The sequence below is a fragment of the Micromonospora sp. LH3U1 genome (assembly GCF_028475105.1).
In the GTDB taxonomy this organism is placed as follows: domain Bacteria; phylum Actinomycetota; class Actinomycetes; order Mycobacteriales; family Micromonosporaceae; genus Micromonospora.
The window spans coordinates 112,908-226,276 of record NZ_CP116936.1; the positions used below are offsets into that span (position 1 = coordinate 112,908).

Consider the following 113,369-nt stretch of genomic DNA (forward strand, 5'->3'; position numbering starts at 1 on the left):
CAGCGTGGTGGCGGTGGACGGCACCGTCATCCCCTGTTCGGTCGACTCGATCTGCGTGCACGGTGACACCCCGGGCGCGGTCTCCGCCGCCGAACTCGTCCGCGCCACCCTGATCGACGCCGACATCCAGCTGGCCCCGTTCGCGTGACCGGAGGGGCCCCACCGGGCCGCTCCGGACAAGTCAGGCGTCCAGGCCGCGCAGCACCAGCGGGAGCCGGGTCACGGCGCCGTCGACCACCCGGACCGGTACGCCCCAGTCCTGCCGGGTCAGGTGGCACGCCGCGTGCTCGACGTCCGCGTCACAGGTCGCCGCCTGGGCGGTCACCTGCAGCACCCCAGCGGTGATCTCGCTGTTGAGCACCAGCCGGCGGGACAGTTCGGTGCCCGTGCCGGCACCATCCACCAGCAGCTCCGGCGGAGACGCGGAGACCACCAAGCGGGTCGACGGCCCGTACGTCTCGTCCAGCTTCTGCCCCGGCGCCGGGGTGAAGACGATGTCCAGGGTGACCTCACCGGCCGCGACGTCCGTCGGCTTGCGCTCGGTGCGATGCCGGGGGCCGTCCACCGTGCTGGCACCTGCCGCCGACAGGGCACCCGGCGCGAGCCGGGTCAACCGGTGCGCGGCGGATTCCACCACCAGCACCTCACCGGCCGGGGTGAGCACCAGGTCGCTCGGCTCCGCCAACCCGTCGGCGACGGTGGAGACCTGGTTGCTGGCCGGGTCGAAGCGGCGTACAGCGCCGTTGTATGTGTCCGCGATCAGCACCGAGCCGTCCGGCAGCGCACACACGCCCAACGGGTGCTGGAGCAACGCCGACTCTGCCGGACCGTCCACGTGCCCGAAGTCGAACAGGCCCTGCCCGACGGCGGTGCCCAGCTCACCGTTCTCGACGTACCGAACGGAGCTGGTCTCGCTGTCGGCGACCCAGAGCCGGGTGCCGTCGGCGGAGACGGAGAGCCCCGACGGCTGCGCCATCCACGCCTCGGCCAGCGGGCCGTCGCGCAGCGCCTCCACGGTGGTGCCGGCGTACATGCCGGCGGTCCGCTTGATCGGGTCGAACCACCAGAGCTGGTGGATGCCGGCCATCGCAATGATCAGCTTGTCGTCGTACCAGGCCAGGTCCCACGGGGAGGAGAGGTCGACGGCGAGCGCGTCGTGGGCGTGGTCGTCGACCGTGGCACGCCACTGCCGCCCACTGCCGGCCACGGTGACGACCTCGCCGGACTCGAGCCGTACGCCCCGCAGCAGGTGGTTGACCGTGTCGGCGACCACCAGGTCGTAGCCGGCGACCTCGGCGACATGCGTGGGCAGCAGGCACACCCCCTGCGGCTCGGAGAACGTCGCCGCGGCTTCCGGCCCGTCGGCCCGGCCCCGCTCGCCGGAACCGATCCGGCGCACCGGCGTCTCGCCGTCCGGGGCCACCTCGACCAGGGAGTGCCGGGCCGAGTCCGAGACCAGCAGGTTGCCGTTCGGCAGCAGCGCCGCCTTACCCGGGAAGCGCAGCGCGGTCTCCGGTGCCGGCGGCGGGACGTACGGGCCGTCACCCCGGTGCAGGGTGCCCTTGGCCTCGTGGGTGGCGATTAACTCGTCGATCAGTCGGGCCAGCCCTTCGGCGTGCCCCTCGCCGGCCATGGTGGCCACCACGTAACCCTCGGGGTCGATCACCGACAGGGTCGGCCAGGCCCGGGCCGCGTACTGCTGCCACATGTCCATGTCGGCATCGTCGAGTACGGGATGGTGCACCCCGTACCGCTCCACGGCGGCGGCGAGCGCGTCGGGGTCCTTCTCGTGCTCGAACTTCGGCGAGTGCACACCGATCACGACGAGCACGTCGCCGTACTTCTCCTCCAGCGGGCGCAGCTCATCGAGCACGTGCAGGCAGTTGATACAGCAGAACGTCCAAAAATCCGCCAAGACGATCTTGCCGCGCAGGTCCTGCAAGGTCAGATTCTGTCCGCCGGTGTTGAGCCACTGCCGGCCCCGTAGCTCGGGCGCACGTACACGCGCTGTCGTTCCCATGCCTGTCAGCCTGCCACGCCCCGCAGGCCCAGCCGCCGCGACCCGAACCAAGACGCCGGTCCGGAGGTCGTCTCGCCCCCGTCCCGCGCGATCTTGCACTTTCTGTCCCGACCTAAGGGGCATTTCGCGCAAAACGGCGACCGAAACTGCAAGATCGGCGGGGCGAGCGGGCGGGGGCGGCGGGGTCACGGTTGTCCGTGACCCCGCCTTTGGTGGAGCTACTTCGTGGCTTGCTTGAGGCAGAGCACTCGGTTGGTGCCGTCACCCGGCAGCACCACGTGGGGCTGCGTCACGTCGGTGCACTTCTCCTTCGCGTCCACCTTCGAGACGATGGTGAAAGCGCCTGCCTCGCCGCAGTCGGCTGCCGAGGCGCCATCCTGGCCGGACTGCTTGACGCAGGTGCCGACCGCCGGGTCGAAGGCCGGTGCTTCGTTCCCACCGACCTTGCCGAGCAGCAGCAGCAGGCCGAGCGGCACCGCCAGGATGAGCACCGCGGCGATCAGCACCGCGGCCAGCACCCGGCCGTTGCGTACCTTCGGCGTCGGCGGCTCCGCCTTCGGCTCGTCGGCGTCCGGCTTGAACGCGTCGAAGCGGCCCTCGTCCGACTGGCTGGCCCCCTGGCCCCAGGACGGCGCAGGCTGCTGCGGTGGCGGGAAGGCCGGCGGGAAGCTGGCGCCCGGCGCCGACTCGGCACCGAAGCCCTGGCCTCCGAAGCCCTGGCCGCCCGAACCGCCGCCGCCGAAGCCCTGGCCGCCGGAACCGGGGGCGCCGAAGGCCGACGTTCCGTTCACGGAGGCGGCACCGGTGGCAGGCGACGCGGGGCCGCCGAACTGGTCGACCGGCGGCGCGGCACCTGCGTGCGGCCGAGTGCCGTTCACGGGCCTGTCGTTGCCCGGCGTGTCGACGAAGGACGGCACACCGGGCGGGAATGCCGGCGGGGCGTCATAGAACGTGTTCGGTGCGGGCTGTCGGTCGTCGAAGCGCTGCTCGGCTGCGGGCTCGCCGCCCCAACCCGAGCCAATCTGGCGCTGCGGGTCGTTCTGCCAGTCGGGTGCGCCTTGACGCTGCTGGTCGCTCTGCCACTCCGGTGCGCCCTGACGCTCCGCACCCGGGTCGACCTGGAACGCCTCCGGCTCCGGCTCGTTCTCCGGTTCGGGTCGAGCTGGGCGGCCGTACACCCGGGGTTGTGGTGTGGCCGTGCCAGTCGGACGGATGGCCTGGTCGGTCGGGGGCATCACCCGGCTGGCCAACGGCACCGAAGCGCTCGCCGTGGCCCGTGCCGCCGCGCCGGCTGCCGACTCGGCCTCCGACACCGGCACGATCGCCCGGCCCGCTCCGGACTCCGGAGAGGTACGCGGGGCAGGCACCACCGCGCCACTCGCGGGAGCGTCCTCGGCGCGGCCCCAGGCTGGCTCGGCCTCGTACTGCGCGGCGGCTTCCGGGGTCTCCCGTTCGGCGTAAGCGGGCTGCTCCGGGATCGGTGCGAACTGGGCCTGGGGGGAGAAGTCGGAAGGCGGGGCGGCAGCCAGGCTGGCGCCCGGCACGCGCTGCTCCTGCGGAGGCAGCGGCACCGCGTTTGCCGGCGAGATGCCCGGCGCCGGACCGGGCTGGTAGGCCGGTGCCTCGTCGCCCCGGTCCGCCTCCCAGCCACTGCGGGACTGGGCGGAGGCTTCCGCTTCGGCGCGACCCCACACCTCACCGGGTGCCCACGGCTCAACCGCCGGGACGCCGGAGTTGCCCTGCGCCGCGTTGTCCGGGCTGGCGGCCCAGCCGGGGGCACCGTCGTTGCCGGGCACGCTGGCGCTGGCACGGGCGGGAAGGCCGCTCTGCCCCGCGGGGTCCACCCCGCCGGCTCCGCCGGTGCGGACGGCTGGTCCTGCGGCGAGAGCACCCAGTCGGGCTGCTGCGGACGGCTCTCGGCAGCGCCCCAGGCGGCCGGCTGCGCGGCCTGGTCCTGCCGCACGTCGCCGCCGTCGCTCCACCCGCCGGGCTGCGCCTGCTGCTGCTGTGCGGCCCACCCGCCGGAGCGGGACGGGTCGTCCTGCCCGGACCAGTTGGTCGCCGGTGCCGGCACCTGGGCCGCGCCGCGGCCGCGTTCGGCTGGGCGGCCTGCCCCACCCGGGGGCGGGCTGCTCGGTCGGTTCGGCGGGCTGGCCCCAGGTCGGCGGCGACTGCTCTGCCGGCGTCCACACCGGCTGGTCGTCGCGTGCGGCGGTGCCGGCGGGCCAGGCGCCGCTGCCGGGCGCGTCGTCCTGCTGAGCGCCGCCGGACCAGCCGGCGGCCTGCTGCGGCTCGGACTGCTGTGACTCCGCCCCGCGCCAGTCGGCGGCGGGCGGGTTGGCCTGCGCCGCTCCGCCCCAGCCGCCAGCGTGGGCCGGGTCTTCCTGGGCGGGCCAGGCGGCGGTGGCCGGGGGCACCTGTGCGGCGCCCCGCGCGGCCGGCTGGGCCTGCCCCCAGTCGGGCTGGTCGGTGGCGCTCTGGGTCCAGGCGGGTGCGGGTGCACTCTGCTCGGCCGGCGTCCAGCCCTGCTGCTGTGCGGCCCAGGGGTCGGGCTGCGCCGGGGCTGGCGCGCCGTCGTTGGCGGGCCAGGTGCCGGGCTGTTGCTGCGGCGGCTCGCTCACGCCGCCGCCGGTGGCCCAGGCGGGCTGCGCCGGGTCACTGGGCTGCGGCGCAGCGGCGGCACCCCAGGCAGGGGCGGGCGGCTGCTCGGACTGGGTCGCCCATGCCGGCGTCGACGGGTCAGGCCGCGTCGGGGGCGGGGGCGCCCAGCCCAGGTCGGGGCCGGCGGCGTTGTGGCCGTTGTCCGGCTGCGCCGGGCGGTCGCCGTACGGCGCCGGTCCGCCGGCGCCCGGTGACACCTCGTCCGGCTCTTGGCCGGGGCGGTGCGGGCCCTCGGACGTCATGGGTGCGCCTCCTCCATCACATGTCGGCTCGCCGGTGCCGATCGGTCTCCTCGGCGTGGCTGCCGGCGTCACCGGCGTACCGCTGTGCCGGCTCCCCGCACGGTATCGGGTGGTGGCACGACACGTCCAAGGAGCACCGGCCGTCACTCCCCGTGGCCGGTCGGTGTCGAGCAGCTTCGGGCGGCTCGGCCTCTGCCGGGTCGGCGGGCGGCGACCGAAGCCCACCGTACCGGGCGCTGCGGCAGGGCGGAATCCCGGTGGCGGGTGGCCGGGAAACGCCGATGGCCCACCCGGTGGGCCGGGTGGGCCATCGATCTGGAGGAGGTGCGAATGTCGTGGAGCGTCAGCTCATGTGACGCTGGGCGATGACGAGGAGTTCCTCGCGAACTGCCGGCGAGTTCGCCGAGCGCAGCGCGTGCTCGATGGCACGGGCGCGGCGGGTGGCATCGCGGTGGTTGCGGATTCGCTCGATCATGCTCATTGGTGGTTCCCCCTAGCTATTCGGTTGTCAGCCCCTGATGCATCTATTCAACCGCAGAACCCGGCCAACTTCCATCGATTAGTAGGTGAGTTGGGCCACTTGCCTAACAATCAAAGGTCAACAAGCCATCTGGCCGACGGTTCCGTCGTCCAACAGACACGGCCGGTGTGCCGGGCGTTAACCCGTGACACACCGGCCGTGGCTGGCGTTTCGAACGATCAGGTCCAAGCGAGCAGCGCCGCCTCCGGGTCCGCGAGGAAGTCGCCGATGTCGCGCAGGAACTTCGAGCCAAGCTCACCGTCGATGATCCGGTGGTCGAAGCTCAGCCCCAGCGTGGTGACCTGACGTACCTTGACCTTGCCCTTGTACACCCAGGGCATCTCCCGTACCGCACCGAAGGCCAGGATCGCCGACTCGCCCGGCGGCAGGATCGGCGTGCCGGTGTCCACCCCGAACACGCCGACGTTGGTGATGGTCAGGGTGCCGCCGGACATGTCCGCCGGCGAGGTACGGCCGGACTTCGCCGTCTGCACCAGGCCGTTCATGGCGTCGGCCAGCTCGCGCAACGTGAGCCGCCCGGCGTCCTTGATGTTCGGCACGATCAGGCCGCGCTCGGTGGCCGCCGCGATGCCGAGGTTCACGTACTCCTTGACCACGATCTCGTCGCCCGCCCAGGTCGAGTTGACCATCGGGTGACGCTGCACCGCGAGCAGCACCGCCTTCGCCACCAGCAGCAGGGGCGAGACCCGTACGTCGCGCCACTCCCGCCGACCGCGCAGTCGGTCCAGTGCCTTCATCGCCCGCGTCACGTCGACGGTCAGGAACTCCGTCACGTGCGGGGCGGTGAACGCCGAGCGGGACATGTTCTCGGCGGTGAGCTTGCGGACCCCCTTGACCGGGATGCGCTGCTCCCGGTCCGTACCGAAGCTGGGGGCGGTCGCCGCCACCGACGTCGCCGCGATCGGCTCCGCCGCGACGGCACCGCTCGCCGCCTGCTGCACGTCCTCCCGGGTGATCGAACCCAGTGGCCCCGACCCGGTCAGCGTGCCGAGGTCGACCCCGAGGTCCTTGGCGAGCTTGCGCACCGGCGGCTTGGCGAGCACCAGCCCGCCGCCGCTCGACCCGTTGCGTCGATCATGGACCTGTGGTGCCGGAGTCGTCGGGGTAGCAGCCGGTTTGTCTGCCACCACAACTCCATGATCGGCCCGAGCGGGGGCGGGGACCGAGGGCGAAGCCGCCTTTCGGGGGCGGCGCTTTGCCGCGGTGGTGCGGGGGCCGTAGCCGACCAGCACCGCGGTCCGCCCACCCGGGGCGACGCCGCCGATCAGACCTGGCTCCACCATGCCCTCGGCCGGCGCCACCTCTACCGCCGCCAGCGAAGCCGCCGACGGGGTGGGCAGGTCGCTGCCGGGCGTGGCCGTGGTCGACGGCGCCTCCAGCGGGCCGGCGCCCGGGTCGGTGTCGATCGCGATGATCGGCGTACCGACCTCGACCGTGGTGCCCTGCGGGTGGTGGATCGCCTGCACCTGGCCGGCCCACTTCGCCGGGATCTCCACCGCCGCCTTGGCCGTCTCGACCTCGACGATCGGCTGGTTCAGCTCGATGGTGTCGCCGACCTTGACGAGCCAGGCCAGGATCTCGCCCTCGGTCAGCCCCTCACCCAGGTCGGGCAGGTTGAACGTCTTGATCCGGGACATGTCGCTCACCAGCCGAAGGTGCGGTCGACGGCGTCGAGCACCCGGTCCAGGTCGGGCAGGTACTCCTCCTCCACCCGGGAGGCCGGGTAGGGAGTGTCGAAGCCGGTCACCCGCAACACGGGCGACTCCAGGGAGTAGAAGCACTCCTCGGTGATCCGGGCGGCCAGCTCGGCGCCAAGGCCGATGTTGGACGGCGCCTCGTGCACCACCACCGCACGGCCCGTGCGCTTCACCGACTCGTATGCCGCGGTCAGGTCCAGCGGGGAGAGCGAACGCAGGTCGATGACCTCCAGCTCCCGGCCGTCCTCGGCGGCAGCGGTCGCCGCCTCCAGGCAGGTCCGGACCATCGGCCCGTACGCCAGCACGGTGACGGCGTTGCCGGGCCGCACCACCCGGGCCGAGTGCAGGGGGTACGCGTCGGACAGCGGCGCGTCCAGGTCGACCTGGCCCTTCTCCCAGTAGCGACGCTTGGGCTCCAGGAAGACGATCGGGTCGTCCGAGGCGATGGCCTGCTGGATCATCACGTACGCGTCCTGCGGGTTGGAGCAGGTCACCACCTTCAGGCCGGCGGTGTGCGCGAAGTACGCCTCCGGCGACTCGGAGTGGTGCTCGACCGCGCCGATGCCGCCGCCGAACGGAATCCGGATGACCATGGGGATGCTGAGCCTGCCGCCCGACCGGTAGTGCATCTTCGCCACCTGCGACACGATCTGGTCGTACGCGGGGTAGACGAAGCCATCGAACTGGATCTCGCAGATCGGCCGGTAACCGCGGATGGCCAGACCGACCGCGGTGCCGATGATGCCGGACTCGGCCAGCGGGGTGTCGATCACCCGCTGGTCGCCGAAGTCCTTCTGGAGCCCGTCGGTGATCCGGAAGACGCCGCCGAGTTTGCCGACGTCCTCGCCCATGATGATGACCTTGGGGTCGTTCTCCAGGGCGCGGCGCAGGCCGGTGTTGAGGGCCTTGCCGAGGGTGAGCGTCTCCGTGGCCATCAGTGGGCGCTCCCTTCGAAGGACTCCATGTAGCGGCTGAACTTCGCGCGCTGCTCGTCGAGCAGCGGAGACCCGTTCGGGTAGACGTGGTCGAACATCGTCACCGGCTCCGGGTCGGGCATGTCGAGCACCCGCTCGCGCAGGTGCACCGACTCGCGGCGGGCCTGCTCGTCGACCTCGGCGAAGAAGCCCGCGTCGGCGATCTGCTGCTTCTCCAGGAAGGCCTTCATCCGGGCGATCGGGTCCTTGGCCTGCCACGCCTCGACTTCGCTGGCGATCCGGTAGCGCGTCGGGTCGTCGGAGGTGGTGTGCGCGCCCATCCGATAGGTGTACGCCTCGATGAGGCTCGGGCCCTGCCCGAGGCGGGCGTTGTCCAGCGCCGTGCGGGTGACCGCGTACGAGGCCAGCACGTCGTTGCCGTCCACCCGGATGCCGGGGAAGCCGAACCCGGCGGCCCGCTGGTAGAGCGGGACACGGGTCTGCCGCTCCAGCGGCTCGGAGATCGCGTACTGGTTGTTCTGGCAGAAGAAGACCAGCGGCGCGTTGAACACGCTTGCCCAGACGAACGCCTCGTTCACGTCGCCCTGGCTGGTGGCCCCGTCGCCGAAGTAGGCGATCGCCGCCTCGCCGTCGTCGGTGCCGGTCTTGCCGTCCATGGTGATGCCCATGGCGTAGCCGGTTGCGTGCAGGGTCTGCGCACCGATGACGATCGTGTACATGTTGAACTTGAACTCGTTCGGGTCCCAGCCGCCCTGGTCGACACCACGGAACAGGCCTAGCGGCATGATCGGGTCGATTCCCCGGCAGTAGAGGACACCGTGCTCCCGGTAGGTCGGGAAGGCCATGTCCTGGGTACGCAGCGCCCGCCCGGAGCCGACCTGCGCGGCCTCTTGGCCGAGCAGGCTGGCCCAGAGGCCCAGCTCGCCCTGGCGCTGGAGAGCGGTCGCCTCGGCGTCCAGCTTTCGGACGAGCACCAGGTCGCGGTAGAGCCCGCGGTATTCCTCGTCGGTGAAGTCGACGCGGTACTCGTTGCCGTCCGGCCCGATGACGCTGTCGATCCGTTCGCCTTCGGGGGTGAGTAGCTGCACCAGCTGAGGGTCGCCGGTCGCGCCCTTCCTGGAGCGGGGTGCCGCCCGCTTGCTGCGGGTGGTGCCCCCGGGGTCGCCCTTTGCCATCGGTCTCTCCCTGTCATGTCTGCGTCGGCACCCGGGGGGTCACCCGGCCGCGCAACTCGTGCGCCTGTCCGGCTGCTGCCGGACCGGTTCCTGGCGGCCGCGCCTAGCCCCGGTGGGGGTTGCCGCACGGCGTGAGCCGGGTTCTGGCCGAACCCGGATCGGGGAGCGCCGGCGTTCAACCGCGCCTGCCGCGAGGGTGCGCGGAGGTCACGGCTGCGTTGCCGTCGTGCTCCATATTCGCAGAGCAGGTGAGCGCGCCCACAGTACGCCTGCCCCGCATTCTGACCGCCCACGCTTTGACATCGTTTGTCGCCATCATGCCGGCCTGCGTTTCCAGGGCGTTCCGGCGATGATTTGTCACCGTTCGGTCAGCACCGCGTGTCGACACGCGGTGGAGGTTGGCTGACGCTGGGTGACTGCGTAAGGCTAATTCCCGCAGGATCGCGCCTATCGGGTTATTTGCCGGCTTCCTGGCTGGCGGCGTCCATCCCTGTCCGCCGACGGTCAACGACAAGGGGTGTGCGGTGCACGAGCCAGGTGACGGTCCCGGCACGCCAGCGCTCGGCCGGCACCGGTCGGTCGGCGGCTACCAACGGGTGGTCGGCGTCCACCGGGCCCCTGGTGCAGGCGGCCCCTCCCGGGGTTATCTGCTCACCGTCGCACTGCTGGCGGGCACCGCGTCGATGCCCATCCTCGCCGCGATCAGCGTGGGCTCGGCCACCCCGGGCAGCACCGCACTGCCGGACAGCAGCACCCCGTTCATCCCCACTCCGTCGGTCGGGCCGGTGGTTATTCCGCTGCCGGTGACCAGCCAGCTGGCGCTCCCGCCGCCGGGCACACCCAGCGTCGGCCCGACCAGCGGCTGGCTGCCCGCCGCTCCCCGGCGTACGCCGGAAGGGCCCGCCGCGGTCGACCCGAGGCCCGCCCAGCGGGTGACCTATCCGCCGCTGGCGCCGAAGCCCACCCGGAGCACCTCGCCGGCCGTCCCCCGCCCGTTCCCCCGCCGTCGCCGACCGACCCTGACCCCGACCCGACCGACCCGACCGACCCGACCGACCCGCCGGACCCGCCGGACCCGACCGACCCGCCGGACCCGACCGACCCGCCGGACCCGACCGACCCGCCGGACCCGGATCCGACGGACCCCGACCCGACCCCGACCCCGACCCTGACGCTGGACCCGACGCCCACGCTGGACCCGACGCTGGACCCGACGCCCACGCCGACGGACGCCTCGACCGCGACCGCGACCGCCGTGCCGACCAGCACCCTCTCCGCGCCGGCCACCACGCCCGCGCCGCCCGCCACCCCCGCTGCGCCGACCAGCGGGCCCAGCCCAGCAGTCCCGTCGTCTCCGCCCGTAGTTCCGACGCCCACGGTCAGCCTGGCGTCGCTGGCCGGACCGACGCACCCCACGGTGTCCCCGGCGGTACGGTGACGATCAGGCGCGGTCCATCCGGTGCCGGCGGTGTTCGGCGGTAGACGCGTACCGGAGGGGGTGGCGTGGGCGGCGGTGCGGAACTCCGCCCGGTCACCACCCGACCCGGCCCAGGGTTGCGGGTCGCCCGGCTGGTCACCGAGGTGACCGCACCGGCCGTGCTCGTGTCGCTGCTGATCATCACCGTGAGCTGGCACAGCGCACGCCGCCCAGGTCAGGGCCTTGTCTGGGGTCTGCTCGCCACGCTCTTCGTCACCGGCATCCCGTTCGCCTACATCGTCGGCGGGGTACGCCGTGGTCGGCTCACCGACCACCATGTCGGCCGTCGGGACCAGCGCCGGGCGCCGCTGCTGGTCGGCCTCGGTTCGGTCGCGGCGGGGCTCGCCCTGCTCGCCGTGCTCGGCGCGCCCCGCCCGGTGCTGGCGCTGGCGGTGGCCGGGCTGGTCGGCCTCGTGGTCGCCGTGTCGGTGAGCCACTGGTGGAAAATCTCGATCCACTCGGCGGTGGCCGCCGGCGCTCTGGTCATCCTGATGCTGACCTTCGGGACCCGGCTGGTCGTCGCCGCACCGTTGCTGGCGTTGGTCGGCTGGTCCAGGGTGCGGCTGAGGGACCACACGGTGCCGCAGGTGCTGGCCGGTGGTGTGCTCGGCGCGCTGATCGCCGCGGTGGTCTTCGGCCCGCTGCGCTAGCCGGCCCGGGGCGGGCGGCGTGGTGCCGCCCGGCCCGGATGTCGTCAGGCCCCGTCGTCGGCGAGGCGGTGCCGGTTCGCCTCGATCCACGCGTCCAGCGCCGCCGGGTCGTCCGGGTCCACCCCGTCGGCCATCAGCTGCGCCACCGCGGCGGTGGCCGCGCTGCGCCGCTCACCAGTCGAGTAGAGGCGGGCGAACTCCGGCACCATCTCCTCGATCGCCTCGTCGGTGCGCGTCGCCGCTGCCTCGGGCAGCCCGCGCTGGCGCGACGCGTACCGCGCCCAGGCGCGCAGCACCCGGGGCAGCATCGCCGCGTCGTCCATGTCCAGCACCGCGCGGCGGTGCACCCAGTCGAGCAGGAAGAGCCCGGACACCGCGGGGCTCCAGCGCATCGAGTCGGCGTCCGGGAAGGTCGCCGAGTGGTCCAGCAGCAGGCTCAGGCAGAAGTGCAGCGACGCCAACTCCGGGCCGTCGACGGCGTCCAACCCGAAGCGGGCGGCCTCCGGCGAGGCCAGGAACCGTCGGACCAGGTCGGTGCGCTCGGCAGCGGAGAGCGGCTCGACCTCCGCCGGGCCGGTCGGGTCGGCCGCGGTGGGCAGCATCGCCAGTCGGGCGCCGACCAGCGCCCGATCGGTGGCGAGCGAGCCCTCGCCGGGCAACTCACTGAGGTCGTCAGTCACCGCGAGGTGGCGGGCCACCTCACCGCGGAGCCGGGCCGGGTTCTCGGAACGGAACCAGGTCAGCTCGTCGTCGGCGCACATCTGTCGGACCTGGTCCAGGATCCGTTCCGCCGGCCCGCCCACGAAGATGTCCTTGGTGATCCCGATGTTGTGGTCCACCAGGGCCACCAGCGCGTGCTCAGAGCCGCCGGACGCGTCGTCGTAGGCGAAGGTGGCGAGGTAGGAGGTCTGGTCGCCGTACACATCGCCGTACGCCCAGGTGCCGGTGAGGTGCACCCGACCGAGCTGACCGGACCAGGCGGGCGCCTGGCTGCCTGGACGCACCCGCTCGGTGCCTTCGGCGTCCGGGACGAGCGCGGCGAAGACCTGCCGGATCGTGGTCGCCGCCGCGATCCGGCGGCGGGCGGTGGCGGCGAGGAACCCGGTGACGAACTCCCGTACGGCGGTGTCGCGGTCGGTCTCCGCGATCGCGTAGACACTGCCCAGCAGCGCGCTGCCGAGCATCTCGGCGTCGAGGGCGGACTCCAGCTTGGTCACGTCGCGTGCGGCGTGCAGCACCGCGTCGTAGGGGGTCTGAGGCGTGGCCATGCTCCGACCCTACGCCGCAACGGGGGTACGGAGAGCGGTAGCGAGCCGGGCGGGCCGTCAGCGGCGGGCGGCGTCCCGCAGCGCGTCGCGTGCCTGCGCGTACGAGCCGAGCACGATCCGCACCGGCGTCAACACGTACTCCTCGCCCACCCGGGCGACCTTCGCCGTCAGCCGCTGCTCGGCGCGGTAACGGGCGCGGCGAGCGGCCCAGCGCACCACCGGCCGGGTCAGCGCCGCCACCAGCAGCCCGGCAAGCAGGCCGCCGAGCAGCAGCACGGTGGGCAGTGGCACCTGACCGACCATCGGGTTGTCCAGCGCGGGCAGGCCGAGTGCCCGCAGCGCATAGCCGAGCACCAGCCAACCCAACCCGACCACGGCGGCCAGGGTGACCAACCACTGCACACCGCCGACGACCCGCCACCACACCGGTCGACGGCCGAGGCCGAGGTCGGTGCCGGCGATCGTGCGGTCCAGAGCGTCCGGCAGGTCGCCGAGGCGGGACCGGGCGGCAGAGGTCACCGCGCCGGGCCAGGCGGCGGGCAGATCGGCGGCGGCCCGGTCGGCCACCGCGCGGATCGCGAGGCCGAGCGCCGAGCGCTGGGCAGCCGTCGGGTCCGGTACCGAGGTGGCCGCGACCAGGCTCTCCGCCGGGTCGGCCTGGTCGCCGGTCGGGCCGGGCAGGTGCAGGCGACGCAGCGGGTCGGGTCGCAACCGCCGCCAGCCCCGGACCACGGGCCAGCCGGTGGAAGCGCCGGCCCGGTGCCGGTACGCCTGCTCCACGGCCGCGGTGACCGTGGGCACTCCGGCCGCCCCGGCCAACGCCCGGTTCAGTCCGTTGACGGCTGAGTCGTCGGGCCCACCCGCCGGCCGGGCCGAGCCGACCAACTCGTCCAGTCCGGCGACAACCGTGTCGACGTCACCGGCGAGCCGGCGCAGCGCGGCCTGCCGCTCGGCGACCGTACGCTCCAGCGCGCTGCGCAGCCCGACCATCCCGGCCGGGTCGATGGCGGTGGTGGACAGCAGGGGCACACCGGTCAGCCCGTCCGTGTCGAGCAGTCGGCGCAAGTCGTCCAGGACCCGGGGCAACTCGGCCGGGGGCAGCCGGTCGGACTGGTTGAGCACGACAAGGGTGACGTCGCGGTGCCGGTGGAACTCGCGCAGGTAGCTGTCGTGGATGACCCGATCGGCGTACTTCTGCGGGTCGACCACCCAGACCACCTGGTCGACGAGGCCGAGAAGACGGTCCACCTCGAGTCGGTGGGACCGCTGCACCGAGTCGAAGTCGGGCAGGTCGAGCAGGATCAGCCCGTGCAGCGCCGTCTCGTCGTCCGCGTCGAGGGCGCTCTCCCGGACGAAGCGGTGTCGGGGCAGCACGCCGGTCCAGTCGAGCAGACGGTTGGCGCCCTCCAGCGCCCCCCACACGCAGGCGTGGGTGACGCCGGTGGTCGGCCGGCGGACTCCGACCGGCGAGAGCTCCAGCTGGGCCAACGCGTTGAAGAGGCTGGACTTGCCACTGCCGGTGGCCCCGGCCAGGGCGACCACGGTGTGGTCCCGGGACAGCGCGAGCCGGGTGCCGGCCCGCTCGACCAGAGTGTGCGCGGGCACCAGTTCGGCGTCCGGCAGCAGGCCGTCCACCGCGGTCAGGAACCGGCGTACCGCGTCCAGTCGGGCGATCAGCGCGTCGGCGTCGACCCGCTGGTCCCCGCGGAACGCCTCGCGTACCCGGCCGGTGATGTTGGTCACCGGTGGCCCTCCTCGTCTGCGGTCGGCCGGGTGTCGCCGCCGGCGGACAGGCCGCTGCGGTGCCGGGCCAGCTCGACCCGGCCGGCGGCCCGGCGCAGCCCGTCGCCGGCGTCCGCGGCGGGGCGGGCGTCGGCGGTGCGGCTCAAGAAGCGGTCGGCCTCCGCGCCGAGCAGCGTCCGCACCCGGTCCAGCAGGTCGGCGCGGGCCTTGTCGGCGAGGGTACGCACCGCCTGGTCGCCGAAGATCGCCTGAAGTACGGCCTGCGCGGCAACCGTGGTGCCGGCTCCGGTGGCCAACTCCAGCCCGGTCGGGATGAATGCGGTGGAGGCGAAGACGGCGATCATCACGGCCAGCCCAGTGGCGTTGACCGCGTACGCGGCGGTGCGGGCCACGAACCGCTTGTCGGCGCCCTCGACCCGGACCAGTTCCAGCACCCCGCGCTGCCAGTCCCGGACCATTCGTTCGGCGCGTTCAGGTAGGTCGTCGCTCGGGTGGGCGAGCGCCGGGTCGAGCAGCCCAGCGCCCGCCGGGTGTGCCTTCCACCCGGTGTACGCGGATTCGGCGGCCTCCGAGGCCACCCCGCGCAGCAGCGTCACCAGCTGCGACTCGATGGCGTTGCGCAGCTCGACGGCGGGGGCCGGTCGGCCGCTGACAGCGGCTACGAGCCGGTCCCGGAGGCGGCCGATCCGTGCCTCCAGGGTGCGGAAGAACTCCCCGGTGCCGACGAACTCCTGCCAGCGGGCGAGCACCTCACCCCGGAGCAGGCGGCCGTCCCGAAGCCCCTGCTCGACGGTGCGCTCGGCACCCCGGTACGCGGCCCGGACCCGTTCGTCCAGCCCGTCGGCGGCGACGACCTGCTCGTCGGCGGCGTCGGCCAGCTCCTCGACGGCGGGGTGAAGCGCGGCCAGCGCCCCGTCCAGCGTCTGCCGGACCACCGCGGCCCGCGCGTCCGAATCGGCGGCCAGCCGGGCGAACCAGTCGGCCAACGATGCGGTCACACCCTCGGGCAGCAGCCCCTGACCGTCGACCCAGGTCTCGGGCAGCACGAACAGCGGCGCCCGGCCGAGGTCCTGTTCGGCGAGCATCTCGGCCAGGTGCGCGGCGATCTCGTGGGTGGCCTCCGCGGGCACCCGGTCCAGCACCATGGCGATCACCGCGCCTCGCGCCCGGGCGCTGCGCAGCAGCTCCCAGGGCACCGCGTCGGCGTACCGGGCGGCGGTGGTGACGAACAGCCAGAGGTCGGCGGCGGCCAGTAGTTGGGTGGCGAGCGCCCGGTTGGCGTCGACCACCGAATCGATGTCGGGCGCGTCGAGGAAGGCCAGCCCGGCGGGCAGGGCCGGGGCGGTTACGAGGTGCAGGGCGCGCGGATCGTCGCTCGGCTCGGTGGTGCGGGTCAGCCCGGGCAGCAGGTCACCCTGCCGAAACCAGGCCGCGTCGGACGGGTTGCAGACCAGCACCGGGGAGCGGGTGGTCGGCCGGAGCACACCGGCCGCGCTGACCCGGGCCTTGACCAGGCTGTTGACCAGGGTCGACTTGCCCGCGCCGGTCGAGCCGCCGACCACCACGAGCAGTGGGGCGTCCAGCCGTGCGAGCCGGGGCAGCAGGTAGTCGTCGAGCTGATAGGTGAGGGCGGTGGCGGTGTGCCGGGCGGAGCCGGCGGTGGGCAGTGCGAGGGGATACCGGGTCGCGCCGATCGCCTCCCGGAGGCCCGACAGCGCGCCGGGGAGACTGCCGTCCCCGGTGGTGGCGGGCGGCTCCTCCGCGGCGTCCGGCGGGCCGGTGCGGGCTGCGACGGCGGGCGCGCCGGAACGGGTGGCGGAATCGCCGGACGTCGTCACCGCTAAAGCGTGCCCGACCGATGCAAGGGAAGACAACTGGACGGTAATAACGGGTGGGTTGCGTCGGGGTGACTCAACTCAACTTGACGATTCGCCAGCGCGTGGCACTATTGAGTCAAGTTCACTCAACTTGTGGTGGGGCCCGCTGCGGGCGGTGCTCGCCAAGCAGCCCGCGGGCAGTGCCCGTCACCTGCACAACCTTATGAAGCGAGGAAGCGAAGATGGCACGTGCGGTCGGTATCGACCTCGGCACGACGAACTCCTGCGTCAGCGTTCTCGAGGGCGGTGAACCCACCGTCATCGCCAACGCTGAGGGGTCGCGGACGACTCCGTCGATCGTCGCGTTCGCCCGCAACGGCGAGGTGCTCGTCGGTGAGGTCGCCAAGCGCCAAGCGGTGACGAACCCGGATCGGACGATCCGGTCGGTCAAGCGCGAGGTCGGCACGAACTGGTCCGTCGACATCGACGGCAAGAAGTACACCCCGCAGGAGATCTCGGCTCGGACGCTGATGAAGCTCAAGCGGGACGCCGAGGCGTACCTGGGCGAGCAGATCACCGACGCGGTGATCACCGTCCCGGCCTACTTCAACGACAGCCAGCGCCAGGCCACCAAGGAGGCCGGTGAGATCGCCGGCTTCAACGTGCTGCGGATCGTCAACGAGCCGACCGCGGCCGCCCTGGCGTACGGGCTGGACAAGGGCTCCAAGGAGCAGACCGTCCTGGTCTTCGACCTCGGCGGCGGCACCTTCGACGTGTCGCTGCTGGAGCTGGCCGAGGGTGTCGTGGAGGTCAAGTCGACCAGCGGTGACAACCAGCTCGGTGGCGACGACTGGGACCAGCGGATCATCGACCACCTGGTGAAGACGTTCCGTGGTGAGCACGGCATCGACCTCGGCCAGGACAAGATGGCCCTCCAGCGGCTCCGTGAGGCCGCCGAGAAGGCCAAGATCGAGCTGTCCGCAGCCACCACGACCAACATCAACCTGCCGTACATCACCGCCGGCGCGGCCGGCCCGCTGCACCTCGACGTGACGCTCAGCCGCGCCGAGTTCCAGCGGATGACGCAGGACCTGCTGGACCGTTGCAAGGGCCCGTTCGAGCAGGCCGTGAAGGACGCCGGGATCAAGATCTCCGACGTCGAGCACGTCATCCTGGTCGGCGGTTCGACCCGGATGCCCGCCGTGACCGACCTGGTCAAGCAGCTCACCGGTCGCGACCCCAACAAGGGCGTCAACCCGGACGAGGTCGTCGCCGTCGGCGCCGCTCTCCAGGCCGGTGTGCTCAAGGGTGAGGTCAAGGACGTCCTGCTGCTCGACGTGACCCCGCTGAGCCTGGGCATCGAGACCAAGGGCGGCATCTTCACCAAGCTGATCGAGCGCAACACCACCATCCCGACCAAGCGCTCCGAGGTCTTCACCACGGCGGACGACAACCAGCCGTCGGTGCTGATCCAGGTCTTCCAGGGTGAGCGGGAGATCGCGGCCTACAACAAGAAGCTCGGCACGTTCGAGCTGACCGGCCTCCCGCCGGCGCCGCGCGGTGTGCCGCAGATCGAGGTCGCCTTCGACATCGACGCCAACGGCATCGTCAACGTGCACGCCAAGGACCTGGGCACCGGCAAGGAACAGAAGATGACGATCACCGGCGGCTCCTCGCTGCCGAAGGACGACATCGAGCGGATGCGCCGGGACGCCGAGGAGCACGCGGAGGAGGACAAGCGCCGCCGCGACGACGCCGAGACCCGCAACGTGGCCGAGGCGCTCCAGTGGCAGACCGAGAAGTTCCTCGCCGAGAGCGGCGACAAGCTGCCCACTGAGAACCGGGAGCAGCTCAACGAGGCGCTCGGTGAGCTGCGCGGCGCCCTCGGCGGTCAGGACATCGAAAAGATCAAGTCCGCGCACGAGCGGCTGGCGCAGGTCTCCCAGCAGGCCGGTTCGCTGCTCTACTCGTCTCAGGCCGAGCAGGGTCAGCAGCCGGACGGCGAGCCCGGCCCGGGTGCGACCGGCGCGACCGGCACGCAGGCCGGTGGTGCGCAGGCTGGCGGCGCCGACGACGTGGTCGACGCGGAGATCGTGGACGAGGACGGCAAGAAGTGACCATCGGCCTCCGACACGTATCCACGGCGAAGGGATGAGGTAGCCGCATGACGCAGAAGCCACGAGCCGCCGACCCGGGCGACACCGGGTCGGCGCCGGGTGGCTCCGCGCCCACGGAGCCGACCACCGGCGACGGGGAGCGGGTCGTCATCCGCAACAACCGCAAGCTCGTCGACACCTCTGAGCCGGAGGGCGCCGCCGCCGACGCGGAGATCGGCGTGCCAGCCGAGGGCCTGGTCGAGGACGCCGAGGTCGTGGTCGACGAGATCGAGGTCGAGGTCAACTCCACCGACGGTCCGGAGCCGTCCGGTCCGCCGGTGGTGGACGCCCCGGCGCAGCCGGTGGACGGCGGCGGCACGGGCACCTCGCTCGGCGCCGAGTTGGAGGGGCTCCGGGCCGACCTGGACGAACGGACCAGGGATCTGCAGCGGGTGTCGGCGGAGTACGCCAACTACCGCAAGCGGGTCGACCGGGACCGCAACCTGGTGCAGGAGCAGGCGACCGGCTCGGTGCTGGCCGCGCTGCTGCCGATCCTGGACGACCTGGACCGGGCCCGGGAACATGGCGACCTGGTCGGGCCGTTCGGCACGGTGGCGGAACAGCTCACCACCGCGCTCGGCAAGTTCGGCCTGAACGCCTTCGGCGAGCAGGGCGACCCGTTCGACCCGACCCGGCACGAGGCGGTCGCGCACCAGACCTCGGCCGAGGTCAGCGAGCCGACCTGCGTAACGGTCATGCGGCGTGGCTACCAGCTCGGTGAGCGGCTGCTGCGCCCCGCGCTGGTCGCGGTCGCGGACCCGGAATAGTGCGAGACAGTGACCGGGCCGTCCCGCCCACCGCGCAGCGGTGGGCGGGACGGCCGGGCCATGACGGTCGGAAGGGGGTGGACCGGTGAGTTCGAAGGACTGGATCGAAAAGGACTTCTACGCCGTGCTCGGCGTGGAAAAGGCCGCCTCCGCGGATGACATCAAGAAGGCGTACCGCAAGCTGGCACGTGAGTCGCACCCGGACCACAACCCGGGCGACCCGAAGGCCGAGGAGCGGTTCAAGGCCGCGTCCGAGGCGTACAACGTGCTGTCGGACGCCGGACGCCGCCGCGAGTACGACGAGATGCGCTCGCTGTTCGGCTCGGGCGCCTTCCGGCGCAACGCCGGGGGCCAGCGGGGTGGCACGCCGTTCGACGTGTCCGACATGTTCGGCGGCGGCGGGGGCGGCGACCGTCGTTTCGGAGGCACCGGCTTCCAGGACCTGTTCAGCTCGATCTTCACCGGCGGTCAGGCCGGCGGGCAGGCCGCGCCGCGCGGTCCGGCCCGTGGCCGCGACGTCGAGACCGAAGTGGCGCTGGACTTCGGTGACGCGGTACGCGGGGTGACAGTGCCCCTGACGCTGCGCGCGCCGGGAGTCTGCGAGACCTGCCACGGCAACGGGGCCAAGCCGGGCACCCAGCCGCGTACCTGCCAGGTCTGCCACGGTGCCGGCGTGACCACCCGCAACCAGGGGTCGTTCAGCTTCTCCGAGCCGTGCCGCAACTGCCAGGGCGTCGGCACCGTGGTCGAGGAGAAGTGCCCGGAGTGCCAGGGCACCGGCGGCGTCACCAAGACCCGCACCATGAACGTGCGCTTCCCGGCCGGGGTGTCCGACGGTCAGCGCATCCGGCTGGCCGGGCGCGGTGAGCCAGGCGAGCGCGGCGGCCCGGCTGGTGACCTGTTCGTGCAGGTCAAGGTTCGGCCGGACGACCTGTTTGGGCGTACCGGTGACGACCTGACGCTGACCGTGCCGGTCACCTTCGCGGAGGCCGTGCTCGGCACGGACCTGCGGGTGCCCACGCTCGACGGCGCGATGACCCTGCGGGTTCCGCCGGGGACGCCGAGCGGGCGGGTGCTGCGGGCCCGGGGCAAGGGTGTGGTCCGCCGCGACGGGCAGGCCGGTGACCTGCTGGTCACGTTGGACGTGGTGGTCCCGGCCCGGTTGTCCGACGAGGCGCGCACGGCGCTGGAGGCGTTCGCCGAACAGAGCCCGCCGGCCGCCCGGGAACATCTCGACGCGCGGGTGCGTCGAGTCAGTTAGTCCGGTGGAATGGACGCGGAGGTGAGCGGGATGTCGGGCGAGTTCCTCGGTTCGGGCGACCCTGCCTACGAGGCCAAGGTGCTGATGATCTCGGTTGCGGCCCGGATGGCGGGAATGCACCCACAGACCCTTCGCCAGTACGACCGGCTGGGGCTGGTGCAGCCCGGCCGGGCCGCTGGCGGCGGGCGTCGGTACAGCGTCCGCGACGTGGTGCTGCTGCGCGAGGTGCAGCGGCTCAGCCAGGACGACGGGATCAACCTGGCCGGCGTCAAGCGGATCATTGGGCTGGAGCGGTTGCTGGAGCAGGCGCAGCAGCGGGTGGCGCGGCTGGAGGCCGAGCTGGACGCCGCGTACCGCCGGGTTGCCGAACTGGAGTCGCTGGCCCGCTTCCCGGGCCGTGATCTGGTGCCGACCAACCGCACGTCCACCGCGCTGGTGGTCTGGCGACCCCGCCGGACGCCCGATCGCTGACCTGCCGCTCACCCGGATCTGTTCCTCGGCCCGGACCGCACCGGAATCCCCGGCGCGGTCCGGGCCGCTTCGGTTAGCCTGTCGATACGGGTCCAATCGGCTTAATGCGGACCTACCGGCATGGCGAGGGGGAGCGATGGCGGAGCCGGCAAAGAAGGTGGCCCAGCAGACGGAGGACCGGTTGGAAAGCCTGGCCGAAACCGTCCGCGAGAAGTTCGACAAGGTGACCGAGGGAACCTACCGGGACCGGGTCGTCAAGGGCCGGTTCGCCGATCAGGGCGACCACGGCGGCGACAAAGGCGGCGACAAGGGCCAGGCCAAGACCGAACGGCAGCAGGACTGACCCGGTGACCGACGTGCGGGCCGGGACCCACGGGGGGTCCCGGCCCGTTCGCCGTTCGAAAGTGTGGGCCGGAAGCTGAGCCGTCTACGACTCAGCCTCAGCCGAGGCGGCGGTTTTCCCGGACCAGGCCGCCTTCGCACCAGTCCCGGTAGGCGAAGAGATCCGGTCGGGCCAGCAGCACCCTGCCGTTGTGCGCCCAGATCTTCATCAGCTCGTCGCCGTCACGCTCGGCCTGCTCGACGATCTTGCGGAAGCGGCGCTTCGGGTGGGCGCGGAAGTTCGTCCGAATGCCGTCGGCCGCGTAGATGTAGAGGCAGTGCAGCGCGAAACGCCGGGCCGGGCAGGTCGGATCCATCGCCAACTCAAAGAGTGTCAAGACCAGTCGGTCACCGGAGACCAGCAGGTCCCAGTCGGGTGGCATCGAGGCCAACGGCACCGAATCGGGCTGGTACGCCCAAGCTCGCAACTCCGCCGGAGTCGGATCGACGGGGTTGGCGAAGCCGTGGAACGTCGACTCCTGCACGCTCACCGGCCAACCTTCCGCTCTCGCCCGCGTTGACACTGGCTGCCTGCGGACCCTGGCTGCTGGGGCGAAACGGTAACCCGCCGCCGGTTGCTGCGGTAGTCCCCCTGGGGAGCAATTCAGCAACCGTTGGTCGGGCTTGGTCGTCAGTCGTGGATCGGCACCGGCGCCGGCCGCTGAGCCGCCGCACGGTTGCGCAACCACCGCTTGAACCACGGGAAGTCCGGCAGCCGGGCCAGTATCGGCCCGGTCACCACGGTGATCAGGACGTACGTCGCGGCCAGCGCTGCCAACCGCGGCTCGACGCTCCCGGCTGCCACCGCGAGCCCGGCGATGACGATGGAGAACTCACCTCGGGGTACGAGTGCCAGGCCGGTCCGCCATCGACCGGGTTCCGCGATGCCGACGCGGCGGGCCGCGAGGTAGCCGGTGAGCGTCTTCGTCGCCATGGTGATCACGGCCAGCGCGAGCGCCGGCAGCAGCACCGGCGGGATGTCCCGTGGGTCGGTGACCAGGCCGAAGAAGACGAAGAACACCGCGGCGAACAGGTCCCGCAGCGGGGAGAGCAACTCGGTCGCGTGGTGCGCCACCGGACCGGAGAGCGCGATGCCGACCAGGAACGCACCGACCGCCGCCGATACCTGCAGCTTCGCCGCTAGGCCGGCGATCAGCAAGGTCAGACCGAGTACGCCGAGCAGCAGCGCCTCCGGATCCTTCGCCGACAGGGCGGACGAGATGAAATGGCCGTACCGGATGGCGACCACCAGCACGAGCAGCACCGTGCCCACCGCGACGGCGAGCGCGATGCCACCGCCGAGCAGACCGGTGCCGGCCAACACGGCGGTGACCAGCGGCAGGTAGAGCGCCATCGCCAGGTCCTCGATCACCAGGACCGAGAGGATCACCGGGGTTTCCCGGTTACCGAGTCGTCCCAGGTCGGCGAGGACCTTGGCGATCACCCCGGAGGAGGAGACCCAGGTGATGCCGCCGAGCACCAGGGCGGCCACCCAGTCCCAGCCGAGGAGCAGGGCGAACCCCGCGCCGGGCAGCGCGTTGAGCACGCCGTCGATCAGCCCTGCCGGGGCCGCCGACCGCAGGTTGCCGACCAACTCGTTGGCCGAGTATTCCAAGCCGAGCATGACCAGCAGCAGGATGACGCCGATCTCGGCGCCGACCGCGAAGAACTCCTCGCTGGCGGCGAGCGGAAGCAACCCGCCGTGCCCGAACGCCAGCCCGGCGAACAGGTAGAGAGGGATCGGTGAGAGGCCTACCCGGCGGCTGAGCCGGCCGAGGACACCAAGCAGCAGCAGCAGCGCGCCGACTTCGACGAGCAGAGTGGTGGAATCGTGCATCCGCCTCAGCCGTCCGGGTCACTGTCGGCGAGGATGGCGGACACGCCGTCGAGACCCCTGCGGGTCCCGACAACGACCACCACGTCACCGGCCGCGAAGCGGAAGGAGGGGAGTGGCGAGACGATCACTTCGCCTTCGCGCAACACCGCCACGATGGAGGCGCTGGTGCGGGTACGCGCCTTGGTGTCGCCGAGCTTGCGGTTGACGTACGGCGACCCCGCCGTGATGGCGATCTGCTCGGTGAGCAGCCCGGCGGCCTGTTCGCGGAGCCCGGAGAGCTGCCCGAGCATCAGCGACGCGCCGAGGATGTCGGCCAGAGCCTCAGCCTCGTCGTCGGTCAGCGGAATGTCCGCCTGACAGGCGTCGGGATCGTCTGGGTCGTAGAGAACGAGATCACGGCGGCCATTGCGGTGGGAAACCACGCCCAGGCGGCGTCCGGACTCCGTCACCAGATCGTGACGAACCCCGATGCCCGGCAAGGCAGTCTGTTCAACGCGTACTCGCACCGGCCAAGGCTACCGCTTCGTGAACAGAGCGCAGATTCTGGTGGACCTGTGCCCCCGGAGGCGCGTCTCCCGCCAAGATCCACTCGGTATCAGCGACCTCGGGGTATCCAGGGCGGTGGGTTACCCCGACATCCGCAATGTCGTGTCGATCACGAGCCTCTATTCGGGTCCGTGACGTAGGTGCCCTTGCCCTGATGGCCTTCGATCAGCCCTTCGGCTTGCAGGATCAGCAGAGCCGAGCGGACCGGCTCGGCTGACACGCCATAGTGCCCGGTCATCTCGCGGAGCGAGGGCAGCTTGTCACCCGGCGCGTACTCGCCGGAGCTGATCTTGTCGCGGATGTCCTGCGCGATGCGTTGGCGGTCCGAAACTCGGGGCATGGGGCGACTCCTGGTAGGCCCCAAGATCTTCCCATGCGGATGGTCGTTCGGCCAACACTGTGCGTGCTAAGCATGGTCACTGGTTGTCCTGCAATGCTTTGCATTGTATGTTGTCGGTGCGGGCGCTTGGAGCGAAAAGCCTGGTAGGCAGCCGGCCTCTCGGCCTGGTCGTCCGCATCGCGCTGGCACGGCCGGGCGCTCCCTCGGGCGACCGGCCGTGCCAGCGATCCGCAGCGAGAGAGGATCACGAGCCATGCCTCACCTGGTGCAGTGGCGATGACCGGGCGGTTTGTCATTCACCTGCCGGTCTCGGCGCCCGACCTGGCTCGGGCCAAGATGTTGGGCCGCACCGCCGGTCGGTCGTTGGCCTTCCTCGCCCGGATCGACCTCGGCGGGATCACCGTCTCCACCGAGGACGACCAGGGGGTGCGGCACTGGGTCTTCTGCGATCAGCGGTTGGACGGCGGCCGTCGCTGCGTACTGCGTGCCGACCATGAGACCCCCTGCACTGCCCGCCTGCCCCGACGATTCGGCCGGTAGGGCCGCGACGGAAGGTTGATCAACTCGGTTTTGGTGATGTCGCGGTGTCCCGGCAGTCCGGATGCCCCGACTTCCGGGAAGCCGAGTGGATCAAGCGCCGGAGCCTGGGACGCGCCGGAGTGCGCCGTGGTCAGCGGAGGCTGGCGAAGAACTCGCGGATGTCGGTGACCAGCACCTCGGTGGCCTGGTGGGCGGCGTAGTGACCGCCGACGTCGCCGCGGCCCTCGACGTCCGTCTCGTACGCCGTCCAGCGGACGATGTTCGAGTGGTCCCGCTCGGCGAAGCGGCGTATGGACTGGAAGTCGCCGGGGAACATGGCCAGCGCGGTCGGCGCGGTGGTCGGCGCGGTCGGTGGCTGCTCGGCGTGCGCGTCCTCCCAGTAGAACCGGATCGCCGAGGCGGCCGTGCCGGTGAACCAGTAGAGCGCCACGTTGGCCAGGACGAAGTCGACGTCCAGGCTCTCGTCGAAGAGCTGGGCGTTCCAGGCGAGCAGCCCGACCGGGGAGTCGGCCAGCGCGAACGCCAGGGTCTGCGGCTGCTGGCTGTGCACCTGGTTGAAGGAGAACTTGTTCTCGTAGAACCACTGCAGGTGCGCCAGCGCCGCCTGGTCCGCCTCGGAGAGCCCGGCGAACTCGGTCGGGTCGCCCGAGGGGAACGAGAAGAGCTGGGTGACGTGTACGCCGAGCACGTGCTCCGGGTCGACCCGGCCCAGTTCCGGCGCGACCATCGAGCCGGCGTCGTTGCCGATCGCGCCGTAGCTGTCGTACCCCAGGCGGTTCATCAGCTCGGCCCAGGCGCGGGCGGTGCGGTGCCGGTTCCAGCCCGCGCTGCGGGTCGGGCCGGAGAACCCGAAACCGGGCAGCGACGGGATGACCACGTGGAAGGCCGGCGCGTCCGGGTTGGTCGGCTCGGTGAGCGGGGCGATCACGTCGAGGTATTCCAGCACCGAGCCGGGCCAGCCGTGGGTGAGCACCAGCGGGGTGGCGTCCGGCCGGGATGACCGGACGTGCAGGAAGTGGATCTGCTCGCCGTCGATCTCGGTGACGAATTGGGGGTGCGCGTTCAGTTGGGCTTCGACGGCCCGCCAGTCGAACCCGTCGCGCCACCGGTCGGCGAGGGCGCGCACCCGGTCGGTGCTCATTCCGTAGGCGTCGCCCGCGCCGGGCAGGTCGGCGGGCCAGATGGTGCGGCCCAGTCGGTCGGCCAGGTCGTCGAGGGCGGTCTGCGGGATCTCGACGCGGAACGGGCGGATGGTGGTGCCGGTCATCTCGGAACTCCTTTGGAACGGAATGTTTCGTTCTGCAATGAGAGTAGCAGACCGGAACGATCCGTTCCACTGTTAGTCTGAGGCCATGCCGACTCCCCCCGCGAAGACGATGGCTGGCCGCCGTGCCCAGGCCGCCCGCAACGACGAGGTCATCCTGGAAGCCGCCCGTGCGGTCTTCCTCGACGACCCGAAGGCCCCGATCGCCGCCGTCGCCGAACGCGCCGGCGTCGGCATCAGCGCCCTCTACCGGCGGTACGCGGGCAAGGAGGACCTGCTGCGCCAGCTCTGCCACGACGGGTTGCGCCGGTACGTCGCCGAGGCCGAGGTGGCCCTCGCCGAGCCGGACGACTGGGCTGCGTTCGCCGGGTTCCTGGCTCGGGTGGTCGAGGCCGACGTGCACTCGCTCACCGTCCACCTGGCCGGCACCTTCACCCCGACCGAGGAGATGGGCCGGGACGCGATGCGCGCCAACGAACTGGCCACGGCGCTGTTCCAGCGGGCCCACGCCAGCGGGCGGCTGCGACCGGACGTGGTCGTGCAGGACCTGGGGCTGGTGCTGGAGGCGTGCGCCGCGGTGCGCGTACCCGATCCGGACCGGACCGGGGAGCTGCGCCGACGCCAGCTCGCGGTGCTGCTGGCAGGTCTCTCGGCGGCCCCGGCCACGGACCCGCTGCCCGGCCCGCCCCCGGTGGCCGGTGAGTTCGACTGGCGGTGGCGCCGTCGAGGGTGATGGGTGTCACAGCGGTAGGGTTGAGCGGAATACGCTCAACTCTGGTTGTGTCCAACCCAGATGGACAACGCCGATCCGGGGGAGCCCATGAACACCGAAAGACTCACCACCAAGAGCCGCGAAACCATCACGGGCGCCGTCGCGCTGGCCAACCAGCGTGGTCACGCCACCGTGGAGTCCTGGCACCTGCTGCTGTCACTCCTGGACACCGATGGCTCGACCGCCACCGGTCTGCTGCGCGCCGTCGGGGCCGACCCCGCCGAGCTGCGCCGGGCCGCCCAGCGCGCGGTCGACGCCCTTCCGGCCGCGCGCGGCTCGAGCATCGCCGAGCCGACGTTGGCTCGGGAGTTCGTCAACGCCATCGGAGCCGCCGAGCAGATCGCCCGGCCGTTGGGCGACGAATACACCTCCACCGAGCACCTGCTCGCTGGCCTGGCCCGGGTGGGCGGCGCGGTGTCCGGTGCGCTGAAGACGGCCGGTGCCACCGAGGAGGCCCTGGTCGCCGCCTTCCCGACCGTTCGGGGTGGGGATCGACGGGTCACCACCGCCGACCCGGAGCAGACCTATCAGGCCCTGACCAAGTACGGCGTCGACCTCACCGCCAGCGCCCGGGACGGCAAGATCGACCCGGTCATCGGCCGCGACTCGGAGATCCGCCGGGTCATCCAGGTGCTCTCCCGGCGTACCAAGAACAATCCGGTGCTGATCGGTGAGCCCGGCGTGGGCAAGACCGCGATCGTCGAGGGTCTGGCCCAGCGGATCGTCACCGGCGACGTGCCCGAGTCGCTGCGCGACAAGAAGTTGATCTCGCTGGATCTCGGCGCGATGGTCGCCGGTGCGCAGTACCGCGGCCAGTTCGAGGAGCGGTTGAAATCCGTACTGGAGGAGATCAAGAACTCCAACGGGCAGGTCATCACGTTCCTCGACGAGCTGCACACCGTCGTCGGCGCAGGCAAGGGCGAAGGCTCGATGGACGCCGGCAACATGCTCAAGCCGATGCTGGCCCGTGGTGAGCTGCGGATGGTGGGGGCCACCACGCTGGACGAGTACCGGGAGCACATCGAGAAGGACCCGGCGTTGGAGCGTCGTTTCCAGCCGGTGCTGGTCGGCGAGCCGACGATCGAGGACACCATCGGCATCCTGCGTGGGCTCAAGGAGCGCTACGAGGTGCACCACGGCGTACGGATCACCGACGCCGCGCTGGTCGCCGCCGCGACGCTGTCGGACCGCTACATCACCGAGCGGTTCCTGCCGGACAAGGCGATCGACCTGGTCGACGAGTCCGCGTCCCGGCTCCGGATGGAGATCGACTCCCGGCCGGTCGAGGTTGACGAGATCGAGCGGGCGGTCCGCCGGCTGGAGATCGAGGAGATGGCGCTGGCCAAGGAGCTGGACGCCGCCTCGGCCGAGCGGTTGGAGCGACTTCGTAAGGAGTTGGCCGACAAGCGTGAGCAGCTCACCGTGCTCTCCGAGCGCTGGCAGACCGAGAAGAGCCACATCACCAAGCTCTCCACCGCCAAGGAGGAGCTGGAGCGCCTCGGCGGCGAGGCCGAGCGGGCCGAGCGGGACGGGGAGTTGGAGAGGGCCGCCGAGCTGCGCTACGGCCGGATCCCCGCGCTCAAGGTCGAGCTGAAGCAGGCCGAGGAGGAGCTGGCCCAGCTCCAGGCCGATGGCGCGATGCTCAAGGAGGAGGTCGGCGCCGACGACATCGCCGCAGTGGTCGCCTCCTGGACCGGCATCCCCGCCGGTCGCCTTCTGGAGGGCGAGACGGCCAAGCTGCTGCGGATGGAGGAGTCCCTGGGCGGCCGGGTGGTCGGCCAGGCCGAGGCGGTGGGCGCGGTCTCCGACGCGGTACGCCGTGCCCGAGCCGGTATCGCCGATCCGGACCGCCCGACGGGCAGCTTCCTCTTCCTCGGCCCCACCGGGGTCGGCAAGACGGAGCTGGCCAAGGCCCTCGCCGAGTTCCTCTTCGACGACGAGCGGGCGATGGTCCGCATCGACATGAGCGAGTACGGCGAGAAGCACTCGGTCGCTCGGCTGTTGGGTGCCCCGCCCGGTTACGTCGGTTACACCGAGGGTGGGCAGCTCACCGAGGCGGTGCGCCGTCGGCCGTACTCCGTGGTCCTGTTGGACGAGGTGGAGAAGGCCCACCCGGACGTCTTCGACGTGCTGCTCCAGGTGCTCGACGACGGCCGGCTCACCGACGGCCAGGGCCGCACGGTGGATTTCCGGAACGCGATCCTGATCCTCACGTCCAACCTGGGGTCGTCGGTGATCAGCGACCTGACGCTGGCCGATGAGCAGCGTCGGGAGGGTGTCCTGGCCGTGGTCCGGTCGCACTTCAAGCCGGAGTTCCTCAACCGGCTGGACGACATCGTGGTCTTCGCCTCGCTGCGCGGCGACGACCTGCGCTCCATCGTCGACATCCAGCTGGACCGGCTGCGGCGGCGGCTGGCTGACCGCAGGCTCGGCATGGAGATCACCGACGCCGCTCGGGGTTGGCTCGCGGAGCACGGCTACGACCCGATCTACGGTGCCCGCCCGCTACGCCGCCTGGTCCAGACGGCAATCGGCGACCAGTTGGCAAAAGCCCTCCTGTCCGGCCAGATCCGCGACGGCGAAACGGTGAAGGTAGACCGAGCCACCGAAGCCAACACCCTGACGGTCACCCCCGCCTGAACGCGGTGATCAAGAGGTTTGCGTCATGGCGGCGTTTTCTCATGACGCAAACCTCTTGATCAACAGGGTGGAGTGGGGGCTGGCGGGGAAAGGGTGGAGGCATGTTTGGGATGCGGAAGGCTTGGGAGCGGGAACTGGACGCGGCCGTCGACGAGTTGGTGGCGGCTGACACGCTCGCCTTTGGCGGAGTGGGGATCGCCGGCACGCTGCTGCCGGTGACCGAGGCGTACCACCGGGTCGAGGCCGCCCTCGGCGACCACCCCGAGGAGGCGCGTCGCCAGCTCGACCGGGTGCTGGCCGACGGCACACCCGCCGGCCGGGCGTACGCGGCCACGCTGCTGGAACGGATCGACCCGGCGGCGGCCCGAGCGGCCTGGACGTCGCTGCGGGACGACCCCAGCGAGTTCACCACCTTCGTCGGCTGCGTCATGGACCGCGAAACCCTTGGAAAGTACGCCAGCCAGCGGCTCGCCGCGGCTTGAACCATTCGCAGGCACCGGGAGAGCCAACGCCCGCCCGGCCGCCCCGGTGCAACCACGCACTCCGGGCGACCCCACGGGTGCCGTCGGTAGCTGAGCTGTCGGTCACGGTACGGGTCCCGCTGATGCCGAAGGTTGTTACCGTCTGCGCCGAAGTACCTGGGGGGATGGTCGGGTGGGCGGGTCAGTGACGTACCTGGTGGCGGCGCTTGCCGTACTTGTCGTGGTCATGGTCGTGGTCGTCGTGCGGGCCCGGCGGCGGTCGGCGGCCCGACCCGACGGTGCGCTGCCGCCCGGACGGCCGGCGCGCGACCGTCCGGCAGAGTCGCTGCGCGACAGCCCGCTCCGCCTGGCCCTGGGCGACCGCGTGCGGATCCGCGAGCAGGAGTACGCGGTGAGCGGCACCATCCGCCTTGTCGAGGGCGACTGGAGCTGGGTGCAGCACCTGCTCGACGACGACTCCGGCACCCGGCACCGGCTCTCCGTGGAGGACGGCCCCGAACTGGAGTTGGTGCTCTGGACGGCCGAGCCCGGCGCGACCGTCACCCCGGGCGCCCCGACCATCGACCTCGGCGGGCTGCGCTACACCTGGGCCGAGACCGGGCAGGCGCGTTACACCGCCACCGGCGAGACCGGGCTGACGTCGGCCGGGACCATGCGCTACCACGACTACCAGTCCGGTGGCGCCGCGCGGCTCTCCTTCGAGGCGTACGGGGAAGAGGGCTGGAGAGTGGCCCGCGGCGACCTGCTGGACCCCGCCGACCTGACGATCCGCCCCACGTCCGAGGGCCACTGAGCTGGATCCGGTGGGCGCGCCAGGCTCACCACGGCATGCCGAAGTGGCTCGTTGTCGATACGGTGTGGGCGCGATCTTAGGGAAGGAGAATCGTGGTCGATTCCCAGAGCACGCCGGCCCGTCAGCGGCCATCCATTGTGTCGATTTCCAGCTACCTGCTCTTCCTGTTCCTGGCGTGCCAGGTGATCAGTCTGATCATCACGCTCAGCACCATCGGTAAGACGCGTGACGCGCTCCGCGACGCGTACGCGGGCAGCACCGCCGCCAATGCCGACCAGGTCGCGGACGTCTTCCTCGCCATCGCCCTCGGCAGCAGCATCCTGCTGCTGTTGCTCGCGATCGTGCTGGGCGTCCTGGCACTGTTCAACAACCAGGGCCGTAACGGCTCCCGGATCACCACCTGGATCGTCGGCGGCATCATGGTCTGCTGCGTGGGTGGCGGCCTGCTCAGCAATGCGGCCGGCGGTTTCGCCGCCAGCGGGGAGACCGCCGGCGACGGGCCGAGCAGTGCGGAGATTCAGCGCCGGCTGGAGGAGGCCCTGCCCTCCTGGTCAGCCCCGGTCAGCCTCCTGCTCGGCGTGATCAGCCTGATCGCGCTGCTCACGGCGCTCATCCTGTTGGCGCTGCCGAAGGCCAACGAGTTCTTCCGCAAGCCCACCGCAGGGTGGGAGCCGCCGATCCCGGGCGCCAGCTACCCGGGTTACCCGCAGGCTCCGGGTCAGCCTGGCTACCCGCAGTCGGCCGGTCAGCCGGGTTATCCGTCGAGTGGGGAGCCGAGCTACCCCCCGCCGCCGGCCCCGAACCGGCCGGACGACACGCCGCCCGGGTCGTCAACCCCGCCGTCGACGAGTTGACCGCTCGATAACCACGACGCCGACGATCCCTCCGAGTAGGTTGCAACCCGACGCCTACCGGAGGGATTCGTCGTGTCGTACCCAGAATCGGCACCGGCCCGCCGGCCCGCCGTCGTCCTGTCGGCCGCGACCGTGCTGTTGGTGATGGCGGTCGCCGCGCTCGCGTACACCGTGGTCGACCTGGTGGTGCTGGGCGGGACGGTCGACGCGTTCCGCTCCGCGGCCCGGGACACCTCGGCGAGTCCGGAGCAGATCGACGATGTGGTGACGCTGCTCCGCGCCTCCGCAGCGCTGTCGGCGGTGGTGGCTGCGCTCTCCGCGCCGGTGCTCGCCGGCCTGGCCCTCGGGCTGCTGGCTCGTCGCGCCGGCGCTCGGGTGGCCACCTGGGTGATCAGCGGGCTCGGCCTGCTCGCGGGCTGCTGCAGCGTGGCGGTGCTCGTCGGCGAACGGGCCGCGCCACTGCAACTGGGCGCTGGCGAGCAGGCTCTCGCCGAGTTGCTGGGTCTGATCGGCGACGCGTACCCGTCGTGGTGGATTCCGCTCAACGCCGGGCTTTCCGTCGGGCAGGGGCTCGGTTACCTTGTAGTAGCTTTGCTGCTGGCCCTGCCGGCGGCGAACGCCTGGTTCCGTCGCCACCGCTCGACTGCGCCGACCATGCCATCCGCACCGCCCGCGTTCATGCCCGCCCCGCACCAGCCACCGTCGGCGCCTCCCGCGCCCCCGTACCCGCCCAGGTGAGGACCGCCCCCGTGACGCTCGACCCCACGACTGCCGAGCGCCGAGCCCTCGTCACCGGGGCCACCGCCGGCATCGGCGCGGCGTTCACCCGGCGGCTGGCCGCCGACGGCTGGCATCTGGTGCTGGTCGCCCGCGACGCGGCCCGGCTGACCGAGATGGCCACCGAGTTGGGTTCCACGCACGGCCGTGAGGTAGAGACGATTCCGGCGGATCTGTCCACCGACGACGGCTGCGCCATCGTGGAGCAGCGGCTCGCCGACGGCAGTCCAGTTCACCTCCTGGTCAACAACGCCGGGATCAGCCTGAACAAACCGTTCCTGCGCTCCACGGCGGAGGATGAGGCGCGCCTGTTGCGGCTCAATGTGCACGCGGTCATGCGACTGACCCTGGTGGCGCTGCGATCGATGACCGAACGGCGAAATGGGGCAGTGATTAATGTCTCTTCGGTTGCCGGGTTCGGTACGGCGATGCCCGGGTCGACCTACTCGGCCAGCAAGGCATGGGTCACCAACTTCAGCGAGTCCGTCGGTCAGTCGGCGCGGCCGTTCGGCGTCCGGGTGATGGCACTCTGCCCCGGCTACACCCGCACCGAGTTCCACCAGCGGGCCGGCATCAACATGTCCAAGACGCCGGAGTGGCTGTGGCTGCGGGCCGAGGATGTGGTTGACGAAGGCCTGCGTGACCTGCGTAAAGGCAAGATGGTCAGTGTCCCGGCATGGAAGTACAAGGTGGCCGTCGCCGGCATGCGGCACGCGCCGCGCTGGCTGCTCCATGCCGTTGCACGGGACGCCCGCGGCCGGATCGGTCGCGACGAGCGCTGAGCTTCGACAGGCCCGCCGGTCCCCGGGGGTCGTTGGCGCGGCGTTGGCGCGCCGCTATCGAGCCGGTCGCTGAGCGTAGTCGAACATTGCCAGCCATCGGTCCCTCGCGGGGCTGATCAGGGTGGACCCGACACGCGGCGTTCAGACTTGCGCAGTAACCTCTATCGCCATGGGGGACCACGACGACCTGCGTAAATTCATTACCGACCTGGCTGTGGTCCACGGACGGGTCGTGCTCTCCTCGGGGCGTGAGGCAGACTGGTACGTGGATCTGCGGCGCGTCACGCTCCATCACCAGGCCGCACCTCTGGTCGGCCGGGTGTTGCTCGACCTCACCGCCGACTGGGAGTACGACGCTGTCGGCGGCCTCACCCTGGGCGCGGATCCTGTCGCGCTCTCGATGCTGCATGCCGCCGTTCCGACCGGCCGTGCCCTGGACGCCTTTGTGGTGCGCAAGGCGGGCAAGGCGCACGGTCTACAGCGGCGGATCGAGGGACCGGAGGTGGCCGGCCGTCGGGTGTTGGCGGTGGAGGATACGTCCACGACGGGCGGAAGTGTTTTGACCGCTGTCGAGGCGCTTCGTGAGGCCGGGGCGGAAGTCGTGGGCGTGGCGGTTATTGTTGATCGAGGCGCCGGCGACGCGGTGCGAGCCGCCGGATTGCCGTACCGGGCGGCCTATACGTTGGCTGACCTCGGCCTTGTGGCGTAAAAGTTTGCCGATTCGGATCTGCTGATATGCAGGCGGATCGATGCTGCTGGTGGAAGGATGGAATACGTGGGAACTGCGTTGGCCGAAATGACTATGCCTCAGATCTCGCCGCTTAACGGCGAGCCGATCGAACGTGCCGATGCCGAGCGTCTCGCCGGGGTCCTCAAGGCCCTTGCTGATCCTGCTCGGTTGCGGCTGCTCAGCCTGATCCAGTCGGCCCCCGAGGGCGAGGCGTGCGTCTGTGACCTGACGGCGCCGCTCGGCCTCTCTCAGCCGACGGTCAGTCATCACCTGCGTATCCTCACCGAGGCTGGCTTGCTGCAGCGGGAGAAGCGCGGTGTCTGGGCGTACTACAGCCTGGTCCCGAGTGCGATCGCGACGATCGCCGACCTGCTGACCCCGCCGCGTAAGCGGGCCACCAAGAAGGCCCGCTGACGTAGGCAATACACGCCGTCCCGCGCCGGGGCGGCGTCCGGTGGCGAGCCAGGGGTGGCGCCACCGGTGGGTGACACCTGCTCGTCCCCGGCCGCACCGCCGGAGGCCGGGTGCGACATGCCGACGGCCGACCCCCTCACCAGGGGGCCGGCCGTCGTCGTACCTGGGGTCAGCGGTCCTGGCCGTGCTCCGGGCGCTGGCGGCCGTGCTGGTGCCCGTCGTGGTCGAACGCCTCACGGGCCGCTTCCACCGCGCCAGCGGCGCTGGCCGCCGCGATCACCGCGACCGCCTCGCCGCGCTTACGAGCCCGCCGATCGCGGAGGAACTCGAAGAAGATCGGCAGGACCGAGATCACGACGATCAGGGCCACCACCGGCAGGATGTAATGGTCGATCTTGTCGCCGATGGCCTGGTAGATCTGCTCGGCCAGCAGGTAGCCGATCAGCAGGATGCCGTCCACCCAGAGCACCGCACCGACGATGTTCCACAGTAGGAACTTCCGGGCCGGCATGCCGAGCGCGCCGGCGACCGGGTTGAGGAACGTTCGAACGATCGGGATGAAGCGCGCCAGCACCACGGCCTTCGCCGGGCCGAACTTGTCGAAGTAGTACTCGGCCTTCTCCACGTACTCCTTCTTGAAGAGCCGGGAGTTCGGCCGTTCGAACATCGGCCGGCCGTACCGCGCACCGAGCCAGTGCCCCAGCTGGGCGCCGGCGATCGCGCAGATCGGCCCGCCGATCAGCAGGCCTGCCAGGGAGAGGCGGGTGCCGTCGCCGAAGATCGCGTCCGCGACCGGCGACGCGGCCACCCCGGCGAGGAACAGCAGCGAGTCGCCAGGGAAGAAGAAGCCCACCAGCAGGCCGGTCTCGGCGAAGAGGATCACCCACACGCCGATCAGCCCGAAGGTCTGCAACAGATCCTTGGGATCGAGCGGGTTCAGGGCGACGCTCTCCGCGAGAGCGCGGATGTTCTCAGCTGTGTCCACGGCCACAAAGGGTACCGAAGCCCAAGGCCCCTGCCGCGCCGGACCGGCCCCTCACCACCCGCCCGCGTAGTGGGGGCCCAACGACGGTGCCCCGCCGACCGTGATGGTCGGCGGGGCACCGGTGGTGCGGGGTGGATCAGGCTACGAAGCGGGTCCGGCGGCGCTTGGCCACCAGGTAGCCGCCGACGCCCGCGGCGAGCAGCAGTGCGCCGAGGCCGGCGATCAGGCCGGTGGACTGGCCGGTGATCGGCAGCGAGCTACCGTCACCGTCACCGTTGTCGCCGCCGCCGCTGCCGCCGGTCGCGTTGATCAGAATCTTGGCGGTGTCGTTGGCCGGCTTCAGGTCCGCGTAGAAGCCGCCATCGCACTCGCAGGGCAGGTTGATCTTGACGGCGCCGGTGTCGTTCGGAACAACCTTGTCGATCCGAAGCGTGAAGTCGGCGGTTTCCTGGTCGCCGGCCTTGATGAACGGCGTCGGGTAGCAGCCGTAGACCCGGCCGCCCGGCTGACCCGGCTCGCCCCACTCCTCACCGGTGATCGGGGCGCAGAACTCCGGAGCCGCCACGACGGTGGTGTTCTTCGGGATCTCCACGTTCATGTGGGTGACCGCCGAGCCGCCGCGGCTGCGGTCCAGCGTTGCCGGTCCGTTGTTGCGGAAGCCGATGGTGACCTCGACCTCGTCGCCCTTCTTGCCCGAGGCGCTGTCGCCGATCGCCTCAAGGTCGGTGCCGTTCTTGCCGGTCACCTTGACGTTGAGGGAGGACCCGTTGTTGTCCGGCTCGGTGTCGGCCTGGGAGCCGCGGGTCCCGGCCATCGTGGAGAGCTTGGCGAGGGCGAGCTTCCCGTCGGTCCCCGGCTTGCCTACCGAGACACCCACGCTGTCGAGATACGCGTCGAAGTCCTCAAACTCTGCGGGCGTCATCCAGATGATCTCGCCGTACTCGGAACCCGGAGCGTACGAGTCTTCCCCGACTCGGTAGGCGAGGTTGGCACCGTAGGTGGCACCCGGTGCGAGGTCCTCGTCGAAGTGACAGCTGCGCAGCTCGTCGTCCACGTAGGTGCAGTTGCTGTAGTGCTTGTCCGCGCGGATGCCGTAGTCGTTGTAGAAGATGACGCTCGCCCCGTTGGCGGCAGTCTTACCGCTGTTGCTGACCTTGAGGGCGGCGGTGAACTTTCCGCCGGGTGCCGCCGACACCTCGATCTCGGGCCCGGCGGCGAGGTCGACACCCTCACCCACACGGATCTTGGCGTCATGGCTGACGGAGTCGAAACCTGCGGCGCTGAGCGTCACCTTGACGGTGCCCGCATCTCCGTCCTTCGCACCCTCGGCGGGCGCGATGACGACGGGGGCGATGCCGCCGAGGCCCCACTCCTCCACACCGATCTCAAAGGGGTCGGCGCAGAGCAGGACGCCCTTCTCGGGGGTCGTGCAGTAATCCGTTGCCGTCTCCGGCGCGAGGGTGACCTTGTCGGCCAGGTCGCGGTAGTCGTAGCGGACGGTGACGTCGCGGAGCACGACCGGGGCGCTGCTGTAGACGGTCGTGGATTCCACCTTGCCGGCGGACTTGGTCGCGATGGTCGTGTCGCCGAAGTAGACGCCCAATTCGACGGGCGCTTCCTCAGCGGCGACGGCCGGGCTGGCGGAGGCAGCGACGAACGCGCCTGCTACGCCCAATCCGGCGAGCCAGCGCCGGGTGGAGTGGGTGAGCATGAGGGGGTTCCTCCAGTTGAAGGTTCAGGTGGAGCGTGCGGATCTTAAGGAATCGCTAAGCCTGGCTGCAGCCCCGAGAGTTGCCCGTCCGGCAAGACGAACCGAAAGGTTGATCAGCGGCACCGCAATGTTCGGTCGGTCCGCTCACGCCATGACCGACTCCCACCACCCGCTGGGCGCATCCCGGGCGGTGGGGTCCAACGACGGTGCCCCGCCGACCGTGATGGTGGGCGGGGCACCGGTGGTGCGGGGTGGATCAGGCTACGAAGCGGGTCCGGCGGCGCTTGGCCACCAGGTAGCCGCCGACGCCCGCGGCGAGCAGCAGTGCGCCGAGGCCGGCGATCAGGCCGGTGGACTGACCGGTGACCGGCAGACCGCCGCCGTCACCGCCGCCCGTGCCGCCGTCACCGCCGTCACCGTCACCGCCGTCACCGCCGTCGCCGCCGTCGTCCGTCTTGGTCGGGTTGATCACGATCTTCGCGGTGTCGTTGCCCTTGTTCGGGTCACCGACCAGCGCGGTCGTGATGGCACCCGTGGCGTCCGGGACGACCTTGTCGATCCGGAGCGCGAACGAGTACGAGGTCTCGTAGTCCTTCCAGCTCTCAAGGACCTGGCAGGCGTACTCCTTCGCGCCCGGCTCACCCCAACCCGCGGTCCACGGGTCCCACTCCTTCTCCGGCGCGAATGGCACGCAGTCGAAGGGGGCTTCGACCACCGTCGTGTCGGCCGGGACAGACACCCGGACTGGCAGGTCCTCAAGCCGGATGCCCGGCGTGCCCTGGCCCAGGTACTCGAGCACCGCCGGCCCGAGGTTGGTGAAGCTCGGCTCGACGGTGACCACGTCACCCTTCTTGCCACTCGCGGTCACGCCCTTGGTGGCCAGGTCCGCGTGGTTGTCACCGGTCACCTGGACGGTCCCGATGGTCATGTTGTTCATCTTGTCCAGGTCGGTCTGAGGCACCCTCGCCCCCTGCACCGACTGCGCGACCAGACGAAGTTCCTTGCCCGTGCCGGGCTTGATGTCGTCGAGGAACCAGTCCTTGAACGCCAGATCCCAGTCGTCCGTGGTCCACCAGTCCAGTACGACCGGGAACTTGGCGCCCGTACGCGCCTCCGGGGCCACCTTGATGGGCAGGTCTGAGGAGAGCTTGTACGACTTGTTCGGCTCGATCTTCGTGTCGAACGTGCAGAAGGCGGTCATGCCCCACTCGTCGGACTTGCAGTTCGAGAAGTCCCCGCCGTAGGAGGCGAGGTATTCGGCCTGCACGACGAGAACAGCGCCTTCGACGGCGGTCTCACCGGCGTTGCGAACGACGGCCGGTAGACCAGCTTTGCCACCCGGAGCGCCGCTGGCCTCCACGGTCGGGTCGCTCACGAGGTCAACGCCCTCGGCGATGGTGATGTCGGCCGTCGCCTTGGCGGTCTTGCCACCGGAGGTGATGCTGATCGCCAGGGCGCCCTTCTGTCCTGGCTTCGCGTCGTCCTTACCCGTGACCATGTAGTTGAACCAGGGCGCCTGGCCCTCCTCGACGTCGGTCTCGCAGTGCAGCTTGGTTGCCGAAACGTCGCAGGCCCAGCCCCACGCCGACTCCACCGTGGCGAAGTCGGCGACTGCGGAGAAGTCGACGTCCACGGAGGTCTGACCGAACTTCAGCTCGGACTCGGTGTCAGTCTGCTGCGCGTAGAAGTAGCCGTAGTCAGTGTGGCCGGGCGCGACGAGCAGATCGTGCGTCCCGATCTCGAAAGGGGCTTCGGCGGCGACGGCCGGGCTGGCGGAGGCGGCGACGAACGCGCCTGCTACGCCCAGTCCGGCGAGCCAACGCCGGGTGGAGTGGGTGAGCATGAGGGGGGTTCCTCCAGTGAGGGAAGTCAGGTGGAGCGTGCGGATCTTAAGGAATCGCTAAGGCTGACTGCAGCCCCGAGCGCCGCCCATCGATCAGGTTCAACCGAAAGGTTGATCAGGGGCACCGCAACGTTCGGTCCATCCACTCCCGTCATCTGAGGCAGGAGCCCCGGGAGGTGCAGTGACGTACGAGGAGTTCGCGGACACGCGGCTGGCCCCGCTACTGCGGTACGCGGTGATGCTCACCGGCGATCCGCACCAGGCACAGGATCTGGTCCAGGAAACCATGGTCCGGGTCCAGCTCAACTGGCGTCGGGTCGTCCGGGCGGACTCACCCGAGCGCTACGTGCGCCGGATGCTCACCAACCAGTACGTCGACTGGCGGCGAGGGTCCTGGGTACGCCGGGTGCTGCTGCGCGGGGAGCCCGACGCGACGGTGCCGGTGCCGACCGACCACGCCCAGTCCGCGGTGGACCGGGACCAGATCTGGTCCTGGCTGTCCCGGCTGCCGCGCCGGCAGCGGGCCGCCCTGGTGCTGCGCTACTACGAAGACATGGCCGACGCCGAGATCGCCGACATCCTCGGCTGCGCCGTCGGGACCGTACGTTCGTCCATCTCCCGGGCCCTGGCCACGCTCCGGGCCGAGTACGTGGAGGCGTGAACATGATTGAGGACGACCTGCGTGCCGCGTTCGCCCGGCACGAGCCGTTGACCCCGTCGACCGGCCCACTGCGGGCCGCGATCGACCGGCTCGCCGCCACCCGCCGTCGCCGCAGGCAGCGGTTCCAGGCCGCCGGCGTCACGCTCGCCCTGCTCGCCGCGCTCGGAGTCGGCGTGCCGCAGCTGCGCCCCGATCGGCCGGCAGCGGACTCGTTGGTGTCTGGCCAACCAGCTGACTCGCCGACCGCGTCGCTGAACATCCTGCTGCTCGGCGTGGACGGCTTCGGCGAGGAACCGCAGTACCGGTTGGCGGACTCCATCCTGCTGGTGCACATCCCGGCCGACCGGAGCCGGCCGTACCTCATCTCGTTGCCGCGCGACCTGGAGGTGTCGGTCCCCGGCCGGGGGGTCGACAAGCTCAACACCGCGTTCTTCGACGGTGCCGGCGAGCCTCGGCCCGACCTGGACGCCGGCTACGACCTGACCCGCCGGGTGGTCGACGACCTGACCGGGGTACGCGTCGACGCTGGCGCGGTGCTGACCTTTGCGGGGCTGCGCCGGATCACCGAGGCCGTCGACGGTGTGGAGGTCTGCCTACCGAATGAGGTCCGGTCCTGGCACACCCGCCGGATCTTCCCGGCTGGCTGTCAGCGGCTCGACGGCGCTGCCTCCGTCGACCTGCTGCGGCAACGGCGGTACCTGCCCGTCGGTGCGCTCGACCGGGACCGTAACGCCCAGCGCTATGTCGACGGGCTGATCCGGCGGGTGGTTGCGCAGGACGTGCTGACCAGTCCGGTCAGGCTCAACGCGCTGCTGTCGGCCGCCGGTAAGGATCTGACGGTCGACGACGACGGCCTGCCACTGACCAGGCTGGTGGCGGTACTACCCGAACTCAAGAGCGTCGATCCGGTGGGGCTCAGCCTCCCGGTCGGCCCGCCGGTGGACAACTTTTCGCGGCTGCCGCTGGACCCGAAGCATGGCTCGGCGTTCCTCGCCGCGCTGCGCGAGGATCGGTTGGCGCAGTGGGTGGCGCAGCACCCGGAGGAGGTCAACCGCACCCGGTGATACGGACCGCGACAGCGCCCCGCCGGCCAGGTACGGGACGGCGGGGCGCAGGTCAGGCGGGGTGGGTCAGGCGACGAAGCGGGTGGTTCGGCGCCGAGCGAGCAGGTAGCCGCCCACGCCGGCGACGAGCAGCAGGCCGCCGATGCCGGCGATCAGGCCGGTGGGGGAGCCGGTGATGGGCAGCGAACCGCCGCCACCGCCGCCTTCGCCGCCGCCCTGGGCCGCGTTGACCACGATGGTGGCCCTGTCGTTGGCCGGTTTGATGTCGTCCGGGAAGCCGCCGCCGCCGGGGCACTCGCACGGCGCGTTGACCCGCACCGCGCCCCGGGCGTTGGGGATGACCTTGTCGATGCGCAGCCGGAACTTCATGGTGTACGTCTGACCGGCGACCAGGAGCATCTCCGAGGCGCACTGGTACGTGCGGGTGCCCTGCCGCAACTGACAGCTATCGGGGATCTCGACGGCGGTGGTGCCCGGCGGCAGCTCCACGTCGGTGTGGGTGGCGGCCTCGTAGTCTGCGTTCGTTCTGTCGAGTGTCGCCGGCCCGTTGTTCCGGAAGCCGACGGTGGCCGTGACGACGGCGCCGGCCCTGCCCTTGAGCGTGGCGCCGATCGCCGCGAGGTCGGTGCCGTTCGTGCCGGTGGCCTTGATGATCCACCCGGTGTAGTCGTTGCCCGGGCCGACGTCGGTCTGGTCGGCCTGCCGAATCCTGCCGGGTGCCTCGGCCAGAGTCAGCTTCGGGCCGTTGCCGCGGGTGGCCGCCCGGGCGCCGGCGGTTTCCCGCACCCGGGTCAGGTCCTCGAAGTCGGCCTTGGTCATGAACTGGGCATAGCCGGACTGGTTGGTCGGGGCGTAGGTGTCCTTGGCGAGTTCAAGGTTGAGCGTGGTTTCGAGCCCCGTGCCCACCGGAATCTCCTCGTCGAACTGGCAGGAGACGAGGTGGTCGCCGGAATAGAGGCAGTTGCTGAACCGGTCCCTGGTCCGGATCGAGTAGGCGAGGTCGAAGACCGCGACGAATCCCGTGACGGTCTCGTCGCCGACGTTGGCCACGGCCAGCGGCACCGTGAACTTTCCGCCCGGCTTGGAGGAGACGGTGGTGTACGGGCCGCCAGCAAGATCGACCCCCTCGCCGACACGGACACGCGAGGTGTAGCTGCCCTGCCGCCCGCCGGCCGCCTGGAAGCTGACGGCGACGTCGCCGGAGTCGCCGAGCTGCGCGCCTTCGGTGAGGGCGATGCGCACCTGCTTGGTCGCGTTGCGGTAGATCCCGCTGCCGGGCGGCACCATCTCGTGGAGGACGACCTCGCCGGGCTCCTTGCAGACGAGAACGCCCGGCTTGGGGGCGGCGCACTCCTGGTTTTCCCCGGCGGTCATGGTGATCTTGTCGGCCAGGGAGCTGTAGTCGTACCGCACGGAGACGTCGGTGAGGACCGTCGGCTCGTCGGCGTACAGGAACAGGGTGCGGGTGGTTGCCGCCGAGCCGACGGCCAGGGTGGCGTCCTGGAAGTAGGGCTCGATCGCGGCTGCGGCGACGGCGGGGCTGGCGGAGGCGGCGACCAACGCGCCCGCGGCGCCGAGCCCCGTCAGCCAGCGGATCGAATGCTTGAGCATGGGGGTCCTCCCGTGGGGGTACAGGTGGCGCTCGTCCAACCTAGGGAGACCCCGCCTCTTCGGTAACCCCTTGGGATCGATATTTGTCTAACGACCCGAACGGCTGAACACCTCTGTCGCAACGGGCAGTCGACCCCACGACGGGGTCAGCGGTAGTCGTCCTCGTCCCCGGTGACCACCCGGGCCTGCTCCATCGCGTCCCAGTCGTCGACCTCCAGGCCGCGGTGCGGCTCGCTGTCGACGTCGGCGGGACCGACGACGGCGGCCTGCTCGACCGCGTCGGCAGGATCGGCCTCGGGGTCGCGTTCGTCCGGGGCGAGGTGGTCGCCGGGGGTGAAGTCCTCATCGGGCTGACCCATCGTCCCTCCCGGGGGTCTCGGGGCACGGTTCCCACCCACCGTACGGGCTGGGCCGGCGCACCGCCCGGAAGCGGAGTAGGCGGAATCAGCCCTCGGGAACGCGACCCGGTGCCAGGATGGTGCCGTGGGCTTCCTCATCAGACTGGTGATCACCGCGGTCGCGTTGTGGATAACCACGCTGATCGTGCCCGGGGTCGACGTGCACGGCCGCTCGGGTGGCAACACCGTGCTCACCCTGATCGTGGTGGCGCTCATCTTCGGCGTGATCAACGCGGTGCTCAAACCGGTGATCAGGGTCGTCGGCTGCGTGTTCTACCTGCTGACCCTGGGCCTGTTCGCGCTGGTGGTCAACGCGCTGCTGTTCCTGCTCACCGACCGGATCGCCCGCGGGCTCGACCTGCCGTTCCAGGTGGACGGATTCTGGCCGGCGTTCTGGGGAGCCATCGTGATGACCGTGGTCACCTGGCTGATCAGCGTCATCGTGCCGGACAACCTGGACCGTCGGTGAACGGCTAGCGCCCGGGTCGGTTGTTCCGGCGCACCTCACCTACGGGATACTTCCGGAGGAGGACAGCGCGGTCCGGCGCACACATGAAGAACAGCGGCCAGTACGGCCGAGAGTGGTAAGTAAGGAGCGTTCGACATGCCCATCGCTTCCCCCGAGGCCTACGCGGAGATGCTGGACCGGGCCAAGGCTGGCCGGTACGCGTACCCCGCTATCAACGTGACCTCCTCCCAGACGCTGAACGCGGCGCTCAAGGGCTTCGCCGACGCGGAGAGCGACGGCATCGTCCAGGTCTCCACCGGTGGTGCCGAATACCTGTCCGGCCCCTCGATCAAGGACATGGTCACCGGCGCGGTGGCGTTCGCCGCGTACGCGCACGAGGTGGCCAAGAAGTACTCGGTCAACATCGCCCTGCACACCGACCACTGCCCGAAGGACAAGCTGGACGGGTTCGTCCGTCCGCTGATGGCCATCTCGCAGGAGCGGGTGAAGCGCGGCGAGGAGCCGCTGTACCAGTCGCACATGTGGGACGGCTCGGCCGTGCCGGTCGCGGAGAACCTGCAGATCGCCTCCCAACTCCTCGACGAGGCCGCCAAGGGCAAGATCGTCCTTGAAATCGAGGTCGGCGTCGTCGGTGGCGAGGAGGACGGCGTCGAGAACGCCATCAACGACAAGCTCTACACCACCACCGAGGACGGCCTGGCCATGGTCGAGGCGCTCGGCCTCGGCGAGAAGGGCCGCTACATGGCGGCGCTGACCTTCGGTAACGTGCACGGCGTCTACAAGCCGGGCAACGTCAAGCTGCGTCCGGAGATCCTCAAGCAGATCCAGGACGCGGTCGGCGCCAAGTACGGCAAGGACAAGCCGCTCAGCCTGGTCTTCCACGGCGGCTCGGGCTCCCTGCTGAGCGAGATCCGCGAGGCTCTGGACTACGGCGTGGTGAAGATGAACATCGACACCGACACCCAGTACGCCTTCACCCGGCCCGTCGCGGACCACATGCTCCGCAACTACGACGGCGTGCTGAAGATCGACGGCGAGGTCGGCAACAAGAAGCAGTACGACCCGCGCGCCTGGGGCAAGGCCGCCGAGGCTGGCCTGGCCGCCCGGGTCGTCGAGGCGTGCGAGCACCTGCGCTCGACCGGAACCACGATGTCCAAGTAACGACGTCCCACCGACGGCCGGCTCTCCCTCGGGAGGCCGGCCGTCGTCGTGTGGTCAGGCCGGCGCGGTGAGCAGGCGCACGGCATCGCGTACGTCGTCGGTGAGGTGGATCGTCGACGACAGGTCACCGAACGGGGACGCGGCCAGTAGCGGACGCAACAACGCCTCCACCGGCAGCTCCCGGGTCCAGTAGTCGCGGTCCAGGAAGATGTACGCGCCGCTGGCGCCGTCGGTGCCGTAGTAGGTCTTGGTGGCCGCCTGGAACACCTCCTGCACGGTGCCCGCCCGCCCCGGGGCGAAGACGATGCCGCCCCGGGCGAGCCGCAGGATGGTGTCCTCCCGGATCGCGTTCGAGAAGTACTTGGCGATCCGCCCGGCGAACAGGTTCGCCGGCTCGTGCCCGTACAGCCAGGTCGGGATGGCCAGGCCGCCGGCACGCGCCCAACCCGGGTCGTCGCCACGCTGCCGGGGCACGCCCGCGTACCGCTGCCGGACCGTCAGCGCCGTCTCCGTGTACCGGTGGTGGTCGGTGAAGTCGGGGGCGGTGGCCAGCAGGTCGATCGCCGCGGTCACCTCCGTTGCCGGCTGGTCCGCCAGGTAGGCGCCGAGGTTCGCCGCCTCCATCACCCCGGGACCGCCGCCGGTCACCACCAGCCGGTCGGCCCGCGCCAGCTCCCAACCCAGCACGGCCGCCATCCGGTACGCGGGACTGCCGCGCCGCACCGCGTGCCCGCCCATGATGCCCACCACCGACTGCGGCCCGTGCCCGGCCAGCCAGACCCGGGTGGCGTCGGCCAACGCGTTGTCCACGCCATGGTCGTGCAGGCGCTGACCGAGCGCCTCCTTGACGTCCGGCAGCGCGCCACCGTGCGCCCGGTAGTGGTCGTACACCCGGGTGTCGTACATCCCGGTGAACCCGCCCTCGGCGAACCCGGCGGCCAGTTCCTCCGGGGCGTAGAGGTGCGTCGGCTGGGTCGGGTACGGAAGCCCCGAGAACGGCGGCACCACGTTCGCCCCGCGCCGGACCAGGTCGGCGCCCACGTCGCGGGAGGCGAACCGGCAGCCCACGAAGAGGGTGCCGGCGACCTCGATGCCGGTCAGGTCGGGCACCGGCGCGAGGTCGAGGCGCAGGCCCTGCACGGTCAGCCCGGTCAGTCGCCCGGTGGCCAGCTGTCGGTCCAGCTCGTCCCGGGTCTGGATCTCGTTGGCGTGCAGGTGCGGCTCGATGACGTCCGCGGGAGGTGGGGTCGGCACCCGGCCATCCTGCCCGTCCGCCGGGGTCGGCCAAACCTCGGGCCCGGGGGGGTACGACAGGAGCCCGGTGGTCGTGGCCACCGGGCTCCTGCGTTACCGGTTCCTGGGGAGGCTCCGGACCATTAGTTGTAGTGGAAAACACCTGGCAGCGGCATAGGCCGCAGGCGTGACCAACTCCTCAGCCGTTCAGCGGAACGCGTCGGCCGACCCGCTCGCGTGTCGCCCTGTCCAGCGGGTTGAATGGGGCGATGCAGAACCTTTTGCCAGAGCCACCGGCCACCCGCCTGCCCGCGAACGACGAGGCCGACGCCGCCCTGGCTGCCGCCGAGGAGGCCGGCACCGATGAGGCGTTCGCCAGTGTGGCGGCCGGCTTCCCGACCTACAGTGCGGCCTGGGCGGCGCTCGCGGCCCGGGCGTTCGCGCAGGATCAGGTCGTCACGGCGTACGCCTACGCACGCACCGGCTACCACCGGGGCCTCGACCAGCTGCGCCGCAGTGGTTGGAAGGGGCACGGCCCGGTGCCGTGGTCACACGAGCCCAACCGGGGCTTCCTCCGCTGCCTGTACGTGCTGACCCGCGCCGCCGACGAGATCGGCGAGGCCGACGAGGCGGCCCGCTGCGCCCAGTTCCTGCGCGACTGCGACCCGGAAGCGGCGGACGCGCTGGCGAGCAACTGAGCCCGCTCCGACGGCCGGCCCGACACCGGGCCGGCCGTCGGCGGGTTACAGCCCCTCGGCGACCGCGGCGGCGATCTTCAGCCAGGCGTCCCGGGTGGCCGAGGAGAGCCCTCCGTACCGGATCGGCTCGCCACTGTCGATGAGCCGCTCGTACGGGGCCAGCAGCACCGCCCGGGTGCGGGCCGCGAAGTGCTCCTGGATGGCTGGCAGGTCGATCTCCTTGCGGGACGGCGGCATCGACACCACCGTCACGGCCTGCCGGACCAGCCGTTGCCGACCGCTCTGCTCCAGGTGGTCGAGCATCCGGGCGGCGGTCTCCGCCGAGTCGTTACGGGCCGACATGGTGACCACCAGTTGATCGGTGGCGTCCATCGATGCCTGCCAGTTCTGCGCCCGGACGTTGTTCCCGGTGTCCACGAAGATCAACTTATAGAACCGGCTGACCACCTCGCGGATCTCGGCGAACGCGGCTGCGGTCAGCATCTCGCCACCGGTCGCCGACTCGTCCGAGGCCAGTACGTCGAACATCCCCTCGCCCTGCGAGCGGACGTACTGCGACAGGTCGCCGACCCGCCCGTGCGCGCCCTGGAACTGCCCGAGGTCACGCAGCATGTCCCGCACCGTGCGGGAGTGGAAATCCTGCTGGGCGCGCATCCCGAGGGTGCCCTGGGTCTCGTTGTTGTCCCAGGCCAGCACGTAGCCGCCACGCTTCTGGCCGAACGTCATCGCGAGCAGCAGGATGGCCACCGTCTTACCGGCGCCGCCCTTCGGGTTGACCACGGTCACCTGCCGCAGACCGCCGAAGTTGCGGCGCACCATCTCGATGTCCCGCTTGAGCTCCTGCTCATGCCGCCCCGGCGAGAGCCGGAGCAGCCCCATCTTGTTGACCACCGCGCGTACACCCATGGTCGCGACCGGGTCGGCGGGCCGGACCTGCCGGCGCCGGGCGAAGTCCTCGGCGGTCGGCGCTGCGGTGTCCTCCGGCGTCCAGCTCGCGTCCGGGTATCCGGTCGCATCCGGGTAACCGGGGGTGGGCACCCGGGTCACCCCTTCGGCCTCCGGGTACGGCTGCCCGGGCGGCACACCGGCCGTGCCCTGCTGCCATGGCGGTGGATACCAACCCGGCGAGGGCGGGAACGGCCCGGGCGGTGGGGTCGCCGGCCCGGCCTGCTGGGGAGCTTGCTGCGGCGCGGGACGGCCGTGCGGCTGCTTGTTGAACTGCGTCAGGTCGGGCGGGGGCGGGATCTGCGCCGGGCCGGCCTGGCCAGGGATCGCCGGGGTGAACGACTGACCGGAGTACGCCTGCCCGGGGTGCGTCGGCGCCGAGTGCGCCTGCCCGGGGCCGGCGTGCGGTGGCTGCGGCACGGGTGGGGCGGGGATCGGGGGTGTTGCGGTGGCGGCCTCGTCCTGGGCTGGTGCGGACGACCCCGCCGGGCGTTGCGGCGGGTACGCCCACGGCGACTCGGTGGGCGGCCGCGCCGGCCCGCCGGTGGATCCGTCCTCCCCGGTCTCGCCGGCCTCCGGCGCCGACCCGGCCACGGCGGGGCTGGTTGCTACGGGGTTGGCCGTCGCGTGGCCTGTCGACGCGGGGGCTGCCGTCGCGGATTCCGCCGACGCGGGGGCTGCGGCGGCCGGGCGGTCGGTGGGCGTGGTGCCTGCGGTGGGGCGGTCGGTGGGCGTGGCAGCCGCGGACGGGCGGTCCAGGGTGAACGGCAGGTCCAGGTCGACACCTCCCGTGGTGATCGGCGAGGTGGGGCCGACGTTCGGACCCCGGTCACCGGCCTGAGCCTGCGCCGTTCCGCCTGCGGTGCTTACCGCCCCGGCTGCGGTGCTCGCCACGTCGGGTCGGCTGTCCGTCGGCGCGGAGGCGGAGTTCGGTGTCGCAGCGTTCGCAGCGTTCGCAGCGTTCGCAGCGTTTGCCGGGGTGGCGGGAATTCCGGTGCCGCCTGGCACGGCGCTGCTCGCGGGAGCGCCGGTCGCCGGCGGTGCCGGCAGGGTGCCGTGCGCTGGCGGTGCCGGCAGGGTGCCGTGCGCTGGCGGTGCCGGCAGGGTGCCGTGCGCTGGCGGTGCCGGCAGGGTGCCGTGCGCTGGCGGTGCTGGCAGGGTGCCTTGCGCTGGCGGGGCTGGCGTGGTGCCTTGCGCGGGCGGGGCTGGCGGTGGCGGCGCCGCGGCTGGCGGCCAGCTCGGCTGCGGCGGTGCCCAGCCCGACACGGCGCCGGACGGGCCGCTGACCCCCAGCCTCCGGGTGCCGGGACAGCGCCGGTCAGCGACGGGTAGTCAGACGGAGAGGGCGGCGACAGGGCCGCAGCGCCGGGCTGCCCCGGAACCGGCGGTCGGCCGATCGGCGGCGCGGCCACCGGCGGTGTCACCGGCGCCTGGGCGGCCGACGGCGGCGCGCCCCGTTGCTCGGCGACCGCCGCCCAGGGCGGTACCGCTCCACTCGCGCCCCGGTCGGTTGGATCCGGTGGCCAGAGTGGTTCGACGTCCCGCTCCGGCACCGGCTGCTGGCCGGGCACCTGCGCCCGGTCGGCGTTCTCGTCCATTACGGCCCTCCCCAGTCCTCCTGCGAGGATAGGCCCATCCGCCCACGAGGGCCGGTCGGCGCAACTCGGGTCGGTCGGTGGGCGCAGCCGAGGTCGCTGGGCGCAGCTGAGGTCAGATCGACCACACCGCCCATGCGCCCGGCTCGATCCACCAGGACCGCTTCCGCGTCAACTCGCCCTCGACACCATCGTCGAGGTACGGAACCTTCCCCTCCCGGGGCAGCACCGACACCGCCCGCCCGCGGGCCCGCCGAACTTCGAGGCGTACACGCTTGCGACCCAACGCCGAGCGGACGACCACCGGCACGGCCACCGCGACCTCGACCTGGCCGTCGGCCGGGTCCGGCGCGGTCAGCAGTGTCACGTCGTTGAGCGTCGCGTACCCGCCGGCGTTGCCGACCGCGCAGGCCAGCAGCGGTTCGTCACCGTTGCTGAGGATGGTGTCGTCCACCTCCACCCGGGCCCGCCAGTGCAGCGGCCGACCGGCGTCGTCGGCGGCACCGAGTAGCGCGCCGTCCAGGGTCACCGAGCCGCCGTCGTTGCGGAGCAGGTCCAGTCGGCGCGGCGTGCCGTCCAGCACCGCGGCGGCCACCGCCGCCGGGTCACGGGGCAGCCCGAGCTGCGCCGCCAGGTCCCGGTGGGTGCCGGCACGGGCAGGATCGAGCGGGAGTACGGCCACCGGCGGCAGATCGGGAAGCGTCCGGTTACCGGGCAGATCCGCTGGGCGGCGGCTCGGCGGTGGCGCGTACCGCCGGACCAGCCGGCGCAGCACGGCGCGCAACTGCCCGTCGCTGGCCGTGGCGATGACCAGCCGGGTCTTGCCGTCCGGGTCCGGCCAGGGGAGGCCGTCCGGGCGGGCCGGGCCGTCGAGCCGGGCCAAGACCGCGTCGATCTCCGCGTCGGAGCGGGCGGTGACCGTCTCCACCCGGGCGCCCCGGGCGTTCAGCGCATCGGCGCAGGCCAGTACCGGCACCCGCGGCCGCTCGGTTGCGCACCGCTCGGTGTCATCGCTGGCCTGCGCCGCCGAGCCGGTATCGGCCTGGCCGGTATCAGCGTGGCCAGCGTCGGTCCGGCCGGTGTCGGCCTGGCTGGTGTCGGCCTGGCTTGCCGGGCCGGTGTCGGCCTCGGTCGCGCCGCCGCAGCAGGCCCCTCCGCTGCCACAGCCCCCGGCAGCGTCCCGCTCCGAACCGAGGGTGAGCAGCACCACGTCGTACACGGAAGGAGCCTCCTGCCTCTCGACGCGACCCCTGCCGGCCACGCCGTCACTACTTGTTAACCTGACACCCCGGGCTCGCCAAGCGGTCGCCACCTGGCACCCGAGCCTTCTGGAGGCGGAAAAGATGCCAGCGATCGTGCTCATCGGCGCTCAGTGGGGCGACGAGGGCAAGGGCAAGGTTACCGACCTGCTTGGTGAGCGGGTCGACTACGTCGTGCGCTACTCCGGCGGCAACAACGCCGGCCACACGGTGATCACCCCGGATGGCCAGAAGTACGCGCTGCACCTGATGCCGTCCGGTGCGCTCTCGCCCAGTGCGATGATCATAATCGGCAACGGTGTGGTGGTCGATCCGAAGGTGCTGCTCGCCGAGATCGACGGCCTGGCCGAGCGCGGCGTCGACGTGTCCCGGCTGCGGATCTCCGGTGACGCGCACCTGATCATGCCGCACCACCGGGCGCTGGACCGGGTCATCGAGCGGTACCTCGGCTCGTCCCGGATCGGCACCACCGGCCGGGGCATCGGCCCGGCGTACGGCGACAAGGTCGCTCGGATCGGCATCCGCCTCCAGGACCTGCTCGACCCGGGCATCCTGCGCAAGAAGCTGGAACTCGCGCTGCGCGAGAAGAACCAGATCCTGTTCAAGGTCTACAACCGCAAGGCGATCGACCTCGAGGCGACCGTCGAGGAGTACCTGGAATACGCGGAGCGGCTCAAGCCGTACATCGCGGAGACCCGGGCCATGCTCTGGGACGCCCTGGACCGGGGCGAGACGGTGCTGCTGGAGGGTGCCCAGGCCACCATGCTCGACATGGACCACGGCACGTATCCCTTCGTGACGTCGTCCAACCCGACCGCCGGTGGTGCCTGCGTGGGCGCCGGCATCCCGCCCACTTCGATCAAGCAGGTGATCGCGGTGAGCAAGGCGTACACCACCCGGGTCGGCTCCGGGCCGTTCCCGACCGAACTGTTCGACGCCAACGGTGACCACCTGCGCAAGATCGGCGCGGAGTACGGCACCACCACCGGGCGGGAGCGCCGGTGCGGTTGGTTCGACGCGGTCGTCGCCCGGTACGCCTGCCGCCTCAACGGTGTCACCGACCTGGTCATCACCAAGCTGGACGTGCTCACCGGGATGCCCAAGGTGCCGATCTGCGTCGGCTACGAGATCAACGGCGTGCGGGTCGACGACATGCCGATGAGCCAGACGGACTTCCACCACGCCAAGCCCGTCTACGAGGAGCTCGACGGCTGGTGGGAGGACATCACCAAGGCCCGCACCGCCGACGACCTGCCGGAGAACGCCCGCCGCTACATCGCGAGGGTCGAAGAACTCTGCAACACCAGAGTGAGCGTCGTAGGCGTAGGCCCAGGCCGAGACGAAAACGTCCACCTCCACCCCCTCCTCCCCTAACCCCACCCCCAGCCCTGCGGCCCGCACCCCCCGGTGATCAAGAGATTCGCGTCAATTTCGTGCGGATTCCTGACGCAAAGCTCTTGATCACCAGAGGGTGGGCGGACGGGTTATCCACAGGGAGTCCGGGGTTGTCCACAGGGGCTTCGGTCAGGTGGGGCGGGTGGGCAGGGTGTGGGTGTGGGACCACACCAGCTTCTTCGCAACGTCGCGGCCGGGCAGGACGGAATGGTCACCCTGGAGCAGGCCTTGCGCGCCGGCCTGACCAGGGACCAGGTCCGACAGTTGCACCGGTCCGGCAGGTGGCAGCGGCTTCTGCGCGGCTGCTTCGTACCGGACGCGGAGCTGAGTGATTCGACACTGCGGCGGGCGCGGATCCGCGCTGCGGTCGTGAGCCTTGGCCCAGGGGCCTTCGCTGTACTGGACACCGCGCTGGAGTTGCACGGCATCGCGGGTCTTCGCCGGACTTCGCAGGTCCACGTCTCGGTGCCCGTTGATCGACCCCGGCCCCAGCGCGCCCTGGCACCGTGGCTGACCGTGCATCAGGTGACCGTCGGCTCCGGCGACATCGCCGTGGTCGCCGGCGTTTGCGCGACCGCTCCGCTTCGCACCGTTTCGGATGTCGTTCTCCGGGTGGCTCGTTACCCAGCAGTCTCAGTCCTTGACTCGGCGCTGAACCAGGGCCGCATTAATGCGGAGCAATTGGCGGCGATCCCGAGCCTGATTCGGGGGCGGCGGGGCGCGGTCGCGGCACGTGCCTGCCTGGCCGAGGCGGACGGGCGGGCGCAGTCGCCGCTGGAGACGCGTAGCCGATTGCGGTGCGTGGACGGCCGGGTGCCACCGGACACGCTGCAGTTGGAGGTCCGCGACGACGACGGATATCTGCTCGGCATCGGCGACCTGGGCTGGCGAGGCCCGAGGGTGATCGCCGAAGCGGACGGTCGTGACGCACACGGCACGCCGGAGGCCGCGTTCGCTGACCGCCGGCGGCAGAACCGCCTGGTCAACGCCGGCTGGACCATCCTCCGCTTCACCTGGCAGGACACCCTCCACCCCAACTACATCCCGCAAACGGTCCGCCAGGCGATCGCGGCGGCGCAACGAAGGTGATCAAGAGGTTTGCGTCAGAAACAGGCCGATCGCTGACGCAAACCTCTTGATCACCGCCGGTGGACGGGGGCTGGGGTGGGGGACAGTAGGATCTGGGATCGTGCGGGTTCTTTTGGTGGGTGGTGGTGGGCGGGAGCATGCGCTTGCGCTCGGGTTGGCTGGCGATCCGGCTGTTTCGGCGGTGGTTGCGGCGCCTGGTAACCCCGGGATCGCCTCGCTGGCTGAGTTGCGAGCCGTTAACGCTTCCGATCCGGCCGCGGTGGCGGCGTTGGCCGTGGAGACCGCCGCTGACCTGGTGGTGATCGGGCCGGAGGCGCCGCTGGTCGCCGGGGTCGCCGATGCCGTCCGCGCCAAGGGCATCGCCGTGTTCGGTCCCTCGGGTGAGGCCGCTCGGCTGGAGGGTTCCAAGGCGTTCGCCAAGGACGTGATGACCGCCGCCGGCGTGCCGACCGCCCGGGCGTACGTCTGCACGGACGACGAGAGCACCGCTCGGGCGTTGGACGAGTTCGGCGCGCCGTACGTGGTGAAGGACGACGGGCTCGCCGCCGGCAAGGGTGTGGTGGTGACCGACGACCGGTCCGCCGCGTTGGCGCACGCCCGAGAGTGCGGCCGGGTCGTGGTCGAGGAGTTCCTCGACGGCCCGGAGGTCAGCCTCTTCGTGGTCACCGATGGGGAGGCGGCGCTGCCGCTGCTGCCCGCACAGGACTTCAAGCGGCTCGGCGACGGCGACACCGGGCCGAACACCGGCGGCATGGGAGCGTACGCACCGCTGCCCTGGGCTCCGTCCGGTCTGGTCGACGAGGTCATGCGCGACGTCGTGCACCCCACGTTGGCTGAGATGCGCCGCCGGGGTGTTCCGTTCGCTGGCCTGCTCTACGTCGGGCTTGCGATCACCGCCGACGGCCCTCGGGTCATCGAGTTCAACGCGCGCTTCGGTGACCCGGAGACCCAGGTGGTGCTCGCGTTGCTGGAGACCCCGCTGGGTGGGCTGCTGCACGCGTCGGCCACCGGCACACTGGCCGAGCATCCACCGCTGCGCTGGCGGGACGGCAGCGCCGTCACCGTGGTGCTCGCCTCCCCGGGTTACCCGGCGGCGCCGCACACCGGCGACGTCATCACCGGCGCGGACCGGCCCGGCATCATCCACGCGGGCACCGCCCGCCGGGCCAGCGACGGCGCGTTGCTCTCCGCCGGCGGCCGGGTTCTCTGCGGTACGGCCACCGGCCCCGACCTGACCGCCGCGCGGCACGCCGCGTATGCGCTGGTGGACGGGGTGGAGTTGGCGGGCTCGCAGCACCGCACCGACATCGCCTCCGCCGCGATCGAGGACCGGATCACCATTCCCAGCTGAACCGGGCAACCGGGCACCCGCCTCGCCGCCGTTTGATCGGTCAGACGAGGAGGCCGGGTGCCGGGCCTGACACTGTGTCCCTGAGCGGTCGGTCAGCCGTAGTAGCGGCGCAGTTCCCGGGTCAGCACCTTGCCGGTGGCGTTGCGGGGCAGGTATTTCACGAAGATCACGTCCCGGGGGACGGAGAATCGGGCCAGGTAGTGCCGGACGTACTCGCGTACCGCCTCGGGGTCGAGCGTCTCGCCCGGGTGCAGGGCGAGGAACGCGGACAGGCGCTGGCCGTACTCGGCGTCGGGCACGCCGATCACGGCCGCCTCGCGGACCTGGGGCAGTTGGGCGACGAGATCCTCCACCTCGGACGGGAAGACGTTCTCGCCACCGGAGACGATCATGTCGTCGGCTCGGCCGTCGACGAAGAGCAGCCCGTCGGTGTTGAGTCGGCCGAGGTCGCCGGTGTCGAGGAGGCCGTCGTGAATTTCCCGGCTGGCACCGGAGGTGTATCCCTCGAAGAGCATCTCGTTGCCGACGAAGATCCGCCCGACCCGTCCGTTGGGCACAGGTTGGCCGTCGTCGTCGAGGATTTCCAACCGGGTGCCGTGCGGCGGTCGGCCCGCGGTGGTCGGTGCCTGCCGCAGGTCCGCCGGCGCGGCGATGGACGCCCAGGAGACCTCGGTTGAGCCGTACAGGTTGTAGATCACGTCGCCGTAGACGTCCATGAACGCGGAGGCGAGCCCGCCGGGCAGGGCGGAACCGCTGACCGCGACGACCTTGAGCGGGGGGCGCGGGTCCGGCGGGGGCGCCTCCATCAGCCGCTGCAGCATCACCGGTACGGCGAAGAGGGCATTGCATCGGTGCTCGACGAGGGCGGCGAGAGTGGCGGCCGGGTCGAAGCGGCGCTGCAGCACGATGGTGGCCCGCAGCGCGAAGCAGACCTGGAGGGCGGCGAACCCCCAGGTGTGGAAGATCGGTGCCGCGATCATCACCCGGTCCCGGGTGTGCAGCGGGATGCGGTCGATGATGGACACCAGCGGGCCGAAGCCGTTCGGCGTGGGTCGACGGGCGCCCTTCGGCGCACCGGTGGTGCCTGAGGTGAGCACGATGATTCGACCGTCGCGCTCCGGCGGGCGCAGGTCACCCGGCAGTGCCCCGGCCACCAGCTCTTCGCGGGCGCGTTCGTCGAGGCGGGGCAGCTCGGCGGGGAGGCCGAGGACCCGGTCGGCGAACTCGTCGTCGTGCACCAGTAGCCGCAGTCGCTGCTCGTCGGCGACGGTGCCCAGCTGGGCCGCGGAGAGCCCGGTGTTGACCAGCACCGCGTCGACGCCGAGCAGGGTGGCCGCGACGATCGTCTCGATCAGCCCGTGGTGGTTGCGGCAGAGCACGCCGATCCGGTCGCCGGCCTGCACGCCGAGCCCTGCCCGCATTGATCGGGCCATCCGTTCGGCCCGGTCGAGCAGGTCGTGGTAGGTCAGCTCGACGCCATCCTCGTCGATGATCGCCGGCCGGCCGGGGTCCCGGGCGGCTGCCTGGCGTAGTTCGCCGGCCAGGCTCCACCCCCACGTACGCAACGCGTTGAGCTGCGAGGCGATCCGGAGCGGGTTGCCGGGGGTGAGCAGCCCTCGACGGGTCAGCGTGGCAATGATGAACGGCAGGTCCATGCCGCAGACCTCCTAGGGATGGTGCGCGGACGGGCAACCGGGATGCCGTCCATCAGGGCGTCTTTCCTTGATCATGCACTGGGGGCGGCTGGAGGCCCAGTTGGCGTCGGCGCGGGGTGACGAAGACGGCACGGATCGTGGATTCCGGAGCGGCGCGGTAGGAGGGTGCCGCCGGCCCGTCGGCCCGACCCCGGTCGCGGCGGGGTCGGGCCGAAGAGTCAGCGGATCTGCATCCCGGAGATGGCGCGAGAGATGACCAGGCGCTGGATCTCGGAGGTGCCTTCGAAGATGGTGTAGATCTTGGCGTCCCGGTACCAGCGTTCGACCGGATGGTCGCGCAGGAACCCGGCTCCGCCGAGCAACTGCACCGCCTTCTCGGTGACCGACACGGCCACCTCGCCGGCCTTGAGCTTGGACATCGACCCCTCGCCCGCGGTGAACGGGCGATTGTTGCGGCCCATCCAGGAGGCACGCCAGACCAGCAGCCGCGCCGCGTCGATCTCCATCCGCATGTCGGCCAGCGCGAACGCGACCGCCTGGTTCTCGATGATCGGCCGCCCGAACTGGACCCGGTCCTTCGCGTAGTCCAGGGCGTACTCGTAGGCGGCCCGAGCCACGCCGAGTGCCTGCGCACCGACCGTGGGTCGGGACAGCTCGAAGGTGCGCATCGCGGCCTGCCCGGTAACCCGCTGACCGGAGCGTGCCCGGTCGAGGCGTTGCAGCAGGGCGTCCCGCCCGCCGAGCAGGCAGCGGCCGGGCACGCGTACCCCGTCGAGGAAGACGTCGGCGGTGTGTGACGCGCGGAGGCCGAGTTTGCGCAGCTTGCGGGTGGCGGCTAGGCCGGGGGTGCCCGGCGGTACGACGAACGCCGCCTGGCCCCGGGAGCCGAGCGTGGGCTCGACTGAGGCGGTGACCACGTGCACTCCGGCGATTCCGCCGTTGGTGGCGTACGCCTTCTGCCCGGTGAGCACCCACTCGTCGGTGGCCTCGTCGTAGACGGCGCGGGTGCGCATGGCGCCGACGTCCGAGCCGGCTTCCGGCTCGCTGGTGCAGAACGCGGCGACGGCTGGCGAGTCGACGTCGCCGAAGCATTGCGGCACCCACTCGACCAGTTGGTCCGGGGTGCCGGCGCCGTAGATGGCGGCGACGGCGAGGGAGGTGCCGAAGATGCTCAGCCCGATGCCGGAGTCACCCCAGAAGAGTTCCTCGCTGGCGATTGGCAGGGAGAGCCCGGTCGGGTCGGCCCAGCAGGTGGCGAGGAACTCGAAGCCGTAGAGGCCGACCTTGGCGGCTTCCTGGATCACCGGCCACGGGGTGTCCTCGCGCTCGTCCCACTCGGCGGCGGCCGGGCGCACGACCTCGGCGGCGAAGCCGTGCACCCAGTCGCGTAGATCCCGCTGTTCCTCGTTCAGGTCGAGCGAGAACTCAGCCATGTCAGGCCTTGGGGATGTCGAACAGGTTGGCGATGTTGGCGGCGAGGCCGAGGTCGCCCTTCGCCTTCAGCTTGCCGGTCATGAACATCATCACCGGGTTGGCGCCACCGGAGACGATCTTCAGGAACTCGACCGGGCCCATGGTCAGGCTCAGCTTCGGGTCGTGCTGCGGGGTCTCGTTCACGTCACACTTGCCGTCGGCGATGACCACCTCGTAGGTGTCGTTGCCGCCGTCGGGGCGACCGGTGATGACCCAGTGGATGACCGCGTTGGTGGCGCCGGCCCGGTCCGCGCGGAACAGCGACGGCATCCGACCGAACACCTCGCCCAGGACCTTGGCGCGCAGGTCACCGGACATCACCTGAGCGATCTTGTCGTCCGGGGTGGACTTGACCAGCTGGGCGAACTCCTTGGGGCCGACGTTGGCGAAGGTGGCCGGGTCGAAGTCAGTCATCAGGTGCCTTCCGAAAGATTGGCTACTCGTGCGTAACCTTACGCACGAGTAGGTATGCTCGCAAGGTGTCCACCGGCCCCGCCTTCAAGCGCCTGCCACGCGCCGTCCGTGAGCAGCAGATGCTCGACGCGGCCGTCAAGGTCTTCTCCCGGCGCGGCTTCCACGCCGCCAGCATGGACGAGATAGCCGAGGACGCCGGCATCTCCAAGCCCATGGTGTACGCGTACCTCGGCAGCAAAGAGGAACTCTTCGTCGCCTGCCTGCACCGGGAGGGCACCCGGATGATGGAGGCCATCGCCGGTGCCGCGGCCCCCGACCTGCCGGCCGACGAGCGGCTGTGGCGAGGGCTGAGGGCGTTCTTCGGATTCGTGGGCGCCTACCGTGACGGCTGGGCGGTGCTCTACCGGCAGGCCCGGGGCGAGCAGCCGTTCGCCGGTGAGTTGGCCACCATGCGGGCCCGGCTGGTCGAGGTGGTCGCCGGGATGCTCGACCACGCGCTGCGCGCCGAGGGCCGCGAGATCGCCGCCATCGACCTGGACGTCGTCGCGTACGCCCTGGTCGGCGCGAGCGAGTCACTGGCCGACTGGCTCGCGGACCACCCGGAGGCCGACCCGGAGAAGACCGCCACCCGGATGATGAACGTGGCCTGGCTCGGTGCCGGCCAACTCCTGCAAGGCGTCACCTGGCGCCCACAGCAGTAAGGGCCGTCGGTCAGTGGCGGGAGGCGGCGCGGCGGTGCGCACGGCGGCGCAGCCAGCGGATCCCCTCCAGGCCGAACGTGACGATCACCGAGAGCCCCACGCCGACCAGCACGCCGCGTACCGGGTCGCGTTCGAAGGCCAACCCGCCGAAGTAGCCGAGCAGCCCGCAGTACAGCGCCCAGGTGATCGTCGCGATGCTGTCGTACAGCAGGAAGGCTCGGCGGGGATAGCCCACCGCGCCCATGGTGAGGGTGACGGCGGTCCGGCCTCCCGGCACGTACCGGGAGGTGGTCAGGATCATTCCGCCGCGCCGGTCCACCGCGCGGCGGGCCCACTCGGAGCTGGCCCGTCGCCGGCTGCCGTCGGGCAGCCGGGCCAGCCGGTGCGCGCCGCCGCCTCGACCGATGGCGTAGGAGATGTGGTCGCCGACCAGCGCGCCGATGGCGGCGCTGACGATCACCAGGGTCAGGCTGGGGTGACCGCCGCTGGCGGACAGCACCCCGGCGGTGATCACGGCTGCCTCGCCCGGCACCGCAGGGAAGAACGCGTCGACCGCGGTGAGCCCGAAGATCACCAGGTACACCCACGGCGACGTGACCGTCCCACGGAGGAGGTCGAGCAGGGCGTCCATGCCCCCATGCTCGGCGGCTCGACGACGGTCGGTGGCGCTTCGCCGACATTGCGCCGACTGGTCAGCCACGCGCCGCCTCAGCTCCCTCCGTCACCTCATCGCTTCTCGCCGGTAGCCTCGGGATAGTGGGCGCCGTTGAAGGTGACTCGCAGCGCGTACACCGAGGTACCGGCGGTGATGAACAGGTGGTTGCGTTTCGGGCCACCGAACGTGAGGTTGGCTACCGGTTCGGGCAGCAGCAGCTTGCCGATGAGGGTGCCGTCCGGGTCGAAGCAGTGCACACCGTCCCAGGCCGCGGCCCACACGCGCCCGACGTCGTCGAGACGGATGCCGTCGAAGCGGCCGAAGTCACACTCAGCGAAGATCTTCCCGTGGTCGAGGGTGCCGTCGGCCATGACGTCGAAGACGCGGATGTGGCTGGGGTCCTGCCGAGTGTCCACGATGTAGAGCTGCTGCTCGTCGGCGGAGAACGCCAGGCCGTTGGGGCGGCGGAAGTCGGTCGCCACGATGCGCATCTCGCCCGTGGCGGGGTCCAGGCGGAACACGTAACAGGCGCCGCCGAACTCGCTGTCGCCCTTGTTGCCCTCGTAGTCACCCTGGATGCCGTAAGTCGGGTCGGTGAACCAGATCGTCCCATCGGCGCGGACGGCTACGTCGTTGGGACTGTTGAGCCGTTTGCCGTCGAATCGGTCGGCGAGCACGGTGATCGTGCCGTCGTGCTCGGTACGGGTGACCCGCCGGTTGCCCTGCTCGCACGTGACAAGCCGGCCTTGGCGGTCCACCGTGTTGCCATTGGCGTAGCCCGAGCCATGACGGTAGGCGCCGACGGCGCCGGTGGTCTCGTCCCAGCGCAGCAGCCGGTCGTTGGGGATGTCGCTCCACACCAGGTAGCGGCCAGCCGGGAAATACGCCGGCCCTTCGGTCTTACGTGCGCCGGTGTGCAGCCGTTCGACTACGAAGTCGCCGTCGCAGTCGCGGAACCGCTCGTCCAGCAGGTGGAACTCGGCGGGAACAGTGTGGGCCATCCGTGCCTCCCGGTTTCGGATCGTCGTTCGCCAGAAGCATATGTAGGCCGAACCTGATATGGTCAACACGTTAATGGCTAAATCATGTTCGAGGATGCGCGAGTGGTAGACGACATCGACCGGGCGCTGTTGGCACACCTGCAGCACGACGCCACCCAGTCCTACGCGACGTTGGGCAAGGCGGTGGGCCTGTCCGCCGGCTCGGCCCATGACCGGGTGCGCAAGCTGCGCGAACGCGGCGTGATCCGCCGGACCACCGTCGACGTCGATCCGGCGGCCGTGGACCGCGGCGTCTCGGCCTTCGTGATGGTCAACGCCAACTCGTGGATGGGGGACGCCCCTACCCGTGACGGGCTTGCGGCCATACCCGAGATCCAGGAAGCGCACATCATCGCTGGCGCGGCATCACTGTTGGTGAAGATCCGTACCGCGACCACCGAAGACCTGCAAGCGGCGCTGCGCCGCATCTTCGGCATCGACGGGGTGACCGGCACCCAGGCCATCGTCGTGCTGGAGACGTTCTTCGAACGTCCGGTGAGTGTGCTCGACCAGCGAAGCGAACCGCACCAGGCGGATGTCGACGCGCCACCACCGTAGGACCCGCAGGGGTCAGGCCGAGCGGACCAGGGCCGGTGGGGCGAGCAGCGGACCGTGCGGGATCTTGTCGTCGGCGGTGGGGCCGTGCGAGGTCAGTACCACCGGTGTGCCCAGCTCCGCGCGTACCGCCTCGGCCCAGTCCGCCGGCGGTTCGTCGTACACCGGGCGGGAACGCAGCAGGCGGGCGGTGATCGCGGCCTGCCGGTCCAGGTCACCGGGCGGCCCCGGGGTGAGCCTGTCGGTGGTGTCGTAGCGGCGGCAGATCCGCAGGTCGGGGCCGGCCAGGTCGAGGTGGGTCAGGGCCAGGCCGTCGACGCCGCCGGCTGCGGCGAGGGCGTACCGGTGGGCGACCGCATCGAAGTGGCCGAACCGGAACCGGCCCTGCCACGGGTTCGTGGCGTTGTGGCGGTCGGTGAACGGCAGGCTGGGGTCCTCGGTCACCAACGGACCGTGCCCGTGCCGGGTGGTGACCACGCGGAGCACCCCGATCCGGGTCACGTCGCCGGGCCGGCCCGCCTCGGCGAGCAGGCTGTCGACGTTGGCGAACGTGGTGGTGCTCCAGGTGGTGTACGGGTGGAAGCCGTGCCACTCGTCGAGCAGCACCCCCTGCGCGCCCTCGAAGACGCAGGTCCCGGTGCGCAGCGCCCCGGCGAGCCAACTGCCGTCGACGATGGCGACCCGGTCGGCGAACCCGGTGAACGCGGGCAGGCAGTCCTCGACAGGTGGCGCTTCCAGCGGGCCCAGCTCGGCGGTCAGCCGGTCCCGCACTGTGGTCAGCCTGCGGCGCAGCAGTGCTGGGTGGTGGCAGTCGGCGACTCGCGGTGCGTCGCCGGGGTGGGCGAGGCCGTACTGGACGGTCTCGCCCACCCCCAGCCCGCAGGAGCCGTGCCGGTCGGCTCCCCGGGCGATCTCGCGGGCCCGGTTGGCGGCCCGGTGGTACGGGGTGGCGAGCAGTGCGTCCCCGTCGACGGTCAGCCGGTCGAGCGCGTCGGGCACCCCGACCGTGGCGAGGTGGTCGGCCTCGGCGGCCAGCGCCAGCGGGTCCACCACCATGTGCTGGGACAGGTGCGTACGCACCCCGGGATGGAACGTGCCGGCGCCGAACTGTGCGAACGTGTGGTGCCGCCCATCGCGCAGCACGACGTTGTGCGCCGCCTGCGCGCCCCCGTTGAAGCGGACCACCGTGTGCACGGGTCGGGTGGCGCAGAGCCAGTCCACCACTGTGCCCTTGCCCGCGTCGCCGTAGCCGAGGTCGACCACCGCCACGTGCCTCACAGCCGGGTCACCCCACCAGCGGTGTCGCGGAAGGCCGGCAGCGTCGACACCTCGGCCCGCCGTCCTCGGCCGAGGCGGGCCAGGGCCTTCGACACGGTGCCGGTGGCGCCGGAGCCGGCGCGGTCCAGGTCGCGCAGGCCCTCGTCCAGGTCGATGGCCTGCTCACCGAGACCGATGGTGAGCGCGATGGTCTCGCAGACCGCGTCGAGGTCGTCGAGCACGACGGCGTTCTGCCCGAGCAGGTCCCGCCAGAAGTCGAGCACCGTGGCGTTGCCGGCGTAATGGCTGCCGGCGGGGAGCAGGTAGTAGGTGTCCCAGCGGCGGGTCACCTCGTCGACGACCTGCCGCAGCGGCAGGTCCTCGGAGAGGTCGTCCCCGATCAGGCCGGCCACCTCCCGGGCCTTCACCTGCGGGTACGCCAGTTCGTCGCCGATGATGAACAGGTAGCCGCGCCGGCCGCGCTTATCCCAGCTGTCGGTGACGGTGTGCCGGGCCATGAAGTACATGGCCAGCTCGTACGACTCGGTCATCTGCCCGCCGCCACCGCCCTCCAGCACGATCCGGCCGAGGTCGTCGTCCATCCGGTTGTCCGACTCGAACTGGCCGACCTGCAACGGCACCCGGTCGCAGGTGGCGTCACCGATCGCGCCGAACATGATCTGGGGGTCGCTGGCGTAGCCCTGCCGTTGCAGCAGCCCGAGCAGCTGCGGCAGCTTGCTCTGCAGGACGCGCGGCACCTTGCCCATCGAGCCGGTCACGTCGAACAGCACCGCGACTGGCGTCGAGCGCGGGTGCTCGTCGGAGTCGCGGCACTCGCGTGTCGCGTCCCGGGGGTCGAGCGCGGGGTGCACGGTGCGCGCTCCACTGTCGCTGTAGGAGAACGCGCTGCGGCCGGTGGAGCGCCGGTAGCGGTCGGCGGCGTCGTACACGTCGGTGGACCAGATTCCACTGCCCATGACAGCTCCTTAGGGGGTGAGGGTGAAGGGGCGGAAGGTGCGTGGTCCGTAGAGCCGGTCCAGCACCTGGTCGAGTTCGCGGAGCAGGCGCCAGGCGTCGTCGGGCCGCTTGTCGAGGAATCGCTGCCGGCAGCCCTGGGCGAAGGTGAGCAGCTCGCGCGGCGCGTGGCGGTTCATCAGGGAGGTCATGCAGCGGCTGGCCATCGCGATGTCGGTGCCCGGGCCGCAGGGCTGCTTCTTGAGGACCTCGGGCGGATACCAGTCCTCCTGGCCGGGCACCAGCGCCGGGATCGTGCTCCCGGTGGCCGCGGAGAAGCACCAGTCGGCCAGCACCACGCCGTGGGCGTCCGGCTCGATCAGCACGTGTCGCGGCAGGACCGCGCCGTGCACCACGCCGGCCCGGTGGGCCAGGCCGAGCACCACCAGCAGTCGCCGCCACATCCAGGCCACGTCCCGGGCGTCCAGCCCGTCGGGGTACGCGCGCCGCACCTCGTCGAGGTCGTGCAGGCCGGGCGCGGTGGCGAGCACGTTGATCTGCCGTTCGGCGCCGGTCGCGGCCTCGCGGTGCCGGAAGTCGTCGACCAGCCGGGGCACGTACGGCAGGTAGCGCGGGTCGCCGCGCTCGACGATGGTGCGCAGGGCGTGCGCCTCGCGGGCCATCAGGTCGTTGTCGGTGGGCCGTCGGGGGAGCTTGAGCAGCCGATCGGCGCCGACGTCGTAGAGGTCGGCCAGGTCGCCCGAGTGGGCCGGCACGCCGAGGCGGTAGTCGCCGAGGACGGTGACCTGCCGGGCCTTCCACCGGGTGGTGACGTGGATGAACGCCTCGGTGGCCTCGGCGCGTACCGCCGGGTCCGCCGGCAGGCGGTCGGGGTGCAGGGCCGCGACCAGCTCGCGGTAGCGCCGGGCTGGCTGGTCCGTGCCGAACAGCTCGGCGTCGGTGTGGGCCGCCGTGACCAGGCCGACGGCCTCCGCGGTCCTCATCGCACCGTCTCCTCGCGGGCGGGACGCAGCAGCGCCGGGTGCAGCAGTCGTGCGTCGCCGGCCCGGTAGAGCCGCGCGCGGGGACCGCCCCGGGCGCCGCCGCGCTCGGTGCTGGCACCCGTGCTCTCCACGAAGCCCGGCACGGAGAGCACCTTGCGGTGGAAGTTGCCGGCGTGCAGCGGGTGACCCCAGACCGTCTCGTAGACGGCGCGCAGCTCGCTGATCGTGAACTCGGCGGCGAGGAAGCGCGTGGCGAGCGGGGTGTATTCCAACTTGGACCGGGCCCGCTCCAACGCGTCGTCGATGATCCGGCCGTGGTCGAAGGCGAGCTGACGGCTGGTCAGCGCGGTCACCGGCAGCCAGATCGCCTCGTCGGCGTCGCTGCCGGCGGCCGGGTCCGGCAGGTCGGGGGCGAACGCGAGGTGGGCGATCGAGACGACGCGCATTCGCGGGTCGCGGTCGGGAGCGCCATAGCTGCCCAACTGCTCCAGGTGTACGCGGCGCAGCCCTTCGCCGCCGAGCCCGGTCTCCTCGGCCAGCTCGCGTCGGGCGCCGGCGGTCAGGTCCTCGTCCGGGTGGACGAAGCCGCCGGGCAGTGCCCAGTGCCCCTCGAAGGGTGCCTGGCCGCGCCGGATCAGCAGCAGGTGCAGTGCGTCGTCGCGGATGGTCAGCGCCACCACGTCGACGGTCACGGCGACCGACGGGTAGGCCCGGGGGTCGTACGCGGCCAGGAACTCCTGCTCGTCAACCATGTCTCTCTCAATCTGAGAACATCTCGCTGTGAGAACAACTTAGCGCATGGGAGCGCCCCTGCCAAGGGCGACTCGACTCAGCGCACGAGACCAGTGAGGTGCGGCCGACCGCGCGAGTCGTGCAGGGCGAACCCGCCGTCCGGCAGGAGGGCGAAGCTCACCGTGCTCGGCAGCGGTACGGGCAGCTTGAAGGCGACCTCGACGGTGTAGGCGTCCGGCAACCGGCTCTCCAACGCGGCCAGGCAGCGGGCCTTGCTCCACATGCCGTGCGCGATCGGCCGGCGGAACCCGAACAGCCGCGCCCCGAGCAGGGAGGTGTGGATCGGGTTGTGGTCCCCGGAGACCCGCGCGTACTGCGTGCCGACGCGGGGTTCCACCCGCCACCTGGCAGTGGCGGCCGGTGCCTCGGGGCGTTCGCTCCGGTCGCTCCGCCCACCACCCTCGGGCTTGCGCTCCCGTCCGAGGTACGTCGAGACGCCGCGCCAGACCTCCTCCCCGTCGACCGAGCCGACCAGCACCACGTCCACCTGCCGCCCCCGGTCGTGCGGGCGCAGGTTCTCCGCGTACGTCCTGAAGTCGAGGGTCTCGTCGGCGGTGATCGGTCGGCGCACGGTGATCTGGTTGCCGACGTGCACCACGCCGGTCAGCGGGATGGGAAACTCCGGCGCGGTCATCAGTCGCAGGGCCAGCGGGAAGCCCATGACGTGCGGAAACGTCGGGGGTAGCCGGTCAGTGAGCCGGAACCCGCAGACCCGGTCGTAGTCGGCCAGATGTGCCCGGTCGACGGTCACCCCGCCCACGGCCAGCTCGGCCGCCGGCGGGCCGGCCCCGCGCCGCCGGCTGCCGAGGCCCGGCAGTGCACCGAGCAACGCCCGCCGATAGAGCGCCCCGGCCGTCGGTTGCCGTTGCGCGCCCATCACGCGCCCAGCAGGCTCTGGCCGCAGACCCGGATCACGTTTCCGCTGACCGCGCCGCTGGCCGGCCAGGCCAACCAGCCGATCGTCTCGGCCACGTCCACCGGCAATCCGCCCTGGGCCAGGCTGTTCATCCGTCGACCCGCCTCGCGGACCACCAGCGGAATGCGCGCGGTCAGACGGGTTTCGATGAAGCCGGGGGCCACCGCGTTGACGCTGATCCCTCGCTCCCGCAGGGCCGGGGCGAGTGAGTCGACCAGCCCGATCACGCCGGCCTTGCTGGTGGCGTAGTTGGTCTGCCCCCGGTTGCCGGCGATTCCGGCGATCGAGGAGACCGACACGATCCGCCCGCCGGTCGGGATCAGCTCCCGCTCCAGCAGCACGTCGTTGATCCGCTCCTGGCTGGAGAGGTTGACGTCGATCACCTGGTCCCACCGGTCGGCGTCCATCCGGCCGAGCGTCTTGTCCCGGGTGATGCCGGCGTTGTGCACGACCACGTCCACCCGGCCGTGCCGGCTGGCCAGGTGATCGGCGAGCCGGGTTGGCGCGTCCGGCGCGGTCAGGTCGAGCTGGACGGCGGTGCCGCCGATGTCGTTCGCCACCGCGGCGAGCGCGTCTCCGGCGGCCGGGATGTCCAGTGCCACCACCCGTGCGCCGTCGCGGGCGAGCACCCGGGCCAGCGCCGCACCGATACCCCGGGCTGCGCCGGTGACCAGCACCACCTGCCCGTCCAGGGGGCGATCCCAGTCGGCCGGGGCGCTCGCCTCGCCGGCGCCGACCCGGATGACCTGCCCCGAGACGTACGCGGACCGGCCGGAGAGAAGGAATCGGAGGGTCGATTCGAGGCTTGTGAGGGTGCCGGCCGAGTGGTCCGCGCCGTCTGCTTCGGCGCTGCCGGCACGGGTCACGTAGACGAGCTGGGCGGTGGTGCCCCGGCCGAACTCCTTGCCGATGCTGCGGACCAGCCCTTCCAGGGCCCGCTGGGCGGTCGCCTCGCGGGGCGTCGCGCACTCCGACGGTGGGGTGCCGAGCACGATCACCCGGCCGCTGGGCAACACGGACCGCGCCTGCGGATGGAAGAAGTCGTAGAGCTGGCGCAGGTCGGTCGAGTCGGTGATCCCGGTGGCGTCGAAGAGCAGTGCGCCGTACCGCTGCGGACTGTCAGCGGCGGTGTCGGCGGCCGGGTCGGCCAGCTCGACCCCGGCGGCGGTCAGGATCTTGGCGATCGGCTCTGCGAGCCGGCCGCCGGTGGCCGCGCCGAGCAGGGCGGGCCCGGTCAACAGGGGGTCGCCGGGGTGGTGCCGGCGCAGTCGGGGCGGGTCGGGCAGCCCGAGGCGCTTGACCAGCGCGCGGCCGGCGGCCGATTGGACGAAGCTCGCGTACCTGTCGGTCATGGGCGTAGCCTACTGGCGAGTAGGGTTCGAGCAACACATGTCGAGGAGGCGGATCGTGCAGAGCATTCGGCGGGTCGCGGTCATCGGGGGCAACCGCATCCCCTTCGCCCGTTCCAACTCCCGCTACGCGGACGCCTCCAACGCGGACCTGCTCGGCGCCGCGCTCGACGGTCTGATCGCCCGATACGGGCTGGCCGGACAGCGGGTCGGCGAGGTGGTGACCGGCGCGGTGCTCAAGCACTCCCGCGACTTCAACCTCACCCGCGAGGTGGTCCTCGGCTCCCGGCTCGACCCGCACACCCCGGCGTACGACATCCAGCAGGCCTGCGGCACCGGCCTGGAGGCGGCGATCCTGGTCGCCAACAAGATCGCCCTCGGTCAACTCGACGTGGGCATCGCCGGTGGTGTCGACACCACCTCCGACGCGCCGCTCGCGGTCAACGAGGAGATGCGGCGCACGCTGCTCAAGCTCAACTCGGCCCGCACGCTGGGCGAACGGCTCAAGGTCGCGGCGAAGCTGCGCCCGCTCCAGCCGTTCAAGCCGGAGATCCCCCGCAACGCCGAGCCGCGTACCGGCCTGTCCATGGGTGACCACGCCGCCCGCACCGCCCAGCACTGGCAGATCGACCGGCGATCCCAGGACGAGCTGGCGCTGCGCTCGCACCAGCGGCTCGCCGCCGCGTACGACCGGGGCTTCTTCGACGACCTGATGACGCCGTACCTGGGGCTGACCCGCGACCAGAATCTGCGCCCGGACAGCAGCCTGGAGAAGCTCGGCTCGCTCAGGCCGGTCTTCGGCACCCGCGGCTCGGACGCCGAGCACGCCACCATGACCGCGGGTAACTCGTCGCCGCTCACCGACGGCGCGTCGACGGTGCTGCTGGCCAGCGAGGAGTGGGCGAACGCGCACAACCTGCCCGTGCTCGCCTGGTTCAGCTGGTCGGAGACGGCGGCGGTGGACTTCGTGCACGGCGACGAGGGGCTGTTGATGGCTCCCGCGTACGCGGTGCCCCGGATGCTGGCCCGGGCCGGGCTGACCCTGCAGGATTTCGACTACTACGAGATCCATGAGGCGTTCGCGTCGCAGGTGCTGGCCACCCTCGCCGCCTGGGAATCGCCGGAGTTCTGCAAGGACCGACTCGGCCTGGACGCGCCGCTGGGCGCCATCGACCGGGACCGGCTCAACGTGAACGGCTCCTCGCTGGCTGCCGGGCACCCGTTCGCCGCCACCGGCGGGCGGATCGTGGCGACCCTGGCCAAGCTGCTGGCCGAGCGCGGTGGCGGGCGCGGGCTGATCTCGATCTGCGCCGCCGGGGGTCAGGGTGTGACCGCCATCCTGGAGCGCTGACCGCGCCACCGTCTACGAGCTCAGCCGCCCCTGACGGCCTCGGCGACCTGGCCCGGTCCAGGTGTTGGCCAGCGTGTGCGGGACAATGAGGTACGTGACGACGATCCCCAACGTGCTGGCCAACCGGTACGCCTCGCCCGAACTGGTCGCCCTCTGGTCTCCGGAGGAGAAGGTCCGAATGGAGCGGCGGCTCTGGCTCGCCGTGCTCCGTGCTCAGCGTGACCTGGGCGTGTCGGTGCCGGACGGTGTGGTCGAGGCGTACGAGCGGGTGCTCGACCAGGTCGACCTAGCCTCGATCGCGGAGCGGGAGCGGGTCACCCGGCATGACGTGAAGGCCCGGATCGAGGAGTTCAGCGCGCTCGCCGGGCACGAGCACGTGCACAAGGGGATGACCTCGCGGGACCTCACCGAGAACGTCGAGCAGCTCCAGGTGCGCGCCTCGCTGGAGCTGATCCGGGACCGGGTGGTGGCCACCCTCGCCCGGTTGGCCTGGCTGGCCCACGAGCACTCCGAGCTGGTCATGACCGGCCGGTCGCACAACGTGGCGGCGCAGGCCACCACGCTGGGCAAGCGCTTCGCGTCGGCGGCGGAGGAGCTGCTGATCGCGTACGAGCGGCTGGAGGAGTTGATCGCCCGCTACCCGTTGCGGGGGATCAAGGGGCCGGTCGGGACGGCCGCCGACCAACTGGACCTCTTCGACGGCGACGCCGACAAGGTCGCCGAGTTGGAGCGGCGGGTCGCCGAGCACCTGGGCTTCTCCCGTGTGCTGGACAGCGTCGGGCAGGTCTATCCGCGCTCGTTGGACTTCGACGTGCTGGCCGCGCTGGCGCAGACCGCCGCCGCGCCGTCGTCGCTGGCCACCACGATCCGGCTGATGGTCGGCCAGGAGTTGGCCACTGAGGGCTTCAAGCCTGGTCAGGTCGGCTCCAGCGCGATGCCGCACAAGATGAACACCCGTTCGTCGGAGCGGGTGAACGGCTTCGCGGTGATCATCCGGGGTTACCTGTCGATGGTCGGCGAGCTGGCCGGTGACCAGTGGAACGAGGGAGACGTGTCCTGCTCGGTGGTCCGTCGGGTGGCGCTGCCGGACGCGTTCTTCGCCGCCGACGGGCTGTTCCAGACGTTCCTCACCGTGCTCGACGAGTTCGGCGCGTACCCGGCGGTGATCAACCGGGAGCTGGAGCGGTTCCTGCCGTTCCTGGCGACCACGAAGATCCTGGTGGCGGCGGTCCGGCGTGGCGTCGGCCGGGAGGTCGCACACGAGGTGATCAAGGAGCACGCGGTCGCGGTGGCCCTCGCGATGCGCGAGAAGGGCTCGTCGGAGAACGACCTGTTCGACCGGTTGGCAGCGGACGGCCGACTCGGCCTGTCCCGCGCCGACATCGACACTCTGGTCGCCGACCGCGGCGCCTTCGTCGGCGCCGCCCAGGCCCAGGTGGCAGCGGTGACCCGTCGCATCACCGCCGTGGTGACGGCCCACCCAGAAGCCGCCACCTACAGCCCGCCCCCCATCCTCTAACCCCACCCACCCGGCCCCGGCCCACCCGGCCCGGCCCCCGCCTCGTCGGTTGATCATGAAGTTATTGCCATCCACTGCGGTGTGTCGTGGCAATAACTTCATGATCAACAGCGGGGTCGGGCGGGGGCGGGGGTAGGGGTGTTAGGGGGTTTCGGCGGCGGTGCCCAGGTTGGGGGCGCTGGCCGGTTCGGCGATGCCACCGGGTGCCTCCGCGAAGCCCGCGTCGTGCGCCGTCTCCGCGGCGACCGCCGGCTGGTCGGCCGGCATGACCTCGGGCATCGTTGGTACGGCGACAACCGCCGTTCCGTACGCGCAGATCTCCATCCACATCTCGCCGCAGTCCCGGCTGTCGAAGCGCATGCCGATCACCGCGTTCGCGCCGAGCCGCAGGGCCTCTTCGCCGAGTCGGGTCACCGAGTCGGTGCGCCACCGGGTCAGGTTGTCCGGGGCCATCGGGTCGTACGCGCCACCACGCAGGTTCTTGACACCCTCGCGGTACGGGTTGCGCGTCCGTGCCATCGATGACACCACCTCACCGAGAATCTGGCGGATCTCGTAGCCGGGCAGTTGCTCTGTCGTCACGACCAGCACGGTTCCGATGCTGTCAGGAGTGGCGCGACCCGATCGGGTGCATTGTTCACCTGATCGGATGCTGCAAAACGACGCGGCGCGGACGGCCGGCGCGGGGCCGACCATCCGCACCGCGCGGGGCGCTAACCGTCAGACACCGGCCGTCGAGGTGATCCAGGCCCGGTTGTACGCAACACTGCCGTAGTTCTGGATGTTGGACCCGTCGGCCGTGGAGGCCACGCCGACCTGCTGACCGTTGTAGAACTGCGGGCCACCCGAGTCACCCCGCCAGGCGTTGCCGTTGATCCTGGTGCTGCGAATCGCCTGCCCGCCGTACGCGTCGGTCACGCTGTTGCTGGTCACCCGCACGGTGGCGGTCTTCAGTTGGCTGGACGCGGAGCAGCCGCTGTAGCAGGTCATGCCCCAGCCGTAGATCGAGTTCGTCGAGTTGATCGGCGGGTTGCTGCTGGCCAGGGTCACCGCCGAGGTGCTGACGGTGCTGGAGAGCCGCATGAGAGCGAGGTCGTTGCGGGTGTAGGTGGCGCTGACCGTACGGGTGACTCCGCCCGAGGCGCGGTAGACGCTGCCGACCCGGACCGACATGGTGCCGCTGATGCAGTGCCGGGCGGTGAGCACCCACTGCGGGGAGATGACGCTTCCGGAGCAGGTGAACGAGCCGTTGCTGAGCACCGCGGCGGCCCAGGGGGCGGACGAGACGGTGGTGCCGCCGATGATGGGTTGCGGGCCGGCCGGGGCGGCGGACGCGCCGGACGCGGCGCCGAGGACGCCGACCAATGCGGTGCTGAGTACGGCGAGCAGGGGGCGGATGCGCATCAGGTGAACTCCTTGGACGGGGGCGGGCCCGGGGTCGCCGGGCGCGGGATGGGCGGCAGTGGGGGTCCCCGCCGACGCCTGGATCGACTTACATCGATGTACGCTAGGGCCTCGGGTGATCGTTATCAAGGATCTGATCGAGCTTTCTCAATGTAACGATTCAGCCACCCGCTGCGCCGTGTATGACCTGCTGAGGGCACCTGTCCCGCCTGACGGGCCGCCCTGGGCGCCGGTAATGTTGATCACTGCCTGAACTGCACCCGGCCGGTGCGTCCGCGGCGGTATCTGCCAGGTACGCTGGCTGCGCTCGCCCGTTGTGGGTCGGCACCCAACTGCGTACACAGTCAGGAGTGCCCAGTGCCTCGCGTCGTCGTCGACGTCATGCTCAAGCCCGAGATCCTCGATCCGCAGGGCCAGGCCGTCGCAAACGCGCTGCCCCGGCTCGGCGTCGGTGACGTCGCCTCGGTTCGGATCGGCAGGCGGATCGAGATCGAGTTCACCGGTGAACCGGACCTGGACCGCGCTCGGGAGATTGCCGACAAGCTGCTCGCCAACCCGGTCATCGAGGACTTCACCGTCCGCCTGGTCGAGGCCGACGAGACCGCGGACGCCCGCTCGTGACCGCCCGGGTCGGTGTGGTCACCTTCCCTGGCTCGCTCGATGACGGGGACGCGGCGCGGGCCGTCCGGATCGCCGGCGCTGAGCCGGTCCGGCTCTGGCACGGCGACCCGGAGCTGCACGGGGTGGATGCGGTCGTCCTGCCCGGCGGCTTCTCCTACGGTGACTACCTGCGTTGCGGCGCCATCGCCCGGTTCGCCCCGGTGATGGAGACGATCGTGGACGCCGCCCAGGGTGGTCTGCCGGTGCTCGGCATCTGCAACGGCTTCCAGATCCTGTGCGAGGCGCACCTGCTCCCCGGCGCGCTCACCCGCAACCAGCACCTGCACTTCCGCAACCGGGACCAGATCCTGCGCATCGAGTCGGCCGGCACCGCGTGGACCAACGTGTTCCAGCCCGGCCAGGAGGTGCTCATCCCGGTCAAGAACGGCGAGGGTTGCTACGTCGCGGACACCGCGACGCTGGACCAGCTCGAAGCCGAGGGCCGGGTGGTCGCCCGTTACATCGGCGGCAACCCCAACGGGTCGCAGCGCGACATCGCCGCGATCACCAACGCCGCCGGCAACGTGGTCGGCATCATGCCGCACCCCGAGCACGCGGTGGAGGCGCTCACCGGCCCTTCGCTGGACGGCCTCGGCTTCTTCACGTCGGTCCTCAAGCACCTGGTAGGGGCGCCGGCGTGAGCGCGAGGAGTGAGCCGGGTCTGCGAGCCCCGCAGTCGCGAACAAAGACGGGGGCGGTGACCGGCGACACGATCATCGGTCAGCTCAACCGCTGGTCTGGCGGGCACGAGCGCAGCGAGGAGAGGTCATGACCACCCATCCGGACCCGGTACGCGACACACCGGAGGCGTACTCCGCCCCGGCGCAGCCGGGCGAGCCGAGCCCAGCGCAGCATGTCGCGGCGGCGACCGCTCCCGTCCAGCCGGCCACCGCCGACTGGAGCGAGGGCGTGGACACCGTGCCGCGCGCCGGTGGCACGCCGGGCGAGCTCCAGCCGTACGCCGAGCTGGGTCTGCGCGACGACGAGTACGACCGGATCCTGCAGATTCTCGGCCGCCGGCCCACGCAGTCCGAGCTCGCGATGTACTCGATCATGTGGAGCGAGCACTGCTCCTACAAGTCGAGCAAGGTGCACCTGCGCCAGTTCGGTGAGAAGGCCCCGCACAGCGACCGGCTGCTCGCCGGCATCGGTGAGAACGCCGGTGTCGTGCAGATCTCCGACGAGCTGGCGGTGACCTTCAAGGTCGAGTCGCACAACCACCCGAGCTTCGTCGAGCCGTACCAGGGCGCGGCGACCGGCGTCGGCGGCATCGTCCGGGACATCCTCGCCATGGGCGCGCGCCCGGTCGCCGTGATGGACCCGCTGCGCTTCGGTGCCGCGGACCACCCGGACACCGCCCGGGTGCTCACCGGCGTGGTTGCCGGCGTCGGCGGCTACGGCAACTGCCTCGGCCTGCCCAACATCGGTGGTGAGCTGGTCTTCGACCCCTCCTACCAGGGCAACCCGCTGCTCAACGCGCTGTGCCTGGGCGTGCTGCCGGTCAACCGGCTGCAGAACAAGGCCGCCGCCGGCCCGGGCAACGTTGTCGTGCTGATGGGCGCCAAGACCGGCCGCGACGGCATCGGCGGCGTCTCGGTGCTGGCCAGTGCCACCTTCGACGAGGGCAGCGAGCAGCGCCGCCCCGCCGTGCAGGTCGGCGACCCGTTCATCGAGAAGCTGCTGATCGAGGCGTGCCTCGAGCTGTACGACGGCCAGCTGGTCGTCGGCATCCAGGACCTCGGCGGCGCCGGTCTGACCTGCGCGCTCACCGAGACCGCCGCCGCGGCCGGCACCGGCATGCGGGTCTGGCTGGAGCGGGTGCCGCTGCGTGAGCCCTCGATGGACCCGCACGAGATCCTGGCCAGCGAGTCGCAGGAGCGGATGCTGCTGGTCGTCGAGCCGGACAAGCTCGACGCGGTGCTCAAGACCGCCGACAAGTGGGGCGTGCTCGCCACCGCGATCGGCGAGGTCACCGCACCGGAGCCGGACGGCCGCCCGGGTCGACTGCTGATCACCTGGCAGGACCACCTGGTCGTCGACGTGCCGCCGGGTTCGTTGGTCGACGACGGCCCGGTCTACGCCCGTCCGATGCGTGAGCCGGCCGACCTGATCCTGCTCCAGGCCGACCGCGCCGAGACGCTGCCGCGCCCGGCCGACCCGGAGGCGCTGCGGGAGACCGTGCTGCGCATGATCGCGTCGCCCAACCTGGCCGACAAGACCTGGGTCACCGAGCAGTACGACCGCTACGTGCTGGGCAACACCGTGCTCGCCCAGCCGGAGGACGGCGGCGTGATCCGGATCGACGAGCGGACCGGGCTCGGCGTGGCGCTCTCGGTGGACGGCAACGGCCGGTACGCCCGGCTGGACCCGTACAACGGCACCAAGCTGGCCCTGGCTGAGGCGTACCGGAACGTGGCGGTGACCGGCGCGACGCCGATCGCCGTGACCAACTGCCTCAACTTCGGCTCCCCGGAGGACCCGGGCGTGATGTGGCAGTTCGCCGAGGCCGTGCGCGGCCTGGCGGACGGCTGCCTGGAGCTGGGCATCCCGGTGACCGGCGGCAACGTCAGCTTCTACAACCAGACCGGCGCGGCGGCCATCCACCCGACCCCGGTGGTCGGTGTGCTGGGCGTGCTGGACAACGTCGCCGACCGGGTGCCGATGGGCTTCGTTGCGCGTCCCGGCGGTGAGCACGACCAGCTCTACCTGCTCGGCGAGACCAACGTGGAGCTGTCCGGCTCGGAGTGGGCCTGGGTGACGCACGAGCACCTCGGTGGCATCCCTCCGCAGGTCGACCTCGCGCGGGAGAAGGCGCTCGCCGAGCTGCTGGCCGAGGCGGCCCGGGTCGGTCACCTGGCTTCCGCGCACGACCTCTCCGACGGTGGCCTCGCCCAGAGCCTGGTCGAGTCCTGCCTGCGGCGCGGCGTCGGCGCCCGGATCGCGGTGCCGGAGCAGTTCGCCGAGGGCTCGATGCCGTTCGTCTACCTGTTCAGCGAGTCCGCCACGCGGGCGCTCGTGTCGGTGCCGCGCGGCCACGACAAGGCGTTCGCGGCGCTCTGCGCCGAGCGGGGGGTGCCGTTCGAGCTGATCGGCGTCACCGACCCGTCCGGCGGCGCGCTCGAGGTGCACGGCCAGTTCCGGATCGGTCTGGACGAGCTGCGTACCGCGCACACCGAGACGCTGCCGCGCCTCTTCGGCGGCGCGACCGCCGTCGAGGTGCCCGCGCCGGCCGCCGGTGTGGCGGGTGCGGTCGAGGCCGTGCCGCTGCCGGTCGCGCAGGCCGAGCCGATCGATCCCGCGGAGGTGGTCTCCGAACCGATCGCCTCGTTCGGGCCGGTCCCGCAGACCGGTGCCGTCGAGCCGATCGAGTCGGAGCAGCCGGGCACCGCCGCCGAGTCTGACACCGGTGTCACCGAGCCGTCGCCTGACGAGCGCTGAGGCGTTGGCGGCTGCCGTCTACGGCCAACCCGGCTCCGGCGCCCGGTTCGACTGGGGGCTGACCGGGGCGGCCGAACTCGGCCGGGTCTGCGCGGCGCTGGTGGTGGTGGACGTGCTGTCGTTCACCACCGCCGTGGAGGTGGCGGTCGCCCGTGGCATGCGGGTGCACCCGTTCCCCTGGGGTGAGCAGGCCGCCGAGTACGCGGTGCGGGTCGGCGCGGTCGCGGCGATCGGTCGGCGGCGGGTGACCGCAGAGCATCCGTGGTCGCTCTCGCCCGCCGCGCTGAGCACCGCGCCGGTGGTGGCGGACCTGGTGCTGCCCTCGCCGAACGGCTCCGCCATCAGCGCCGCCGCCAGCGCCACCGGCCTTCCGGTGGTCGCGGCGTGCCTGCGCAACGCACCCGCCGTCGGGCGTTGGCTGCGCCGCCAGGGGTACGGCACAGCGGACGCCCCGATCGGCGTGATCGCATCGGGTGAGCGGTGGCCGGATGGGTCGCTGCGCCCGTCGGTGGAGGACCAGTTGGGTGCCGCCTCGGTGCTCGACGCTCTCTCCGGTGTGCCGGGCGGGCTCTCGGTGGAGGCGGCCATGGCGCTCGCCGCCTTGGCGAGCACTCCGGATGTCCCCGCCGCGGTGCGCGGGAGCGTCTCCGGGCGGGAGCTGACCGAAAGCGGCTTCGCCGAGGACGTCGACATTGCCGTCCAGATCGGCGTGTCGGACGTCGTGCCGGTGCTCCACCAGGGCGTGTTCTCCGCCGCCTGACCAGCGCCTTGCGCTGTGATCAACTCGGCTTCGCTGAAGTCGGGGCATCCAGGTCTGCGGGATGCCCCGACTTCACGAATCGCGAGTGGGTCTTGCAGCAGCGAAACGGCCACCCAGCGAACCGGGTGGCCGTTTCCATGCGCTGTGGTGAGGTCAGTCGTCCAACCAGTCGAGGCGACGGCCACCCCGCTCGGTCGGGGGCGGCGGCGGCGGGGTGTCCGGTCGGGTCCGGCCGGCCGGTTGGCCGTATCCGCCCTGGTCGTAGCCCCGGTCGTCGTAGCCGCCGCGCTGCTGCGGGGGTTCCTGGCCGTAGCTGTTGCCCTGGTCGTACCCGCCGGCTGGCTGGCCGTATCCGCCCTGGTCGTAGCCCCGGTCGTCGTAGCCGCCGCGCTGCTGCGGGGGTTCCTGGCCGTAGCTGTTGGCCTGGTCGTACCCGCCGGCCGGTTGGCCGTAGCCGCCCTGGTCGTACCCGCCAGCCTCCTGGCCGGCGTACCCCGCGGTCGGCTCGGCAGCCCGACCGCCGTACGGGGCCGGGTCCGGCTGGCCGTACCCCTGCCCCTGCTCCGGCTGGTAGACGCCGGTGGCGTACGGGTCGGCCGGGGCCGGGTACTGGGTGCTGTCGCCGGTGTACCGGCCGGTCGGCTCGTCGTACCGCTCGCCGTAGGCCGCTCCGCCAGCGGGAGCCGGCGGATAGGCGGCGGTCCCGGCCGGGGCGGTGTAATCCCGGCTGCCGTAGCCGCCACCGGAGGCCGGGGCGTTGCCGTAGCCGCCACCGGAGGCCGGAGCGCCGCCGTAGCCAGCGCCGGAACCAGGCGCGGCACCGTAGCCGTCACCGGCCGCGCCAGCGCCGTAGGCGCCCTCGGAGCCTGCCGGAGTGCCGTAGCCGCCACCCGACGCGGGGGCGTTGCCGTAGCCGCCGGCACCGTACCCGCCGGGTGCTGGCTCGTCGCCGTAGCCGGCGCCGCCCCAGCCCTGCTGACCCGCGCCGCCGTACGCCTGCGCAGGCGCAGCGTATGGGTCCGGCGGGACGTCGTCGACCACCGGGCGGTGCATCATCGTCGGCGCCTCGCTCAGCGCCGAGCCGCCGGCCATCGTCGGGTCCGGCCGGCCGCCGACCACCCGGGTCTGGTCGTCGGGACCGCGGAACCCACCCCGCGAGGGCGGGACCACACCGCCGCCACCAGCCGCCGCCGGGGCATCGTCGTCGTCGCCATTTTCCTTGCGCTTCATCCAGAGCAGCACGATCGTGCCGACACCGGCGGCCACCAGAAGACCGCCGAGCAGGATGATCAGGTACGAGCCAATGCCGCCGCTGTCCTCGTTGTTCGCGGCGTTCGCCGGAGCACCCGGGCTGGCCGCGTCGGTGGGCTCCTCCTCGGTGCCCTCCTCGGCCGTCTCCTCGGTGGGAGTGGCCTCGGGGGTGGCGGACGGGGTGGCGCTCGGCGTCACCTCGACCTTGATCGCGAGGCTGATCCGCTGGCCGGTGATGGCCTGTCCGGCGCTGGCGTTGAAGGACTTGGTGGCAGTGATGTTGTCGAAGCTGGCGCCCAGGTCGATCCGGCCTGGTGCGATCGGCTTCTCGGTGGTGCCGGTGAAGCGGAAGTCGCCGCTGCCGTTGCTGGTGGTGTCGATGCGCCGGCCGGTGCTGTCCTGCAGCATGACCACCGCATTCGCGACCGCCTTGCTGTCGGCCTGCGAGATCACCTTGCCGGAGACCGACCGCACGGTCTGGTTCTGCGGCGGTGATGGCGGCGCGGCCTTGCCCTTGATCGTCAGGTTGAAGGTCTTGGTGTCCGGGCCTGAGTCGGCCTCGACAGCCACGGTGACCGTGGCTGTGGCATCGCCTGCGCTGTCATTCGCAGTGATCCGGACCAGTTGCGCCCTTGGTTGGTTGCCCAGGGCGGGGAAGTTGACGGTGCCGCACCCGCTGGCGCAGCTGACGCCCGACGGCAGGCCGGAGAGGCTGATCTTCGCTTCGCGGTCGCCGTCACCGGGAGTGACGCGCACGGTGACTGTGGCGTCGCTGCCGGCGTTCACGGTGACCGAGCCTGGTGAGACCTCGACGCTTGCGGCCATTGCTGGTGTGGCGGGGATGGCGAGCAGAGCGCCGGCAACCAGCGCTACGACCACACCGGCCCGCTGCTTCCAGGCACGTCGGTGTGCTGACACGTCCACCGCCTTCCGGGCTGACTTCCCTCTGACCGGCGGGGCGCCGGGCCGGGGATCATCACGGTTCGAATACGCCGTCGGCAACTATGCCTTGTCCGACTGCCTTGGCGCGACCCAGGGCCAACGTCGGGTGCTTGGCCGGTAGGTCGTATCGTCCCGTCGTGTCCTCTCCGCACAGTAAGTCCGCTGCCGTTACGGCCGCGTTGTCGGCGCTCGACGAGGGTCGTACGCCCGAACGGCCGGTGTTCCGGGAGGCGGTCCGGTCGTTGTTGGCCGTCCTCGCGGAGCGCGCCCCCGGCCGATCGGTGGAGGTGCGCGTCCCACCATACGGTGCGATCCAGTGCGTACCGGGGCCTCGACACACCAGGGGGAACCCACCAAATGTGGTCGAGATGGCTCCTGACACCTGGTTGGAATTGGCAACCGGGAGGATCGGGTGGGCGGAGGCGGTCACCGAGGGTCGCGTTCAGATGAGCGGTGTCCGAGCGGACCTCTCGGCATACCTGCCCCTCTAGTCGACCCGATGTCCTACTCACCGTAACTCTCGGCACAGAAACCGTGACTTTCTGTATCGACAGCGATTCGCGTACACTGTCAGGCGACGAAGAGTGGTCCCGGCAGAGGAAATGTGGATCCGCCCGTGATCCCGCCCGGCCGGTCCAGACCAGCATGAGGGAGCGGTAGGTGCCCCGAGGCGACGGCCGGCTGAGCCACGACCTTGACCCCCAACGACCTGGCCCCCAAGATGCCTGCGGCGTCTTCGGCGTCTGGGCCCCCGGCGAAGAGGTTGCCAATCTGACCTACTTCGGCCTCTACGCCCTGCAGCACCGCGGCCAGGAGGCGGCGGGCATCGCGGTGAGCGATGGCTCCGGTGTGGTGGTCTACAAGGACCTTGGCCTGGTGGCCCAGGTCTTCGACGAGCCCACCCTGGCGAGCCTGCGCGGCCACCTGGCGATCGGGCACGCCCGTTACTCCACGACCGGCGCGTCGAACTGGGAAAACGCCCAGCCGACGATCCGTTCGACCACCTCGGGCACGACCATCGCGCTCGCTCACAACGGCAACCTGGTCAACACGGCCGAGTTGGAGAAGGAGGTCGCCGAGCGCGGCCTCGTCGCGGACGGCTCGACCAACGACACCTCCCTGGTGACGATGCTGCTGGCCAGCCGACCGGATCTGTCGGTCGAGGCGGCCGCACTGGAGGTGCTGCCGCAGCTGCGCGGCGCGTTCAGCTTCGTCTTCATGGACGAGATGACCCTCTACGCGGCCCGCGACCCGCACGGCGTCCGTCCGCTGGTGCTCGGCCGGCTGGAGCGCGGCTGGGTGGTGGCCAGTGAGACCGCCGCACTGGACATCGTCGGTGCCAGCGTGGTGCGCGAGGTCGAGCCGGGCGAGCTGATCGCCATCGACGAGAACGGGCTGCGTTCCACCCGGTTCGCCGCGCCGGAGCCGAAGGGCTGCCTCTTCGAGTACGTCTACATCGCACGCCCGGACGCCACGATCGCCGGGCGCAACGTGCACGCGACGCGGGTGCAGATCGGCCGACAGTTGGCCAAGGAGCACCCGATCGAGGCGGACCTCGTCATCGGTGTGCCGGAGTCCGGCATTCCGGCCGCGATCGGCTACGCGGAGGCGTCCGGCATCACCTACGGCGCTGGCCTCATGAAGAACCCGTACGTGGGCCGCACCTTCATCCAGCCGTCGCAGACCCTGCGTCAGCTCGGCATCCGGCTCAAGCTCAACCCGCTGCGGGAAAATGTCCGGGGCAAGCGTTTGGTGGTCGTGGACGACTCGATCGTGCGCGGCAACACCCAGCGCGCCATCGTGCGGATGCTGCGTGAGGCGGGGGCGCTGGAGGTGCACGTCCGGATCTCCTCCCCGCCGGTCAGCTGGCCGTGCTTTTACGGCATCGACTTCGCCACCCGGGCGGAGCTGCTGGCCAACGGGTTGGACAACGACGGCATCCGGCGTTCCATCGGCGCCGACACGCTGGGTTACGTATCGCTTCCTGGCCTGATCGCCGCGACCGAGCAGCCGAAGACCCGGCTGTGTCGGGCGTGTTTCGATGGGGAGTACCCGATCGAGCTGCCGGCCGACAATCTGATCGGCAAGCACGTGCTCGAAGGGGTGGGCCGACGGGTCGCCAACTCGGCGCCAGAAGCTCCGCACACCAACGGCTCGTTCGTCGCCACTCCGGGTGGCGTTACCGCAATCCGCCCGTAGCACCAACCGGCGCGGCCCGGCCACCGCCGGCGCCGCACCGAGAACCAAAGGGGAGAACCGTGACGCACGTGTCCGAGCGCAACGGCGCAGGAAGCAGCCCGACCGGCGCCGGCGGCGACCGCCAGCCCTGGACGGCCGGCGCTAGCCGTCAGGCGCGCAAACGCTCGGTTTCGTACGCCGACGCCGGGGTCTCCATCGACGCGGGCGACCGCGCGGTTGAGCTGCTCAAGTCGAAGGTGCGGGAGACCCGCCGTCCTGAGGTGCTGGGCGACCTCGGCGGCTTCGCCGGTCTGTTCCGGCTCGACACGAAGAAGTACAAGAACCCAATCCTGGCGTCCTCCACCGACGGGGTGGGCACCAAGCTGGTGATCGCCCAGCAGATGGACATCCACGACACGGTCGGCATCGACCTGGTCGCGATGGTCGTCGACGACCTGGTGGCGTGTGGCGCTGAGCCGCTGTTCCTGCTGGACTACATCGCCACCGGCGAGGTCGTGCCGGACAAGGTCGCCGAGATCGGTGCGGGCATCGCTGACGGCTGCCGCTACGCCGGCTGCGCGCTGCTGGGCGGGGAGACCGCCGAGCACCCCGGTGTGCTCCGCCCGGACGAGTACGACATCTCCGCGACCGGTGTCGGCGTGGTCGAGGAGGCCGACATCCTCAGCCCCGACCGGGTCGAGGTGGGCGACGTGGTCATCGCCATGCGCTCCTCCGGTCTGCACTCCAACGGCTACTCGCTGGTCCGGCACGTGCTGCTCGGCGCGGCCCGGATGCGACTGGACATCGTGATCGACGACTTCGGCCGGCAGCGGACCCTGGGTGAGGAGCTGCTCACCCCGACCAAGATCTACGCCAAGGACTGCCTCAAGCTGATCGCCGAGGCCGAGGTGCGGGCGCTGGCCCACGTCACCGGCGGCGGCATCCCCGGCAACCTGGTCCGAGTGCTGCCCGAGAACGTCGACGCGGTGGTCAACCGGTCCACCTGGAAGCCGCAGCCGGTCTTCGACCTGATTCAGACGAAGGGTCGGATCGACGACCAGGACATGGAGTCGACCTTCAACATGGGCGTCGGCATGTTCGCGATCGTGTCGGCCGAGGACGCCGACCGGGCGCTGGCCACCCTGACTGGCCGTGGTGTCGAGGCCTGGCAGGCCGGCGAGATCATCGAGGGCACCGGCAACGTGCAGATGGTTGGACAGCACACCCGAGGATGATCACGCTCTGGTGATCGTACGGGCACCTGATCAGGGCTTCACCCGAGTGGCCAATGCCGCCTAGCCTGAAGGGCTCAGGCTAGGCGGAGGAGGGCGATGGCTGCTCTGGGACAGTCGTTCAGCGGGATGCGCGGTCTGGCCGCGGTTCCGTCGTACGTCGTCATGCAGCCCACCACCCTCTGCAACCTCGACTGCGCGTACTGCTACCTGCCGTTCCGGCAGGCCGACCGGCGGATGCCGGTGGCGGTGGCCGAGGCGGTGGCAGCGGCGGTCAACCCCTGGGCGGCGGCCGGCCGGTTCTCCGTGGTGTGGCACGGCGGCGAGCCGTTGGCTGCCGGCCGGGAGCACCTGGCCGACCTGATCGCGCCATTCGGGCCCGAGGTCGAGCACCACGTGCAGACCAACGCCACCCTGATCGACGACGATTGGTGCGACTTCTTCGCCCGGCACGAGATGCGGGTGAGCGTGAGCGTCGACGGTCCCCGGGCGCGCAACGGAGACCGGGTCAACCGGGGCGGCCAGCCGGCGTACGACCGGATTCTGCGCGGCGTCACGGTGCTGCGCCGCCGTGGCCTGCCCTTCTCCGCGCTGGCCGTGGTGTCCCGGCCGGAGCCGGGGCTCGCCACCGAGCTGTACGACTACTTCCTCGAGCTGGGCTGCGACGTGTTGGGCATCAACATCGAGGAGACCGAGGGAGTCAACACCCGCGACAACCGCCACGATTCGTCGGCGGTGACCGCGTTCTGGGCGGAGTTGGTCGCGGCCTGGCGCCGTGAGCCCCGGATCCACCTGCGCGAGATCGAGTGGTCGCTGCGCTACGCCGCGGCGGTGCTTGACAACTCGGCGGACGGGGTGTTGCCCCGCCAACTGGACCCGATCCCGACGATCGGTCATGACGGCTCGGTGACCGTGCTCTCTCCGGAGCTGGCCGGCTTCACCGACCCCCGCTACGGCGACTTCAGCAGCGGCAACGTGTTGACGGCCCCGCTGGCGGAGATCCTCAGCGGCGCGTCGGAGACGCCGTGGGTGGGCGAGTTCCTGGCTGGGGTGGAGGCATGCCGGGTGTCCTGCCCGTACTTCGGCTTCTGTGGCGGTGGCCATGCCGCCAACCGTTACTTCGAGCTGGGGCGTTTCGACGGTACGGAGACCGAGCACTGCCGCAACAGCAAGATCCGCCTATTGGAGGGAGTGTTGGAGCATGCCCGAGAGCACCAGTCACCGGCGTCCTGAGCGCGAAGCGGATGACGGAGTCACCGAACGGGTGCGGGACGCCGCTCCTGCGCTCGTCGCGCTCCTACAGGAGGCCGAGGACGCTCGGCGGCTGAGATCGGAGGTGTCGGGCGGGGACGGCGCCAGCGCGGTCTGCGCCTGGAACCACTTCGAGAACATCCCGACGTTCTACAACTGGAACAACCGCCCGCGTTGAGGTGACCCGCGATCAGGGGCCTGTCGAGCGGCCGGAGTGGCTCCGGTCGGGCCAGGCCCCTTGATCGTCGGTCAGCTGCACCTGCACGGGACGCGCGTGAGCACGCGGGGGTCACCGCGTGCTCAGCTGCGTCGAGAGGTCAGCGGGTCGGACGGACCCAGGGATCCGGATCGTCGTCCGCGTGATCCTCATCATCGTCGTCGACGGACTCTTTCGAGTCGTCGACGAAGTGGTGCTCAGACTTACCAGCACCCGCCAGTTCGCGCTGCAAGGCGGTGAGGTCGGTGTTCGGGGAGTGGTACTTCAACTCCCGGGCCACCTTTGTCTGCTTGGCCTTAGCACGGCCGCGCCCCATGGCTCGACCCCCTCGCACAGAATGCGGGGCAGCCCGAAGGCGGGCCCCGATGACGTCAGGCATCTCTCGTGGCTCTTACGGTACATGGGGATGCCACCGTTCGGCACCTCGGGTTACCGCCAACCGGCTCTGCGCGTCGCGTCGATCCGGCCGTCACCCAGTGTACTGGGTAAGGAGCGGAACGGTTAGCACCCGTGACACCGGACAAACCGCATCAAAATTGACCCGGCCTCAGCTTACTGGCCTGCGCCGACAAAAAGGGTCCCGGAGGCGGATCCCGTCGATCCGCCTCCGGGAACGCTCAGCGCAGGTGGATCGCGCGCAGCCGGCCGACGTCAGCCATCCGCCGCTCGGCCAGCCGGTCCGCGGCCACCGCCGGCGGCACGCCCTCGGCGTCAGCCAGTTGCAGGATCTCGCGGGTGGTGTCGTAGATCCGGGTAGCCCGCAGCTTGGCCCGGTCGAAGTTGAAGCCCTCGATCTCGTCGGCCACCTGGATGACGCCGCCCGCGTTGACCACGTAGTCCGGCGTGTAGAGGATGCCCCGGTCGGCCAGCAGCTTCTCGATGCCCGGGTGGGCGAGCTGGTTGTTGGCCGCCCCGGTCACCACCTTGGCGCGCAGCGCCGGCACGGTGTCGTCGTTCAGGGCGCCGCCCAGCGCGCACGGCGCGTACACGTCGATGTCCGCGGCGACCAGCGCGCTGGTGTCGTCCACCAGGGTGACCTGCGGGTGGTTGGCGCGCACCCACGCCAGCGCCTTCGGGTTGACGTCGGTGGCGACCACCTCGGCGCCGTCGTCCAACAGGTGCCCGGTGAGGTATTTGCCGACCTTGCCCAGGCCGGCCACGCCGACCCGCCGGCCACGCAGGCTCGGGGTGCCCCACACGTGCTCGGCGGCAGCCCGCATGCCCTGGAAGACACCCCAGGCGGTGAGGATCGACGAGTCACCGGCGCCGCCGTGCTCCACGCTGCGGCCGGTCACGTAGCGGGTCTCCCGGGCAACGACGTCCATGTCCGCCACGTAGGTGCCGACGTCACAGGCGGTGTAGTAGCGACCGCCCAGCGACTCCACGAAGCGACCGTACGCGCGCAGCAACGCCTCGCTCTTGATCTGCTCCGGGTCACCCCAGATGACGGCCTTGCCGCCGCCGAGGTCCAGCCCGGCGAGCGCATTCTTGTACGCCATCCCACGGGACAGGTCGAGCACGTCGGCGAGGGCGTCCTCTTCGCGGGCGTACGGGTAGAAGCGGGTGCCGCCGAGCGCCGGCCCCAGCGCGGTGGAGTAGATCCCGATGATCGCCTTGAGGCCGCTCTGCTTGTCCTGGCAGAACACGACCTGTTCGTGACCGGCCGATACCGGGTCGTCGGTGCTCGCGAATACGCCCATGGTTGGCTCCTGGAGTGGTGTGCGTCCTTGTGGGACGCGGACCTGGTGGACCCCGGCGGGGATGCTGCCGGTGTGATCGAGCCTAGTATCGGCCGCCGGGCGGGCGCTCGACGCGCCGCGGCCGTCCCACGTTGCGGCGCGCGTGGTCCGGCCGCTGACCGCGTACGGCTGCGGTTCGTGGGAGGATCGCGCCGTGCCGTCGCTCTTCGCTTCTTACCTGCGCGTGTACGAACCGTTGACCGCCTTTGACCGAGACCGGCAGAGCTACTGGCGCCGCTACGTCTCCGAGGGTCGGGCGGTGGCCCCGGTCGAGGGGCCCGGCCGGCAGCGGACGGCGGTCATCGAGGCGCTGGGCGCTGGCTGGACCCGGCTGCCGGACCTGCCGGATGAGGCGTACGTCCTGGAGACGGACGACAGCCTGCTGGTCTGCCCATGGAACCTGCGGATCCGGGTCGCTGAGGCGGCGCTCAGCGCCCGGGACGGGGTGCCCTCGGTCCTCGCCGACGCCTTCGTGCCGCCGGTGCTCGCCGGGCAGGCCAGGGCGGTGGTCGACGACTGGCGCAGCGGCGCCCGGGTGCTGGAGCACGGGGTGCCCCGGGTGCACGAGCAGATCGCCACCTGGGGAGTGCCGCTGCGGTGGTTCGTGCTCTTCGAACCGGCCGAGCGGGACCTGGTCACCCAGCCGGGCCGGAGGGCACTGCGCTACCGCACCGAGATCTCCAAGGCCCGTCGCCGGTCGTCGCGTGCACTGTCGGTGCTGCGCAAGTCGGTGGGCGAGGCGCCGATCACCGAGGCGGTGGAGGAGGCGGCACGCTGGCTGGAGGAGTTCCATCCGCGGTCGGTGGTGGAGCTGGACTACGGCGGCCTGGTCGACCTGCTCTCCGACGAGACCCTCACTGCGGACGACTCGCCTGAGCTGGTCGCCAGCGGCCTAGCGGGGCTGTCGCGCGGTGAGGCCGAGGAGGCGTCCGCCGCGTACGACAAGCTGGTGGCCCGGTGGCGCGCGGTGCAGTTGTTGGAGCGGTGCAACTAAGGGCATATCGCCCTAGGAGCGCTCCCAAGGTGAGTTGTGCTCGTAGTTGACGCATCACGAACCGTGATCATGAGTCCGAATAAGGTACTTTCTTCCGTGTAAAAGTCGTAAAAATCGGGCATGGTTCATCCGTCCGTCTAGGGACCTTCATCCGTTCGGCCCATGTCGGACATCGGGGACTAGCCGGACCATGGGAGACGCGTCGGCCGGCGGGACCCCGGCCGATGTCTATACACGTGGAGGAGTGACCGATGGCATCGCGAACGCACGAACCAGAGCCGCTACTCACGCCGGCCGAGGTGGCGTCGATGTTCCGTGTCGACCCGAAGACGGTGACCCGGTGGGCCAAGGCTGGCAAGCTCAGCGCCATCCGCACCCTGGGTGGCCACCGTCGCTACCGCGAGTCGGAGGTCAGGGCGCTGTTGCAGGGCCAGATCCCGCAGCAGCGGCAGGGCGACTGAGCCGGCACCAGTTTTTCCGGTCAGGGGCGGTGGATCTCGATCCGCCGCCCCTTTCCATGTCCGCCGGGCTCAACGTCAGCCCGTCTCAGCGTCGCGCCTCGGCCAGCGTCACCCGGATGCCGACCGTGCCGCCCTCGCCGCGGCGCAGCCGGCTGCCCAGCAGGCTCAGCCGACCGAGCAGGCGGTATTTGTGCTTGAGCAGGTCGCGGACCCGACCAATGTCACCGCCCCCGTAGATCGTCGCGTGGGCTGACACCTCCGCCCCGTGTGGCCGGCCGCGCACGTCGCACGGCGCCACGGTCACCTCGCCGTTGCGGCGGATCCGCTTCACCTTGCCCGAGTCGGCCCGGGTCCAGACCGCCAACGCCTCGCCGTCGCGTACCGCCCAGACCGGGGTCGGCACCGCCCGACCGTCCTTACGGAAGGTCGTGAGCAGGATGTATTTCTCGGCCGACAGCCGGTCCAACGTGGTCACGCCGCCAGGATACGGCCGCTACGGGCCACTGAGTGGCCAGATAGCGTGAACGTCGTGACGGTGGAGCCTCAAATCGGTGACGTGATCGGTGAACTGCTGCGGGACACGCTCGCCGTGGCCACCGGGGTGGGCCCCCGACCGCTGGTCGGCGGTCGACTGCCGCGGCCGGTCATCGAGATCATCGAACGGGACGACGGTCTGATCAACGGGGCGCCCGCCGCGCACTACCTGGACGGGCCGCAGGAGTGGCAGCCGTACGACCACCGGGCGGTGGACCAGGTCCGCGGTGAGACGCTGGACATCGGCACCGGTGCCGGCCGGATCGCGCTGCTGCTCCAGGAGCGCGGCGTACCGGTCACCGGGCTGGACACCTCCGCGGGTGCGCTGGCGGTGAGCCGGCGTCGCGGTGTCCAGCGGGTGGTGCACGGCACCGTCGACACGCACGTCGCCGACGGTCAGCGGTACGACACGTTCCTGTTGCTCGGTAACAACCTCGGACTGTTCGAGGGCCGGGAGCGTGCCCCCGGGTTCCTGGCCGCGCTCGCCGCGCTGGCCCGACCGGGAGCGCAGATCATCGCGCATGGCACCGACCCGTACGGCACCCGCGACCCGCTGCACACCGGTTACCACGAGCGCAACCGCCGTCGGGGTCGGCTCGGCGGTCAGCTCCGGCTCCGGCTGCGCTACCGGGAGTTGAGCACCGAGTGGTTCGACTACCTGGTCTGCTCGGCCGACGAGTTCGCCAGCCTGGTGCACGGCACCGGTTGGCGGCTCACCGATGTGGACGACCGGGACGCCCCCTACTACCTGGCCACCCTGCGCCTCGTCGACTGAGCGACGGCCCCCGCGATCCGCCGGGCGGAGGCAGGGGCCGTCGTAGGTCTCAGACCTGGACGGTCGGGGGGAGCTGCTCGGGCGGGAGGCCGCCGTCGCCGTCGACCACCTCGTCCGGTTGGCCGTCCTCGTCGATGTCGACCATGGTGATGTCCACCTTGCCGTCACCGTCGGTGTCGAACTGGAACAGGTCCGCCTTGCCGTCGCCGTCGGTGTCCACCACCCACACGTCGGTCTTGCCGTCGTTGTTGGTGTCGGCGCGCAGCAGTTCGACCCGCTCGTCGCCTCGGGTCTCCACGATCTCCCCGTCGGTGACGCTCTCCGGTGCCTGGCTCATGTCGATGCGGTCCTTCCCTCGGTTGACGGGCCGTCATTACCCGATCCGGCGCTCCCCCACGCATGGACCGGGTCGTCGCGCTGTCTAGGGTCGCACCATGAGCGAGCGGAGCGGGCGGGACACCCGGGCCGGCGTGGCGGGGACCCCGCGCGTCGGCGGACGGGACAGGGAGGCGTGATGAGCGATCGTTTCGTGGTCGTCGGTGCCGGCACGATGGGGCTTGGCATCGCGTACGTGGCGGCCGGGTCCGGACACGCCGTCGAGTTGGTCGAGGTGGACCCTGAGCGGGGAGCGACCGCGCTGAACCGACTCGCCGAGCTGTGGGAGCGGGCGGTGCAGCGCGGGAAGCTGAGCGCCGACGAGGCCGCCGTGAACCGGGAGCGGGTGACGCTGCGCCCGACGCTCGCCGAGGTCGCTCCCGCCCCCGAGGTGATCGTGGAGGCGGTGCCGGAGCGGCTCGACCTGAAGCGGGCGGTGCTGCGTGACGCCGCCGCGCTGAGCCCGGCGCTGCTGGGCAGCAACACCTCCAGCATCGCCATCGGTGAGCTGGCCGTGGGGCTGGATGCGCCGGAGCGCTTCCTCGGCCTGCACTTCTTCAACCCGGTCTGGGCGATGGCGCTTCTGGAGATCGTGGTCGGCCCGGCCACCGCCGAGGAGACCACCGCCGCGGCCGTCGCGCTCGCCGGCCGGTTGGGCAAGGACCCCGTCGTCGTACGCGACCTGCCCGGCTTCGCCACCTCCCGGCTCGGGGTCACGCTTGGGCTGGAGGCGATCCGGATGGTGGCCGACGAGGTGGCCAGCCCGGCCGACATCGACAAGGCGATGGTGCTCGGCTACCGGCACCCGATCGGGCCGCTGGAGCTGACCGACCTGGTCGGCCTCGACGTGCGGCTGGACATCGCCCGCACCCTCCAGGCCGCGTACGGGGACCGCTTCGCGCCGCCGCCGCTGCTCGTGGAGATGGTGGCCGCGGGGCGGCTGGGTAAGAAGTCGGGCCACGGCTTCTACCGGTGGGAAGGCGGTGTCAAACAGTGAGCGGGCTGCGGATCGAGGAGCGGCCGGACCGGTTGGTGGTCACGCTGGACCGGCCGGAGAAGCGCAACGCCATCGACGCCGACCTGATCGCCGAGCTGCACCAGGTGTGCGCCGAGTTGGAGGCGCGGCCCCGGCTGTTGCTGCTCACCGGTGGCGCGGCGGGCATCTTCGCGGGTGGCGCCGACATCGGCCAGCTCCGCGAACGGGGCCGCGCGGACGCGCTCGCCGCGATCAACTCTGCCGCCTTCGCCCGGATCCGGGCGCTGCCGATGCCGAGCGTGGCCGCCGTCGACGGCCCGGCGTTGGGCGGTGGCGCGGAGCTGGCGTACTCCTGCGATCTGCGGGTGTGCACGGCGCGGGCGGTCTTCGGCCAGCCGGAGGTGCGGTTGGGCATCCTGGCCGGCGCAGGCGCCACCCACCGGCTGCCCGCGTTGATCGGCGAGGGCCGGGCCAAGGAGCTGCTCTTCACCGGCCGACGGGTGGACGCCGCAGAGGCGCTACGGATCGGTCTGGTGAACCGGGTGGTGGACGAGCCCGGTGAGCTGCTGACGGTGGCGCACGCGCTGCTGGACGAGATCGCCCTGGGTTCGCCGTTGGCGCTGCGGCTGACCAAGCTGGCGGTGGACGCACCCGCCGCCGCGCACCCACAGCTCGATCTGGTCAGTCAGGCGGTGCTCTTCGAGGACGAGGAGAAGCACCGGCGGATGACCGAGTTCCTGGAGCGCCGCCGGGCGCGGTGATCCCCGGAAACGAAACGGCCGCACCGGCGGAATGCCGGTGCGGCCGTGCAGGTCTGCGGTCGTGCTCAGCTCCGGAACTGCACCCCGGAGTCGGCCAACCCACGGATCACCTGTGCGGACTCGCTGAAGCCGATGATCAGCACAGCGTCCGCACCGAACTCCTTGATCTCCTTCGCGCCGCCGCTGAAGTCGACCGGGGGCGCCTTGGCGTCGGCCGGCGGCTCGTAGGTCATCAGCTTGAGGCGGTCGCCGGCGATGCCGGCCTTCTCCAACTCCTCGCGGACGGTGGCCTGAAGGCCCTCGCCGTAGGAGTCCTTGCGGGCGACGATGACGATCTTCTGCGACCCGTCGCGGAGGATTACGTCGGCCAGCGCCCGGCCCTGCAGGCTGTCCGGCGGTGCGGTGCGGAAGTAGAGGCCGTCGTCCTCCACGTCGGTCAGACCGGCGTCGGTGTTGGACGGCGAGAAGAGGATTTTTCCGGCCTGCACCACGTCCGGCAGCACCGCCCGCGAGATGCCCGAGCCACCGGCACCGATGATCACGCTGACGCCGTCCGTCACGTGCTTGGCCACGGTCGCCTTGGCCACTGCCGGGTTGGTGCCGTCGTCGCCATCCAGCCAGGTCACCGGCTTGCCCAGCGCACCGCCAGCGGCGTTGACCTCCTTGATCGCCAACGCGGCACCGGCCGCCATCGACGGGTAGGCGATCGACAGGTCACCGGTCTTCGGCAGCAGGCCGCCCAGGATCAGCGGCTCCTGGGCAGGATCCCCACCCGCGCGCTGCTTCTTCGGCTTCGGCGGGGTCTTGGTGCTCGCCGCCGACTCGATGCCAGCCCCGACGAACTCGGTCTTGCCATCGTTGATCTGCTGCCCGTCGAAGGTCAGCGTGGCGTAACTCGCGGTGGCCGGCTCACCCTTGTCAGTGAAGCCCGCCCGGGTCAGCGACACGCTGCGGTACTCGATGTCCTGCCCGTTGCGAGCCAGCGTGAGACAGCTGACCGGGTCCTCGCAGCGCTGCCCGTCGTTGGTGACGGCCACTATCTGCTTCGCGATCGCAGCAGGATCGGTGCTCCCGGCCAACTGGGCGGCCAGCACGGCGATCACCACCGCGTCGTACGACTCGGCCGCATACAGATAGTCCGTCAGCGCCGGATTGACGGCCCGTAGCCGGTTCTTGAAGTCGTCTGGCAGCGGGACGAGTGGCGTGGTGCCCTTCATCCCGTCGACGAGACTTGCACGTTCCTTCAACTCCGCAGGATAGGAGTTGAGCATGTTGCCGTCCGTGCCGTAGAGGCGCACCTGTTGAGTGCTTGCCTCTTCGGCCTTGTCATCCCCGCAAGCGCTTGTGGCGAGCAGGATCGTCGCGCAGGCAGCCAGTGAGGCCACCCGCGAGCGGCGTGATACGAGCATGGTCGTCCTTCCTCCGGCGAAGGTCCGCTGCGCACATTAGCGTGCCGACGACGCTGGCGGGACCGTGGAGGTGGCGTAATGCGCAGGTAGCTCGCGTTGAACACGGACAGTCACGGTCGCCGGGGGGTCTTGACCGCCCCTCCTACTGTGCGCTGCGTGACGGACCTACCACAGCAGACGTTCGACGACGCGGCCGCCGTGCTCAGTTCGGCGCTCAACGGGGATGGAGACGCGGTGGTGGGAACGTTCGACGCGGTCGTCGACCGTGCCGGCCTGAGCGGCGCGTACGGGGTCGCCTGGTGCCTGGCCGCGACGATGCTCGGTGACGCGCCGGCGGCCAGCGGAGCAGCGCTGGACTTCCCGGGGATCGATCAGGCCGGTTACGACACCCGCTGGGTGGCCCGCTTCGTCAGCGCGTACGCCAACCGGGACGAATCGACCGGGGAGGCGCTGTTCGGTGCTGCGGCGGCCGATGGGCTGCTCCCCGACTGCCTGCTCACGCTCGCCGGCTCGACGATCGCCACCCTGCGCAGCCGCGCCGGGTGAGCAGCCGCGCCGGGTGCGGTGCAGCCGGGTCGCCGCGTCCGTCGGGGGGCGGACGCCGCGACCGCGCGGGCCACTCAGAACGCGTGGTACGCGATCAGCGGCTCGTACTCGTACCGCAGGTTCTCGAAGCGGACCCGGAAGTTGACCCCGTCCCGGACATCTGTCGCCACCGTGATCCAGCCCGAGTTGGCCGGTAGGTAGGTCCAGTAGTTGCAGGCACCTGTCTTGTCGACGAAGATCACGCACGCCTCGGTGGCGTACACGCTCGCGTTGCGGACGTTGATGTCGCGACAGCGGGTCGTGGTGCGGAACTGGCCGGCCTGGCCGCCGTAGCGGCCGGTCTCGAAGTACGACCGGACTGCCCCGCCGTAGCAGGTGGCGAGCGGGGCGAAGGCGTTCGTCCCGGGGGTGACGGGTGTGACCGGGGCGGCCTGCGCGGGCGTGCCGGCGAAGAGCAGTGCGGTGGCCGTGGCGACGGCGAGCAGGCGAGCGGTCGGGGATGACATGCATGCCTCCGGAGACAGTTGATTGACCGTCCGTACTGGACTGATCATCCGACCGTGACGATGATACGGATCGATCTATAGCGGCGCGGCCCCTGTGCTGTCCGACCCGTGTGATAGCTCTGTAGGCATGTCCGAGGCCATGCTCAGCAAGGTGCGCAAGCTGCTGGCCCAGGCCGAGGACCCGGCCTGCACGCCCGCCGAGGCGGCCGCGTTCACCGCCAAGGCGACCGAGCTGATCGCCCGCTACGGCGTCGACCGGGCGCTGCTCGCCGCCCGTGACCCGACCACCGATCCTGTGGGCGACCGGGTGCTGGACATCGTCGCCCCGTACGCCCGCGACAAGGTCGGCCTGCTCGCCGCAGTCGCCGAACCACTGCGCTGCCGCTGCGTGCGCCGCCGGCAGGGCAACGGCTTCGCGCTGCACCTGTTCGGGTTCGCCAGCGACCTGGAACGGGTCGACCTGCTCTTCACCTCACTGCTCGTGCAGGCGGCGCACGGCCTGGCCGCCACTGCGGTGCCCGCGGACGACCACCCGGCCGCCTTCCGCCGGTCCTGGCTGGCCGGTTTCGCGCAGGTGATCGGGGGCCGGCTCTGGGCGGCCGAGACAGCCGCAGCCAGCGAGTCGGGCGCGCCGTCGGTGGCGCTGGTGCTGGCCGACCGCTCCGATCGGGTGCAGCGACGGCTCGCCGACGAGTACCCGCGGCTGCGCACCGCGCCGCCACGCCGGCTGGGCGGCACCGGCTTCGGCTCGGGTGCGGAGGCCGGTCGTCACGCGGACCTGGGTCGCCGGGACCTCGGCGGCAACTCCGCCCCGGAACGGCAGCTCGGCCGCTGACCACCGCGCAACGGGCGACGGGCGACGGTCAGGCGGGCGTGGTCGGGCGGTGGCGGGACACCGTGGCGACGTAGCGGGTGAGCAGGTCGTGCCAGCCGGCGGTGAGTGCCTTGCGGTACCCCTCGGCAGCCTCGCCGTGCCGGTCGAAGTGCCGGTGCTCCAGCTCCACCCGGGTACGCTCCGGCCCCTCGGAAAGGAACAGCACCTCGACCTCGCTCGCGCGGGCCGGGTCCGGCACCGGCATCCGGTCCGGGCCGATCTGCCAGACGAAGACCAGCCGGCGCGGCGGATCCCAGGTGAGCACCCGACCCCAGTCGGCGCGGAAGCCGTACGGGCCCAGCTCGTAGAGCATGCCGCCAGCGCGCGGCTCCATGCCCAGCTCGGCAAGAGCATCGGGACCGGACCAGGTGTATTCGGCGACCCACCAGTCGGTCAGCCCGTCGGTGAAGACCCCGAACGCGTGCTCGGCCGAGCCCGGGACGAAGAGGCTGCACCGTAAGGAGAACCGGTCGATGTCCTGCCGGATGTCGGCCGGATCGGTCATCTCCTGTCCCATAGGCCCGGACCATACCGGCTGATGCCTGCGTGTGCAGCTTCGTGCGGTGCCCGGTTCCGGACAGCGGGTTGCCGAGCCGTCACGGACGGGATGCCCCGCCGGAAAGCGGGTAACCGCGCCGAGCGGTCCGGACGACCGGGCCGGTGTGCAGGCGGGGCGGGAGAGCATGAGCGAGAGCGCGCAGCAGCGAGAGCCGGACCGGAACGTCGACAACGGGGACCCCGACGTCCTGCTCGACATTCCGAAGGTCTCCGTCGACTCGATCCGGCTGGCGGTCGACGGCCTGGACGCCGACCTTTCGCTGCGGGCCCGGGTGGCCAACCTGCTCCAGGTCGACGCCGGCGTACGGGTGCACCTGAGCGGCGGCGAGCTGGACATCAACGGGGCGCACGCCGAGGCGCAGCTGCGGGTGCGGTTGGAACAGTTGACCAGGATCCTCGGGCGAGCGCTCGACACGCTCGACAACAACCCGCAGATCATCGAGGCCCTCGCTCGGACGTCCGGCACCGTCATCGACGACCTGAACCGCAGCGCGCAGCAGTTGGCCACGGGAGCCGCGGAGGTCAGGGCGTCGGCGCGGCGCTCCGACGGCGTACTCGACGAATTGGGCCAGCAGGTGGGCGCGGTCGGTGCCTTCGCCGACCGTGCCCACCCCGGGCCCGGTAGTCCGGGCCCTGGGCGGCCCGCGCCCGGTCCCGGTGGCTCGGGACCTGGCGCCGGTGGTCCTGGGCCTCATGCCGGGGGTCCTGGGCCTCATGCCGGGGGTCCAGGCCCCAGCGCCGGAGGACCCGGGTCTCAAGCCGGTGGCCCTGGGCCTGGTGACGAGAGGCGACCGGGGCCCGGCGGTCCGGAGGGCCGTCACCCGGAAAGCCACGGGGACGAGGGCCGGCGCCACCCTGAGGGGCCGCGCCACCCTGAGGGGCCGCGCCACCCCGAGGGCCCGGGCGAGGGGCAACGGCCGGCCGGGGCGGGCCGGGGCGCTGAGGGGCCGGCGGGGTCGCCGAACGGGCAGGCCAGTGACCGACCCGATCAGTCGCCTGCCCACGGTCCGAGCCCGTCCGGAGATGGTGACGGCGGCGGTGGTCTACCGGGAGGGGCGCAGGCGGCGGCTCAGAGCGCGGCGCACCTCGCGGAGCAGGCGGGTGAGACGCTGCGACAGGCCGGGCGCAGCGTGTGGGAGGCGATCCAGAGCGGCATGTCGCAGCACCGCCAACAGGGGCGCCGGGACGACTGACGGCCGTGGCCACCGCAGCCGCCGCCGGGGCATGATCGACTCGGTTTTGGTGATATCGCGGCATCCTGCATGCTCGGATGCCCCGATATCCGGAAAGCGGAGTGGATCACATTCCTGCGGGGGCGTCGGTGCGGAAGAGGTGCCGAACAAGCAAGATCCCCACCTGCGTTTCCGCTGGTGGGGACCTCTGTAGCCCGGCGAAAGGCTATGTGGCCAGGGGCGGGGTCGAACCGCCGACCTTCCGATTTTCAGTCGGACGCTCGTACCAACTGAGCTACCTGGCCGTATCGCTCGGCTCATGCTACCCGGCAACCGGGCGAACCGGCGGCAGGGAGACATGCTCCGATACGCAGAACGCCGCGCGAGGCGCGGCGTCGGCGCTGCGGTCCTGACGGGACTTGAACCCGCGACCTCCGCCTTGACAGGGCGGCGAGCACTCCAACTGCTCCACAGGACCTAGCTTGTGTTGCTCCGGCTTGCGCCGGTCGTGCCCCCAACGGGATTCGAACCCGTGCTACCGCCTTGAAAGGGCGGCGTCCTGGGCCGCTAGACGATGAGGGCGGCCCCGCCATCATTGCACACTCGCAACTTCAAGCGGACTTGCTCCCATCCGGCCCCGCCGGAGGCTTCGAAAGCATACGTGATGCTCGGGCGGTCGACAAAATCGGTATCGGCAAAGGCTTGGACGGCGGTAAAACCACAGGTCAAGGCCGGTCTAGTGGAGTCGGGTAATGCCGAAGCGTTGCTTCAGGTCGGCGATCAGGTGGGGGCATGCGGCGAGCGTCGCGGCACGGTTGCCGCCACCGTCGTGCAGCAGCACGACAGCACCGGGGCGGGCGGCTGTGTGCACCCGCTTTCCGATCGTGGCGGCGCTCGGCTTGTCCCAGTCCTGCGGGTCGACAGACCAGTGCAGCGGGTGCATGCCGAGTTTCTTCGCCACCGCCAGCACCTCCGGCGTCCAACGGCCGCCCGGCTGCCGGTAGAAGGACACCTTCGCACCGGGAGATGCCGTCTGGATGGCCTTGTTGGTGCGGGCCAGGTCGGCCTGGATCTCGGCGACAGGTCTCCGGGCCAGGTCGAGGTCGTGCCGCCAGCTGTGGTTGCAGAGTTGGTGTCCCTCACGGACGATCCGCCGGACCAGCTCCGGGTGGCGCTGCACCTCGCGACCGACGACGCAGAAGGTGGCGGTCACCTTGGCGGCCCGCAGTTGGTCGAGCATCTTGGGCGTCCAGGCCGGGCTGGGCCCGTCGTCGAAGGTCAGGGCCACCGGGCGTACGCCGGTGTTGCGCCGCAGGCCGGCCGGGAGCTTGGGCGGCAGTGGCCGCAGCGCCGGTTTGGTGATGGTGGGGCGCGGCGACGGGGTGGGCGGCGTGGTCGATTCCACCGGCCGTGGCGCGCCGGCGGGTGCGATGGTGCGGTTCGGCTGGGCACAGCCGGACAAGACCAGCGCCACGGCGAGGACGGACGCCAGGACGGCGCGGGCTTGCATCTGCTCGCTCCCGGAGGGGTCGGGGTAGGCGGACCCGCCCGACGGTAGTTCACGACGCCAGCGGGCGACAGTGCGATCAGTCACGCCTCGACTGGTCGAGGGAGTCGCGGACCGCGGCGGCGAGCGAGACCGCCTCGGCCAGATCGACCGGTCGCACCACCCCGGCGGGCAGCGTGTCGGCTCGCCAGCCAGGGCCGGCGGCGAGCACCAGCAACGGGCGGCGGGGCGCGGCGAGCAGCGCGCTGAGCTGGTCTGGGTCGGCGGTGGCGCGGGTGTGCGACCAGAGCACCACGGCGGCCGGTCCGGTTCGGTTGACCGCCTCGACGAGTGCGCCCACCGGCACCCGGGCGCCGAGCATCCGGTAGCTGACCCCGGCCTCCGCGAGCGCCGCGGCCAACGCCTCCAGTGGCAGGGTGTGCTGCTCCTCGTCGGCGCAGGAGAGCAGGATCCGGGCCGGTCCGGTGGGAACCTTGGCCCGACTGGCCGCCGCGAGAGCCTCCGAGACGCAGCGGGACACCAGGTGTTCCACCTCGATCAGGCCGGCGGTGGCGGCGTGGCGTTCGCCGATTCCGGCGAGCACCGGGCGTAGCAGACCCTCCCAGGTGGCGACGACCCCGCCGGTAGCCAGAGCGTGCGCGATCGCCTCGCTGATCGCCGCCGCGTCCAGCCGCATGGCGGCCCGGGCCAGCCCGCGGGCTGCCGGACCGGCGCGACCCACCGGGATGGTTCCACCGCCGTCGCGGCCAGGTGGATGGATCCGCCTGGGGGCGACGGCGCCGGTGGGCGTCGGATCCGGTGCCTGGCGAGCCCAGCGGGCCGCCTCGGCGGGGCTGACCCCCTCGGCGGTGAGCCGTCGCATGATCTCGAGGCGGGCCAGGTCGGTCGGCGTGTACCGGCGGTGGTGACCGGGGATGTGCTCGCTGGGCCCGAGCCCGTAGCGCTGGTGCCAGGTGCGCAGGGTCGTCACCGCGACCCCCAGCCGGCGTGCGACAGCGCCCGCGCTCAGCGCCTCATCGACCACCCGGCCGCTCCGCCGTGTCATCCGCCAACGAACCAGGCGGGGTTACAGCCAGGCCGGATGCGCCCGACGTGACCTCCGAGGGGCGCAGTAGCCGGTTCACCACCCCGCCCAGCCAGGGCGCGTACGACCGGGGGTCGAGGTCCAGCTCGGCCTCCAGCGCGGTGGGATCGGCCCACCGCAGCTCGGCCACCTCATCCGGGTCCGGCAGGAGCGGGGCCGCGGGCAGGAACTCGCCGCGCAGCACGTGGTCGTACTCGAATTCGACGCGACCGGTCGCCGGGTCCTCGGCGTAGTAGACGTAGACGCCGACCTCGGTCAGCTCGACCGGGCCCGCGCCCAACTCCTCGCGCAGCCGCCGGTTGGCCGCCTCGGCGAGCGACTCGCCCGGCCGGGGATGACCGCAGCAGGAGTTGGCCCAGCGCAGCGGGAACCGGGTCTTGACGGCGGCCCGGCGCTGGAGCAGGACCTGGCCGTCCGGGTCCACCAGCAGCACCGAGAAGGCCCGGTGCAGCTGCCCCGGTGGCTGGTGTGCCGCCGCGACGGTCGTCTCGCCGTGGGCCTTGCCGGTCTCGTCGACAAGCTCGACGAGGTGCTGCTCGCGGCTGCTCATCGGCCTTCTCCGGTGATCCGCCCGGCGGCGAGCTTGCCGGAGATGAGCACCATCGGTACGCCGACCCCGGGCTGGGTGCCGGAGCCGACGAAGACGACGTTCGACAGGTCACGGTGCAGGTTCGACGGGCGGAACGGGCCGGTCTGGAAGAGGGTGTGGGCGGCGGCGAACGGGGTGCCCGCGGCCATCCCCTGGTCTTCCCACTCGGCGGGGGTGATCGCCCGCAGCACCTCGACCCCGGCACCGAAACCGACGTAGCCGCGCTCCTCCAGGGTGCCGATCAGCTGGTCGCTGTAGCGCTGGGTCAGGTCGCCGCGCCACTCGAACGGTGCCCGGTGCAGGTTGGGCACGGGGGCGAGCACGTAATAGGTGTGCCGGTCCGGTGGGGCCACCGAGGGGTCGGTCCGGCTCGGGTTGGTCACCAGCAGCGACGGGTCGGTCATCAGCTCGCCCCGACGGATGACCTCATCGAAGGTGCCCTTCCACGCGCGTCCGAAATGGATGTTGTGGTGGGCGATCTTCGCATATTCCTGTCGCGAGCCGACGTGCAGGACGACGCAGGACGGGGAGTAGGTGAGGTTGCGCTCCCTGCCAGCGGGGAGCAGGTCCCGGTAGGCGACCGGCAGGTCGGGGTTGAGGACCACCACGTCCGCCGGCACCAGCTCACCGTCGGCGGTGAGCACACCGGTGGCGCGGCCGTGCGCGGTCTCCACCCGGGTCACGGTGGTGTCGTACCGGATCTGGACGCCGTGCTTCTCCGCTGCGCCGGCCATCGCCTTGGAGACCGCGTGGATGCCGCCGCGTGGGAAGTAGACGCCGGCCACCGAGTCGAGGTACGCGATGACCGCGTAGATGGCCAGCGCGTCGTGCGGCGCGAGGCCGGCGTACATCGCCTGGAACGAGAAGATCCGCTGGGTACGCGGGTCCCGGAAGAATTGGTTGATCTTCGTTTGGAGACGCCGGAAGGCCCCGCCGGTGAGCAGCTTGAGCAGGTTGCCGGTGATCAGGTCGGTCGGCGCGTCCAGGTTGCGCTCGATGAAGTCGGCCCGCTCCAGGCGCCACAGCTCCCGCGCGTACTCGACGAAGCGCAGGTAGCCGTCGGCCTCGCGCGGCCCACAGACCCGGGAGATCTCGGCCGCCATCCGAGTGGTGTCGGTGAGCACGTCGAGGGTCGAGCCGTCCGGGTAGTACGCACGGTAGGCAGGGTCGAGTGGGGTCAGGTCGAGCCAGTCGTCCAACTCCTCACCGACCGCGCCGAGCGCCTCGGCGATCAGGTCGGGCATGGTGAGCACGGTCGGGCCGGTGTCGAACTCGTAGCCGTCCACGGAGAGCCGGCCGGCTCGGCCGCCGGGCACCGGCTCGCGCTCCAGCACGGTCACCTGTCGGCCGCTGCCCGCCAGGTGCAGCGCGCAGGCGAGCCCGCCCAGCCCGGCCCCGACGACCACCACCCGGTCCGTCCGTCCTGTCACCGTCCGCACGTGACCATCTCCTCAAGAAAGTCGCTCATCAGGCCCGCCGGTTGGTAGCGGCAGTGGCCAGACCGGTCAGCGCGGTCCGCGCCGTCCGGTCCACGGGCGCGGTATCGAGCGCGGCCAGCGCGTCGCTCACACGCTCGGCGATCATCCGTTCCACCCGGGCCACCGCGCCGGTCTCGGCGACAAGGTCGGCGAGCCGGTCGACCGGTCCGGCGGCGGCCTGCTCCAACGCCCTGAGCTGCGCCGGCGTGGCCAGCCTCCGGGCCAGCATGAGCAGTGTGGTCGGCTTGCCGGTGCGGAGGTCGTCACCGGCCGGCTTGCCGGTGGCGGCCGGATCGCCGTAGACGCCGAGCAGGTCGTCGCGGAGCTGGAACGCCTCGCCGACGGCGAGGCCGTAGCGGGTGTACGCGGCGACCAGCGGGTCGTCGTCGGGCAGCCCGGCCAGGCGGGCCCCGAAGATCAGTGGTCGCTGGACGGTGTAGCTGGCGGTCTTGTAGCGGGCCACCCGCAGCGCCCGGTCGACCGACCAGTGGTCCGGGTCGTTCTCGCCGAGCACGTCGAGATACTGCCCGGCGACCGTCTCCACCCGCATCTGGTCGTAACAGCGGCGCACCTCGAACAGCCGGGCCGGTGGCACCGTGGCGTGGGCCAGCAACCGATCGGCCCAGACCATGCAGAGGTCGCCGATGAGCACGGCGACGGCCTCGCCGAACCGGCCGGGATCGCCCCGATGGCCTGCGGAGATGTGCTGCTGGGCGAGCGCGACGTGCACGGTGGGTCGGCCGCGGCGGGTGGTGGATGCGTCCATCACGTCGTCGTGCACCAGCGCGAAGGTGTGCAGCAACTCCAGCGCGGCGAGCGCGGGCAGCACGGGCGGCAGTGCCTCGGCGCCGCCGACCGCCCCGCGCCAGCCCCAGTAGGCGAACGTGGACCGGATCCGCTTGCCGCCGACAAGGACGGCCTCCCGCGCGGTGGCGGCGAAGCTGCCCATCGACGCGTCGATCTCGGCGAGGGAGTCGACCTCGGCGGTGAGGAAGGTGGCCAGCGTCTCGTCGATCGCCGTGACCAGATCGTGGGTGTACGCGGCCAGGACCGCGCGGACCGGGTCGTCCCCTTCGCCCGGCACCGCCGCCAGGCGGGTCACATTGCCCGCAAGTGCGTCGTTGGCCATGCGGCTGAGCGTACCCTAGGCTACGAGTTGCGTCGATTGGTGCGTCGATAAATGAGGAGGGCTGGTGGACACAGATCTCACCGCTGCCTATGACCGGTGCCGTGAGCTGCACAAACGTCATGGCCGCACCTACTATCTCGCCACCCGACTGCTTCCCGCTTGGAAACGACGGCATGTGCACGCGCTCTACGGGTTCACCCGGTACGCCGACGAGATCGTCGACCGCACCGAGGACCTGCCGCCGGCCGAGCGGGCCGCCCGCCTCGACGACTGGGCCAGCCAGTTCGTGGCCGGCCTGCACGGTGCTCCCGTCGACGACCCGCTGCTGCCGGCCGTGCTGCACACCATCGCCGTCTTCGATCTCGACCGGGACGATTTTGCGTCGTTTCTGAAGAGCATGGCGATGGACCTGACCGTCACCGCGTACCCGACCTACGACCACCTGCTCGACTACATGGAGGGTTCGGCGGCGGTCATCGGCACCATGATGCTGCCGATCCTGGGCACCTCCGACCCGGCGGCGGCACGGGAGCCGGCGCGACAGCTCGGCTTCGCCTTCCAGCTCACCAACTTCATCCGGGACGTCGCCGAGGACCTCGACCGGGGCCGCACCTACCTGCCGGACGAGGACCTGGCGAAGTTCGGGATCACCCGCGACGAGCTGGTCGAGGCCCGCACCCGGGGCCGCGGCACCCCCCGGATCCGCGAGCTGATCGAGTACGAGGTGACCCGTGCGCAGGCGCACTATGCCGCCGCGGCGCCGGGCATCACCATGCTGGCGCCAGCCTCGCAGGCCTGCATGCGCACCGCGTACGCGCTCTATGGCGGCATCCTCGACGAGGTGGCCGCGCAGGACTACGACGTCTTCGTCCGGCGGGCCCTGGTGCCGCAGCGGCGACGGATGGCGGTGGCCGCACGGGCGCTGCTCAGCTCGACAGGTACGCCGGTCACCATCCCCGGGCCGACGGTCCACCCGCAGCCCCGGTGACCGCGAGCACCGCGATCGTGCTCCTGACCCGCGACCTGCGGGTGCACGACCACCCGGCGCTGGCCACCACCTGCGCGGCCTTCGATCGGGTGGTGCCGTTGTACGTGCTCGACCCGGAGCTGGCCGGTCTGTCGGCCAACCGCACCCGGTTCCTGCATCAGGCCCTCGCTGACCTGCGTGTCGAGCTGCGCGACCGCGGTGGCGACCTGGTGGTGCGACACGGCGACCCGGTGGCCGAGACGATCCGGGTGGCGGACGAGGTCGGCGCCACCGCCGTCGCGCTCTCCGTCGATGTCAGCCGCTACGCCCGTCGCCGGGAGCGGCGACTGCGCGCCGAGTGCGAGCGGCACCGGCTGCACCTGCGACTGTTTCCCGGGCTGACCGTGGTCGAGCCGGGCGCGTTGCGCCCCGGTGGCGGCGGTGACCACTACCGGGTGTTCAGCCCGTACCACCGGTCCTGGGCGGCCAACCAGTGGCGCGAGGAGTTGGCCGCGCCGCGCCGGGTGGCGCTGCCCGATGGCGTGAGCGTGGGCAGTCTGCCGAAGCTGCCGGCCGGGGACTCGCCGGACGCGGCGGTCGGCGGCGAGCGGGTCGCCCGGCAGCGGCTCACCGACTGGCTGCCCGACCTGGACCGGTACGACGATCAGCACGACGACATGGCCGGCGACGACACCTCCCGGCTCAGCCCGTACCTGCGCTTCGGCTGCGTGTCCCCGCTGGCGGTGACCAATCGGGCCGACGACCGGTCCGGGCCGTTCGTCCGGCAGATCTGCTGGCGGGACTTCTACTACCAGGTCACCGCCGCCTTCCCGGAGATCTCGACCTCGGCGTACCGGCGGGGTGCCACCGAGCAGTGGCGCTACGACGACGACGCGTTGGCGGCCTGGACCGAGGGGCGCACCGGGATGCCGATCGTCGACGCCGGGATGCGGCAGATGCGGACGCAGGGCTGGATGCACAACCGGGCCCGGCTGATCACCGCCGGCTACCTGACCAAGCACCTCGGGCAGGACTGGCGGGCCGGGGTGGCGGTGTTCTTCCGGTGGCTGCTGGACGGGGACGTGGCGAACAACTCCGGCAACTGGCAGTGGGTCGCCGGCACCGGCAACGACACCAAGCCGTACCGGGGGTTCAACCCCGTCCGGCAGGCCGAGCGGTACGACCCGGCCGGCGACTATGTGCGCCGGTGGGTGCCGGAGCTGGCGCGGGTGCAGGGCAAGGCCGTGCACCAACCGTGGCGACTTCCGGATCAGCTCCGCCGCGCCCTCGACTACCCACCGCCGCTGTCCGTTCCGGGCACCGACCCCGTCTGGCTGCGCTGAAACAAGCGGTCAGAGGCAGGAGTGCAGCGCCTCGACCAGCTCGTCCACCCGGTCGTGCTCGGCCAGGTGGGCTGTGGCGTACGCGAAGGTGTAGCCACGCTCCGGGTCGGCCCACGCGCTGCTGCCGCCGAGGCCACCCATGCCCCAGCTGCCGTCCGGCTCCCACTGCATGCCCAGCGTCCACCGGGCCTGGCGATCCAACACCAGGTCCGGCCCGTCGTACTGAACTCGGGTGGCCTCGGCAACCAGGTCGGGGCTGAACAGCCGGACGCCGTCCAGGAGGCCGCCGGCCAGCAGACCGGTGTAGAGCCGGGCCTGACCGGACGCGGTGGCGTGCAGGTTGACCGCCGGCACCTCTGCGCCGCGCCAGAGCGGGCTGTTCAGCACGGCCAGGTCCTGCCCACCGGCCGGGTTGCCCATCGCGCGCGCCCGCAGCGAGCCCGGCTCACCGAGCGCCCGGGTCGGCCACCCCGGGTCGCCGTAGCGCAGATCGGCACAGCGCCGCTGGTCCGCATCGGTCAGCCCGAAGCCGAGGTCGAGCTGCCACCGGCCGGCGATCTCCTCAGCCAGGAAGCGGCCCACCGAACGCCCGTCGACCCGGCGGACCAGCTCGCCCACCAGATGCCCGTACGTCCAGGCGTGCTCTCCGGCGACCGAGCCCGGCGACCACTCGGGGTCGGCGGCGGCCAGGTCGCCGGTGAGCAGTGCCCAGTCGGCGATCGCGGTTGCTGGCCGGGGCACCGGGAAGGTCGGAAGCCCGGCGGTGTGCGACAACACCTGGCGCACGGTGGCGGGGGTGCGAAACTCCGGCCAGTACCGGTCGACGGGCGCGTCGAGATCGACCTTCTCCCGGTCGACGAGCATCAGGAGGCAGAGCGCGGCGACTGGCTTGCCGACCGAGTAGACGTTCACCAGCGTGTCCGGCAGCCACGGCTCGCCGTCCCGCCCGGCACTGGTCCGGGAGCCGCCGACCAGGTCGACGACGGGCTGCCCGTCGTACCAGATGGCGAGGCTTGCGCCGGTCTCCCGGCCGGAGGCGAGCAGGTCGTGGAAGCAGTCCCGGACCGGGGTGAAGGGTGGGTGCATGCGGCCACGGTAAGCGGCCCGGCCCGGTGAGCGCGTCGACTTTTCCTCCGACCCCGGTGGTCGGGGCGGTGTCGTTGGGGGATGCTGTCGGGGTGGCGGAGCCGGAGCTGGTGGATGTGGTCGTGGTGGGGCTCGGGGTCGGCGGCGAGGAGGTGGCCGAGAGGCTCGCCGAGGCCGGCCTGAGCGTCGTCGGCATCGAACGGGACCTGGTCGGCGGGGAGTGCCCGTACTGGGGCTGCATCCCGAGCAAGATGATGATCAGGGCGGCCAACGCTCTCGCCGAGGCTCGCCGGGTCGATGGACTGGCCGGGACGGCCCAGGTCCAGCCGGACTGGGCGCCGGTGGCGAAGCGGATCCGCGAGGAGGCCACCGACAACTGGGACGACACCGTCGCGGTGGAGCGGTTCACCGGCAAGGGCGGCCGGTTCGTCCGGGGTAGCGGCCGGCTCGACGGTCCGGGCCGGGTCCGCGTCGGCGACCAGGTGTTCCAGGCCCGGCACGGGGTCGTGCTGGGCACCGGCACCCGTGCGTCGGTGCCGCCGATCGACGGCCTGGCCGACACGCCGTACTGGACCAACCATCAGGCGATCGAGGTCGAGCAGTTGCCGGAGTCGCTGCTGGTCCTCGGTGGCGGCGCGATCGGTCTGGAGCTGGCGCAGGTCTTCGCCCGCTTCGGGGTCCGGGTCACCGTGGTGGAGGCACTGGACCGGGTGCTGGCCGTCGAGGAGCCGGAGGCGTCCGAGGTCGCTGCCGCGGCGCTGCGCGCCGACGGCGTGGAGATCCACACCGGGGTACGCGCCGAGCGGGTCGAGCACGACGGGACACGGTTCACCCTGCGCGGTGGCGGCGGGGCGGAGTTCAGCGCCGACCGGCTGCTGGTGGTGACCGGGCGTAAGGCCCACCTGGAAGAGTTGGGGTTGGACACGATCGGCGTGGACGCCAGTCAGCGTTACCTGCCGGTCGACGACCGGTTGCATGTCACCGACCACGTCTGGGCGGTCGGTGACCTGACCGGCGAGGGCGCCTTCACCCACATCGCCATGTACCAGGCGGGGATCGTCGTCGCCGACGTGCTGGCCCGTGCCCGGCAGGCGAAGGCGGGGGCGGATGCCAGCGGGACCGCCAGCGTGGTCGGCGGCGCGATGGGCGCGTCCAGCTCGTTGGCCGCCAGTGGGTCGAGCGGGTCGGCCGGCACCGTCCCGCGAGCCGACTACCGCGCGTTGCCTCGGGTGACCTTCACCGATCCCGAGGTTGGCGCGGTCGGGCTCACCGAGCGGCAGGCCCGCGAGCGCGGCATCAACGTGCAGGTTGGTTTCACCAAGCTCGGCAGCTCGACGCGGGGCTGGATCCACCAGGTCGGCGACGAGGGTTTCATCAAGCTCATCGCGGATGCGGACCAGGGCGTGCTGATCGGCGCCACCTCGGTCGGCCCGGCCGGCGGCGAGGTGCTCTCCGCGCTGGTGGTGGCCGTGCACGCGGCGGTGCCGTTGAGTCAGCTCCGGCACATGATCTACGCGTACCCGACCTTCCACCGGGCCATCGAGGAGGCGCTGCACAACCTGTCCTGACGGTAGGCCGCGGGCAAGACGCGGCAGTCAGCCCGCAAATGCTAGGCAGTTTGCTGTTCATTTCTTTCATTGTGGTGACGTACGATTGCGACCGTGACCAAGCGGTTGACTGAAGTTGCCAAGAAGGCGGGCGTCAGCGAGGCCACCGTCAGCCGGGTGCTCAACGGCCGCGACGGAGTCTCCGAGACGACCCGGACCGCCGTGCTGACCGCGCTGGACGTGCTCGGCTACGAGCGGCCGACGAAGCTGCGCGGCGAACGCGCCCGACTGGTCGGGCTGGTGTTGCCCGAGTTGCAGAACCCGATCTTCCCGGCGCTGGCCGAGGTCGTCACCGGGACTCTCGCCCAGCGTGGCTACACCCCGGCTCTCTGCGCCCGGACCATCGGCGGCGTGTCCGAGATGGACTACGTGGAGATGCTCCTCGACCACCAGGTCTCCGGGGTGATCTTCGCCGGTGGCTCGTACGCGCTCGCCGATGCCAAACACGACCACTACCGTCGGCTGACCGATCGCGGCCTTCCGGTGGTGCTGGTCAACGCGGGTGTGGACGAGTTGGGCTTCCCCCGCGTCTCCACGGATGACGCGGTGGCGGTGGAGCAGGCGTACGGGCACCTACGTTCGCTCGGGCACGAACGGATCGGCATGGTGCTCGGCCCGGAGGGGCATGTGCCGTCCCGGCGCAAGCTGGACGCGATGATGAAGGTCGCGGGCTGGGACGAGGGCGACGCCGAGTGCGTGGAGCGTTCCAGCTTCTCGATGGAGGGTGCGCGGGTCGCCGCGACGAAGTTGGTCGAGCGGGGCGTGACCGGCATCATCTGCGCCAGCGACGTGCTCGCGCTGGGCACGATCCGGGCGGCCCGCCGACTGGGCCGTTCGGTGCCGGCCGACGTGTCGGTGGTGGGTTACGACGACTCCGCCTTCATGACGTGCACCGATCCGCCGTTGACCACTGTGCGGCAGCCGATCGAGACGATGGGGCAGGCCGCCGTGGATCTGCTGGTCACCCAGATCGAGGGTGCCGGCGTCCTTCAGGACGAGCTGCTGTTCGAGCCGGAGTTGGTGGTGCGGGGTTCCACAGCGCCCGCCCCCGGCCGCTAGGCACCACACCGAACGACGCTTCGGCCGTCGACCGCCTCTCGCGGTCGGCGGCCGTTTTCGTCGTTGCTCGCCATGGTCGGCATCGACCGGGCCGAATGACCGGTCATAAGGCATCAATAGCTAACAAGACGGGCTGCTTTCAGCGGCTTGCCAACATCTGTCGTCATCACGTCGTGTCCTTTCGGAACAGGGTCGATACCTTGCCGAAATGAGTCGGCCTCGCTACAGTGACTCCACTCACACCTGGCTCCGACGCAGCTACTGGGCGTCAGGTCGTATCACCGCAGATCAGCGAAGGTCATTGGAGACACCCGTTCCCGAAGGGATGGACAGATGTCCGTACCGCAATACCGAAAGGCTGCGGCGGTTGCGCTCGTGGCCGGCCTGGGGCTCAGCCTCACGGCATGCTCCACGAAGAGCGACGACAAGGGCTCGACCGCAGGCGGCAAGGTCACCATCACTGTCGACTGCCAGCCGGTCGGCGCCCAGAAAGAGCTGTTGAAGAACTGGAACGACGACGTCGCCGAGTTCCAGAAGCAGAACCCGGACATCACCATCAAGAGCGTCAGCGTCGGCGAGCAGTGCAACAACCCGCCGGACTTCACCGCCCGCCTCGCCGGCGGCACCGTGACCGACGTCTTCTACGGGTACATGACCGATCTCCAGCAGGTGCTCGACTCCGGTCAGGCGATGGACATCAGTCAGCAGGTCAACAAGGACGCGATCGCGACCTGGGACAGCGTCGACCCGGCGCTCAAGGAGGTCTTCACCGACGGCGGCAAGCTCTACGCCGTTCCGGTGAAGAACTACTCGATGGGTCTGGTCTACAACAAGGCCCTGTTCCAGCAGGCTGGGCTCGACGTCAACAACCCGCCGAAGACCTGGGCCGAGGTCCGTGCCGCCGCCAAGAAGATCTCCGCGCTCGGCAACGGCATCGCTGGCTACTCGGAGTACAGCGCCGGCAACACCGGTGGCTGGCACTTCACCTCCCTGCTCTACTCGCAGGGCGGCCGGGTGCTGACCGAGGACGGCAAGAAGGCCGACTTCAACAACGCCCAGGGCAAGCAGGTCCTGCAGAACCTCAAGGACATGCGGTACGGCGACAACAGCATGGGCGCCCGTCAGCTGCTCCAGTGGGGCGACCTGCTGACGAACGCCGGCGCGGGCAAGGTCGGCATGTTCATCGGCGCGCCGGACGCCACCCAGGCGATCGTCAGCCAGTTCCAGGGCAAGTTCCAGGACTGGGCGATGGCTCCGCTGCCCGGCCAGGACGGCGCGGCCAAGGGGACGCTCGGTGGTGGCGAGGGCTACTTCTTCAAGAAGGACCTCACGCCCGAGCAGGTCAAGGCCGGTCTGAAGTGGATCGCGTACCAGAAGCTCACCCCGGGCAAGGGCCAGTTCGACTACGTCCGGGCCAAGCCGCAGAACTACCCGGTGGGTCTGCCCCAGCCGCTGCTCTTCGCCAACGGCAGTGACGCGCAGAAGCAGGAGCTGGAGCTGCGTAAGGCGAACGCGAACGTCGACACGGCGAACTTCGCGCTCTTCGAGGCGACCCCGGTTCCGATCAAGGGTGAGCCGCGCAACGCCCAGGCGGTCTACGCGGTGCTCGACGCCGCGATGTCGGGCGTGCTGACCAACCCGAACTCGAACATCGACGCACTGCTCAAGACCGCCGAGGAGAAGGTCAACCAACTCCTCGCCGCCGAGAGCTGACCGATCGTGTGGGGGTCGGGACGCCGACCCGACCCCCACGCCATTCGCACCGCATCTCGACGTCACTGACTCACCCAGGAGTTGCCTTGGCGATCACCACCGTCCCGGAGACCTCCAGGAAACCGGGCCACCCGCCGTCGCCGTACTCGGCGCGGCCGCAGCGAACCAGCCTCGGCCGCAAGGTACGGGACAACCTCACCGGTCACGCGTTCCTGATCGGGGCGGTGCTCTGCTTCGTCGTCTTCTCCTGGTACCCGATGATCCGCGGCATCGTGATGAGCTTCCAGCGCACCCGGCGTGGCGAGACCACCTGGGTGGGCTGGGACAACTACTCCCGCATCATCGCCGACCCCAGCTTCTGGACGGCCTGGCAGAACACCTTCTACTTCACGGTGCTCGCGCTCCTCCTCGGGTACGTGGTGCCGTTCTTCGTGGCGGTGCTGCTCAACGAGTTCCGCCACGCCAAGGGTTACCTGCGGATCCTGGTCTACCTGCCGGTGATGCTGCCGCCGGCCTCGGCGCTGTACCTCTTCAAGTTCTACGCGTACGACCCCAGCGAGGCCGGGCTCTTCAACGCGATCCTGAAGGCGTTGCACCTACCCACCTCGCAGTGGATGCAGTCGCCCGAGATGACGATGCCGGCCATGGTCATCGCGTCGACCTGGATGAACATGGGCGGCGCGGTGCTCATCTACCTGGCGTCGTTGCAGAGCATTCCCGGCGAGCTCTACGAGGCAGCCGAACTCGACGGCGCCGGCATCTGGAAGCGCATCCGGCACGTGACGATCCCGCAGACCCGGCTGATCCTCGCGCTCCTGGCGATGATCCAGATCGTCTCCACGATGCAGCTCTTCATCGAGCCCCTGATCCTCGCCAACGGTGCCGGCGCGGAGGACTCCGCGACCACTGTGGCGTACCTCATCTATCAGCACGGGTTCTTCCAGAACGACCTCAACGGTGCCGCCGCCCTGGGCGTGATCATGCTCGTGGTGCTGGCCGGCTTCTCCGCCGTGTACCTGCGGCTGAGTGCGAAACAGGACTAGGACGGCGAGGAATGGCACAGGATTCCGGAACCCGGACCCTCATCTCCCATGCCCAGCTCAGTCGGGGGCGTGGCAGGGTCATCTACTGGACACTGCTGGTTGTCGTCGTGGCGGGGTTCACGCTCGTCTTCCTCGGACCGCTCTACTGGATGGTGACCGGCGCGCTCAAGTCCGGCCAGGAGATCGCGCAGACCCCACCGACGCTGTTCCCGAAGGACCCCCAGCCGCAGAACTACATCGACGCCTGGAACAACCTGGAGCTCGCCAAGCTGCTGTTCAACACGTTCTACTACGCGGTCGGCGCGGTGCTGTTCCAACTCGTCTTCGACGCTGCTGCCGCGTACTCCTTGTCCAAGCTTCGGCCGATCTTCGGCAACGTGATCCTCGCGATGATGCTGGGGACATTGATGATTCCGGCGATGGTCCTCATCGTCCCGCAGTACGTCACCGTGATCGACCTGCCGATCGTGCACATCAACCTGCTGGACTCGCCGTTCGCGATCTGGTTGCCCCTGGTGGCGAACGCATTCAACATCTTCCTGTTGAAGCGGTTCTTCGACTCGATTCCGGAGGAGTTGATGGCGGCCGCCCTGGTTGATGGGGCGACGTCGCTGCGCACGCTCTGGTCGATCATCCTGCCGATGTCCCGCCCGATCCTCGGCGTCGTCGCGATTCTGGCCATGACGGCAGTCTGGAAGGACTTCCTCTGGCCGAAGCTGGTCATGCCGTCGCCGGAGACCCGGACGGTCAGCGTCGGCATCTACTCCTTCGCGGGCGGGACGCCCATGAACGTGGTGATCGCCGCGTCGGTCATTGCCGCGATTCCGACAGTTATCGTCTTCCTGATCTTCCAACGGAACATCATGTCCGGTCTGACCACGGGCAGCATCAAGGGATAACCACCACCGCACCTTCCGCGGCGAACAACGACCGTTCGCCCGACACATCTAGGTCCGGCGAACCCGCCGACGTACTGACGCAGAAAGCAGGTGCTCGTGTCCACAGCTGACAGAAGTCCGTGGTGGCGTGGAGCCGTGATCTACCAGGTGTATCCCCGGAGCTTCGCCGACGGTAACGGCGACGGCATCGGTGACATCGCCGGCATCCGGTCCCGGCTGAACCACCTGTCCGCGCTCGGCGTCGACGCGATCTGGTTCAGCCCCTGGTACCCGTCCCCGATGGCCGACGCGGGCTACGACGTCTCCGACTACCGCGACATCGACCCGGTCTTCGGCACCCTGACCGAAGTCGAGGCGCTGATCGCGGAGGCGCACGAGCTGGGCATCCGGGCCATCGTCGATGTGGTGCCCAACCACTGCTCCGACGCGCACCCCTGGTTCCAGGCCGCGCTCGCCGGCGGCCCCGGCGCGCCCGAACGGGACCTGTTCTGGTTCCGACCCGGCCGGGGTCCCAACGGCGACGAGCGACCCACCGACTGGATCGGCGAGTTCGGCGGCGAGACCTGGACCCGCACCACCAACCCGGACGGCACCCCCGGCGACTGGTACCTGCACCTGTTCGCCCCCCAGCAGCCGGACTTCAACTGGGACCACCCCCGTGTGCGGGAGGAGTTCGAGGACGTCCTGCGGTTCTGGTTCGACCGGGGCGTGGACGGCATCCGGATCGACTCGGCCGGGCTCCTGGTCAAGGACGGGACGCTGCCCGAGGTCAGCGAGGGCCAACCGCACCCGTTCCACGACCTCGACGGCGTGCACGACATCTACCGGGGCTGGCGTCGGGTCGCCGACGAGTACGCCGACCGGGCGCTGATCGGTGAGGTGTGGCTGCCGGACCGGCAGCGGTTCGCCAACTACCTGCGTCCGGACGAGCTGCACGCCGCGTTCAACTTCGACTTCCTCGGCTGCGCCTGGGACGCCGCGGCGCTGCGGGAGAGCATCGACGGGACGCTGAGCGCGCACGCGCCGGTCAACGCGCCGGCCACCTGGGTGCTCTCGAACCACGACGTCACCCGGCACGTCACCCGCTACGGTCGTGCCGACACCCGGTTCAGTTTCGCCGCCAAACGCGAGGGGACCCCCACCGACCTGGAGCTGGGCACCCGGCGGGCCCGGGCCGCCGCGCTGCTCTCGCTGTCGCTGCCCGGTGCCGCCTACGTCTATCAGGGCGAGGAACTGGGCCTCTACGAGGTCGAGGACATTCCGTACGCGCTGCGCCAGGACCCGATGTGGGAACGTTCCGGCCGCATCGACCCGGGTCGGGACGGGTGCCGCGTACCGCTGCCGTGGGCAGGTGACGAGCCGCCGTTCGAGTTCAGCCCCGACGGCGCCGCAGCGCCCTGGCTGCCTCAGCCGGCCGACTGGAAGGAACGGACGGCCCACGCGCAGACCGGCGACTCGGCCTCGATGCTGGAGCTGTACCGGGCGGCGATCCGAGCCCGACGGGCCGAACCGGCGCTCGGTGACGGCCAACTGACCTGGCTGCCCGCCCCGGAAGGGGTGCTCGCGTTCAGCCGCGGCGGTGGCTTCAGCTGCCTGGTCAACCTCTCCGACACACCTGTTCCGCTGCCAGCCGCAGGGGAGTTGCTGCTGGCCAGCGGGCCACTCCACGAGGGGTTGCTGCCGTCCGACACGGCGGTCTGGCTGCGTACCGCCGAATTGGCGGACGGGCCGCGCGCGGCGGACGGACCCGGCCTGACCTGACTCTGATCGCCGTGGTGCCGGCGGCCCGTCCCGGTCGCCGGCACCACGCCACCAAGAAGGGAGAAACGAGGGGGACGCGCAACACCGCACCGACACGGGGGGATCTGGCCTGCCTGACGAAAGGGAGAGCGCAGCTCATGGCCAACCACACCATCGGCACCCCGCACCACCTTCGACACCCGACCCGGGCAGGGTTGGCCGCCATCGCCGCCACCCTGCTCGCCGCCACCTCGTTGACCGCCCTCGCGGTCACCGGCAGCGCCACCCCGGCCTCGGCGGCCGGGCTGTCCCCCTTCGACATCCCGGGGCGGGGTGCCACCGTCCCGTTCGTTGAGCAGGAGGCGGAGGAGACCGCCCACAACGGCACGAAGATCGGCCCGGACCGGCGCTACGGCACGCTGCCGTCCGAGGCGTCCGGCCGGGAGGCGGTCACCCTCGACGCCGTCGGTGAGTACGTCGAATTCACCCTTACCGCCCCGGCCAACGCGGTCACCTTCCGGTACAGCCTGCCGGACAGTCCGTCCGGGACCGGCCGGGACGCTGCCATCGACCTGCGGGCCAACGGGACACTGCTGAAGTCGGTCCCGGTGACATCCAGGTACGGCTGGTACTACGGCGGGTACCCGTTCAACAACAACCCCGGCGACACCAACCCGCACCACTTCTACGACGAGACCCGGGCGATGTTCGGCGGCACCCAGCCCGCCGGCACGAAGATCCGGTTCCAGGTGTCCTCGACCGCCCAGTCGCCCTCGTTCACCATCGACCTGGCGGACTTCGAGCTGGTCGCCCCGGCGATCACCAAGCCCACCGGTGTGCTCGACGTGGTCACCGACTTCGGGGCCGACCCGAGCGGCGCGACCGACTCGACCGCGAAGTTCCAGGCGGCGGTCGACGCCGGAAAGGCCCAGGGCAGGGCGGTCTGGATCCCGACCGGCACGTTCACCCTCTGGGATCACGTGGTCGTCGACGGGGTGACCCTGCGCGGCGCCGGCCCCTGGTATTCGGTGCTCGGCGGCCGGCACCCCACCGAGCGGAACAGGTCCGTCGGCATCTACGGCAAGTACGTCCCCGGTGGCGGCTACACCGGCCCGGTCCGCTCGCACGAGGCGAACGGGCCGAGCCGCAACGTCACCCTGCGGGACTTCGCCATCATCGGTGACATCCGCGAGCGGATCGACGACGACCAGGTCAACGCCCTGGGCGGGGCGATGACCAACTCGGTGGTCGACAACCTCTGGCTGGAGAACACCAAGGTCGGGGCGTGGATGGACGGCCCGATGGACAACTTCACCATCCGCAACAGCCGGATCCTGGACCAGACCGCGGACGGGGTGAACTTCCACACCGGCGTGACCAACTCGACGGTGACCAACACGTTCGTCCGCAACACCGGCGACGACGCGTTGGCGATGTGGGCGCAGAGCGTGCCGAACGTCAACAACTCCTTCACCCACAACACCATCGGCGTGACCCTGCTGGCGAACCACCTGGTCAGCTACGGCGGTCGGGACATCAAGATCACCGACAACGTGACGGCCGACTCGCTGACCAACGGCGGCGGCATCCACGTCGCGAACCGCTACCCGGGCGTGCAGGGCGCCACCGGAGTCCAGGGCACCTGGACGATCGCCCGGAACACGTTGATCCGTAACGGCAACTCGGACTACAACTGGAACTTCGGCGTTGGCGCGATCTGGTTCTCCGCACTCAACGAGGCGTTCCAGAACCCCACCATCAACATCACCGACACCGACATCCTGGACAGCTCGTACGCGGCGCTGCACTGGATCGAGGGCCAGACCAACGGGATCAACCTCAACAACGTGCGGATCGACGGCGCCGGCACGTACGCGCTCCAGGTGCAGGCACCCAGCCAGGTGTCGTTCACCAACGTGCGGGCCACCAACATCGCGCAGAGCAACCCGATCCACAACTGCGTCGGCGGTGGCTTC

105 protein-coding genes and 3 tRNA genes (2 of these 108 cut by a window edge) are annotated in these 113,369 nt (G+C 71.1%); 56 read left to right on the forward strand and 52 right to left on the reverse strand.

Going from position 1 to position 113,369, the window contains the following annotated elements; all coding sequences use genetic code 11:
• Positions 1-148: the 3' end of a LamB/YcsF family protein gene (locus tag PCA76_RS00555; protein ID WP_272614517.1), read on the forward strand. It extends 602 nt beyond the left edge of the window; the window shows 148 of its 750 coding nt (coding positions 603-750); its start codon lies off the left edge, out of view; its stop codon occupies positions 146-148.
• Between the two features lie 33 nt (positions 149-181).
• Here PCA76_RS00555 and PCA76_RS00560 read toward each other — a convergent pair whose 3' ends face one another.
• The 6 genes from PCA76_RS00560 to pdhA all read right to left on the reverse strand — a co-directional run bounded on the left by PCA76_RS00560 (position 182) and on the right by pdhA (position 9,271).
• Positions 182-2,020: an NHL domain-containing thioredoxin family protein gene (locus tag PCA76_RS00560; protein WP_272614518.1), complete on the reverse strand. Its 1,839-nt coding sequence runs from the start codon at positions 2,018-2,020 to the stop codon at positions 182-184.
• A gap of 218 nt (positions 2,021-2,238) precedes the next feature.
• A complete protein-coding gene (locus tag PCA76_RS00565; RefSeq protein ID WP_272614519.1) occupies positions 2,239-4,923 on the reverse strand; it encodes an LppU/SCO3897 family protein in 2,685 nt (894 codons plus the stop codon).
• Positions 4,924-5,266: 343 nt separating this feature from the next.
• Positions 5,267-5,404 carry a hypothetical protein gene (locus tag PCA76_RS00570; protein ID WP_167454674.1) on the reverse strand — a complete coding sequence of 46 codons (138 nt, stop codon included), beginning with the start codon at positions 5,402-5,404 and terminating at the stop codon, positions 5,267-5,269.
• A 218-nt stretch (positions 5,405-5,622) separates the two neighbouring features.
• Positions 5,623-7,101, reverse strand: a complete 1,479-nt coding sequence (locus PCA76_RS00575) for a dihydrolipoamide acetyltransferase family protein (RefSeq protein ID WP_272619097.1) — start codon at positions 7,099-7,101, stop codon at positions 5,623-5,625.
• Positions 7,102-7,106: 5 nt separating this feature from the next.
• The gene (locus tag PCA76_RS00580; protein ID WP_272614520.1) at positions 7,107-8,096 is read right to left on the reverse strand and encodes an alpha-ketoacid dehydrogenase subunit beta; all 990 of its coding nucleotides are present in this window, start codon (positions 8,094-8,096) and stop codon (positions 7,107-7,109) included.
• Complete coding sequence (gene pdhA / locus PCA76_RS00585; RefSeq protein ID WP_272614522.1) at positions 8,096-9,271, reverse strand: pyruvate dehydrogenase (acetyl-transferring) E1 component subunit alpha; 1,176 nt, start codon at positions 9,269-9,271, stop codon at positions 8,096-8,098. Before pdhA ends, PCA76_RS00580 begins: the two co-directional genes overlap by 1 nt.
• Positions 9,272-9,795: 524 nt before the next feature.
• Here pdhA and PCA76_RS00590 point away from each other — a divergent pair.
• Entirely contained in the window at positions 9,796-10,443 is a 648-nt protein-coding gene (locus tag PCA76_RS00590; protein WP_272614523.1) for a hypothetical protein, read from the forward strand.
• A gap of 331 nt (positions 10,444-10,774) precedes the next feature.
• Positions 10,775-11,398, forward strand: a complete 624-nt coding sequence (locus PCA76_RS00595) for a phosphatase PAP2 family protein (protein WP_272614524.1) — start codon at positions 10,775-10,777, stop codon at positions 11,396-11,398.
• 44 nt (positions 11,399-11,442) lie between these two features.
• Here the strand turns inward: PCA76_RS00595 and PCA76_RS00600 are convergent, their stop codons facing one another.
• Genes PCA76_RS00600 through PCA76_RS00610 form a run of 3 tightly spaced genes read right to left on the reverse strand, consistent with a single transcriptional unit; the run spans position 11,443 to position 16,247 of the window.
• On the reverse strand, positions 11,443-12,666 hold the full coding sequence (locus PCA76_RS00600; protein WP_272614525.1) for a hypothetical protein: 1,224 nt from the start codon (positions 12,664-12,666) through the stop codon (positions 11,443-11,445).
• 57 nt (positions 12,667-12,723) lie between these two features.
• Complete coding sequence (locus PCA76_RS00605) at positions 12,724-14,409, reverse strand: GTPase (RefSeq protein ID WP_272614526.1); 1,686 nt, start codon at positions 14,407-14,409, stop codon at positions 12,724-12,726.
• Complete coding sequence (locus tag PCA76_RS00610) at positions 14,406-16,247, reverse strand: GTPase domain-containing protein (protein WP_272614528.1); 1,842 nt, start codon at positions 16,245-16,247, stop codon at positions 14,406-14,408. Before PCA76_RS00610 ends, PCA76_RS00605 begins: the two co-directional genes overlap by 4 nt.
• A gap of 221 nt (positions 16,248-16,468) precedes the next feature.
• Here PCA76_RS00610 and dnaK point away from each other — a divergent pair, with 221 nt between their 5' ends.
• From dnaK to PCA76_RS00635, 5 genes are all read left to right on the forward strand, one after another.
• Complete coding sequence (gene dnaK / locus PCA76_RS00615) at positions 16,469-18,343, forward strand: molecular chaperone DnaK (protein ID WP_272614530.1); 1,875 nt, start codon at positions 16,469-16,471, stop codon at positions 18,341-18,343.
• Positions 18,344-18,390: 47 nt separating this feature from the next.
• Positions 18,391-19,149 (forward strand): nucleotide exchange factor GrpE, encoded by a 759-nt coding sequence (gene grpE, locus PCA76_RS00620; RefSeq protein ID WP_272614531.1) that lies wholly within the window; start codon positions 18,391-18,393, stop codon positions 19,147-19,149.
• Positions 19,150-19,234: 85 nt separating this feature from the next.
• Complete coding sequence (dnaJ, locus tag PCA76_RS00625) at positions 19,235-20,410, forward strand: molecular chaperone DnaJ (protein WP_272614532.1); 1,176 nt, start codon at positions 19,235-19,237, stop codon at positions 20,408-20,410.
• A gap of 30 nt (positions 20,411-20,440) precedes the next feature.
• A complete protein-coding gene (locus PCA76_RS00630) occupies positions 20,441-20,881 on the forward strand; it encodes a heat shock protein transcriptional repressor HspR (protein WP_030332087.1) in 441 nt (146 codons plus the stop codon).
• Positions 20,882-21,017: 136 nt separating this feature from the next.
• Positions 21,018-21,224 (forward strand): hypothetical protein, encoded by a 207-nt coding sequence (locus tag PCA76_RS00635; protein ID WP_272614534.1) that lies wholly within the window; start codon positions 21,018-21,020, stop codon positions 21,222-21,224.
• 97 nt (positions 21,225-21,321) lie between these two features.
• Here PCA76_RS00635 and PCA76_RS00640 read toward each other — a convergent pair whose 3' ends face one another.
• From PCA76_RS00640 to PCA76_RS00655, 4 genes are all read right to left on the reverse strand, one after another.
• The gene (locus PCA76_RS00640; protein WP_272614535.1) at positions 21,322-21,753 is read right to left on the reverse strand and encodes a hypothetical protein; all 432 of its coding nucleotides are present in this window, start codon (positions 21,751-21,753) and stop codon (positions 21,322-21,324) included.
• Positions 21,754-21,893: 140 nt separating this feature from the next.
• Entirely contained in the window at positions 21,894-23,099 is a 1,206-nt protein-coding gene (locus tag PCA76_RS00645) for a cation:proton antiporter (RefSeq protein ID WP_272614536.1), read from the reverse strand.
• Between the two features lie 5 nt (positions 23,100-23,104).
• Complete coding sequence (locus PCA76_RS00650; RefSeq protein ID WP_124815967.1) at positions 23,105-23,605, reverse strand: cation:proton antiporter regulatory subunit; 501 nt, start codon at positions 23,603-23,605, stop codon at positions 23,105-23,107.
• A 149-nt stretch (positions 23,606-23,754) separates the two neighbouring features.
• Positions 23,755-23,985, reverse strand: a complete 231-nt coding sequence (locus PCA76_RS00655; protein WP_272614537.1) for a winged helix-turn-helix domain-containing protein — start codon at positions 23,983-23,985, stop codon at positions 23,755-23,757.
• 276 nt (positions 23,986-24,261) lie between these two features.
• On the opposite strand from PCA76_RS00655, the gene PCA76_RS00660 reads away from it, so the two are divergent.
• Complete coding sequence (locus tag PCA76_RS00660; protein WP_272614538.1) at positions 24,262-24,525, forward strand: hypothetical protein; 264 nt, start codon at positions 24,262-24,264, stop codon at positions 24,523-24,525.
• A 130-nt stretch (positions 24,526-24,655) separates the two neighbouring features.
• Here PCA76_RS00660 and PCA76_RS00665 read toward each other — a convergent pair whose 3' ends face one another.
• Positions 24,656-25,792 carry an epoxide hydrolase family protein gene (locus tag PCA76_RS00665; RefSeq protein ID WP_272614539.1) on the reverse strand — a complete coding sequence of 379 codons (1,137 nt, stop codon included), beginning with the start codon at positions 25,790-25,792 and terminating at the stop codon, positions 24,656-24,658.
• 85 nt (positions 25,793-25,877) lie between these two features.
• On the opposite strand from PCA76_RS00665, the gene PCA76_RS00670 reads away from it, so the two are divergent.
• The 9 genes from PCA76_RS00670 (at position 25,878) to PCA76_RS00710 (ending at position 34,033) form a co-directional block, all read left to right on the forward strand.
• Positions 25,878-26,522, forward strand: coding sequence for a TetR/AcrR family transcriptional regulator (locus PCA76_RS00670; RefSeq protein WP_272614540.1), 645 nt, complete (start codon positions 25,878-25,880; stop codon positions 26,520-26,522).
• Between the two features lie 87 nt (positions 26,523-26,609).
• Complete coding sequence (gene clpB, locus PCA76_RS00675; protein WP_272614541.1) at positions 26,610-29,201, forward strand: ATP-dependent chaperone ClpB; 2,592 nt, start codon at positions 26,610-26,612, stop codon at positions 29,199-29,201.
• Between the two features lie 101 nt (positions 29,202-29,302).
• Positions 29,303-29,683: a hypothetical protein gene (locus tag PCA76_RS00680; RefSeq protein WP_272614543.1), complete on the forward strand. Its 381-nt coding sequence runs from the start codon at positions 29,303-29,305 to the stop codon at positions 29,681-29,683.
• Between the two features lie 172 nt (positions 29,684-29,855).
• Entirely contained in the window at positions 29,856-30,476 is a 621-nt protein-coding gene (locus PCA76_RS00685) for a DUF4178 domain-containing protein (RefSeq protein WP_272614544.1), read from the forward strand.
• A 92-nt stretch (positions 30,477-30,568) separates the two neighbouring features.
• Positions 30,569-31,330 (forward strand): hypothetical protein, encoded by a 762-nt coding sequence (locus PCA76_RS00690; protein ID WP_272614545.1) that lies wholly within the window; start codon positions 30,569-30,571, stop codon positions 31,328-31,330.
• 72 nt (positions 31,331-31,402) lie between these two features.
• On the forward strand, positions 31,403-32,068 hold the full coding sequence (locus PCA76_RS00695; RefSeq protein WP_272614546.1) for a hypothetical protein: 666 nt from the start codon (positions 31,403-31,405) through the stop codon (positions 32,066-32,068).
• A gap of 11 nt (positions 32,069-32,079) precedes the next feature.
• Positions 32,080-32,889: an SDR family NAD(P)-dependent oxidoreductase gene (locus PCA76_RS00700; protein ID WP_272614548.1), complete on the forward strand. Its 810-nt coding sequence runs from the start codon at positions 32,080-32,082 to the stop codon at positions 32,887-32,889.
• A gap of 169 nt (positions 32,890-33,058) precedes the next feature.
• Positions 33,059-33,598 (forward strand): orotate phosphoribosyltransferase, encoded by a 540-nt coding sequence (gene pyrE / locus PCA76_RS00705; RefSeq protein WP_272614549.1) that lies wholly within the window; start codon positions 33,059-33,061, stop codon positions 33,596-33,598.
• Positions 33,599-33,655: 57 nt separating this feature from the next.
• Complete coding sequence (locus tag PCA76_RS00710) at positions 33,656-34,033, forward strand: ArsR/SmtB family transcription factor (RefSeq protein WP_030332125.1); 378 nt, start codon at positions 33,656-33,658, stop codon at positions 34,031-34,033.
• A gap of 169 nt (positions 34,034-34,202) precedes the next feature.
• On the opposite strand, the gene PCA76_RS00715 is transcribed toward PCA76_RS00710, so the two are convergent.
• The 3 genes from PCA76_RS00715 to PCA76_RS00725 all read right to left on the reverse strand — a co-directional run bounded on the left by PCA76_RS00715 (position 34,203) and on the right by PCA76_RS00725 (position 38,572).
• On the reverse strand, positions 34,203-35,024 hold the full coding sequence (locus PCA76_RS00715) for a DedA family protein (protein WP_272614551.1): 822 nt from the start codon (positions 35,022-35,024) through the stop codon (positions 34,203-34,205).
• A gap of 130 nt (positions 35,025-35,154) precedes the next feature.
• Positions 35,155-36,729 (reverse strand): LPXTG cell wall anchor domain-containing protein, encoded by a 1,575-nt coding sequence (locus tag PCA76_RS00720; RefSeq protein ID WP_272614553.1) that lies wholly within the window; start codon positions 36,727-36,729, stop codon positions 35,155-35,157.
• Positions 36,730-36,985: 256 nt separating this feature from the next.
• Positions 36,986-38,572, reverse strand: a complete 1,587-nt coding sequence (locus PCA76_RS00725) for an LPXTG cell wall anchor domain-containing protein (protein ID WP_272614554.1) — start codon at positions 38,570-38,572, stop codon at positions 36,986-36,988.
• A gap of 181 nt (positions 38,573-38,753) precedes the next feature.
• Between PCA76_RS00725 and PCA76_RS00730 the strand changes: the two genes are divergently transcribed.
• Positions 38,754-39,233: a SigE family RNA polymerase sigma factor gene (locus PCA76_RS00730; protein WP_272614555.1), complete on the forward strand. Its 480-nt coding sequence runs from the start codon at positions 38,754-38,756 to the stop codon at positions 39,231-39,233.
• Between the two features lie 2 nt (positions 39,234-39,235).
• Positions 39,236-40,297 carry an LCP family protein gene (locus PCA76_RS00735; protein ID WP_272614556.1) on the forward strand — a complete coding sequence of 354 codons (1,062 nt, stop codon included), beginning with the start codon at positions 39,236-39,238 and terminating at the stop codon, positions 40,295-40,297.
• A 66-nt stretch (positions 40,298-40,363) separates the two neighbouring features.
• Here PCA76_RS00735 and PCA76_RS00740 read toward each other — a convergent pair whose 3' ends face one another.
• Both PCA76_RS00740 and PCA76_RS00745 read right to left on the reverse strand, forming a co-directional pair.
• The gene (locus PCA76_RS00740; protein WP_272614557.1) at positions 40,364-41,908 is read right to left on the reverse strand and encodes an LPXTG cell wall anchor domain-containing protein; all 1,545 of its coding nucleotides are present in this window, start codon (positions 41,906-41,908) and stop codon (positions 40,364-40,366) included.
• Between the two features lie 146 nt (positions 41,909-42,054).
• Positions 42,055-42,267 (reverse strand): hypothetical protein, encoded by a 213-nt coding sequence (locus PCA76_RS00745; RefSeq protein WP_272614558.1) that lies wholly within the window; start codon positions 42,265-42,267, stop codon positions 42,055-42,057.
• Positions 42,268-42,391: 124 nt separating this feature from the next.
• Between PCA76_RS00745 and PCA76_RS00750 the strand changes: the two genes are divergently transcribed.
• Both PCA76_RS00750 and fbaA read left to right on the forward strand, forming a co-directional pair.
• Complete coding sequence (locus PCA76_RS00750; RefSeq protein WP_272614559.1) at positions 42,392-42,775, forward strand: phage holin family protein; 384 nt, start codon at positions 42,392-42,394, stop codon at positions 42,773-42,775.
• 135 nt (positions 42,776-42,910) lie between these two features.
• Positions 42,911-43,936, forward strand: coding sequence for a class II fructose-bisphosphate aldolase (gene fbaA, locus PCA76_RS00755; protein ID WP_272614561.1), 1,026 nt, complete (start codon positions 42,911-42,913; stop codon positions 43,934-43,936).
• A 54-nt stretch (positions 43,937-43,990) separates the two neighbouring features.
• Here the strand turns inward: fbaA and PCA76_RS00760 are convergent, their stop codons facing one another.
• Positions 43,991-45,190 carry an LOG family protein gene (locus PCA76_RS00760; protein ID WP_272614562.1) on the reverse strand — a complete coding sequence of 400 codons (1,200 nt, stop codon included), beginning with the start codon at positions 45,188-45,190 and terminating at the stop codon, positions 43,991-43,993.
• Between the two features lie 248 nt (positions 45,191-45,438).
• On the opposite strand from PCA76_RS00760, the gene PCA76_RS00765 reads away from it, so the two are divergent.
• Positions 45,439-45,867 carry a DUF3151 domain-containing protein gene (locus PCA76_RS00765; protein WP_272614563.1) on the forward strand — a complete coding sequence of 143 codons (429 nt, stop codon included), beginning with the start codon at positions 45,439-45,441 and terminating at the stop codon, positions 45,865-45,867.
• A gap of 45 nt (positions 45,868-45,912) precedes the next feature.
• Here PCA76_RS00765 and PCA76_RS00770 read toward each other — a convergent pair whose 3' ends face one another.
• Positions 45,913-47,706: a chromosome partitioning protein gene (locus PCA76_RS00770; RefSeq protein ID WP_336298038.1), complete on the reverse strand. Its 1,794-nt coding sequence runs from the start codon at positions 47,704-47,706 to the stop codon at positions 45,913-45,915.
• Positions 47,707-48,522: 816 nt separating this feature from the next.
• Positions 48,523-49,626 carry a hypothetical protein gene (locus PCA76_RS00775; RefSeq protein WP_272614565.1) on the reverse strand — a complete coding sequence of 368 codons (1,104 nt, stop codon included), beginning with the start codon at positions 49,624-49,626 and terminating at the stop codon, positions 48,523-48,525.
• A 124-nt stretch (positions 49,627-49,750) separates the two neighbouring features.
• Here PCA76_RS00775 and PCA76_RS00780 point away from each other — a divergent pair, with 124 nt between their 5' ends.
• From PCA76_RS00780 to purD, 3 genes are all read left to right on the forward strand, one after another.
• Entirely contained in the window at positions 49,751-51,040 is a 1,290-nt protein-coding gene (locus PCA76_RS00780; RefSeq protein WP_272614567.1) for an adenylosuccinate synthase, read from the forward strand.
• Positions 51,041-51,220: 180 nt separating this feature from the next.
• Positions 51,221-52,150 (forward strand): type IV toxin-antitoxin system AbiEi family antitoxin domain-containing protein, encoded by a 930-nt coding sequence (locus tag PCA76_RS00785; protein WP_272614568.1) that lies wholly within the window; start codon positions 51,221-51,223, stop codon positions 52,148-52,150.
• A 100-nt stretch (positions 52,151-52,250) separates the two neighbouring features.
• Positions 52,251-53,501, forward strand: coding sequence for a phosphoribosylamine--glycine ligase (gene purD / locus PCA76_RS00790; protein WP_272614570.1), 1,251 nt, complete (start codon positions 52,251-52,253; stop codon positions 53,499-53,501).
• A 92-nt stretch (positions 53,502-53,593) separates the two neighbouring features.
• Here the strand turns inward: purD and PCA76_RS00795 are convergent, their stop codons facing one another.
• The 3 genes from PCA76_RS00795 to PCA76_RS00805 form a co-directional block, all read right to left on the reverse strand.
• Positions 53,594-55,156 (reverse strand): AMP-binding protein, encoded by a 1,563-nt coding sequence (locus tag PCA76_RS00795; protein WP_272614572.1) that lies wholly within the window; start codon positions 55,154-55,156, stop codon positions 53,594-53,596.
• Positions 55,157-55,374: 218 nt separating this feature from the next.
• Positions 55,375-56,589, reverse strand: coding sequence for an acyl-CoA dehydrogenase family protein (locus PCA76_RS00800; RefSeq protein ID WP_272614573.1), 1,215 nt, complete (start codon positions 56,587-56,589; stop codon positions 55,375-55,377).
• 1 nt (position 56,590) lies between these two features.
• Positions 56,591-57,043, reverse strand: coding sequence for an SCP2 sterol-binding domain-containing protein (locus tag PCA76_RS00805; protein ID WP_272614574.1), 453 nt, complete (start codon positions 57,041-57,043; stop codon positions 56,591-56,593).
• Positions 57,044-57,108: 65 nt separating this feature from the next.
• Between PCA76_RS00805 and PCA76_RS00810 the strand changes: the two genes are divergently transcribed.
• Entirely contained in the window at positions 57,109-57,744 is a 636-nt protein-coding gene (locus tag PCA76_RS00810) for a TetR/AcrR family transcriptional regulator (RefSeq protein WP_272614575.1), read from the forward strand.
• A 10-nt stretch (positions 57,745-57,754) separates the two neighbouring features.
• Here the strand turns inward: PCA76_RS00810 and PCA76_RS00815 are convergent, their stop codons facing one another.
• Together PCA76_RS00815 and PCA76_RS00820 are read right to left on the reverse strand one after the other, a co-directional pair.
• Entirely contained in the window at positions 57,755-58,375 is a 621-nt protein-coding gene (locus PCA76_RS00815; protein ID WP_272614576.1) for a DedA family protein, read from the reverse strand.
• A gap of 95 nt (positions 58,376-58,470) precedes the next feature.
• The gene (locus PCA76_RS00820; protein ID WP_272614577.1) at positions 58,471-59,400 is read right to left on the reverse strand and encodes an SMP-30/gluconolactonase/LRE family protein; all 930 of its coding nucleotides are present in this window, start codon (positions 59,398-59,400) and stop codon (positions 58,471-58,473) included.
• Positions 59,401-59,502: 102 nt separating this feature from the next.
• On the opposite strand from PCA76_RS00820, the gene PCA76_RS00825 reads away from it, so the two are divergent.
• Complete coding sequence (locus PCA76_RS00825) at positions 59,503-59,997, forward strand: Lrp/AsnC family transcriptional regulator (protein ID WP_272614578.1); 495 nt, start codon at positions 59,503-59,505, stop codon at positions 59,995-59,997.
• Between the two features lie 12 nt (positions 59,998-60,009).
• Here PCA76_RS00825 and PCA76_RS00830 read toward each other — a convergent pair whose 3' ends face one another.
• From PCA76_RS00830 to PCA76_RS00855, 6 genes are all read right to left on the reverse strand, one after another.
• Positions 60,010-61,272: an adenylosuccinate synthetase gene (locus PCA76_RS00830; protein WP_272614579.1), complete on the reverse strand. Its 1,263-nt coding sequence runs from the start codon at positions 61,270-61,272 to the stop codon at positions 60,010-60,012.
• Entirely contained in the window at positions 61,269-62,228 is a 960-nt protein-coding gene (locus PCA76_RS00835; RefSeq protein ID WP_272614580.1) for a hypothetical protein, read from the reverse strand. The genes PCA76_RS00830 and PCA76_RS00835 overlap by 4 nt, the downstream gene beginning before the upstream one ends.
• Positions 62,229-62,237: 9 nt before the next feature.
• Positions 62,238-63,209, reverse strand: a complete 972-nt coding sequence (locus tag PCA76_RS00840; protein ID WP_272614581.1) for a serine/threonine protein kinase — start codon at positions 63,207-63,209, stop codon at positions 62,238-62,240.
• On the reverse strand, positions 63,206-63,961 hold the full coding sequence (locus tag PCA76_RS00845) for an NUDIX hydrolase (protein ID WP_272614582.1): 756 nt from the start codon (positions 63,959-63,961) through the stop codon (positions 63,206-63,208). The genes PCA76_RS00840 and PCA76_RS00845 overlap by 4 nt, the downstream gene beginning before the upstream one ends.
• Positions 63,962-64,038: 77 nt before the next feature.
• A complete protein-coding gene (locus PCA76_RS00850; RefSeq protein WP_272614583.1) occupies positions 64,039-64,878 on the reverse strand; it encodes a MaoC family dehydratase in 840 nt (279 codons plus the stop codon).
• Positions 64,878-66,269 carry a 3-oxoacyl-ACP reductase gene (locus tag PCA76_RS00855; protein ID WP_272614584.1) on the reverse strand — a complete coding sequence of 464 codons (1,392 nt, stop codon included), beginning with the start codon at positions 66,267-66,269 and terminating at the stop codon, positions 64,878-64,880. The genes PCA76_RS00850 and PCA76_RS00855 overlap by 1 nt, the downstream gene beginning before the upstream one ends.
• Before the next feature lie 55 nt (positions 66,270-66,324).
• Between PCA76_RS00855 and PCA76_RS00860 the strand changes: the two genes are divergently transcribed.
• The gene (locus PCA76_RS00860; protein ID WP_272614585.1) at positions 66,325-67,617 is read left to right on the forward strand and encodes an acetyl-CoA C-acetyltransferase; all 1,293 of its coding nucleotides are present in this window, start codon (positions 66,325-66,327) and stop codon (positions 67,615-67,617) included.
• Between the two features lie 94 nt (positions 67,618-67,711).
• Entirely contained in the window at positions 67,712-69,136 is a 1,425-nt protein-coding gene (purB, locus tag PCA76_RS00865; protein WP_272614587.1) for an adenylosuccinate lyase, read from the forward strand.
• A gap of 141 nt (positions 69,137-69,277) precedes the next feature.
• Here purB and PCA76_RS00870 read toward each other — a convergent pair whose 3' ends face one another.
• Together PCA76_RS00870 and PCA76_RS00875 are read right to left on the reverse strand one after the other, a co-directional pair.
• A complete protein-coding gene (locus PCA76_RS00870) occupies positions 69,278-69,832 on the reverse strand; it encodes a YbjQ family protein (RefSeq protein WP_272619101.1) in 555 nt (184 codons plus the stop codon).
• A gap of 24 nt (positions 69,833-69,856) precedes the next feature.
• Positions 69,857-70,540 carry a S1 family peptidase gene (locus PCA76_RS00875; RefSeq protein WP_272614588.1) on the reverse strand — a complete coding sequence of 228 codons (684 nt, stop codon included), beginning with the start codon at positions 70,538-70,540 and terminating at the stop codon, positions 69,857-69,859.
• Between the two features lie 357 nt (positions 70,541-70,897).
• Here PCA76_RS00875 and purS point away from each other — a divergent pair, with 357 nt between their 5' ends.
• The 4 genes from purS (at position 70,898) to PCA76_RS00895 (ending at position 75,398) form a co-directional block, all read left to right on the forward strand.
• Entirely contained in the window at positions 70,898-71,161 is a 264-nt protein-coding gene (purS, locus tag PCA76_RS00880) for a phosphoribosylformylglycinamidine synthase subunit PurS (RefSeq protein ID WP_030491392.1), read from the forward strand.
• Positions 71,158-71,841, forward strand: coding sequence for a phosphoribosylformylglycinamidine synthase subunit PurQ (purQ, locus tag PCA76_RS00885; protein WP_272614590.1), 684 nt, complete (start codon positions 71,158-71,160; stop codon positions 71,839-71,841). Before purS ends, purQ begins: the two co-directional genes overlap by 4 nt.
• A 127-nt stretch (positions 71,842-71,968) precedes the next feature.
• Positions 71,969-74,638 (forward strand): phosphoribosylformylglycinamidine synthase subunit PurL, encoded by a 2,670-nt coding sequence (purL, locus tag PCA76_RS00890; protein WP_272614591.1) that lies wholly within the window; start codon positions 71,969-71,971, stop codon positions 74,636-74,638.
• A complete protein-coding gene (locus tag PCA76_RS00895; protein WP_442930188.1) occupies positions 74,607-75,398 on the forward strand; it encodes a 2-phosphosulfolactate phosphatase in 792 nt (263 codons plus the stop codon). The genes purL and PCA76_RS00895 overlap by 32 nt, the downstream gene beginning before the upstream one ends.
• Before the next feature lie 153 nt (positions 75,399-75,551).
• Here PCA76_RS00895 and PCA76_RS00900 read toward each other — a convergent pair whose 3' ends face one another.
• Positions 75,552-77,567: a hypothetical protein gene (locus tag PCA76_RS00900; RefSeq protein WP_272614592.1), complete on the reverse strand. Its 2,016-nt coding sequence runs from the start codon at positions 77,565-77,567 to the stop codon at positions 75,552-75,554.
• 161 nt (positions 77,568-77,728) lie between these two features.
• Between PCA76_RS00900 and PCA76_RS00905 the strand changes: the two genes are divergently transcribed.
• From PCA76_RS00905 to amcA, 5 genes are all read left to right on the forward strand, one after another.
• Complete coding sequence (locus tag PCA76_RS00905) at positions 77,729-78,082, forward strand: sterol carrier family protein (RefSeq protein ID WP_272614594.1); 354 nt, start codon at positions 77,729-77,731, stop codon at positions 78,080-78,082.
• 169 nt (positions 78,083-78,251) lie between these two features.
• Entirely contained in the window at positions 78,252-79,790 is a 1,539-nt protein-coding gene (purF, locus tag PCA76_RS00910) for an amidophosphoribosyltransferase (protein WP_272614596.1), read from the forward strand.
• Between the two features lie 59 nt (positions 79,791-79,849).
• Positions 79,850-81,004: a phosphoribosylformylglycinamidine cyclo-ligase gene (gene purM, locus PCA76_RS00915; RefSeq protein WP_272614597.1), complete on the forward strand. Its 1,155-nt coding sequence runs from the start codon at positions 79,850-79,852 to the stop codon at positions 81,002-81,004.
• A 126-nt stretch (positions 81,005-81,130) separates the two neighbouring features.
• On the forward strand, positions 81,131-82,234 hold the full coding sequence (gene amcB, locus PCA76_RS00920) for a cyclophane-forming radical SAM peptide maturase AmcB (RefSeq protein ID WP_336298070.1): 1,104 nt from the start codon (positions 81,131-81,133) through the stop codon (positions 82,232-82,234).
• The gene (gene amcA / locus PCA76_RS00925) at positions 82,203-82,430 is read left to right on the forward strand and encodes a multiple cyclophane-containing RiPP AmcA (protein ID WP_272614599.1); all 228 of its coding nucleotides are present in this window, start codon (positions 82,203-82,205) and stop codon (positions 82,428-82,430) included. The genes amcB and amcA overlap by 32 nt, the downstream gene beginning before the upstream one ends.
• 139 nt (positions 82,431-82,569) lie before the next feature.
• Here amcA and PCA76_RS00930 read toward each other — a convergent pair whose 3' ends face one another.
• Together PCA76_RS00930 and PCA76_RS00935 are read right to left on the reverse strand one after the other, a co-directional pair.
• Positions 82,570-82,785, reverse strand: a complete 216-nt coding sequence (locus tag PCA76_RS00930) for a DUF3073 domain-containing protein (RefSeq protein ID WP_272614600.1) — start codon at positions 82,783-82,785, stop codon at positions 82,570-82,572.
• A 301-nt stretch (positions 82,786-83,086) separates the two neighbouring features.
• Entirely contained in the window at positions 83,087-84,169 is a 1,083-nt protein-coding gene (locus PCA76_RS00935; RefSeq protein ID WP_272614601.1) for a Glu/Leu/Phe/Val family dehydrogenase, read from the reverse strand.
• Between the two features lie 193 nt (positions 84,170-84,362).
• Here PCA76_RS00935 and PCA76_RS00940 point away from each other — a divergent pair, with 193 nt between their 5' ends.
• Both PCA76_RS00940 and PCA76_RS00945 read left to right on the forward strand, forming a co-directional pair.
• Positions 84,363-85,202, forward strand: a complete 840-nt coding sequence (locus tag PCA76_RS00940) for a hypothetical protein (RefSeq protein ID WP_272619105.1) — start codon at positions 84,363-84,365, stop codon at positions 85,200-85,202.
• A gap of 251 nt (positions 85,203-85,453) precedes the next feature.
• A complete protein-coding gene (locus tag PCA76_RS00945) occupies positions 85,454-85,663 on the forward strand; it encodes a BldC family transcriptional regulator (protein ID WP_007073996.1) in 210 nt (69 codons plus the stop codon).
• Between the two features lie 85 nt (positions 85,664-85,748).
• Here PCA76_RS00945 and PCA76_RS00950 read toward each other — a convergent pair whose 3' ends face one another.
• The gene (locus tag PCA76_RS00950; RefSeq protein WP_272614609.1) at positions 85,749-86,138 is read right to left on the reverse strand and encodes a PPOX class F420-dependent oxidoreductase; all 390 of its coding nucleotides are present in this window, start codon (positions 86,136-86,138) and stop codon (positions 85,749-85,751) included.
• 54 nt (positions 86,139-86,192) lie between these two features.
• Between PCA76_RS00950 and PCA76_RS00955 the strand changes: the two genes are divergently transcribed.
• Positions 86,193-86,972: a class I SAM-dependent methyltransferase gene (locus PCA76_RS00955; RefSeq protein ID WP_272614610.1), complete on the forward strand. Its 780-nt coding sequence runs from the start codon at positions 86,193-86,195 to the stop codon at positions 86,970-86,972.
• Between the two features lie 49 nt (positions 86,973-87,021).
• On the opposite strand, the gene PCA76_RS00960 is transcribed toward PCA76_RS00955, so the two are convergent.
• Entirely contained in the window at positions 87,022-87,309 is a 288-nt protein-coding gene (locus PCA76_RS00960) for a hypothetical protein (protein WP_091396025.1), read from the reverse strand.
• A 177-nt stretch (positions 87,310-87,486) separates the two neighbouring features.
• On the opposite strand from PCA76_RS00960, the gene PCA76_RS00965 reads away from it, so the two are divergent.
• Complete coding sequence (locus tag PCA76_RS00965) at positions 87,487-88,344, forward strand: 3-hydroxyacyl-CoA dehydrogenase family protein (RefSeq protein ID WP_272614611.1); 858 nt, start codon at positions 87,487-87,489, stop codon at positions 88,342-88,344.
• A complete protein-coding gene (locus PCA76_RS00970) occupies positions 88,341-89,084 on the forward strand; it encodes an enoyl-CoA hydratase/isomerase family protein (RefSeq protein WP_272614613.1) in 744 nt (247 codons plus the stop codon). Before PCA76_RS00965 ends, PCA76_RS00970 begins: the two co-directional genes overlap by 4 nt.
• 65 nt (positions 89,085-89,149) lie before the next feature.
• Here PCA76_RS00970 and PCA76_RS00975 read toward each other — a convergent pair whose 3' ends face one another.
• Positions 89,150-90,493: an ABC transporter substrate-binding protein gene (locus tag PCA76_RS00975; RefSeq protein ID WP_272614615.1), complete on the reverse strand. Its 1,344-nt coding sequence runs from the start codon at positions 90,491-90,493 to the stop codon at positions 89,150-89,152.
• 156 nt (positions 90,494-90,649) lie between these two features.
• Between PCA76_RS00975 and PCA76_RS00980 the strand changes: the two genes are divergently transcribed.
• Positions 90,650-91,039, forward strand: a complete 390-nt coding sequence (locus tag PCA76_RS00980) for a hypothetical protein (protein WP_272614616.1) — start codon at positions 90,650-90,652, stop codon at positions 91,037-91,039.
• Between the two features lie 74 nt (positions 91,040-91,113).
• Here PCA76_RS00980 and PCA76_RS00985 read toward each other — a convergent pair whose 3' ends face one another.
• Positions 91,114-91,545, reverse strand: a complete 432-nt coding sequence (locus PCA76_RS00985; RefSeq protein WP_272614617.1) for a hypothetical protein — start codon at positions 91,543-91,545, stop codon at positions 91,114-91,116.
• A gap of 127 nt (positions 91,546-91,672) precedes the next feature.
• Here PCA76_RS00985 and PCA76_RS00990 point away from each other — a divergent pair, with 127 nt between their 5' ends.
• Positions 91,673-92,380, forward strand: coding sequence for a DUF2786 domain-containing protein (locus tag PCA76_RS00990; protein ID WP_272614618.1), 708 nt, complete (start codon positions 91,673-91,675; stop codon positions 92,378-92,380).
• Between the two features lie 28 nt (positions 92,381-92,408).
• Here the strand turns inward: PCA76_RS00990 and PCA76_RS00995 are convergent, their stop codons facing one another.
• The gene (locus tag PCA76_RS00995; RefSeq protein WP_272614619.1) at positions 92,409-92,936 is read right to left on the reverse strand and encodes an SRPBCC family protein; all 528 of its coding nucleotides are present in this window, start codon (positions 92,934-92,936) and stop codon (positions 92,409-92,411) included.
• 166 nt (positions 92,937-93,102) lie between these two features.
• On the opposite strand from PCA76_RS00995, the gene PCA76_RS01000 reads away from it, so the two are divergent.
• Positions 93,103-94,170, forward strand: coding sequence for a hypothetical protein (locus PCA76_RS01000; protein WP_272614621.1), 1,068 nt, complete (start codon positions 93,103-93,105; stop codon positions 94,168-94,170).
• 210 nt (positions 94,171-94,380) lie between these two features.
• Here PCA76_RS01000 and PCA76_RS01005 read toward each other — a convergent pair.
• From PCA76_RS01005 to PCA76_RS01040, 8 genes are all read right to left on the reverse strand, one after another.
• Positions 94,381-94,454 (reverse strand) — tRNA-Phe (locus PCA76_RS01005).
• A 99-nt stretch (positions 94,455-94,553) separates the two neighbouring features.
• Positions 94,554-94,627: transfer RNA gene (locus PCA76_RS01010), tRNA-Asp, on the reverse strand.
• Between the two features lie 31 nt (positions 94,628-94,658).
• Positions 94,659-94,731: transfer RNA gene (locus tag PCA76_RS01015), tRNA-Glu, on the reverse strand.
• A gap of 154 nt (positions 94,732-94,885) precedes the next feature.
• On the reverse strand, positions 94,886-95,659 hold the full coding sequence (locus PCA76_RS01020; RefSeq protein WP_272614622.1) for a polysaccharide deacetylase family protein: 774 nt from the start codon (positions 95,657-95,659) through the stop codon (positions 94,886-94,888).
• 76 nt (positions 95,660-95,735) lie between these two features.
• A complete protein-coding gene (locus PCA76_RS01025; RefSeq protein ID WP_272619107.1) occupies positions 95,736-96,680 on the reverse strand; it encodes a MerR family transcriptional regulator in 945 nt (314 codons plus the stop codon).
• Positions 96,670-97,290, reverse strand: coding sequence for an isopentenyl-diphosphate Delta-isomerase (gene idi / locus PCA76_RS01030; RefSeq protein ID WP_272614624.1), 621 nt, complete (start codon positions 97,288-97,290; stop codon positions 96,670-96,672). Before idi ends, PCA76_RS01025 begins: the two co-directional genes overlap by 11 nt.
• On the reverse strand, positions 97,287-98,768 hold the full coding sequence (gene crtI / locus PCA76_RS01035; RefSeq protein ID WP_272614626.1) for a phytoene desaturase family protein: 1,482 nt from the start codon (positions 98,766-98,768) through the stop codon (positions 97,287-97,289). Before crtI ends, idi begins: the two co-directional genes overlap by 4 nt.
• 28 nt (positions 98,769-98,796) lie before the next feature.
• Complete coding sequence (locus PCA76_RS01040) at positions 98,797-99,936, reverse strand: polyprenyl synthetase family protein (RefSeq protein ID WP_272614628.1); 1,140 nt, start codon at positions 99,934-99,936, stop codon at positions 98,797-98,799.
• 64 nt (positions 99,937-100,000) lie between these two features.
• On the opposite strand from PCA76_RS01040, the gene PCA76_RS01045 reads away from it, so the two are divergent.
• Together PCA76_RS01045 and PCA76_RS01050 are read left to right on the forward strand one after the other, a co-directional pair.
• Positions 100,001-100,924, forward strand: a complete 924-nt coding sequence (locus PCA76_RS01045) for a phytoene/squalene synthase family protein (protein WP_272614629.1) — start codon at positions 100,001-100,003, stop codon at positions 100,922-100,924.
• A complete protein-coding gene (locus PCA76_RS01050; RefSeq protein WP_272614631.1) occupies positions 100,921-102,246 on the forward strand; it encodes a cryptochrome/photolyase family protein in 1,326 nt (441 codons plus the stop codon). The genes PCA76_RS01045 and PCA76_RS01050 overlap by 4 nt, the downstream gene beginning before the upstream one ends.
• A 9-nt stretch (positions 102,247-102,255) precedes the next feature.
• Here PCA76_RS01050 and PCA76_RS01055 read toward each other — a convergent pair whose 3' ends face one another.
• Positions 102,256-103,332 (reverse strand): serine hydrolase domain-containing protein, encoded by a 1,077-nt coding sequence (locus tag PCA76_RS01055; protein ID WP_272614632.1) that lies wholly within the window; start codon positions 103,330-103,332, stop codon positions 102,256-102,258.
• Positions 103,333-103,424: 92 nt separating this feature from the next.
• On the opposite strand from PCA76_RS01055, the gene PCA76_RS01060 reads away from it, so the two are divergent.
• The 7 genes from PCA76_RS01060 to PCA76_RS01090 form a co-directional block, all read left to right on the forward strand.
• Positions 103,425-104,900 carry a dihydrolipoyl dehydrogenase family protein gene (locus tag PCA76_RS01060; protein WP_272614634.1) on the forward strand — a complete coding sequence of 492 codons (1,476 nt, stop codon included), beginning with the start codon at positions 103,425-103,427 and terminating at the stop codon, positions 104,898-104,900.
• A gap of 93 nt (positions 104,901-104,993) precedes the next feature.
• A complete protein-coding gene (locus PCA76_RS01065; RefSeq protein ID WP_272614635.1) occupies positions 104,994-105,998 on the forward strand; it encodes a LacI family DNA-binding transcriptional regulator in 1,005 nt (334 codons plus the stop codon).
• A gap of 333 nt (positions 105,999-106,331) precedes the next feature.
• Positions 106,332-107,711 (forward strand): ABC transporter substrate-binding protein, encoded by a 1,380-nt coding sequence (locus PCA76_RS01070; RefSeq protein WP_272614637.1) that lies wholly within the window; start codon positions 106,332-106,334, stop codon positions 107,709-107,711.
• 86 nt (positions 107,712-107,797) lie between these two features.
• Complete coding sequence (locus PCA76_RS01075) at positions 107,798-108,754, forward strand: carbohydrate ABC transporter permease (RefSeq protein WP_272614639.1); 957 nt, start codon at positions 107,798-107,800, stop codon at positions 108,752-108,754.
• An 11-nt stretch (positions 108,755-108,765) separates the two neighbouring features.
• Entirely contained in the window at positions 108,766-109,653 is an 888-nt protein-coding gene (locus PCA76_RS01080) for a carbohydrate ABC transporter permease (protein ID WP_272614640.1), read from the forward strand.
• Positions 109,654-109,788: 135 nt separating this feature from the next.
• Positions 109,789-111,414 carry a glycoside hydrolase family 13 protein gene (locus tag PCA76_RS01085; protein WP_272614642.1) on the forward strand — a complete coding sequence of 542 codons (1,626 nt, stop codon included), beginning with the start codon at positions 109,789-109,791 and terminating at the stop codon, positions 111,412-111,414.
• Between the two features lie 137 nt (positions 111,415-111,551).
• On the forward strand, positions 111,552-113,369 hold the 5' portion of the coding sequence (locus tag PCA76_RS01090) for a galactose-binding domain-containing protein (protein ID WP_272614643.1). Its footprint extends 1,080 nt past the window's final position; only the first 1,818 of its 2,898 coding nucleotides appear in the window; its start codon is at positions 111,552-111,554; the stop codon falls past the right edge of the window.

Bases quoted from the DNA above. Each gene is read 5' to 3' on its own strand.
- PCA76_RS00560 (WP_272614518.1), bottom strand. From the start codon at position 2,020: ATGGGAACGACAGCGCGTGTACGTGCGCCCGAGCTACGGGGCCGGCAG.
- PCA76_RS00565 (WP_272614519.1), bottom strand. From the start codon at position 4,923: ATGACGTCCGAGGGCCCGCACCGCCCCGGCCAAGAGCCGGACGAGGTG.
- PCA76_RS00570 (WP_167454674.1), bottom strand. From the start codon at position 5,404: ATGAGCATGATCGAGCGAATCCGCAACCACCGCGATGCCACCCGCCGC.
- PCA76_RS00575 (WP_272619097.1), bottom strand. From the start codon at position 7,101: ATGTCCCGGATCAAGACGTTCAACCTGCCCGACCTGGGTGAGGGGCTG.
- PCA76_RS00580 (WP_272614520.1), bottom strand. From the start codon at position 8,096: ATGGCCACGGAGACGCTCACCCTCGGCAAGGCCCTCAACACCGGCCTG.
- pdhA (WP_272614522.1), bottom strand. From the start codon at position 9,271: ATGGCAAAGGGCGACCCCGGGGGCACCACCCGCAGCAAGCGGGCGGCA.
- PCA76_RS00600 (WP_272614525.1), bottom strand. From the start codon at position 12,666: ATGGCCACGCCTCAGACCCCCTACGACGCGGTGCTGCACGCCGCACGC.
- dnaK (WP_272614530.1), top strand. From the start codon at position 16,469: ATGGCACGTGCGGTCGGTATCGACCTCGGCACGACGAACTCCTGCGTC.
- grpE (WP_272614531.1), top strand. From the start codon at position 18,391: ATGACGCAGAAGCCACGAGCCGCCGACCCGGGCGACACCGGGTCGGCG.
- PCA76_RS00630 (WP_030332087.1), top strand. From the start codon at position 20,441: ATGTCGGGCGAGTTCCTCGGTTCGGGCGACCCTGCCTACGAGGCCAAG.
- PCA76_RS00635 (WP_272614534.1), top strand. From the start codon at position 21,018: ATGGCGGAGCCGGCAAAGAAGGTGGCCCAGCAGACGGAGGACCGGTTG.
- PCA76_RS00645 (WP_272614536.1), bottom strand. From the start codon at position 23,099: ATGCACGATTCCACCACTCTGCTCGTCGAAGTCGGCGCGCTGCTGCTG.
- PCA76_RS00655 (WP_272614537.1), bottom strand. From the start codon at position 23,985: ATGCCCCGAGTTTCGGACCGCCAACGCATCGCGCAGGACATCCGCGAC.
- PCA76_RS00660 (WP_272614538.1), top strand. From the start codon at position 24,262: ATGACCGGGCGGTTTGTCATTCACCTGCCGGTCTCGGCGCCCGACCTG.
- PCA76_RS00665 (WP_272614539.1), bottom strand. From the start codon at position 25,792: ATGACCGGCACCACCATCCGCCCGTTCCGCGTCGAGATCCCGCAGACC.
- PCA76_RS00670 (WP_272614540.1), top strand. From the start codon at position 25,878: ATGCCGACTCCCCCCGCGAAGACGATGGCTGGCCGCCGTGCCCAGGCC.
- clpB (WP_272614541.1), top strand. From the start codon at position 26,610: ATGAACACCGAAAGACTCACCACCAAGAGCCGCGAAACCATCACGGGC.
- PCA76_RS00680 (WP_272614543.1), top strand. From the start codon at position 29,303: ATGTTTGGGATGCGGAAGGCTTGGGAGCGGGAACTGGACGCGGCCGTC.
- pyrE (WP_272614549.1), top strand. From the start codon at position 33,059: ATGGGGGACCACGACGACCTGCGTAAATTCATTACCGACCTGGCTGTG.
- PCA76_RS00710 (WP_030332125.1), top strand. From the start codon at position 33,656: ATGGAATACGTGGGAACTGCGTTGGCCGAAATGACTATGCCTCAGATC.
- PCA76_RS00720 (WP_272614553.1), bottom strand. From the start codon at position 36,729: ATGCTCACCCACTCCACCCGGCGCTGGCTCGCCGGATTGGGCGTAGCA.
- PCA76_RS00725 (WP_272614554.1), bottom strand. From the start codon at position 38,572: ATGCTCACCCACTCCACCCGGCGTTGGCTCGCCGGACTGGGCGTAGCA.
- PCA76_RS00735 (WP_272614556.1), top strand. From the start codon at position 39,236: ATGATTGAGGACGACCTGCGTGCCGCGTTCGCCCGGCACGAGCCGTTG.
- PCA76_RS00740 (WP_272614557.1), bottom strand. From the start codon at position 41,908: ATGCTCAAGCATTCGATCCGCTGGCTGACGGGGCTCGGCGCCGCGGGC.
- PCA76_RS00745 (WP_272614558.1), bottom strand. From the start codon at position 42,267: ATGGGTCAGCCCGATGAGGACTTCACCCCCGGCGACCACCTCGCCCCG.
- fbaA (WP_272614561.1), top strand. From the start codon at position 42,911: ATGCCCATCGCTTCCCCCGAGGCCTACGCGGAGATGCTGGACCGGGCC.
- PCA76_RS00765 (WP_272614563.1), top strand. From the start codon at position 45,439: ATGCAGAACCTTTTGCCAGAGCCACCGGCCACCCGCCTGCCCGCGAAC.
- PCA76_RS00780 (WP_272614567.1), top strand. From the start codon at position 49,751: ATGCCAGCGATCGTGCTCATCGGCGCTCAGTGGGGCGACGAGGGCAAG.
- PCA76_RS00795 (WP_272614572.1), bottom strand. From the start codon at position 55,156: ATGGACCTGCCGTTCATCATTGCCACGCTGACCCGTCGAGGGCTGCTC.
- PCA76_RS00800 (WP_272614573.1), bottom strand. From the start codon at position 56,589: ATGGCTGAGTTCTCGCTCGACCTGAACGAGGAACAGCGGGATCTACGC.
- PCA76_RS00805 (WP_272614574.1), bottom strand. From the start codon at position 57,043: ATGACTGACTTCGACCCGGCCACCTTCGCCAACGTCGGCCCCAAGGAG.
- PCA76_RS00815 (WP_272614576.1), bottom strand. From the start codon at position 58,375: ATGGACGCCCTGCTCGACCTCCTCCGTGGGACGGTCACGTCGCCGTGG.
- PCA76_RS00820 (WP_272614577.1), bottom strand. From the start codon at position 59,400: ATGGCCCACACTGTTCCCGCCGAGTTCCACCTGCTGGACGAGCGGTTC.
- PCA76_RS00835 (WP_272614580.1), bottom strand. From the start codon at position 62,228: ATGGGCAGTGGAATCTGGTCCACCGACGTGTACGACGCCGCCGACCGC.
- PCA76_RS00840 (WP_272614581.1), bottom strand. From the start codon at position 63,209: ATGAGGACCGCGGAGGCCGTCGGCCTGGTCACGGCGGCCCACACCGAC.
- PCA76_RS00845 (WP_272614582.1), bottom strand. From the start codon at position 63,961: ATGGTTGACGAGCAGGAGTTCCTGGCCGCGTACGACCCCCGGGCCTAC.
- PCA76_RS00850 (WP_272614583.1), bottom strand. From the start codon at position 64,878: ATGGGCGCGCAACGGCAACCGACGGCCGGGGCGCTCTATCGGCGGGCG.
- PCA76_RS00855 (WP_272614584.1), bottom strand. From the start codon at position 66,269: ATGACCGACAGGTACGCGAGCTTCGTCCAATCGGCCGCCGGCCGCGCG.
- PCA76_RS00870 (WP_272619101.1), bottom strand. From the start codon at position 69,832: ATGGTCGGCCCCGCGCCGGCCGTCCGCGCCGCGTCGTTTTGCAGCATC.
- PCA76_RS00875 (WP_272614588.1), bottom strand. From the start codon at position 70,540: ATGCGCATCCGCCCCCTGCTCGCCGTACTCAGCACCGCATTGGTCGGC.
- purL (WP_272614591.1), top strand. From the start codon at position 71,969: ATGACCACCCATCCGGACCCGGTACGCGACACACCGGAGGCGTACTCC.
- amcB (WP_336298070.1), top strand. From the start codon at position 81,131: ATGCGCGGTCTGGCCGCGGTTCCGTCGTACGTCGTCATGCAGCCCACC.
- amcA (WP_272614599.1), top strand. From the start codon at position 82,203: ATGCCCGAGAGCACCAGTCACCGGCGTCCTGAGCGCGAAGCGGATGAC.
- PCA76_RS00930 (WP_272614600.1), bottom strand. From the start codon at position 82,785: ATGGGGCGCGGCCGTGCTAAGGCCAAGCAGACAAAGGTGGCCCGGGAG.
- PCA76_RS00935 (WP_272614601.1), bottom strand. From the start codon at position 84,169: ATGGGCGTATTCGCGAGCACCGACGACCCGGTATCGGCCGGTCACGAA.
- PCA76_RS00945 (WP_007073996.1), top strand. From the start codon at position 85,454: ATGGCATCGCGAACGCACGAACCAGAGCCGCTACTCACGCCGGCCGAG.
- PCA76_RS00960 (WP_091396025.1), bottom strand. From the start codon at position 87,309: ATGAGCCAGGCACCGGAGAGCGTCACCGACGGGGAGATCGTGGAGACC.
- PCA76_RS00965 (WP_272614611.1), top strand. From the start codon at position 87,487: ATGAGCGATCGTTTCGTGGTCGTCGGTGCCGGCACGATGGGGCTTGGC.
- PCA76_RS00975 (WP_272614615.1), bottom strand. From the start codon at position 90,493: ATGCTCGTATCACGCCGCTCGCGGGTGGCCTCACTGGCTGCCTGCGCG.
- PCA76_RS00985 (WP_272614617.1), bottom strand. From the start codon at position 91,545: ATGTCATCCCCGACCGCTCGCCTGCTCGCCGTCGCCACGGCCACCGCA.
- PCA76_RS00990 (WP_272614618.1), top strand. From the start codon at position 91,673: ATGTCCGAGGCCATGCTCAGCAAGGTGCGCAAGCTGCTGGCCCAGGCC.
- PCA76_RS00995 (WP_272614619.1), bottom strand. From the start codon at position 92,936: ATGGGACAGGAGATGACCGATCCGGCCGACATCCGGCAGGACATCGAC.
- PCA76_RS01000 (WP_272614621.1), top strand. From the start codon at position 93,103: ATGAGCGAGAGCGCGCAGCAGCGAGAGCCGGACCGGAACGTCGACAAC.
- PCA76_RS01020 (WP_272614622.1), bottom strand. From the start codon at position 95,659: ATGCAAGCCCGCGCCGTCCTGGCGTCCGTCCTCGCCGTGGCGCTGGTC.
- idi (WP_272614624.1), bottom strand. From the start codon at position 97,290: ATGAGCAGCCGCGAGCAGCACCTCGTCGAGCTTGTCGACGAGACCGGC.
- PCA76_RS01040 (WP_272614628.1), bottom strand. From the start codon at position 99,936: ATGGCCAACGACGCACTTGCGGGCAATGTGACCCGCCTGGCGGCGGTG.
- PCA76_RS01055 (WP_272614632.1), bottom strand. From the start codon at position 103,332: ATGCACCCACCCTTCACCCCGGTCCGGGACTGCTTCCACGACCTGCTC.
- PCA76_RS01070 (WP_272614637.1), top strand. From the start codon at position 106,332: ATGTCCGTACCGCAATACCGAAAGGCTGCGGCGGTTGCGCTCGTGGCC.
- PCA76_RS01080 (WP_272614640.1), top strand. From the start codon at position 108,766: ATGGCACAGGATTCCGGAACCCGGACCCTCATCTCCCATGCCCAGCTC.